Annotated in this window: 89 protein-coding genes, 1 tRNA gene and 1 pseudogene (2 of these 91 cut by a window edge); 36 read left to right on the top strand and 55 right to left on the bottom strand. The window is 49.1% G+C overall.

Annotation, left to right across the window (positions count from 1 at the left end):
- On the top strand, window positions 1-1,008 hold the 3' portion of the coding sequence (locus tag ACZ5PW_RS09170; protein WP_464560111.1) for an FUSC family protein. Its footprint begins 75 nt before the window's first position; only the last 1,008 of its 1,083 coding nucleotides appear in the window; its start codon lies off the left edge, out of view; it ends in the stop codon at window positions 1,006-1,008.
- Here ACZ5PW_RS09170 and ACZ5PW_RS09165 read toward each other — a convergent pair.
- Window positions 1,005-1,664, bottom strand: a complete 660-nt coding sequence (locus ACZ5PW_RS09165) for a lipid-binding SYLF domain-containing protein (protein WP_464560109.1) — start codon at window positions 1,662-1,664, stop codon at window positions 1,005-1,007. The two genes, ACZ5PW_RS09170 and ACZ5PW_RS09165, sit on opposite strands and share 4 nt — an antisense overlap.
- Before the next feature lie 325 nt (window positions 1,665-1,989).
- Between ACZ5PW_RS09165 and ACZ5PW_RS09160 the strand changes: the two genes are divergently transcribed.
- Entirely contained in the window at window positions 1,990-2,895 is a 906-nt protein-coding gene (locus ACZ5PW_RS09160; RefSeq protein WP_464560107.1) for an AraC family transcriptional regulator, read from the top strand.
- Between the two features lie 18 nt (window positions 2,896-2,913).
- Window positions 2,914-3,375 (top strand): AraC family transcriptional regulator, encoded by a 462-nt coding sequence (locus tag ACZ5PW_RS09155; protein WP_464560105.1) that lies wholly within the window; start codon window positions 2,914-2,916, stop codon window positions 3,373-3,375.
- Between the two features lie 85 nt (window positions 3,376-3,460).
- Here the strand turns inward: ACZ5PW_RS09155 and ACZ5PW_RS09150 are convergent, their stop codons facing one another.
- Genes ACZ5PW_RS09150 through asnS form a run of 3 tightly spaced genes read right to left on the bottom strand, consistent with a single transcriptional unit; the run spans window position 3,461 to window position 6,705 of the window.
- Entirely contained in the window at window positions 3,461-4,342 is an 882-nt protein-coding gene (locus tag ACZ5PW_RS09150) for an SMP-30/gluconolactonase/LRE family protein (RefSeq protein WP_464560103.1), read from the bottom strand.
- A 57-nt stretch (window positions 4,343-4,399) separates the two neighbouring features.
- Window positions 4,400-5,278, bottom strand: a complete 879-nt coding sequence (locus ACZ5PW_RS09145) for a helix-turn-helix transcriptional regulator (RefSeq protein WP_464560101.1) — start codon at window positions 5,276-5,278, stop codon at window positions 4,400-4,402.
- A gap of 38 nt (window positions 5,279-5,316) precedes the next feature.
- Entirely contained in the window at window positions 5,317-6,705 is a 1,389-nt protein-coding gene (asnS, locus tag ACZ5PW_RS09140; protein WP_464560099.1) for an asparagine--tRNA ligase, read from the bottom strand.
- 303 nt (window positions 6,706-7,008) lie between these two features.
- Between asnS and ACZ5PW_RS09135 the strand changes: the two genes are divergently transcribed.
- Both ACZ5PW_RS09135 and ftsY read left to right on the top strand, forming a co-directional pair.
- Window positions 7,009-7,506: a rubrerythrin family protein gene (locus ACZ5PW_RS09135; protein ID WP_464560097.1), complete on the top strand. Its 498-nt coding sequence runs from the start codon at window positions 7,009-7,011 to the stop codon at window positions 7,504-7,506.
- Between the two features lie 717 nt (window positions 7,507-8,223).
- Complete coding sequence (gene ftsY / locus ACZ5PW_RS09130) at window positions 8,224-9,825, top strand: signal recognition particle-docking protein FtsY (protein WP_464560385.1); 1,602 nt, start codon at window positions 8,224-8,226, stop codon at window positions 9,823-9,825.
- A 148-nt stretch (window positions 9,826-9,973) separates the two neighbouring features.
- Here ftsY and ACZ5PW_RS09125 read toward each other — a convergent pair whose 3' ends face one another.
- Window positions 9,974-10,801: a pseudouridine synthase gene (locus ACZ5PW_RS09125; RefSeq protein WP_464560095.1), complete on the bottom strand. Its 828-nt coding sequence runs from the start codon at window positions 10,799-10,801 to the stop codon at window positions 9,974-9,976.
- A gap of 195 nt (window positions 10,802-10,996) precedes the next feature.
- On the opposite strand from ACZ5PW_RS09125, the gene ACZ5PW_RS09120 reads away from it, so the two are divergent.
- The 5 genes from ACZ5PW_RS09120 (at window position 10,997) to ACZ5PW_RS09100 (ending at window position 20,809) form a co-directional block, all read left to right on the top strand.
- Window positions 10,997-11,899, top strand: coding sequence for a DMT family transporter (locus tag ACZ5PW_RS09120; RefSeq protein WP_464560093.1), 903 nt, complete (start codon window positions 10,997-10,999; stop codon window positions 11,897-11,899).
- A 10-nt stretch (window positions 11,900-11,909) separates the two neighbouring features.
- Window positions 11,910-15,089 carry a UvrD-helicase domain-containing protein gene (locus tag ACZ5PW_RS09115; protein WP_464560091.1) on the top strand — a complete coding sequence of 1,060 codons (3,180 nt, stop codon included), beginning with the start codon at window positions 11,910-11,912 and terminating at the stop codon, window positions 15,087-15,089.
- Window positions 15,086-17,992, top strand: coding sequence for a PD-(D/E)XK nuclease family protein (locus tag ACZ5PW_RS09110; protein ID WP_464560089.1), 2,907 nt, complete (start codon window positions 15,086-15,088; stop codon window positions 17,990-17,992). The genes ACZ5PW_RS09115 and ACZ5PW_RS09110 overlap by 4 nt, the downstream gene beginning before the upstream one ends.
- A 299-nt stretch (window positions 17,993-18,291) precedes the next feature.
- Window positions 18,292-19,482 (top strand): L-2-hydroxyglutarate oxidase, encoded by a 1,191-nt coding sequence (gene lhgO, locus ACZ5PW_RS09105; RefSeq protein ID WP_464560087.1) that lies wholly within the window; start codon window positions 18,292-18,294, stop codon window positions 19,480-19,482.
- Window positions 19,483-19,729: 247 nt separating this feature from the next.
- Window positions 19,730-20,809: an NAD(P)H-dependent flavin oxidoreductase gene (locus tag ACZ5PW_RS09100; RefSeq protein ID WP_464560085.1), complete on the top strand. Its 1,080-nt coding sequence runs from the start codon at window positions 19,730-19,732 to the stop codon at window positions 20,807-20,809.
- A 268-nt stretch (window positions 20,810-21,077) separates the two neighbouring features.
- Here the strand turns inward: ACZ5PW_RS09100 and ACZ5PW_RS09095 are convergent, their stop codons facing one another.
- The 7 genes from ACZ5PW_RS09095 to ybgF all read right to left on the bottom strand — a co-directional run bounded on the left by ACZ5PW_RS09095 (window position 21,078) and on the right by ybgF (window position 27,051).
- A complete protein-coding gene (locus ACZ5PW_RS09095; protein ID WP_464560083.1) occupies window positions 21,078-21,617 on the bottom strand; it encodes a hypothetical protein in 540 nt (179 codons plus the stop codon).
- 44 nt (window positions 21,618-21,661) lie between these two features.
- Window positions 21,662-22,639: a tyrosine recombinase XerC gene (gene xerC, locus ACZ5PW_RS09090; RefSeq protein ID WP_464560081.1), complete on the bottom strand. Its 978-nt coding sequence runs from the start codon at window positions 22,637-22,639 to the stop codon at window positions 21,662-21,664.
- The gene (locus ACZ5PW_RS09085) at window positions 22,611-23,579 is read right to left on the bottom strand and encodes a diguanylate cyclase domain-containing protein (RefSeq protein ID WP_464560079.1); all 969 of its coding nucleotides are present in this window, start codon (window positions 23,577-23,579) and stop codon (window positions 22,611-22,613) included. Before ACZ5PW_RS09085 ends, xerC begins: the two co-directional genes overlap by 29 nt.
- Before the next feature lie 97 nt (window positions 23,580-23,676).
- On the bottom strand, window positions 23,677-24,513 hold the full coding sequence (locus ACZ5PW_RS09080) for an HDOD domain-containing protein (RefSeq protein WP_464560077.1): 837 nt from the start codon (window positions 24,511-24,513) through the stop codon (window positions 23,677-23,679).
- Between the two features lie 2 nt (window positions 24,514-24,515).
- Window positions 24,516-24,923 carry a hypothetical protein gene (locus ACZ5PW_RS09075; protein WP_464560075.1) on the bottom strand — a complete coding sequence of 136 codons (408 nt, stop codon included), beginning with the start codon at window positions 24,921-24,923 and terminating at the stop codon, window positions 24,516-24,518.
- Between the two features lie 47 nt (window positions 24,924-24,970).
- Window positions 24,971-26,173: a DNA-processing protein DprA gene (gene dprA / locus ACZ5PW_RS09070; RefSeq protein ID WP_464560073.1), complete on the bottom strand. Its 1,203-nt coding sequence runs from the start codon at window positions 26,171-26,173 to the stop codon at window positions 24,971-24,973.
- A 20-nt stretch (window positions 26,174-26,193) separates the two neighbouring features.
- Window positions 26,194-27,051, bottom strand: a complete 858-nt coding sequence (gene ybgF / locus ACZ5PW_RS09065; RefSeq protein WP_464560071.1) for a tol-pal system protein YbgF — start codon at window positions 27,049-27,051, stop codon at window positions 26,194-26,196.
- A 395-nt stretch (window positions 27,052-27,446) separates the two neighbouring features.
- On the opposite strand from ybgF, the gene ACZ5PW_RS09060 reads away from it, so the two are divergent.
- Complete coding sequence (locus ACZ5PW_RS09060; RefSeq protein ID WP_464560069.1) at window positions 27,447-28,436, top strand: hypothetical protein; 990 nt, start codon at window positions 27,447-27,449, stop codon at window positions 28,434-28,436.
- A 104-nt stretch (window positions 28,437-28,540) separates the two neighbouring features.
- Here the strand turns inward: ACZ5PW_RS09060 and ACZ5PW_RS09055 are convergent, their stop codons facing one another.
- The 7 genes from ACZ5PW_RS09055 to ACZ5PW_RS09025 all read right to left on the bottom strand — a co-directional run bounded on the left by ACZ5PW_RS09055 (window position 28,541) and on the right by ACZ5PW_RS09025 (window position 37,565).
- Complete coding sequence (locus tag ACZ5PW_RS09055) at window positions 28,541-31,654, bottom strand: chemotaxis protein CheA (RefSeq protein WP_464560067.1); 3,114 nt, start codon at window positions 31,652-31,654, stop codon at window positions 28,541-28,543.
- An 84-nt stretch (window positions 31,655-31,738) separates the two neighbouring features.
- Complete coding sequence (locus ACZ5PW_RS09050; RefSeq protein WP_464560065.1) at window positions 31,739-32,107, bottom strand: response regulator; 369 nt, start codon at window positions 32,105-32,107, stop codon at window positions 31,739-31,741.
- Window positions 32,100-32,798 carry a chemotaxis protein CheW gene (locus ACZ5PW_RS09045; protein ID WP_464560063.1) on the bottom strand — a complete coding sequence of 233 codons (699 nt, stop codon included), beginning with the start codon at window positions 32,796-32,798 and terminating at the stop codon, window positions 32,100-32,102. Before ACZ5PW_RS09045 ends, ACZ5PW_RS09050 begins: the two co-directional genes overlap by 8 nt.
- Window positions 32,785-33,603 (bottom strand): ParA family protein, encoded by an 819-nt coding sequence (locus ACZ5PW_RS09040; protein WP_464560061.1) that lies wholly within the window; start codon window positions 33,601-33,603, stop codon window positions 32,785-32,787. Before ACZ5PW_RS09040 ends, ACZ5PW_RS09045 begins: the two co-directional genes overlap by 14 nt.
- Before the next feature lie 41 nt (window positions 33,604-33,644).
- Window positions 33,645-34,523, bottom strand: coding sequence for a CheR family methyltransferase (locus ACZ5PW_RS09035; RefSeq protein ID WP_464560059.1), 879 nt, complete (start codon window positions 34,521-34,523; stop codon window positions 33,645-33,647).
- Window positions 34,523-36,451, bottom strand: coding sequence for a HEAT repeat domain-containing protein (locus ACZ5PW_RS09030; protein ID WP_464560383.1), 1,929 nt, complete (start codon window positions 36,449-36,451; stop codon window positions 34,523-34,525). The genes ACZ5PW_RS09035 and ACZ5PW_RS09030 overlap by 1 nt, the downstream gene beginning before the upstream one ends.
- Before the next feature lie 61 nt (window positions 36,452-36,512).
- The gene (locus ACZ5PW_RS09025) at window positions 36,513-37,565 is read right to left on the bottom strand and encodes a protein-glutamate methylesterase/protein-glutamine glutaminase (protein WP_464560057.1); all 1,053 of its coding nucleotides are present in this window, start codon (window positions 37,563-37,565) and stop codon (window positions 36,513-36,515) included.
- A gap of 367 nt (window positions 37,566-37,932) precedes the next feature.
- On the opposite strand from ACZ5PW_RS09025, the gene ACZ5PW_RS09020 reads away from it, so the two are divergent.
- Window positions 37,933-38,009, top strand: a tRNA-Pro gene (locus ACZ5PW_RS09020).
- Window positions 38,010-38,105: 96 nt separating this feature from the next.
- Here the strand turns inward: ACZ5PW_RS09020 and ACZ5PW_RS09015 are convergent.
- On the bottom strand, window positions 38,106-38,690 hold the full coding sequence (locus ACZ5PW_RS09015) for a helix-turn-helix domain-containing protein (RefSeq protein ID WP_464560055.1): 585 nt from the start codon (window positions 38,688-38,690) through the stop codon (window positions 38,106-38,108).
- 146 nt (window positions 38,691-38,836) lie between these two features.
- Here ACZ5PW_RS09015 and ACZ5PW_RS09010 point away from each other — a divergent pair, with 146 nt between their 5' ends.
- Window positions 38,837-39,055, top strand: coding sequence for a hypothetical protein (locus ACZ5PW_RS09010; protein WP_464560053.1), 219 nt, complete (start codon window positions 38,837-38,839; stop codon window positions 39,053-39,055).
- A 19-nt stretch (window positions 39,056-39,074) separates the two neighbouring features.
- Here the strand turns inward: ACZ5PW_RS09010 and ACZ5PW_RS09005 are convergent, their stop codons facing one another.
- The 24 genes from ACZ5PW_RS09005 to ACZ5PW_RS08890 are packed head-to-tail and all read right to left on the bottom strand — an operon-like array spanning window position 39,075 to window position 63,012.
- Window positions 39,075-39,299 (bottom strand): hypothetical protein, encoded by a 225-nt coding sequence (locus ACZ5PW_RS09005; RefSeq protein ID WP_464560051.1) that lies wholly within the window; start codon window positions 39,297-39,299, stop codon window positions 39,075-39,077.
- The gene (locus tag ACZ5PW_RS09000) at window positions 39,296-41,959 is read right to left on the bottom strand and encodes a hypothetical protein (protein ID WP_464560049.1); all 2,664 of its coding nucleotides are present in this window, start codon (window positions 41,957-41,959) and stop codon (window positions 39,296-39,298) included. The genes ACZ5PW_RS09005 and ACZ5PW_RS09000 overlap by 4 nt, the downstream gene beginning before the upstream one ends.
- Window positions 41,960-48,349, bottom strand: coding sequence for a hypothetical protein (locus ACZ5PW_RS08995; protein WP_464560047.1), 6,390 nt, complete (start codon window positions 48,347-48,349; stop codon window positions 41,960-41,962).
- Window positions 48,349-50,154 carry a hypothetical protein gene (locus ACZ5PW_RS08990; RefSeq protein ID WP_464560045.1) on the bottom strand — a complete coding sequence of 602 codons (1,806 nt, stop codon included), beginning with the start codon at window positions 50,152-50,154 and terminating at the stop codon, window positions 48,349-48,351. Before ACZ5PW_RS08990 ends, ACZ5PW_RS08995 begins: the two co-directional genes overlap by 1 nt.
- 3 nt (window positions 50,155-50,157) lie before the next feature.
- Window positions 50,158-50,694 (bottom strand): virion core protein, T7 gp14 family, encoded by a 537-nt coding sequence (locus tag ACZ5PW_RS08985; RefSeq protein WP_464560043.1) that lies wholly within the window; start codon window positions 50,692-50,694, stop codon window positions 50,158-50,160.
- Complete coding sequence (locus ACZ5PW_RS08980; RefSeq protein WP_464560041.1) at window positions 50,694-52,874, bottom strand: carbohydrate binding domain-containing protein; 2,181 nt, start codon at window positions 52,872-52,874, stop codon at window positions 50,694-50,696. Before ACZ5PW_RS08980 ends, ACZ5PW_RS08985 begins: the two co-directional genes overlap by 1 nt.
- A 2-nt stretch (window positions 52,875-52,876) precedes the next feature.
- Window positions 52,877-53,470 (bottom strand): phage connector family protein, encoded by a 594-nt coding sequence (locus ACZ5PW_RS08975; protein WP_464560039.1) that lies wholly within the window; start codon window positions 53,468-53,470, stop codon window positions 52,877-52,879.
- Window positions 53,471-53,513: 43 nt separating this feature from the next.
- Complete coding sequence (locus ACZ5PW_RS08970) at window positions 53,514-53,915, bottom strand: hypothetical protein (protein ID WP_464560037.1); 402 nt, start codon at window positions 53,913-53,915, stop codon at window positions 53,514-53,516.
- A gap of 3 nt (window positions 53,916-53,918) precedes the next feature.
- Complete coding sequence (locus ACZ5PW_RS08965; RefSeq protein ID WP_464560035.1) at window positions 53,919-54,305, bottom strand: Bbp16 family capsid cement protein; 387 nt, start codon at window positions 54,303-54,305, stop codon at window positions 53,919-53,921.
- A 57-nt stretch (window positions 54,306-54,362) separates the two neighbouring features.
- Window positions 54,363-55,316: a major capsid protein gene (locus ACZ5PW_RS08960; protein ID WP_464560033.1), complete on the bottom strand. Its 954-nt coding sequence runs from the start codon at window positions 55,314-55,316 to the stop codon at window positions 54,363-54,365.
- 22 nt (window positions 55,317-55,338) lie between these two features.
- Window positions 55,339-56,061, bottom strand: coding sequence for a hypothetical protein (locus tag ACZ5PW_RS08955; RefSeq protein WP_464560031.1), 723 nt, complete (start codon window positions 56,059-56,061; stop codon window positions 55,339-55,341).
- On the bottom strand, window positions 56,051-56,368 hold the full coding sequence (locus ACZ5PW_RS08950; protein WP_464560029.1) for a hypothetical protein: 318 nt from the start codon (window positions 56,366-56,368) through the stop codon (window positions 56,051-56,053). The genes ACZ5PW_RS08955 and ACZ5PW_RS08950 overlap by 11 nt, the downstream gene beginning before the upstream one ends.
- Window positions 56,368-58,062: a portal protein gene (locus ACZ5PW_RS08945; RefSeq protein ID WP_464560027.1), complete on the bottom strand. Its 1,695-nt coding sequence runs from the start codon at window positions 58,060-58,062 to the stop codon at window positions 56,368-56,370. Before ACZ5PW_RS08945 ends, ACZ5PW_RS08950 begins: the two co-directional genes overlap by 1 nt.
- Window positions 58,059-58,694: a hypothetical protein gene (locus ACZ5PW_RS08940; RefSeq protein WP_464560025.1), complete on the bottom strand. Its 636-nt coding sequence runs from the start codon at window positions 58,692-58,694 to the stop codon at window positions 58,059-58,061. Before ACZ5PW_RS08940 ends, ACZ5PW_RS08945 begins: the two co-directional genes overlap by 4 nt.
- Entirely contained in the window at window positions 58,694-58,939 is a 246-nt protein-coding gene (locus tag ACZ5PW_RS08935) for a hypothetical protein (RefSeq protein WP_464560023.1), read from the bottom strand. Before ACZ5PW_RS08935 ends, ACZ5PW_RS08940 begins: the two co-directional genes overlap by 1 nt.
- 2 nt (window positions 58,940-58,941) lie before the next feature.
- Entirely contained in the window at window positions 58,942-59,433 is a 492-nt protein-coding gene (locus tag ACZ5PW_RS08930; protein WP_464560021.1) for a GNAT family N-acetyltransferase, read from the bottom strand.
- A complete protein-coding gene (locus tag ACZ5PW_RS08925) occupies window positions 59,426-60,997 on the bottom strand; it encodes a hypothetical protein (protein ID WP_464560019.1) in 1,572 nt (523 codons plus the stop codon). The genes ACZ5PW_RS08930 and ACZ5PW_RS08925 overlap by 8 nt, the downstream gene beginning before the upstream one ends.
- Window positions 60,975-61,472: a hypothetical protein gene (locus tag ACZ5PW_RS08920; protein WP_464560017.1), complete on the bottom strand. Its 498-nt coding sequence runs from the start codon at window positions 61,470-61,472 to the stop codon at window positions 60,975-60,977. Before ACZ5PW_RS08920 ends, ACZ5PW_RS08925 begins: the two co-directional genes overlap by 23 nt.
- On the bottom strand, window positions 61,469-61,750 hold the full coding sequence (locus ACZ5PW_RS08915) for a hypothetical protein (protein ID WP_464560015.1): 282 nt from the start codon (window positions 61,748-61,750) through the stop codon (window positions 61,469-61,471). The genes ACZ5PW_RS08920 and ACZ5PW_RS08915 overlap by 4 nt, the downstream gene beginning before the upstream one ends.
- Window positions 61,751-61,762: 12 nt before the next feature.
- Window positions 61,763-62,002, bottom strand: coding sequence for a hypothetical protein (locus tag ACZ5PW_RS08910; RefSeq protein WP_464560013.1), 240 nt, complete (start codon window positions 62,000-62,002; stop codon window positions 61,763-61,765).
- Window positions 61,999-62,436: a hypothetical protein gene (locus ACZ5PW_RS08905; RefSeq protein WP_464560011.1), complete on the bottom strand. Its 438-nt coding sequence runs from the start codon at window positions 62,434-62,436 to the stop codon at window positions 61,999-62,001. Before ACZ5PW_RS08905 ends, ACZ5PW_RS08910 begins: the two co-directional genes overlap by 4 nt.
- Complete coding sequence (locus ACZ5PW_RS08900) at window positions 62,436-62,603, bottom strand: hypothetical protein (RefSeq protein ID WP_464560009.1); 168 nt, start codon at window positions 62,601-62,603, stop codon at window positions 62,436-62,438. Before ACZ5PW_RS08900 ends, ACZ5PW_RS08905 begins: the two co-directional genes overlap by 1 nt.
- A gap of 2 nt (window positions 62,604-62,605) precedes the next feature.
- Window positions 62,606-62,866 (bottom strand): hypothetical protein, encoded by a 261-nt coding sequence (locus tag ACZ5PW_RS08895; protein WP_464560007.1) that lies wholly within the window; start codon window positions 62,864-62,866, stop codon window positions 62,606-62,608.
- A complete protein-coding gene (locus ACZ5PW_RS08890) occupies window positions 62,863-63,012 on the bottom strand; it encodes a hypothetical protein (protein ID WP_464560005.1) in 150 nt (49 codons plus the stop codon). Before ACZ5PW_RS08890 ends, ACZ5PW_RS08895 begins: the two co-directional genes overlap by 4 nt.
- Window positions 63,013-63,780: 768 nt before the next feature.
- Here ACZ5PW_RS08890 and ACZ5PW_RS08885 point away from each other — a divergent pair.
- Together ACZ5PW_RS08885 and ACZ5PW_RS08880 are read left to right on the top strand one after the other, a co-directional pair.
- Entirely contained in the window at window positions 63,781-64,308 is a 528-nt protein-coding gene (locus ACZ5PW_RS08885) for a hypothetical protein (protein ID WP_464560003.1), read from the top strand.
- A 46-nt stretch (window positions 64,309-64,354) separates the two neighbouring features.
- A complete protein-coding gene (locus ACZ5PW_RS08880; protein ID WP_464560001.1) occupies window positions 64,355-64,780 on the top strand; it encodes a hypothetical protein in 426 nt (141 codons plus the stop codon).
- Between the two features lie 395 nt (window positions 64,781-65,175).
- On the opposite strand, the gene ACZ5PW_RS08875 is transcribed toward ACZ5PW_RS08880, so the two are convergent.
- The 7 genes from ACZ5PW_RS08875 to ACZ5PW_RS08845 all read right to left on the bottom strand — a co-directional run bounded on the left by ACZ5PW_RS08875 (window position 65,176) and on the right by ACZ5PW_RS08845 (window position 69,070).
- A complete protein-coding gene (locus tag ACZ5PW_RS08875; RefSeq protein WP_464559999.1) occupies window positions 65,176-65,370 on the bottom strand; it encodes a helix-turn-helix domain-containing protein in 195 nt (64 codons plus the stop codon).
- Entirely contained in the window at window positions 65,363-66,010 is a 648-nt protein-coding gene (locus tag ACZ5PW_RS08870) for a tyrosine-type recombinase/integrase (RefSeq protein WP_464559997.1), read from the bottom strand. The genes ACZ5PW_RS08875 and ACZ5PW_RS08870 overlap by 8 nt, the downstream gene beginning before the upstream one ends.
- Entirely contained in the window at window positions 66,007-66,474 is a 468-nt protein-coding gene (locus ACZ5PW_RS08865) for a hypothetical protein (RefSeq protein WP_464559995.1), read from the bottom strand. The genes ACZ5PW_RS08870 and ACZ5PW_RS08865 overlap by 4 nt, the downstream gene beginning before the upstream one ends.
- A gap of 45 nt (window positions 66,475-66,519) precedes the next feature.
- Window positions 66,520-67,152 carry a hypothetical protein gene (locus tag ACZ5PW_RS08860; protein ID WP_464559993.1) on the bottom strand — a complete coding sequence of 211 codons (633 nt, stop codon included), beginning with the start codon at window positions 67,150-67,152 and terminating at the stop codon, window positions 66,520-66,522.
- A complete protein-coding gene (locus ACZ5PW_RS08855) occupies window positions 67,139-68,143 on the bottom strand; it encodes a hypothetical protein (RefSeq protein ID WP_464559991.1) in 1,005 nt (334 codons plus the stop codon). Before ACZ5PW_RS08855 ends, ACZ5PW_RS08860 begins: the two co-directional genes overlap by 14 nt.
- Before the next feature lie 89 nt (window positions 68,144-68,232).
- A complete protein-coding gene (locus tag ACZ5PW_RS08850; protein WP_464559989.1) occupies window positions 68,233-68,763 on the bottom strand; it encodes a hypothetical protein in 531 nt (176 codons plus the stop codon).
- Window positions 68,764-68,851: 88 nt separating this feature from the next.
- Complete coding sequence (locus tag ACZ5PW_RS08845; RefSeq protein WP_464559987.1) at window positions 68,852-69,070, bottom strand: hypothetical protein; 219 nt, start codon at window positions 69,068-69,070, stop codon at window positions 68,852-68,854.
- An 85-nt stretch (window positions 69,071-69,155) separates the two neighbouring features.
- Between ACZ5PW_RS08845 and ACZ5PW_RS08840 the strand changes: the two genes are divergently transcribed.
- Window positions 69,156-69,515 (top strand): hypothetical protein, encoded by a 360-nt coding sequence (locus ACZ5PW_RS08840; RefSeq protein ID WP_464559985.1) that lies wholly within the window; start codon window positions 69,156-69,158, stop codon window positions 69,513-69,515.
- 24 nt (window positions 69,516-69,539) lie between these two features.
- On the opposite strand, the gene ACZ5PW_RS08835 is transcribed toward ACZ5PW_RS08840, so the two are convergent.
- A complete protein-coding gene (locus ACZ5PW_RS08835) occupies window positions 69,540-70,193 on the bottom strand; it encodes a hypothetical protein (protein WP_464559983.1) in 654 nt (217 codons plus the stop codon).
- A 291-nt stretch (window positions 70,194-70,484) separates the two neighbouring features.
- Here ACZ5PW_RS08835 and ACZ5PW_RS08830 point away from each other — a divergent pair.
- Window positions 70,485-70,592, top strand: a pseudogene (locus ACZ5PW_RS08830) (hypothetical protein); the annotation flags it as partial.
- A gap of 37 nt (window positions 70,593-70,629) precedes the next feature.
- Here ACZ5PW_RS08830 and ACZ5PW_RS08825 read toward each other — a convergent pair.
- Window positions 70,630-70,908, bottom strand: coding sequence for a hypothetical protein (locus tag ACZ5PW_RS08825; RefSeq protein ID WP_464560487.1), 279 nt, complete (start codon window positions 70,906-70,908; stop codon window positions 70,630-70,632).
- Between the two features lie 240 nt (window positions 70,909-71,148).
- On the opposite strand from ACZ5PW_RS08825, the gene ACZ5PW_RS08820 reads away from it, so the two are divergent.
- The 18 genes from ACZ5PW_RS08820 to ACZ5PW_RS08735 all read left to right on the top strand — a co-directional run bounded on the left by ACZ5PW_RS08820 (window position 71,149) and on the right by ACZ5PW_RS08735 (window position 80,503).
- Window positions 71,149-71,412 carry a hypothetical protein gene (locus ACZ5PW_RS08820; protein WP_464559981.1) on the top strand — a complete coding sequence of 88 codons (264 nt, stop codon included), beginning with the start codon at window positions 71,149-71,151 and terminating at the stop codon, window positions 71,410-71,412.
- Window positions 71,412-71,897, top strand: a complete 486-nt coding sequence (locus ACZ5PW_RS08815; RefSeq protein WP_464559979.1) for a hypothetical protein — start codon at window positions 71,412-71,414, stop codon at window positions 71,895-71,897. The genes ACZ5PW_RS08820 and ACZ5PW_RS08815 overlap by 1 nt, the downstream gene beginning before the upstream one ends.
- The gene (locus tag ACZ5PW_RS08810; RefSeq protein ID WP_464559977.1) at window positions 71,894-72,184 is read left to right on the top strand and encodes a hypothetical protein; all 291 of its coding nucleotides are present in this window, start codon (window positions 71,894-71,896) and stop codon (window positions 72,182-72,184) included. The genes ACZ5PW_RS08815 and ACZ5PW_RS08810 overlap by 4 nt, the downstream gene beginning before the upstream one ends.
- Window positions 72,185-72,186: 2 nt before the next feature.
- Window positions 72,187-72,519: a hypothetical protein gene (locus ACZ5PW_RS08805; protein WP_464559975.1), complete on the top strand. Its 333-nt coding sequence runs from the start codon at window positions 72,187-72,189 to the stop codon at window positions 72,517-72,519.
- A 2-nt stretch (window positions 72,520-72,521) separates the two neighbouring features.
- On the top strand, window positions 72,522-72,845 hold the full coding sequence (locus tag ACZ5PW_RS08800) for a hypothetical protein (RefSeq protein ID WP_464559973.1): 324 nt from the start codon (window positions 72,522-72,524) through the stop codon (window positions 72,843-72,845).
- Complete coding sequence (locus ACZ5PW_RS08795; protein ID WP_464559971.1) at window positions 72,838-73,902, top strand: phage Gp37/Gp68 family protein; 1,065 nt, start codon at window positions 72,838-72,840, stop codon at window positions 73,900-73,902. The genes ACZ5PW_RS08800 and ACZ5PW_RS08795 overlap by 8 nt, the downstream gene beginning before the upstream one ends.
- Window positions 73,895-74,104, top strand: a complete 210-nt coding sequence (locus tag ACZ5PW_RS08790) for a hypothetical protein (RefSeq protein WP_464559969.1) — start codon at window positions 73,895-73,897, stop codon at window positions 74,102-74,104. Before ACZ5PW_RS08795 ends, ACZ5PW_RS08790 begins: the two co-directional genes overlap by 8 nt.
- A gap of 1 nt (window position 74,105) precedes the next feature.
- A complete protein-coding gene (locus ACZ5PW_RS08785) occupies window positions 74,106-74,462 on the top strand; it encodes a class I SAM-dependent methyltransferase (protein ID WP_464559967.1) in 357 nt (118 codons plus the stop codon).
- 132 nt (window positions 74,463-74,594) lie between these two features.
- Window positions 74,595-75,464: a phosphoadenosine phosphosulfate reductase domain-containing protein gene (locus tag ACZ5PW_RS08780; RefSeq protein WP_464559965.1), complete on the top strand. Its 870-nt coding sequence runs from the start codon at window positions 74,595-74,597 to the stop codon at window positions 75,462-75,464.
- Between the two features lie 22 nt (window positions 75,465-75,486).
- A complete protein-coding gene (locus tag ACZ5PW_RS08775) occupies window positions 75,487-75,687 on the top strand; it encodes a hypothetical protein (RefSeq protein ID WP_464559963.1) in 201 nt (66 codons plus the stop codon).
- A gap of 71 nt (window positions 75,688-75,758) precedes the next feature.
- Window positions 75,759-76,145 carry a hypothetical protein gene (locus ACZ5PW_RS08770; protein ID WP_464559961.1) on the top strand — a complete coding sequence of 129 codons (387 nt, stop codon included), beginning with the start codon at window positions 75,759-75,761 and terminating at the stop codon, window positions 76,143-76,145.
- Complete coding sequence (locus ACZ5PW_RS08765) at window positions 76,142-76,303, top strand: hypothetical protein (protein ID WP_464559959.1); 162 nt, start codon at window positions 76,142-76,144, stop codon at window positions 76,301-76,303. The genes ACZ5PW_RS08770 and ACZ5PW_RS08765 overlap by 4 nt, the downstream gene beginning before the upstream one ends.
- Window positions 76,282-76,515: a hypothetical protein gene (locus tag ACZ5PW_RS08760; protein ID WP_464559957.1), complete on the top strand. Its 234-nt coding sequence runs from the start codon at window positions 76,282-76,284 to the stop codon at window positions 76,513-76,515. Before ACZ5PW_RS08765 ends, ACZ5PW_RS08760 begins: the two co-directional genes overlap by 22 nt.
- Window positions 76,512-76,733, top strand: coding sequence for a hypothetical protein (locus ACZ5PW_RS08755; RefSeq protein WP_464559955.1), 222 nt, complete (start codon window positions 76,512-76,514; stop codon window positions 76,731-76,733). The genes ACZ5PW_RS08760 and ACZ5PW_RS08755 overlap by 4 nt, the downstream gene beginning before the upstream one ends.
- A 4-nt stretch (window positions 76,734-76,737) precedes the next feature.
- Window positions 76,738-77,109, top strand: coding sequence for a hypothetical protein (locus tag ACZ5PW_RS08750; RefSeq protein WP_464553429.1), 372 nt, complete (start codon window positions 76,738-76,740; stop codon window positions 77,107-77,109).
- A gap of 199 nt (window positions 77,110-77,308) precedes the next feature.
- A complete protein-coding gene (locus ACZ5PW_RS08745; protein WP_464559953.1) occupies window positions 77,309-77,578 on the top strand; it encodes a hypothetical protein in 270 nt (89 codons plus the stop codon).
- 9 nt (window positions 77,579-77,587) lie between these two features.
- Entirely contained in the window at window positions 77,588-78,700 is a 1,113-nt protein-coding gene (locus tag ACZ5PW_RS08740; protein ID WP_464559951.1) for a tyrosine-type recombinase/integrase, read from the top strand.
- Window positions 78,701-79,042: 342 nt separating this feature from the next.
- Window positions 79,043-80,503, top strand: coding sequence for an esterase-like activity of phytase family protein (locus ACZ5PW_RS08735; RefSeq protein ID WP_464559949.1), 1,461 nt, complete (start codon window positions 79,043-79,045; stop codon window positions 80,501-80,503).
- 84 nt (window positions 80,504-80,587) lie between these two features.
- Here the strand turns inward: ACZ5PW_RS08735 and ACZ5PW_RS08730 are convergent, their stop codons facing one another.
- The gene (locus ACZ5PW_RS08730; protein WP_464559947.1) at window positions 80,588-81,601 is read right to left on the bottom strand and encodes a DUF481 domain-containing protein; all 1,014 of its coding nucleotides are present in this window, start codon (window positions 81,599-81,601) and stop codon (window positions 80,588-80,590) included.
- Between the two features lie 278 nt (window positions 81,602-81,879).
- Here ACZ5PW_RS08730 and ACZ5PW_RS08725 point away from each other — a divergent pair, with 278 nt between their 5' ends.
- Window positions 81,880-82,776 carry a homocysteine S-methyltransferase family protein gene (locus ACZ5PW_RS08725; RefSeq protein WP_464559945.1) on the top strand — a complete coding sequence of 299 codons (897 nt, stop codon included), beginning with the start codon at window positions 81,880-81,882 and terminating at the stop codon, window positions 82,774-82,776.
- Window positions 82,777-82,955: 179 nt separating this feature from the next.
- On the opposite strand, the gene amt is transcribed toward ACZ5PW_RS08725, so the two are convergent.
- Window positions 82,956-83,600: the 3' portion of an ammonium transporter gene (gene amt, locus ACZ5PW_RS08720; RefSeq protein WP_464559943.1), read on the bottom strand. The gene runs 2,727 nt beyond the window's last position; 645 of the gene's 3,372 nt are visible here — the last part of the coding sequence; its start codon lies beyond the right edge, outside the window; the stop codon is at window positions 82,956-82,958.

Below are 83,600 nucleotides of genomic sequence, written 5' to 3'. Positions count from 1 at the left end.
GCATCCGCGGTACTGGCTTACTACTCCGCCGAACTTCTTGAACTTAAGTTTGCATACTGGGCCGCTCTTTCGGCTGTCATCGTTATGCAGATTAACGTGGCAGATTCGATCAAGATGTGCTGGTACCGCTTTTCTGGCACTGCTATCGGCGCATTCATAGGCATCATGTGCATGCTTGTTTTCCCGCCCACCCAACAGATGACCGTGCTGGCCCTATTTGTATCAGTTGCTTTCTGCGCCTACATGACCAAATATAACAACCGTTACAAGATGGCGGCAATCACGACAACCATAGTGATACTGGCAAGCATGGGAGAACCTGACCGTATTGAGTTCGGTTTATTCCGTGTGGTGGAGATAGCCATAGGTGTAGCGAGTGCGTTTCTGGTCAATATCATTGTCTGGCCTATGCGCGCGGCAGAGGCTTTGAAAGAAGACCTCTTCAAACAATTCGAAGAGTGTGCAGATAATTATGAAACATTGATGGACTGCTTCCTTCATGAACAAACCGGCCTCTCACCAAGTTTACTGGACTCCACCAACGCGCGAATGGCGAAAAACCGTGAAATCTACTCCAAAGTTCTTCGGTTGGAGAGCCTTCTTTATCTTGAAGATACAGAGCTTCTTGGAATGAAAGTTGAAATACTTGAAAAATGTGCTTCGCATCTAAGGTCTATGTTAAGCACTTTAAACAATGTAGATGGCGAAGGCTATGACATCATCATGAAAGGTGAACTGACCGAGCTCGCAAAGGTCACTTCCAAAGCCATGAAAGCAATTGGCTCAAAAAAAATTCCAGATGAAAAAAGCCTTCAGAACGCTCTTGAAACTGCTCAGAAAAGGTTAAAAACCCTGAGAGATGAAGGCGTGACAAGACGCTTTTATCTACAAAAACTAATCCAGTTCTTCGCATTTTACCACAGTGCTGAATCTATCTGTAAGGATATTCTACGTTATACCCGTGAAAGAAAACGCATAAAAAGAGACAAAAAAACAACTTCACCTTAAAGCCCCAGTAGATTCAACAGGAGAATGTCCGCTTCTGGTTTGTCGTGTTTATGGGTCATCAGCAGATCCGTTGCGCTCACGCTTTTGCCGTAATATCTCTTGTTGAAATCAGGACTGACCATAAAAGCTCCAGTTCTGTAAGCCATACCGCCGAACATACCGCCCTGGTAGACGAGGGCGAAAGCATTACCTTCATCATCAAATGATCCCCTATGGGAGCTATCGTTGATATAACCGATGGCTATGTCTGCCCCGAGCGAAAGATCAAGTTTACCATCAAGGGCTTCTTTGACAGCCCGGTCATTCATTAGAAAAACAATTACCGTCTTTCCGACAACTCCTCCCTGCAATCCAATATCGATACCGGCCATATTGAAAAAAGCCGGACCATTCCAGAATCCTGTATCATCCTTGACGCAGAGAACACCCGGCCCTCCTTCAGCCCCAACCATAAAAGCGGCCTTGTAGACATCAGGGAAAATGAAAACTCCCTTGGAAATTTCCAGCAGGTAATCAATGCTCGGACCATCTGTTGCATCCCTGACACGGTCGAGAGCGCATGCTGCCGAATCCACAATCTGCTGAGTAGTGGAATTTGAAATGCTGACACATGGACTTCCGGTTGCCTTCTTAAACGAATTACATGAACTCGCCATTAGCAGGGCCACTGATATCAATAACAGAATCTTTAACTTGTTCATGGCTCTCATACTAAACGAATCAATCTCTTACCGGCAACCGCAATCTGTATGCCCTTATCCCAAACGGCAACACCCAAACAGCGTAATTTATATCTTATCAACATCCTGAGTATAAGCCTAAATTTCCTTTTTGACAGAATTGATCGATCATAATTTATATATTGTTTCATTCAATATCCTTCTTTGAAAACAAATTTTGGAATGATAAAAAATGTCATGACACTTTGCAGGAAAAAATGTTTACTGCAGCTGAACACAACAAAACATTCAAAGGAAAAAAATGTCTACGCTCCTAAAACCATATAACGAGCGCATGATGGAAGTTCTACTCCATATTCAGCGCAATCTTGACGGAGATCTTTCGCCTGAAACACTTGCTGAACTGGCATGTTTTTCTGTGGCCCACTTCCATCGAACATTCAAGTGGACGGTCGGGGAAAATCTCAAAGAACATGTCCGCCGTCTACGTCTTGAAAGATCTGCCTATGAACTTTCGTACACGGAAAAAACAGTAACGGAAATTGCTTTGAACGCATGTTTCGAATCACCGGAAACTTTCAGCAGGGCTTTCAAAAAAAAATTCAAGGTTCCACCCAGCGAATACAGAAAAAGATCCAGGGAAATGGTCAGCCCTGACGGCAACGGTAAAATCCATTACAGCCCCGATCCCAATATCAGAGGATTCAAGCTGGATGACTCACCGCTCAAATGCGAAGTTGAGGTACGCCAGCGGGATGAGACAAAAGTCGCTTTCATAAGGCATGTCGGTTCATATTTCGATGTAGGGAAGGCATGGGATAAACTGTGCTCATGGGGTTTCAGCAACAACCTTCTTAATGATGACACTGAATTTCTGGGACTCTGCTACGATGATCCAGAAATCACCCCTGAGGGTAGAATCCGTTATGACGCATGCATTTCAGTCACGCAAGAAATAGAGCCGCATCCTGAGATAGGAACGCAAATAGTCCCGGGTGGAAAATATGCGGTCACCACACATTACGGAGCCTATGCAGGCCTGCTCGACACCTACCGGGAGCTATACGGAAAGTGGCTCCCGAACAGCGGCTATCAGGTAGTAAACAGCATCGCATCTTTTGAAAAGTATATTACTACATCGGATGACATGGAATCCGATGATCTGGTGACAGAAATATGGTTGGGGATTTACGGACCAGTAACCTAATAAACGGAGTAACAAAGAATGGAAGTACAGATCTGGAATTTAGATCCGGCTAAACTCGCATACGTCGAACATGTCGGCCCCTATGCAGAAGTTGAAAAAGCATGGGAAAAACTATGCGGTTGGGCTGCTCCGGCAGGTCTTTTTGATGGGAAGACCAGATTCTACGGTATGTATTATGATGACCCGTCCAAAGTCGCCCCTGAAAAACTTCGTTCAGAAGCAATCATTACCGTGGAAAAAGAAATGGGCGCCCCCGCTGAAGTACAATTCAAGGACTTTCCCGGAGGTAAATACGCCGTAGCGGTTCATCTCGGACCTTATGACAAGCTTGTTGACTCATGGACTGATTTTTATGAGAACTGGCTTCCCAAAAGCGGATATGAATACGAGGATTCCCCCTGCCTTGAGCAATATATGAACGACCCGACCAATACCCGCCCGGAACATTTGGTTACCCTTCTGCTCATGCCGCTCAAGTAAGAGCTTTTGAGGCTGTTGATTTCAACTCTGCTTTAAAACCGGAACGCCCCGGCCTTCCTGTAGGAACCGGGGCGTTTTTCATGATCTATCTGAGACCTACAATTAATATTTTATTCTCCATCATCATCGGAATCCATAACCGTTTCCCTTTTTCATCCAGATAAAAATCAGCCGGGCCGCCTATTTTTTCTCCCAGATTAAGAACAGAAGATTCTCCGCTTTCAATATTCTGGCGGATCAGAACACCTTTCTTTCCAAAATCCACCCAATCGGAAAAGATAATTTCGCCTTCATGATAAACCATTCCGTCATAAAAGCCTCTTCCGGGATTGATCCTTTCAAAGCTGAATTTATTGTTTTCAATGCGCCCACTTCCGACAATTCCATTTGGTTTATGATCCTTGCCGAATGAGCAGAAATAAATTGTTTCGGTCTTTGAATCAAAGGAAAGCCCGTTCGGGCCGAAAAGATCTGAGTCACATTCCACTTTCTTATACCCGGGTGAGGCAGAGGTATCCACCATGTAAAGTGACCCGGTATCCATTGCGGAAATAAGCAACATTTCATCGTCCATCAGAGTTATCCCGTTCAGAAATGAAGTTCCCTCAGATGAGAAATCCAGATCAAATACCTTTCTGCCGTCGGCAAGGTTAAATCCCTTAAGCCGGTCAATATCATTTACATAAAGGACACCTTTTAGAACGACCATTCCTTTGGGGGCATCAAGTCCGCTGATAAAACGGCGCTCAATAATTCCGCCTTCACTTGTAAGCTTTGAAATATAACCGTCTCCGTCACGGTCCATAGGCTTGAGTTTTTCCCCTACGTTGGAAACATAAAAGAATGTTCCATCCGAGGTGACACTCTCCGGAGCGGAAAAGCCCTCAACTTTGACAGTTTCAGCATTACAGGCGGCAAGTTGTATGGATATGAAGAAAACAACCAGAATTGATAAATAATTACGCATGAATTCCTCCTTTGGTATGGAGTGAAACTAGCGTAGAACAATCCTGATATCTTTCGGCTACAGGCCAGATTTTGTCGGATTCAGTTCAGATCGATATTGTAGGGGTGTCATCCCGTATCTCTCACGGAAAAGACTGCTGAAATGAGACAGGCTCTCATAGCCTGATTCAAAAGAAATTTCCGTAATATTTTTACGGGAGTTCCGGATAAGCTGGGCAGCCCACGAAAGCCTGCGCTCTCTGATCCATTTTGCGGGGGTGGTATTGAACGTCCTGCGAAATTCGCGTTTAAAAGTGGATAGGCTCCTACCGGAAAGTTCAGCCATATCTTCGAGGCTTATGTTTTTATTGAAATATTCTTCAACCACCGCAGCTATATCACCCCTGCTCTCATTGCTGCAGGAATGCAGAAAAGAAACAAAGTCTCTATTTTCTTCGCAAGCACATAAATAATGCAGAAGTTCCTGAACCTTCAGCCGAAGAAAATCATCATCCCTCCTGAGCGAGGAATTAAATAGCTCAACCATCGAAGCCACAAAAATTCTTATGGGATCACTCACAGTAATCGAAAATACAGATTTATTAGAAGGCCGGACAGACTCATCCCCACCCAACCGGCTTACGAAGCCTGAAAACATGGAATCATTGAAAAAGAAAAGGACAGTATCAAAGGACCCGCCACCTTTGGGAATCATTTCGGACATGAGGTGACATCCCTTGCGGCAGAAGAAGGCATCCCCTTTGTTCAGGACAATATCCCCATCCGCAGAATGAATATACTTGGTTCCTTCAAGCACAAAAACCAGTGAATGCCGGGAAACACAGACTTCATGCCGAATCTCGGACTCATGGCTGCGAAATTGGACAAAGGTTATCCCGTTCAAATCGATACTGGGAATTTCAGAAGAAGTGCTGATCTGGCGGGGAATGCTGAGCATATCAATAAAAAGGGCCGCACGAGGCGGCCCGTTATAAACTAGAATTCAAGATGTTTCGGAGTTCTGGGGAAAGGAATCACGTCACGAATGTTGGTAACACCGGTCAGCAACATGAGCATACGCTCAAAACCCATCCCGAAACCGGAATGCGGGGCGGATCCGAAACGGCGGCTGTCCAGATACCACCAGTAATCCTCTGATTCCATACCGGTTTCTTCAATCCTGCTCTCCAGCACGTCCAGACGTTCTTCACGCTGGGAACCGCCAACCAGTTCTCCGATTCTGGGAACAAGCAGATCCATTGCGGCAACGGTCTTATCATCATCGTTAACCCGCATGTAGAATGGCTTGATCTCCTTCGGGTAATCATAAACTATGACCGGTTTCTTAAAATGTTTCTCTGTAAGATACCTTTCGTGCTCAGTCTGAAGATCTTCACCGTACTCGGGCCAGAATTCGAATTTCTTAGCTTTCTTGCAACGCTGCAGCAGATTCACCGCGTCGGTGTAGGTAATACGCTCGAAATCATTATCAAGTGTATTGCGCAGAGTATCCATCAGAGTCTTGTCCACGAATTTTGCGAATAGTTCTATGTCATCGGCGCAGTTTTCAAGGATGTGGCTGATCAGAAATTTGACCATCTCCTCTCCGAGATCCATGTTGTCATTGAGATCAGCAAAGGCCACCTCGGGTTCAATCATCCAGAACTCGGCTGCATGACGGGGAGTATTGGATTTTTCAGCACGAAAAGTGGGACCGAAGGTGTAAACCTGTCCGAGGGAAAGAGCGTACATCTCTGCGGAAAGCTGTCCGGAAACGGTCAGATGGGCTTCTTTTCCGAAAAAATCATTCTCAAGCTGTTGCTCTTTTTTTCTGGTCAGTCCATCGTAGTCTAGAGAAGTAACCCGGAACATCTCTCCTGCACCCTCGCAGTCTGAACCGGTCACGATGGGTGTGTGAACGTAGAAAAACCCCTTGTCACGGAAAAATTTATGAATGGCGTAGGAGAGTTCTGAACGGATACGGAACATGGCACCGAACTTGTTGGTGCGGGGCCGCAGGTGGGCTATACCACGCAGGAATTCATCGCTGTGGCGTTTCTTCTGCAGCGGAAAAGTTTCGGGGTCGGCATAGCCGAGCATTTCAATGCCCTTACCGCGCACCTCCCATTTCTGCCCCTTGCCCGGAGACTCAACAAGTTCACCGGACACGGAAACAGATGCTCCGGTGGATATTTTTTCAAGTTCAGCTTCAATTTCAGGTGTATGGTCGATTATCACCTGCACATTTTTCAGGCAGGAGCCGTCATTAACCTCAAGAAACGAAAACCCTTTGCTGTCACGCTTGGTTCTAATCCAGCCTTTGACCAGAATCTCTGAGGCAGGGTTTTCCGCATTCAGAATGTCCTTAACGCATGTTCTTCTCATAAAAAGTCTCCAATCACTTCGTTTTGCAAAAGATGTAGCCGCAAGCGCATTAAATTTCAACCAACTTGTGTATCATTAATATATATAACACAACCCGCTTTACATCTTATGAATAATAATTAGCTTGTATCACATGCGAGGAATTCCCCGTTTTTGGCACGCTAAGCAATTGAATTTTAAATATTACGAAAAAAATGAAATTTATGCTTGCAATTATTAACAGTAATTATTACTACTAAGTCCAACGAAACGAGGAAACAATTAATTCACACATACGAACTGAACAAACTAAGGAGAAACAAAATGTCCAAGACTCTTGAAAATCTCAAAGCAGCATTCGCAGGCGAATCCCAGGCAAACCGTAAATACCTCGCATTCGCGGAAAAAGCAGAATCCGAAGGCAAACCCGGTGTAGCAAAACTTTTCCGTGCAGCAGCTGCAGCAGAAACAATTCATGCTCACGCACACCTGCGCTTGATGAAAGGAATCGGTTCTACCGAAGACAACCTCAAGGCTGCAATCTCAGGCGAAACCTATGAGTTTGAAAAAATGTATCCTGAAATGATGACCGAAGCCAAAGAAGAAGGCGAAAATGCAGTTCTGCGCTACTTCGGTTTTGCAAACGAAGCCGAAAAAGTTCATGCCGACCTTTACACCAAGGCTCTCGAAGCTGAGAATGATGTTTTTTCCGAAGCAGAGTTCTACATCTGTTCCGTCTGTGGCCACACTCAGGATGGCGAAGCAACTGAAAAATGCCCCATCTGTGGTGCTGCAGCCAAAGCTTACTCCAAAGTAGAATAGCCACCTATTTCCACACTCCCACCTCTGAAACCGCCCGCAAGTTTTCTTGCGGGCGGTTTGCTATTTCAAAGAAATAAAACTCACTCTGCCCGCACTGTAATTCAGGAACCCCGAACCGGCCATTGCTGCCGTATCAAGATAAAAATCAAAAAAAATTACAAATAAATTTTCCGGTGAAAAAGCCCATTGTGTGAATAACCCGGCGATAAACACGTGTCTGTCTACCCCGCTTAATATGCCGAGTCATCTGTTTCAGCATCAAACCCACATTTCGGTGATAATCCTCACATCAGGGTGGACGTTTCGGTTGAAGGTCTTATATAAAACATGCCGGTGAGTACGACCTGTTTCAGAGAGTTGCGCATCTGCAGCGACTGCGCTATCTTCGCCTGTTCAAAATAGATTGCAAAGGGGATTTCAATGGGATTCTTTTCTAAAGTAAAGAAATTGTGGACCAGTCCGGAAGACAGGGCTGATCAGGCACTTAAAGATTACCTCGGTGAGGATTACGAAGAAGAAAAAGAGGAACCGCAACCGGAAGCCAAACCGGAACCTGCCCCCGCTCCAGAACCGGAGCCGGAACCAGAATCCGCGCCGGAAGCCGGGGCAGCAGAGCCCGAAGAAAAACCTGAACCGAGAGAAGACCCGGAAGCTGTTGCAGAACCCGCGCCCGAGGAGACTCCTGAAGCTTCCACACCGGAAGCCACTGTTCAGAAAATCCCGGCTGAAGAACCTGCAGCTGAAGCTGTTGAAACTCCCGCATTCGAAGCCGCTACCGCACCAGAAGAAGCAGCGGCCGTTGAAAAAAATATTTCCGAAGAGCAGGAAGAACAGGTAATCAATGAGACATCCCCTGAGACAGTTGAAGAGGAAGTTTCCGAAGTCCCGGCTGAACCGGAGATATCTGTTACTCCGGAACCTGTATTAAAAGAAGAACCTGAGGCCGATCCGGAGCCCGTCACCGAACCCGAATTCGCACCGGAACCGGAAGTGGAAGCGGAAGCGGAGCCAGAACAGACTGCCGCCCGAACCTTACAGCCTGAACCTCAGGAAAAACCATCCGGCCCGACCATCCTTGAGCCTGTGATGCAGGTTGAGGACAAATCCGATGAAGACAAACCCCAGTGGCAGCGTGATCTGACCAAAGCCCTTCAGCAGGCCGAACCCCGTCTGTCCGTCTGGCTGGGCCTGATACTCGAAGGCATTGAAGAAGCCGGGGACGACCTCTGGGATCGTTTATCCTTCCTGCTTGATGCTCTTGAAGCACCCAAAAATGAAGCCGAAGATTTCATCAAACGCTTTCAGGACTGGCTTGAGGACATGGACTACGAGTATGTGGAGGAATTCCGCTCCGAACTCCAGTACCGCCTCGCCCTCGCCCTTGAGCTTGAAGATGAGGAAGATGAACGAAGCCGTCTGTTCATCAAGCTTTCCGAAGGCCTAAACAAGACCCGTGAACAGATTACCAAGCGCATTGACTCCATGCTCTCGAGCCACAGCGCATTTGATGAAGATTTCTGGGAAGAATTCGAAGAAATCCTGATCATGGCTGACGTAGGCTACGAAGCTTCCATGGAACTTGTGGAACGCATGAAAGAGCGCATCCGCAAATCCGGCGAAACCAATCCGGAAAATTTCAAGGACCTGCTCAGGGAAGAACTTGACGAAATTTTCAAGGTTCCCAGACGCATCAAGGCTTACAACCCGCCTGAAGTAGTTATGATGATCGGCGTTAACGGAGTAGGTAAAACCACCACCATCGCCAAACTTGCCCACCGCGCCCAGATGCAGGGCCGCAAGGTTCTGATAGTTGCGGGAGATACCTTCCGCGCCGCCGCCATCGGGCAGCTTGAAGTCTGGGCCCGCCGTGTGGGAGCAGGTTTCTACGCCAAGGAAGAAGGCTCCGATCCCGCGGCTGTAGCGTTTGAAGCCATCGACTACGCGGTCAAGAACGGCTACGACCTCATGCTGCTTGATACCGCCGGACGACTGCATACCAAGACCAACCTCATGGAAGAGCTGCACAAAATCCGCAGGGTCCTCGGCAAAAAGCATGACGAAGCACCGCACCGCAGTGTTCTGGTCATTGATGCCACCACCGGACAGAACGCCCTGTCCCAGACCAAACTCTTCAATGAATCCATCGGCGTGGACGAACTTATCCTGACCAAACTGGACGGAACTGCCAAAGGCGGAGTCATGATCGCTGTCACCATGCAGAACAAAATCCCCATCACCCACATCGGACTCGGTGAAAAGATGGAAGACTTGAGACCGTTCAATGGAGAGGATTTCGCGAAAGCACTGCTGTTGTCGTAAAATCTGAAAAGAAATTAATTAAAGAGAATCCCGTTCAGCTTATCAAGTTGAACGGGATTTTTTATCTTCTATAAAATAAAAACGGCAGTAAAAAACCAGACCTTATTTATAAATTGGGCTGAATTTATTTAATTTTGGTAATAAAAAACTACCACTCCGGCTCATAGACCGCCTCAAATCCGGGAAAAACAATCCTGCGGTGATGCAGATACATCAGCCCCTGCTCACCGCCGACACCGTAAAGAGGATCGCCCACTATGGGAAATCCCGCATAGGCAAGATGGGCACGAATCTGATGGCGCGCTCCTTTTGAAATGCGAACCTCCACAAGCGCAGTACCGTCATCAAAACCGCCGACCATCTCCACAAGACTCCAGCGCACGGGATCTGCATATTCCTTCAGCACCTTAGTACGTTTGCGGTCCGCTGTATCCAGCTTATTTTTCACTATAAAACCGCCGTCAGGGACTCCATGTACTTTGGCGTAATAAAATTTCTCCACATGCCCCGCATCTTCCTGTTCACGGAAACGGTTTTCGTTCTCCGCACCGAAAGCAATCAGCAGCAAGCCAGAGGTAAGCTTGTCCAGACGGTTGGCGAGAATAGCCTCTTTGCCGGGAAAAAGATCGGACAGGCACTCTTCAGCCGTGGGTTCACGGCTTCCGGCCACCCATGCCGAATGAATATCTGACGGCTTGTGAATAACAGCGTACTCGTCTTCCTCGCCCACAATAGATAAACGGGAAGCTATTTCCATGGAACAGGCCCGCTCTTCGGGTTCGAAAAAAGTTACCACCGCACCGGAGAAAACCTTGAATCCGGTCTTGCGGGTCTTGCCGTTTACCAGCACATAACCGTTTTCAATCAACCTTCTTCGCTCACGCAGTCCACTTTCAGGGAGCAGCTCCAGCATGAACTTGTCAAGGCGGGCCCCTTCACTGGCACTCGATACTGTTTTTGATCCGATTTCTTTCAATTTTTCTTCATCCACATCTGTTAACAGACATACGTGGCTCAAGAGTGAGCCGGGCTTTACGCTTTAGGTAAAACAGCCTACAACTTCCGGGAGCAGTATCTAATAATAAAAATCAGACTGACCGTACACAGGCAACACAGGCCTGTACAACCCGGCAGCATCATTCAAACATTCAATTCCAGAGAGGGACATGCCATGAACTTCAAGGGTTGTATTTTCATCCTCGCCGCCGCCGTCATGTGGGGACTTATAGGTCCCATTTCAAAATTCCCCATCGCCCAGGGAGTGGCTCCGCTGGAAAACGCCTTCTGGCGCGCCATTTTTGCATGGATGCTTTTCAGTGTCCACGCCTGCCGCATCAGGGCAATAAAAATAGATCCTAAAGACCTGCCCCAGATCATAGGCTTCGGTCTGCTCGGTGTTACAATCTTCTACGGATCATATCAACTGGCGGTGGAAGACGTGGGCGCGGCACTGGCCTCGGTACTGCTCTATACTGCCCCGGCCTGGGTCGCCCTGATGTCCTGGCTCCTGCTGGGGGAAAGAATGGGAACCATCAAAATAGCCGCACTGGTAACCACCATCAGCGGAGTAATCTGCGTATCACTGGGGCCACAGATTTTCGGAACCGGCAACGGAATTGAATTCACATGGTTCGGGATAATCTGCGGCCTGACATCCGGTTTCACCTACGCCCTCTATTATATATATGGCAAAACCATCTTTTCCCGCTATACCACACCTACAATTTTTCTCTACGCACTGCCCATAGGCGCACTATGCCTCACCCCGTTTTTCGAGTTCACCCCCAAAACCGGGACCTCATGGCTGAGCATCATCGCGCTGGCGGTTATCTGCACCTACGGGGCATACTCCGTTTACTATGCCGGAATGAAATTTCTGGAACCCACCACCGCTTCGGTCATCGCCACCCTTGAACCAGTGGTTGCCGCCATTCTGGCATGGCTGTGGTGGAACGAAAGCTTTGACTGGACCGGATACCTCGGCAGTGCCATGATCATCTCCGCGGTGCTCATGATTGTTATGGAAAACAGGATCAGAATTTTTTTCCGAAAAACACAACCACAATCAATCTAGTGATATAAATATGCTCAAACAGGTTAAAGCTTCTGCCGGATCAGGCAAAACCTACGAACTTACAGCCCGTTTCCTGCAGCTCCTTGCCGGGGCTCAGGAAGAGGATTCCATTCCGGTCTGCAAATCTTCACAGGCCCGAGGCTACTGCTGGCCCGAAATCATGGCCGTTACCTTTACCAACAAGGCCGCCGCGGAAATGAAAGAACGGGTGGTCCGCTCCCTGAAAAACCGAGCGCTGGACATTCCCGGTGACGGTCTTGGATCCGACTGGTCCTCACGGGACGCTAAAAAACAGCTAATTCCGATCCTCCAGCGATACAACCGCCTGAATATCAGGACCATCGACAGCCTGCTCAATCTGCTGGTACGCATTTTCGCCCTTGAACTGGGGCTTAATCCGGAATTCGAACTCCTCTTTGATCCGTCCACCCTGTTCGAGCCTAACTTTAACAAATTCCTCGCCCAGTGCGAAGAAGGAGATGAAAAACGCAAAGAACTTATGGATGACGCGGTTGAAAGCCTGATCCTTAAAGAAGAAAAACAGGGATTCTGGCTGGCTGAACAGATGCGTGCACGTCTTATCGCTATTCTTGAATACCTCATCGACCACCCCGCCGAACGTCTAACCGATCAGGAGGAGATAGCCGGACTGCTGCAGGGCGAATTCGATAAATTCCAGAATGCGGTCAGAGCCATGCAGAAGATGATCGAAACCGACAAAATCGCGGCTTCTTCGCACCTTAAAAAATATCTGGAACACGCCGCCGGACTCGATTTCATGGGTGAACCCAAAGACTCGGCAATGGTCGCCAAAGACAGCTTCGTGGACTGCGTCAATAAGAAGTCCAAAGAAGAAATCGGCTCCTACCATGAAAAAATCTACGCCGACCTGAAGGCGGCCCACGAAAACTACCGTGACCGGACAATGATCATCCGTGGGGCTTATGCTCTGGCTCCTTTTGTACGCATTGTCGAAGAAATCAGGGCTGATATAATTGAATACCAGACCCGCAACGGAATGCTTCTCAGTGCTGACCTGCCCAAGGTGGCAAGCTTTGTCCTTGAAGGCGGAAGCGCACTGCCGGACGCCTTCTGTCGCATGGGCTCTCGTTTGCACCACCTCCTGATCGATGAATTTCAGGACACCAGCATAGCCCAGTGGCAGGCCATGATTCCACTTGCAATAGAATGCCTGTCCAAAAGGGGCAGCCTTTTCTATGTAGGGGACGTAAAGCAGGCCATCTACAGTTGGAGGGGCGGATGCTCGGAACTTTTCGATGAGGTCGGGCAGGACCCGGACCTTTTCAACCTATCCGAGTTTACTCCCGGAAACCTCGAATACAACTGGCGCAGTCTTGAACATGTAATCGGCTTCAATAACAGTTTTTTTGACAAACTAGCCGACTACGATCTCGCACTGGAGCTTGCCGAAAAGCTCTACCCCAATGCGCCGGAGGAAGAGCAGATAAATCTGGGCCGGAAAATCTCAAATTCTTTTGAAAAGGCCACCCAGCAACTGCCGCCGGGGCAGAACCGTGATGGCGGTTACGTACGCCTTCAGAAAATTTTTGCCGCCACTTCTCCTGAAATAGTAGAGGAAACACACCGCAATTTCGACCTGCTGATGGATGAACTTACCGCCAGACGCGAATATCGTGATATCTGCGTGCTAGTGCGTTCAAATACACACGCGCAACTGATCTGCGACTGGCTGGTTGAAAAATCCATCCCCGTAATCACCGAGAACAGCCTTCAGCTTGATCGCCACCCGGTGGTCCGCCAGATGGTTTCTCTGCTTAAGTTTCTCGACTATCCTCAGGACGATCTCGCCTTTCTGGAGTTCATCTGCGGCGCGGAAATCTTCGGAACCATCTCGGGGATATCACGCGAGGACATGTTTAAATGGCTCTCCGAACGGGATAAAGGACCGCTCTACCGCCGTTTTTCGGAGCAGTATCCGGAATTCTGGAAAAAACACATATCACCTTTCCTTCGTAAATCCGGCCTGATGACACCTTACGACCTTGCCAGTGAAATGGTCTCTAGATTCCGGCTGATTGAAAGCAACCCCAGAGATGAACTTTATATCCGGAGGTTTCTGGAAGTAATCCATCTTGCCGAGGAAAAACGAGGAACATCACTGGCCGCCTTTCTGGACTTCTGGGAACTTTCATCGACAGAAGAGAAAGTCCCCCTCCCGGAATCAGTCAACGCGGTACGGATCATGACCATCCACAAATCCAAGGGGCTGGAATTTCCGGTCATCATCGTGCCCTTTCACAACTGGTCCGTATCCGGTCCCGATACAGATTTCACCGATATCGAAATCGGCGGTAAAAAAATGCTGACCACCATGAACAGCGCCCTCGGTGATGTCTATTACGAAAACCGTACCCGCATGTTCACCGAGCAGCTCAACCTGCTCTATGTGGCCTGGACCCGTGCCGGGGAGGAGCTCTACGGTTTCCTTCCCTCGGAAAAAATCAAGGGAGTCTCCCCCGCTCTTGCAGCCATTGAAGTGATTCTGGCGGATAAATTCACCGAACTCGGCACTCTTGAATACGGAACAGAACCGCCCGCCCCGGATGAATCCGAAGCTGAAGTTACAGCAGATCCCGCTAGACTTACGGGCAGCGCCGATGAGTGCGAAGCAAACGGAGATGAGCTTGACTCTCCGGAACTGATGGGCTGGCTGCCGAGATTGAGGGTCTATCGCCATAACCTTGAAGATTATTCTTATGATGCCCGCATGCGCGGAGAACTGGCCCATAACGCCATGGAAAACCTGATCCTCACCGGTGACGATGAGACAGACTGCCTTCGCAGTGCCGAGGCTTCGTTTGCCAGATTCCCGGCTGTAACCGAGGAACGGGACGTGCTTGTTCCGGAAGTTACGGCTATGGGAGTATGGGCTCTGTCCGTTCCTGAGGTACGCAGTGCCATCGAACACGGCAGACCGGAAGTGGCGATCATGGACAAACAGGGCGAAACACATCGAGCGGACCTGCTTCTTCTGGATGAGGATCAGGCTCTTGTGGTGGAATACAAGACTGGGCAGCCCAGTCCTGAAAATGAAAAACAGGTCAAAAGATATTTGAGGCTTCTGCGAGAGATGTACGGAGACAGTAAGAAATTAAAGGGAATACTGGTCTACCTTGATGGCAGGTTTACAAGAGAGGTGACCTTATGAGCAACCGCAATCCCATACGCATCATTTCATGGAAAGAAGATTTCATCGAAAAACTGGGTTCCATGATCATTGAAGAATCCGGTGGAGATCTGAGCAGGGTTACGGTCATAGTGCCTCACCACCGCCCGGCTCGCTATCTGAAGAAAACACTAGCCGCATCAGAGAATCTGCCCAAACCATGTATCCTGCCGGAGATTTATTCTTTCTCGGATTTCGTCTCCCGGTTGATGCCGAAACTGACCGGAGAATTTCCCCGCAGAATCGGTAAACTTGATCAGGTGGGTCTGCTGTTTGACATCATCGAAAAACTGCGGGGTGAATCAACAGGCATGCTTGCGAAAATGCCCGCCGACCTGCAACTGTTCTTTCCCTGGGGCACAAGACTGGCCTCACTTCTGGAAGAACTGCTCCGTCAGGACCTCAAGCCGCGCAACCTTAGCATGCTTCAGGGCGAAGTTCTGGAATGGGCCGCCGCACTGCTCGGGGAAATTGAAATAATCTATACCCGCTACCTTGAAGAACTGGATAAACGGGGCTGGACCACTTCAGGACTGGAAAGCAGAACACTTATCCACAATCTGGACCGCCTTGAAGGAATTCTGGGAAACAGAAAAATTTATCTGGCCGGATTCTACGGCATGAGCGGCGTGGAAGAGATATTCTTTCGCCATCTCTGGGAAGAAATAGGGCTGAACATAGTCTGGCACAGCGACCCTGCCCTTGCCGATGGGAACAGGGGACACTTTGCGGTCAAGGAACACCGCAACTGGTTACGGGACTGGAAAGCCGAAGCCGTCAGCGATGGCTGCATCGAAGGATGTCAGAATCTGCCGGAACTTAAATTCTTTGAAGGTTTTGACCGGCACTCACAGCTTGCCGCCATGCGTGAAGAGCTTTGTTCGAAAAAAGTGGAGGACTGCGCGGTCGTTCTGCCGGATACGTCCCTGCTTCTTCCGGTTATGCACCATCTGCCGGAACAGGATGTCAACATCAGCATGGGCTATCCCCTGGAACGTTCAGCATTGAACGGCCTGCTTCAGGCAGTGCTGAAACTTCAGGAAAACCGCAACCGCAACGACTATCACTGGAAAGACATCCTGACCCTGATCCGCCATCCCTACCTCAAAATGCTGGAAGTGGACGACGACCAGCCCCTGCGCACCATTTTCCACCAATGGGAGGAAGTACTGCGCAACGGAGCACCTTACGTACGCCCTTCGGACTTTGTACCGGTCTACAGTGATGAGAACGGCAACCTTGTGGAACATCCGGAAGTGACCGAAGAACTGCGGGAAGAAGTGGTCCGTATCTGCGTGGACGGTTTTAAAAACATAGAAACTCTCTGCGAGTTGGCCGACAGCCTGCAGGAACTGGCTGAAATGCTGCGCCAGCGAGGCGGAACCATCTGGAACCGCTACCTGCTGGATTCTGAATGCCTGTTCCGCCTGCTCAACGAAGTGGTACCCGAACTGCGTGAGAGTTCCATCAGCAATGAGATTTTCGGACAGAATCTATGCTTCGCCATTTTCCGCCAGCTCCTCTCGGCTCAGCGAGTTTCCTTTGAACCTGATCCCATCTCGGGCATGCAGGTTCTCGGTATGCTTGAAAGCCGCCTGCTGAACTTCAAGCGCACCTTCATTCTGGACACCGTGGATGAAAAACTTCCCGGAACCGATCCTTACGACCCGCTGCTGCCCGATCAGCTCCGCCACCTGCTAGACCTCCCTGATTCAAGGGAAAGGGAATCCGTTTCCACCTACAACTTCTACCGCCTGATAATGGGCAGTGAAGAGTCCTGCATCTTCTATCAGAGTGGAGTACAGCCCGGACTGCTGGATTCCAAAAGTGTGCGTTCAAGATTCGTGGAGCAGCTTCTCTGGGAGATTGAGCAGCAGCGCAAGGAAATAATAATCCCGGGTGAAGATTTTCCGCTTAAGGCAGTTAACTTTCCCGTGGGCGCAATCGTCAACTCGCCGCCCCCCATCCCGAAAGAACCCGTGGCTGACAAACTGCGCTCCATGCTCAAGAACAAGGGATTGTCCCCTTCCGCCATCGACTGCTATGTAGGCTGCCCGAAAAATTTCTTCTTCCGCTACCTTTCCAATGTAAGGGAAAGCGCGACAGTGGATCAGGACGGAGACCGCGCCGGATTCGGTGAACTAATTCATTCGGTGCTCAAGGATTTCCTGAGTCCTCATCTGGGCCGGGATATAAGCTCAAAAGAACTCGATGCCCAAGAGCTTAACGAGCTGTTCCTCTCCCGTCTTGAAAGAGACTCCCTATACCCTAACCTGCCTTATGACATCAAAAAATCACTGGCCCGTGCCGGACAGAACAGGCTTTCACTCTTCCTGAAAAATTTCAGGCCGACCTTGATTGCCGAACTTGAATGCGATTCCCGGGCTGTGATCGAAATGAATGATTTTCCGGTCCACATCAACGGTCGCATTGACCGTGTGGACCGCCGGGGCGGTGAACGGTATATTCTTGATTACAAGACCGGTGGACTGCACCTGCCGAAAAAAGCATTCTGGAACGATGAGTCCATCTGGGGACCGGTTCTTGATGATCCGCAGGCCATGCATTTTGACGGGATTCCCCTTTTCGAGAAGATCAAGGCGGGAGCTGACAGCCTGCAACTGCCCGTCTACATGATGATGGACCATCATACTTCGGATGAACTCCCCCGGCAGGCCGCTCTGGTTGAACTGGTTAAAGAAGGACAGGAAAAAAGTCTGTTTGATTCAAAGATGAGTGATGAAGACCGTGAGGACATCATCGAAAGGAGAATTCCGGCCCTGACCGAACTCATAATCAGCAACATGCTCAAGGAAGAGCTTTTCCAGCCCATAAAATCCGGGCAATGCCAGTGGTGTCCATACCGAGAAGCCTGCGGAGCATAGCTCTGCAACCTATTAATGGGTCAAGAGTAATCTCTATCAATCGATATGAATTATCACTGACTCAAACAACGGATTATTTGACTTTGATCCGGCACTGTAGAAAAGTGCCGAGGCTTGTCAGCAAATATTACATCAAGGCACTGCTGATTAAATCTCGATTGACTGACGCTGGAGACAGCATCCCGTAACAAGCCTTTCAGGGATCTATACTTCGAAGCATCAGCGCGTGTATTAATTAAACATCAGTCTTCGGTACTGATAAATAGTACCTTACCATTTCAATATACAAAGGATTCAATATGAAAACGTGTGAAATACTGATCTGCGGTGCGGGCATCGTGGGTCTTACAGTGGCCCGGGAACTGGTATCCAGAGGATATAAGGATATTCTGATCATCGACAAGGAAAACGAAATTGCCCGCCACGCCTCAGGGCGCAACAGCGGTGTGCTGCATGCCGGAATATATTATGCTCCGGGCAGCCTGCGTGCTGTATCCTGTCTCTCCGGAAATTTCAGGATGAAGGAATACTGTAGGGAAAGAAACCTCCCTCTGCTTGAAACGGGAAAAGTTATTGTCGCCCGGAATGAATCCGAACTGCCCACCCTGCACGAACTGCACAGCCGGGCCACTGCCAACGGAGCCAAAGTCGATATAATTGACGAAAAACAGCTTTCAGAAGTTGAGCCCAATGCAAAAACAACTGAAAAAGCACTTCTTTCGCATTATACTGCTGTAGTAGACCCCAAAGCTGTAATGCAATCTCTGCATAAAGAACTTAAGCAAAGCGGAAAAGTATCTTTTATGCTCGGCACAAGCTTCATTACTGCAAAAAAAGGCAATGTCATTGTCACGGATAAGGGAGAATTAAACTGCGGCCTTTTCATAAACGCCGCCGGCGCCTACAGCGATCAGGTCGCCCGCCCCTTCGGGTTCGGAGAAGGATACCAGCTCATACCTTTCAAAGGCATATACAAAAAACTTAAAAAGGAAAAAGCGCACACTATCAAAGGCAGTATCTACCCTGTTCCCAACATCAAGAATCCATTTTTGGGCATACACTTCACCCGGGGAGCATCCGGAGATGTCTATCTCGGCCCCACTGCAATCCCGGCTTTCGGACGTGAAAACTACGGTATCCTGAAAGGGCTCGACAAAGAAGCCTTTGATATCATGATCAGGGATGCCGTACTCTTTCTCCGAAACCCCAAGTTCCGCTCCGTTGCCCTTGAAGAGCCGCGCAAATACTTTTTCAAATGTTTCTTTAACGATGCCAAAGAACTGGTCAAAGAGCTTAACCCTGAAGACATAGAGAACACTCCCAAAGTAGGTATCCGCCCGCAACTGGTAGACCTTAAACGTAACGAACTTGTCATGGACTTTCTGGTTGAAAGTGATACAAAGAGTGTACATGTTCTTAATGCAATATCACCCGCTTTTACCAGCTCCATGTACTTTGCTGAAATGATTGTGGAGAAATACATACAGTAAAGAATGTATACCATAATACATTGATAAATTACTTCGCAACATTGTCTCCACAGAGCTGCAACATCAAAAAAGACTTGACTTAACTCCATATACAGGAAAAAACTTTCCTCGGACAGAAAAGCTGCTCGAAAGCAATAAATACAGGGGTGTATGTATCTTGGGTGATCCTCACCCCGACATTGTTTTACTATAGCATTGCTACAGGGAAGGGCAGTTTTAACATATACAGCAACAGGAGAACTTAAGTATGAATCTTCCTCAGCTCAAAATTGGCGACCTTGTTGCCAAAGTGCCCGTTATTCAGGGTGGCATGGGTGTAGGAATCTCTCTTTCCGGCCTTGCTTCTGCAGTGGCTAAAGAGGGCGGAATCGGCGTTATCGCCGCCGCGATGATCGGACTTACCAGCAAAAACGGCGGTAAGGACCATGCCAAGGCGCACATCGATGCACTTACCGAAGAAATAAGAAAAGCAAAGGAAATGACTTCCGGCGTTCTCGGGGTTAACATTATGGTTGCCCTGTCCAACTTTGCCGACATGGTCTCCACCTCTGTTAAAGAAGGCGCTGACGTCATTTTCTCTGGTGCGGGTCTGCCTCTTGACCTGCCTAAATACCTCACCGATGGAGCAAAGACCAAACTGGTCCCCATTGTATCCTCCGGTCGCGCGGCATCCATCATCTGCAAAAAGTGGATGTCCAGATTCGACTACATCCCGGATGCATTCGTGGTTGAAGGCCCAATGGCCGGCGGCCACCTCGGCTTCAAGCGTGAACAGCTTGACGACCCCAAATTCGCCCTTGAAAACATTCTCCCTGAAGTTATCAAGGCCGTTAAACCTTACGAAGAAAAAACCGGTAAAACCATCCCTGTCATCGCGGCAGGCGGTGTTTACTCCGGTGAAGATATCTGCAAGTTCATAGAAATGGGCGCGGCAGGAGTGCAGATGGGAACCAGATTTGTTGCCACTCACGAATGCGACGCTGATGAAGAGTTCAAGCAGGCATATGTGAACGCCACCAAAGAAGATATGGCTGTTATCCAGAGCCCGGTAGGACTTCCCGGCCGCGCGGTTAACAACGACTTCCTGCAGGCGGTGAGCAGCGGCAAGAAATCTCCTTTCAAATGCCCCTTCCACTGCATCAAGAGCTGCAAGGTGGAAGACAGCCCCTACTGCATTGCTTCCGCTCTTATCAATGCCCAGCGCGGTAAACTGAAAAACGGATTCGCCTTTGCCGGTTCCAACGCATGGAGAACCGACAAGATTATCTCGGTGAAACAGCTTATCACCGACCTGAAAACAGAATTCAACAAAGCCTGCGCAAGATAAAAAAGTTCATCTGCAATAATAAAAGGGGGGTTCCTTACGGAGCACCCCTTTTTTGTATTCTTTGAAATCGACGCTGAGAAAAGTTCAATTTTAAACATTTTTTATTTGCAAATTTTAACAATCAGAAACATGCTGCAAACCGTTCAAACCGGGCATGATTAAAACATGATTCTCTGATTATGCCGCAAGTCACCATATTGAACTTTTCAACTCTCAGCTGCTTTTGCTTCTCCTACCAAAACAAGCTGTAAAATCCCGCAACCAATTCTTACTTATTCTCAACCTGTTCAGATTCTTCCTTACCCTCCTCCGCCTTGGGAGCGGACTTCTTGGGCGCTGCTTTTTTAGCTGGAGCCTTAGGAGCGGCCTTTTTAGCGGCAGGCTTCTTACGTTTGGTGGATACTATTGATTCGAGTTTTTCCGCTGCGGCCTGAGTGTCGTTTGCTTCACCGAGGTAATGCATTTCTCCCTGAGGGGAGATCCAGTGCCAGCCCTCGGGTTTTTTGAGAACCCTTGCGCCCTTGGAATCAAGATAGTCCTTGTACGAAGCCTTTTCCAGGCTCTCATCTATCTGCTGATTGAGCTTACGGTTCTCTGCCATAACCTGCGTATGGCGGAAAATTTCAAATGCGCTGTGGACCAGATCGAAAGCCGGATCTTCAATCTCGGACTTTTTAGAAGAAAGCTCCTTCTCAAGCTGAGCCAGATCCTTCTTCAGGGAGCGAATCTCGAAAAGAGCATCTTTCCGGGCCTCCTCACTTTTTGCGTCAATAGCATTGGTCACTGCGGCTGCGGTCTGTTTTTTCATGAAGCTTCCTCCGGTGTTGCTGAGTTGATGACTTCCGTCCCGATTCAGAATTTCAGAAACTGATCCTCATCCTCTTCCTTAGGGGAATCAGGAGACTGGTTCCCCGCCAACGGGTGGGCCTTGTCGTAAACATTCATAATCTGCTGCAAGTTCAGATGGGTGTAACGCTGGGTAGTACTCAAATTCTCATGCCCCAACAGTTCCTGCACCGAGCGCATATCCGCACCGGACTGCAGCATATGAGACGCGAAACTATGCCTCATCATATGCGGATGCACTCCCCCGAAAACCCCGGCCTGCTCGGCCATGCGGGCCAGAATGCGGTTGACCTGCCTGCGATTTATACGACCACCCCGGTTCCCGACGAATAGAGCCTGCTCCTCCAGAGCCGGACTAAGTTCGGAACGCACTGCCAGATAATCATCCAGCGCCTTGCAGGCCGCGTCACTGAGCGGTGACAGCCGCTCTTTGTTACCTTTACCGGACACCCGAACCACCCCGCCCGAAATATCAGCATCAAACATATCAAGCGAAATAGCCTCACTAACTCTCAGACCGGAACCGTAAAGAAGCTCGACCAAAGCAAGATCACGCTTATCCTGTGGCTCGGCCCCGACATGAGAGTCCATAATGCTGACGGCCTGATCGACATTAAGGGCGCGCGGTTGCCGTATTTCCTGCTTGGGATTGCGTATGCCCACCATGGGGTCGGCGGCAATAAAACGGTGCTTGACCATATATTTGAAAAACGAGCGTAAGGATGAAAGCTTGCGGGACATTGTAGACTTTGCAAGTTTCTGCCCGTGCAGCCTTGAAAGCCATGCCCGGATGTGGTCGGCGGTGATTTTACCGGGATTTGCTAGACTCTTCTTCCGTTCTTTCAGAAAATCCTCAAACTGCTCGAGGTCCTTTTCATATGAACGCAAAGTGGCAACGGAAGATCTTTTCTCCACATCCAGATAGGTCATGAAAACCTGAACCGACTCAGGCTGTTTATAATTTTTGGCGGCGGTCGAGGACATAGCTGCTCTTGGGGTTTTCCTTGGCTTTCTTTTTAAGGCCCATGGCAATTGCAGATGCTTCACCAAAATGCTTCAGAGTTCCGTTTATATTAAATACAACAGCGATTGATATAGCCATAAGCGGAAAAGTCTGCACATTGCCCTGACGGTCGGTAGAGACGATGGATTTGCGTTTTCGGTCTTCCATGTCGTAGAAATTGGGCACAATACCATCAAAGGAAAAAATTATACGCTGGCAGACCTCTTCAATGATATCGGGAGAAGTAATTACTACAAAGTCGTCACCACCCACATGGCCGACAAAAGTCTGCTCTGCGGGATAGCTTTTAACCGTGTTCACTATGATGCGCGCACTCATCAGAAGCACCTCATCACCACGGGAGAAGCCGTATTTGTCATTGAAGGACTTGAAATAATCTAGATCGCAGTAAGCGAGTGCAAAATCCTGCTTACGATCGATAAGACTCTGAATACGCTGAATGATGGAAGTATTTCCGGGAAGTTTGGAGAGAGGATTGGCGTCCATGGCCCGCATGGCCCGGCAGAGAGTAAGGTTCACCCTCTCCCGTACAACAGGCTCGAAAAAAGGACGGAGCAGAAAATCATCTATTTCAATTTTGTTCCAGTCCCAGGCCTTTTCAAGGTCACAATCATCAAGGCAGAGGATAACGGGCAGTTGACGATAGACATTTTCACTTTTGACCAGTCTGGCAAGTTCGGCTGCGGGAATATCCTCCAGCCTGTTGTCGACAATAAGCAGGTCCGGAGGATCATTGAAAAGATGTTCCACCGCTCCCTTGGCCTGAGGATAGCATGTAAACTCCAGAACCTCGTCCGTCCATATCGACGTAACGAGGTTCTTAAGCTTCTCATCAGGAGAGACAAGGATAGCCCGTTGCCGGGGCAGCCCCAACAGGCCGTGATTCTTATTATTGTCCATGGGCTACGCTTAGCATTACTAAACGCACACGTCAAAGATTCCAATAAGAAATAAACTGGGGAGAACGGTCCTGTTACAAAAAAATAATCAGAATCAGTTAAAATCCGAAACCGGAAATTTCAACAAACTGATCCGAGAGTTCATCCATAACCGGCTCAAGATCTTTCATCTTAAGCTTGAGGATTTTCATAGCAGCTGGTTTGAAATACGAAATCTGATCATCTCCACCACTGCCGTATTCGAAAAGACGCACCATGAAATCGGCAACATGAACCACCGCCGCGGTCTGCTGATAGAACTGCGCACGGTCGGGATGATGGTGATAAGTCATGGCCTCACGAACATTCGGCGGCAGATGCCAGTGCCGGGCCAGCCAGGCATTAATGCGGTCGTGTCCGAAGCCCAGAATCATGCGCTCAGCTTCATAGTAGCAAACGTCCTTTTCCTTTACAGTCATTCGAACGGCTTCATTCAGTTCAGGCAGCTGTACCGCGGTAACAACTTTTCCGAGATCATGAAGAAGCCCCGCAACGGTAAATTCTTCAGGGTCTTCAAATCCCGCCGCCTTGGCAATGGAACCACTGGCGATGGCGCACCCGAGACTATGTTCCCAAAGGCCGGACATGGCCTGCTGGATCATGTCGAAAACAGAGGTTGAAATAATAATTCCGCGTATGACGTTAAGTCCAAGCAGAACAAGAGCGTGCTGAATGGTGGTTATCCTGCCCGGGAAACCGTAAATGGGCGAGTTGACCATCTTCAGAACTTTAGCGGAAAGCACCTGATCCTGAGAGATGACTTTCGCCACCTGTTCTGTTGATGAATTGGGGTCATCAACAAGTTTGGTGACTTCGTCAAGGACAATGGGAAGAGTGGGCAGGTCGGAAGTGGACAGAATCTGCCCCTTGACGCTGGTCTTGAGATCTTGATCCATACTTAATTCTCCCCGCCGTTCGCAGCTTCTTCAGCCGCAGCCGCTTCCGCAGCAGCCTGTTCCTCGGCCAGTCTTTCAGCTTCCTCTTCAGCTTTCTGCGCGGCCGCCTTCAGGTTGAAATACTCCCGAAAGAATCCTTTCACCCTGAACATCCATTTATCACGGGAGTAACCGCGAAAAAGATAATCCAGCCGTTCAGCCTTCTGAGCCCAGGAGGAATCGCCGGCATCTCCGAGATCAACAGGATTGCCTTTTACCACAATTCGTTCGACATCCATTGATTTCAACTTGTTGATTATGCCGTCGGAAAGTTCAAGCCCCTCCGCAAGCACAACCATTCCATTATCGCGGGTGACAGGCTTGGCGAGCTTCATTCCCGGTTCCGCAAGCTTAACTGGAATTTTCTGCATCAGTCGAACATCTCCTAATAAAAATCAAAAATATGGCTGCAGTAAAATCAGAATCGTAGAAGATCATAATACATGCCGGGAAAGCGCACAACTATTCCCTGAACTTCCATACCGAGTATTACAGCTCCCGCAATAGATACGTCCAGTCCTGTTTTACGCGCAATTTCATCGATATGCTGCTTACCGTCACTGGAAAGAAAAGCGGCAATATCACTTTGAGGCTTTTCCAGTGCACTGATATCAACTGCCACTTCACCAGATCTTTCATTGTGCTGTATATTATTATCCGGGGCAGCTTTCAAGGCGCGACCACTCCGGACCTTCAAACTGCCGCTTTTTACAGAATCATCATTCATAGATCTTTCAAGGGCATAACCGATGTTCATTAAAACATCTTCGGCAGTCTCCACAAGCGCCGCTCCCTCCTTGATCAGCTTGAGACAGCCGGAAAAACATTTGTCTCCGAGCGGACCGGGCAGGGCCATGACCTCCCTTCCCTGCTCAGCCGCGAGCCGGGCTGTGATGAGGCTTCCACTGGCGATATCGGCCTCGGCCACCAGAACTCCGGTACTGAGTCCACTGATAATTCTATTTCGGAAAGGGAAATTTGTGGAATAGGGCCTCGTTCCCGGGGCAAATTCGGACAGTATCAATCCTTTATCAATAAGTTCTCGCCTCAAGCCTCCACTATCAGTGGGATAGTTTTCTATATCAAGCCCGGTTCCAAGAACCGCTATTGATGATCCAACCTCTTTCAGCGCCTCGGCATGGGCACAGCTGTCGATACCTCTTGCAAAGCCGGAAACAACAGTCACACCTTTTGCCGCGAGGTCCCGGGATATTCTTCTGGCATTTTCCAGTCCGAGCCTGCTGCTTTTGCGGGAACCGACAACGGCAACAGCCGCATTTTTAAGCAGATCAGGATCACCGTAATAATAAAGGTAGGCGGGAGGGTCCGGAATTTCTTTAAGTGCGGCAGGGAAAAAAGGATGAGTCCAGGGAAGAACACCGAATCCCAGCCTCATGGCCTCAAGGTACTCTTCCTCGGCTTTTTTCCGCCAGAGTTCCTTGGCTGCGTTTTCGGAGCACAGCTCTGAAGCCAACCCGGCATCTACCCAGCGGGAACTGTTTTTCAATGCTTCGTAAGCCCCGGAATAATTATTGAGCAGCCCGGACCATGTACGCGGCCCGATTCCGGGAGTATGGCGCAGGGCCAGACAGGCGAAATATTCTTCCTTAAGGGAACTCAACTGACGCCGCCGCTGCCCGACTACCCCTCGATTTCCCGCAGCCTCTCCTTGGCTATTCCGGCCGGAGCTGAGCGGGGGTAATCTTCAATCAGGGTTTTGAGGTAGAAAATGGCATTTTCACGGTCACCGAGTTTATCATAAGCAAGACCTATCTTGAGCATGGAATCCGGTACCTTGCCGGCTTTGGGGAAGCGTCTGCTGACTTCTTTGAATTTCAGGATGGACTGGGCAAAACTTTTTTCCGAATAGTAAGTTTCTCCAAGCCAGTACAGAGCGTTGGGAGTGAGTTTTGCTTTCGGGTTTTCACTGATATACTGATTGAGAAGATCGCGTGACTTGAGAGGCTGGTCGTTCATTACAAGACGCACTCCTTCCTGATAAAGAGCATCTCCACTGAGACCGGAAGCCTTGGCTTTTTTCTGAGGAGAAGGTTCTGCGGCAGTTTTGGTTTCAGTCGCGGCCTGATTCTCGCCGGGAACATTCATCCAGGGTTTTTCTTCGCCGCTCTGGGCTCCACCCTGAACAACCTCCTCGGTGACAGCCACAGGGACCGGAACAGGAACTATCTCCTCTTCGCTCTTCATGGCCATCATTTTCTGCTGATTTTCCTTGAGCTCGGCCAGAGTGGAATCAATCTCACCCATACGCTTCTGCAGGGTATCAATCTGGGCTGTTGTCTCATTATGATTCCGTTCAATCTGATCATTCTGCTTGCGCAGACCTTCCTTGAAATTGAGAAAATTCTCCTCAAGGCTTTTCAGGCGCCACTCCTCACTTCCACCCCACGCAGGGCTTTCAGGCTCGGTATTCTTTGCGCCAAGGCATCCGCTAAGCGCTATGGACAGTACGAATATGGATACGATGCGAATATACTTCATCAAAAATATCTCCAGATAACTTGTCGAGCCCTGATGCAAATTGGGGTTAAAATATTCGTCCATCTTTTAAATTATGGATTTGGCTCAAGTTTCAACTGGTTTAAAGTAGGCCACTTGTGACCATTTGGCAAGTATATCACGCCTTTTACAGAATGTTTGCCTCAGCGCCCTTGCTTCCGGGCCGAAATTAAGGCAAAAGTTCACACAAAAGAAAGCTCTGATCCTGCCTGATTGCGGCAGACTGCCCCGAAAGGGTTGAGACTTCCACGGACTGAAACTCAGTCCTTCCGAAACAGCCTGTACGCAGCGGATTTTTACTACAGAATGAATCAAGGCTTGCTTTTTACTGAAAGGAACTTACCTGTAAGGCGACACCACATTCAAGGAAGCAAAAAATGAACATTCCCATGGAACCGATTCGACTTGCGGGCCTTTTAACCGTCCAGATGCTGCCCAAGGCCGTTGTAGATTTTACGACACTGGCCGCCATCGGCGCACCTATTCTGGCGGTGATCCTGGAGATCACGGCCAAGGCCCGCAAAAAGATTTTTTACGACAAACTGGCCCAGCAGATCACGGCGATGACCCTGATCTTGTACTTTCTTTTTATAATCTGCCTTGGAGGCGCGGCAGCATATTTCTGCCGTAAACTGCCCTGGCTTAAAGAGTGGCTGATCAATCCGTCATCCCCGGTAATGATGTTCTACATCACACTTGCCGTTGCACTGCTCGGACTGATTCCCTACAAAATGACCTGGAAAAAACTGAAGAAAAGCAAACCGCTGCATATGTGTCTCGGTTTTATCGGTATGCTTGGCGGGGTTGCTTCCATTCATGTCGCCACCGTTGTCATGAAACAGTTCTTCGCCCTTCTTCCCGAAAGCGCGACTCCCGCTGTTCCGCAGGTTCCATTTTATACCTATTTCATGGCAGTGCCCGGCAAGGCGGAAATGTTTCTGGTGGGCCTGTACCTGATCATGGCTCTTTCCTTCGCTGCAACCGCCGGAGGATTCTATCTTGTCCTGAGGCGCAACAAGGATGACTTCGGACGCGACTACTACAAGTTTTCCCTGCCAGTTGTTTCCAAATGGGCCCTAGCCCCTACCTGCGGTATGCTTACAGCGGTTACAGGCGTTGTGTACTACATGATCAACCCCGGTTTCGAAATCCTCTACAAGGATTTAACCATTGCAATGACCTTCGGCAGTGCTCTTTTTCTCATCTTTGTCTGCTGTGCGGTATGGGTCGTAGCCTGGAAGAGTGAAACTCCCATGAGACATAAAATCGGTCTCGGATTTGCTCCTTTCCTGCTTATAATCGCACATGCGGCTCTTATGGGCGGAGCAATGCAGCTTTACATGCTCATGGCAACGCAGGCCCATTAAGCCCGGTCACAATAAAGCATCAGCCTCCATCATTTGAACAAAAAATCCCCCGAAGTTATCTTCGGGGGATTTTTATTTATTAGAAACTCGAACGTCTTTAAGGTCTAAGGCTGCTTACCGCCTTTTACTGTCGCCATGCTGTAAATTTCATGAGGATCAAGGATCAGTACCACGCTACCGTCACCCATAATGGTAGCTCCTGAAACTCCCTTGAGGTCGAAACCGTTGAGGTAGTTACCAAGCGGCTTGATAACAATTTCCTGCCGCTCCAACAGCCTGTCCACGACCAGTCCGAGCCTGCGCTCGTTATCATGAATGATGACCACCGGAAGAACCTCGCGGTCAGGATCGCTTACCGGCTGTTCCAGCAGGTCGGCAAGTTCCGCGATACCCAGGACTTCGCCCCGGAGGGTTACAGCCTTGCGGTTGTTTACTTCGGTAAGTCTCTCCGCCTCAATCTTGGTGGTTTCAGAAACAGCATCCAGAGGAATTGCGTAGTTCGCTCCGTTGATCTGAACCATCAGCGCATCGATGATAGCCAGAGTCAACGGCAGGGTCAGGGTGAATTTGGAGCCTTTGCCCACCTCTGAAGAGATGTGCACGCTTCCCTTAAGATCCTTGATGTTGTTGCGGACAACGTCCATACCAACCCCACGGCCGGAGATATCTGTAACCTTTTCCGCGGAAGAAAATCCGGGAGCAAAAATAAGTTCAATAGCTTCACGATCATCAAGATTGCGCGCTTCTTCAGGAGAAATAACTCCCTTCTTGATCGCGACATTACGCATTTTTTCAGGATCAATACCACGCCCATCATCTTCAACCTCAATGGCAACCGAGTTACCTTTGTGATAGGCGCGCAGCCAGACATGTCCCTGTGGCGGTTTACCTGTGGCGAGGCGTTCCTCTTCAGGTTCGAGACCGTGGTCCACCGAGTTCCTGATCAGGTGAACCAGAGGATCACCGATCTCTTCGACAACACTCTTATCGAGTTCAGTCTCTTCGCCTTCAGTGATCAGCTCAACCCTCTTTCCGCTTTTGCGGCTGAGGTCACGAACCAGACGGGGAAATCTAGAAAATACTGTCTGCACCGCAACCATGCGGACCTTCATGATGGTATCCTGAAGGTCATCGGAAATTCTGGACAGTGCGTAAGTGGTCTCGGTCAGCTGCTGTGCAACAATCGGGACTTCCATCTGGCCTTCCTCAAGACCTCGGGCCAGCATTGTGTAACGTCCGCGGCTGATAATCAGCTCACCGATGAGGTTCATCAGGTGGTCAAGCTTCTGATGGTCAACCCTGATAGTCGACATCGCTTTAGGCTTTGAAGTCGAAGCCTGCTGAGCACTTGATGCGGGTCTGGGTTTGGCCTGCTTGGTTGCAGGCGCAGCAGCCTCTTTCTTGGCCGAGGCAGGCTTAGGAGCCGGTGCGGCCTTGGGCTTCGGCTCAGGCTTTGGCTCGGGCTTCGGCTCAGGCTTCGGCTCAGGCTTCGGCTCGGGCTTCGGCTCAGGCTTCGGCTCGGGCTTCGCCTCAGGCTTCGGCTCGGGCTTTGGTTCAGGCTTCGGCTCGGGCTTCGGCTCAGGCTTCGGCTCAGGCTTCGGCTCGGGCTTCGGCTCAGGCTTCGGCTCGGGCTTCGCCTCAGGCTTCGGCTCGGGCTTTGGTTCAGGCTTCGGCTCGGGCTTCGGCTCAGGCTTCGGCTCAGGCTTCGGCTCGGGCTTCGCCTCAGGCGCTGCATCACCATCATCACCTTTAAGCTCAGCTACTGCAGAATCAATCATCTCAGAGATGATGCCGCATTCCTGCCTCAGCAGGTCTAGCATCAAAGAAAAATCCATATCGGATGAACGGGCCTGATCAACAAGACCTGCAGTACGTTCAGCGTATTCCCGCAGGTCGTCAAACCCCATATAACCACCGGAATTCTGAATAGACACCAGACTCCGGTACAGGCCGTCAATGTAATCCTTCTGTCCGGAATCCTCTCCGAGTGTTTTCAAAGCCAACTGAATATTATCTATCTGCTGCTGAACGGTCTGCTGAAAAATGGAGACATCTTCCGGATCAAGTCCGTCAATTGAATCATCACCAGACTCTTGCATCTCAGTTTCCGAATCTTCCTCGACTTCGGCAGACTCTTCCTCGGCTTCTCCTTCAGGCGCGATGACATGCCCCTTCTCCACCGCTTCCTGCAGAGGATCAATGAGCTGGTCCATATCCAATGGCTGAACTTCGCCGGTAGAGGGAGTGACATGGGCAATGAGAGCCTCAATTCCATCAACAACCGCCAAAAGCAGATCAATCATATCTCTGCTAGCAGAAACCTCACCCTTGCGGACTTTATTGAGCAGAGTCTCAGCTTCATGGGTAAGAGAATTGAGCTCCCTGAAACCTATGATACCACTATTGCCTTTGAGGTTGTGAAAATATCTGAAAATATCATTTATCAGGTCATCATTGCCTTCGGGGTCCTGCTCCAGCTCGAGCAGACCATTAGTAAGGTTCTCAATTATTTCATGAGCTTCCTCAAGAAAATCAGCCAGATGACCTTCGCCAACCGTGGTCAGCTTGTACGGATCAGCATTTTCGTTGACAATTGCTACGAACTGAAACGATTGCTTGCGGCCTGAAGAATCAGGTGAATTAGAGTCCTGCACCATTTCGACCTCCGACAATTCAATTTCAGGTTCTTCAAATTGTTCTTCGATTACCGGTTCCGGTTCAACCTCTTCAATTTCCGGTTCAGGGTCCGGTTCCGGCTCCATCTCAGGTTCCGGTTTGGTACTGTTCTGCTCTGCTGCATTTCCGGCCTGGGCAGGAACAGTCTCTCCAGCCATGATCGCGTCGATACGCTCAATTGTCCCTGACGTATCAACTTCACCTTCATTTCCAAGTTCGTCCAGATTATCTATAAGCTGCCGCAGCAGGTCGGTAGCTGCGAGGATAACATCCATAATTTCGGAAGTGACGGCAATTTCGCCTTTGCGAAGCTCATCAAGAATATTCTCGGCTCTATGGGCTAATCCGTTGATGACATTCAACCCCAGAAAACCCGATGCCCCTTTAAGGGAATGCATCGGTCTGAAAATTTCATTCAGCAGCCCAAGATTCTCGGGATTGTTCTCAAGCTCAAGCAGGTTGGGCTCAATTGTTTCGAGATGCTCTCTGGCTTCGATAATGAAATCTGCAAAGATTTCAGGATCCATGAAATCCTGGCTCATCTAGAGTCCCCTGTATTAAAAGTTCGTCTGCAATAGTTCAAAGCTGTTAAGTCAAATTTATCCAAGTCCGGAGAATTGTACAAATCAGCCCAGAAGCATTTTAATGTTTTTAACCATTTTTTCAGGCTGTGCCGGTTTTACCATGTAGAGATTCGCCCCGAGGCTCAAACCGGTCTGAATATCCTTTTCCTGCCCTTCCGTGGAAAGAACAATAATGGGGATATCCTTGTAAGCGTCCTGCTCACGAACGGTTTTGATATAGGTAAAACCGTCCATTCTGGGCATGTTGACGTCTGAAATAATCAGATCTACCTGATCCAGGCTGTACAGTTTTTCAAGACCGTCAAGACCGTCTTCAGCAGTAGTAACCTTGAACCCTTCCTTTTTCATGATGAAGGCGACGAGGTTTCTTACAGTCTTTGAATCGTCCACTATCAGAATATGTTTAGGCATTTCCCTCTCCTTCACTCTTTAAAATCTGCTCAACCAGCCTGTCGACGGAAAGAATGTTCACCAGCTTATCATTATATTTGTAAAGACCGAGCAGGAATTCCGAGGCCACACCCACCTCTGCTTCCACACTCCAAACCAGATCTTTTTTTTCGGCACGGTACATGGTGCGGACCGCGCTGATGGCCAATCCTATTTGAAGACCCTTATGTTTGCAAACTACTACAAACTGGTCGCGGACCCCGCCTCCGTCATGCAGCAGATGTCTGAGATCCAGAACCGGAGTGACCCTGCCGCGCAAATTTATTATGCCCTGCATGAACTGAGGAGCCGCGGGCAGAAGAGTCACAGGTATTTTCTTGACCACTTCCTGAATCAGCATAATAGGCAGTCCGTACTCACGGTCGCCAACAATAAAACTGACCAGTTGAATCTCATCATCCTCGCGAATCCGGTCTTCGAAATCATCGGGAAGATCATCTTCAGAACGTTGAACTCCGGCAGGGGACACCCCTAATCCGGGAGCTGCCCCGCCGCGCGGGTCGACCTGCTTTATTCCGCTGAAGGCCGCCTGTCCACCTATGCCCATATACTTGTCCATAAAAGCGACTTCGGCATCAGTGTAGTTTCCGGCCTGCTTTTCCTCGCTGGGCAGGTTAACGTTCTCTTCGAAATATTCTTCAGGAGTTTTCATTTCTGATTATCTCTCTTGCCAACTGCGTATATTCCATTGCACCCCGTGTCTTGGGATCAATATCATAAATGATCCGTCCACTGGCGCAGGCCTCTCTAAACTTTGTATCCATATGGATTATGGTGCTGAACACCTTATCCCCAAGCTTTCTCCTGATCAGATTGAGGATTTTCCTGCATGCTCCGGCCCTTCCGTCATACATTGTGGGCAAAGCCATGAATTTTACCGGACTGGGCAGAACCTTGTTGAGAATCTTAATTGTATCAAAGAGCAACCGGATACCGTAAAGAGCCAGAAAGTCGGTCTGTATGGGTATCAGCACACAATCCGAAGCCACAATGGCATTTACAAGCAGAACTCCCACATGAGGCGGACAGTCGATAAGTATATAGTCATAATGCTCTTTAATATTTTCCAAAGCATTTGAAAGCACCATTCCTTTATTTTTCCTGTCCTTTAAATCCACCTCCAGTTCCGAGAGTCTAATGCTGGCTGGGACGAAATCAAATCCCGCCCATTCTCGTTTCTGGACTATGCCCGGCCAGACTTTGTCAAAGTCGGCGTTTTCGTAAAAAAGATCATGTGCCGTTACCGTCAGGGTTTCAGGGTAGAAGGACATGTGGACCGAAGCGTTTGCATGCGGGTCCAGATCAATCACCAATACTTTTTTTGAAAGCCTGCTGAGAGCCTCGGCCAGAGTAAGCGCCGTTGTCGTTTTGCCCACTCCTCCTTTCTGGTTGGCAATGGCCAGAACTCTGGCCCTGCCGACAGCCCTTTCCGACTGCATTTCCTTATCAGTATCCATATCAGTCCGCAGATTTAAAATTTAATTACCGCAGACCGCTGCTATTCCAGCTTCTGGTAAATAATTGCACCGGGATGATGCACGGGCTTGAAAGCCCTTGTTATATTATGCAGAGACTCCGAATGCCCGATAATCAGATATCCGCCTTTTATAAGGTTATCGTAAAATGCGTTGATAACCTTCTTTTTCATAGCTTCATCAAAATAAATAATTACGTTTCTGCAGAAAACGATCTCGGACTTTTCAACTCTTTTCACCTGCATCCTGTCACTGAGGTTGATCTGCCCGAAGCTTACCAACTGTTTTATGACAGGCTTAACCTTGTACTCTTTGCCGTCCTGATCAAAATACTTCTTCACAATCTCCTTGGGAGTGGTACGCAGAGCATACTCGCTGTATACAGCACGTCTAGCCGACTTAAGAACCTTTTCTGAAAGGTCGTTGGCTGTAATTTTGATATCCCAGGAAGAAAGTTCTGAACCAAGCACGTCATGAATAATCATAGCGAGAGTATATGGTTCTTCACCTGTGGAGCACCCTGCAGACCATATTCTCAACCTCTTTCTACGTTTTTTGCGCAACTCATCAAGAATTCCCGGCAGGACCTTGGTCTGGAAGACTTTGAGCTGAGGAGGATTGCGGTAAAAACTGGTCTCGTTGGTTGTGATAACCTCAAAGAGTTTGTTAAGCTCCGCTTTTTTACCGGGGTCATACTGCAGGTAATAGTAATACTCGCCGAAACTCTTTAGGTTGAGCTCCTTCAAGCGGTTGGACAGACGGTTCTCAAGCAGATACTTACGGTTTCCCGCAATGAATATACCGGCCTGATCATAGATAAAATCTCTGAGCTGAGTAAACTCCAGCTCGGAAATTTTCAACTCTTTGCGCAGTGATATGGTCTTTGAAAACAGAGAAGACACTAGTCTCCATCTCCTTGCTCTTCCTGGATTCTTGAAATGGCCTCTTCGGCAGCCTGCAGTATCTCCGGATCAGCATCATCATTAGAGACATCTAGCAAAGCCTGAAAAGCCATGGTGCCTCCGATAGAACCGAGAACTTCAATCACCTTGAGAACCACAAGTTTGTGCGGAGAATCCAGCATTGTTATTAATTGCGGCAGCGCACTTTCTTCACGATGCTCACCCAGGGCTTCCGCTGCGCGGATCTGGACCCAGTCATCGTCATCCTGAAGAGCCTGAATCAAATACGGTATAACCTCTTCCCGGTAGCAGCTCCCCAGAAGCTCAACAACGGTAAGTCGCACATCCCGGTTCTCATCATGCAGCCGGGAAAAAACAAGAGGCATGCTTTCCTCGTGCGATCCGCAGTCATGCAGAGCCTCAAGGGCGATCTTCCTGACATCCGGGAGCTCGTCTTCCAGAGCCCTTTTAATATACTCGAGGTTACCTTTAGCATCAATCTTACCCATTGCGAAAACAGCCATAAGGCGATCAATGGGTTCATCACTGTTGAAAAGATTTACAAAACGACTGTTCACCTCATCCCCGCCGATAAGCACGCAAGCGTCAAGAGCCGCCTCCTTCACATCATCGTAGGGGTGGCTGAGCAGAGCGAATATACCATCAACGGCATTGACATCGCGCTGCTTTCCACCAAGAAAATGGATAGCCGACTTGAGCATGGAGCCATCCTGCTCATTTTCAAGAACCCTTTCGAAAAATTCCTGGGCTTCTTCACCGGCCGTGGTTACCAAAGCTTCGAGTATACCGCGTTTCACATCACGGTCACTTTCTTCAAAGGCATTCATGAGAGCCACAGGAACTTCAGGATCGTCCATCCGCGCCATAAGCTGGACAGCCAGAGCCGCCTTATTTACATCGTCGCTTATGAGAGCTTCTCCCATGGCGGAGTTAAAACTGAGATTGGACATATCTTCAGTGATTCTGGACAACCTGTCACTGTCCCTGTCCGGATTGAGTCTGGCGGCAATATTCAGCACCTCTTCGGTAGCCTTGGCCCCGCCGACAAAACTCAGCCCGCTTATGGCCGCGTCCTGAACTTCCTCATCCTCATCCTTGAGGGCGATGAGCATGTATTCACGCAGTTTTTCACGCTCTACAGCAGAAAGAAGCTTAAGTGACTTGCCGCCGAGAATGCTGACAATTGATTTGACTATCTTGTTGCGAAGCGCGGTAGGGGCTCTGTCCAGATGGCGCAGGAGCATGGTGACGGCCTTGATATTGCCCATTTCGCCAAGAGCGTCAACAATCATGGAGGCCACAAGGTCGGAACTGGTATTCAAGGCTTTTACAAGCGCGTCCACAGAACTGGAATGTTTGATCTTGGCCAGAGCCTCAATGACAGCATACTGAACCCATTCATCATCCTGCATGGCCTTGTTGAGACAGCGGGCGGCAGCCGGGTTGGCAAGATCACCTAGACTTACCGCAGCCTGATAGCGGACGTTGACTTCCGGATCTTTCAGAAGTGCATCACACAGGGGGTCAACCGCCATGAAACTGTCTGTGGACCCGAGAATGTCTGTCGCGAAAATTCTGATATCCGGATCGTCATCGTGAACAAGTGCCACAAGAGATGGAAAATCCTCCGCTCCGACTTCCCTAAGGATGTCCATGGAAAGGTTTCGCACCGGCGCATCATCAGAACGAAGCAAAGGCACTACAGCCTGAACCGCCCCTTTTCCGCCGATACTGCGCAGGGCATGATCCGCCGCTTCCTGCAGGCCCAGATGGTTCGATTTCAGAAGTTCCGCCAACACAGGCACTGCATCGGCACACTCCATCTCTCCGGCCTGAAAAGCAGCCTCGCGGATAACTTCATTGTCGTCACTTTTAAGGTCTTTCAGTACCTTGGAACAATCCGTCATTGCCAGTTCCCCATTTTTTTTAAGCCGCATAACAGCTTACGGTTGCACGCTGTTGAATTTACTACAGGTAAAGATTATTTAAAATCGCTGTCGCCATATCATCGATATCCACGACTTCGTCAGCAAGACCGTCATCAACAATTGCTTTGGGCATTCCATAAACAACACACGAAGAGTCACTCTGGGCTATAGCTCTTCCGCCTTTACCTTTGAGCTCTCTTATACCGTCCCTTCCATCATTTCCCATACCGGTAAGAATAACGCCAAGGGTTCTTCTGCCAAGAGACTGCGCAACGGATGAAACGAGCACGTTTGCTGAAGGCTTGTACAGAGCCTCTTTGGGTTCCGGTGTTACAATCAGATCTATTCTGCTCACTTTCTGGTCGATGATCAGATGCGAGCCTCCGGGTGCTACGAACGCGTGTCCGGGCATCAGTCTGTCTCCGGTTTCAGCCTCTTTAACCTTCAGCTTGCTGACACCGTTGAGCCGATTGGCAAAAGGTCCGGTAAAAGCCTTGGGCATATGCTGCGCAATAAGTATCCCGGCTGGAAAATCTTTGGGAAGTGAAGAAAGAATCTTCTGAACAGCTGGCGGTCCGCCGGTCGAAACTCCTATTACCACAACATCCCTTTTCGGACGCCCTACAGGAGTTTTAATGGGAACAGCTGGACGACGCTGTGCAGCTGATGTTCCACGCATACGAGGAACCGGGCGCATCCTTCGCTTGGCGACTGTCTTTACTTTAGATATCAGATCTCTTTCGATTTTTACAATGTCGAGTGAGACTTTGGAAAGCTGCTTGGGTATAAAATCCACAGCTCCGAGATCCATTGCCTTGAGAGTAGCTTCAGCCCCCTCGGTAGTCAGCGAGCTGACCATAAGCACGGGCCGCGGCATTTCCATCATGATGTGCCGCAGGGCGGTAAGTCCGTCCATTTTAGGCATTTCAATATCAAGGGTGACAACATCAGGATTGTGCTTCCTGATAATTTTCAACCCCTCTTCACCATCACGAGCTGTTGCCACGACCCTGATCCCAGGGTCCTTCTGCAGCATCGTGCTGATGGCTTTGCGCATGAAAGCTGAATCATCTACAACAACGACATTTATCACTAACCCAATCTCCTTTTCCAACCAGAATCCACTTCAATGTAACAACTAACAGCTTGTATACAAAGGTTATTTGAAATAAAATTATATAATCAGATATCAGGAAGAGTAGTCCCTTCTACAACAACCGTAAATAAAACTTCTCACATAAGAGAGTTTTTGTCCAACAAACTGCCTGAATTTCACCGAAAAATCATATTAGGAATGAAACCATCTAAATTGTATACCAGAGGGCAGTATATTATAAAATATAGAAAGTTTCTGTGCAAGACTATTTAAAAAAAAACAGATTTGTTTTGGAAATTATTTTTTTTGTACATTTTTTACTTGCCATTACCGCTATCTTTGGCTAACTACCCTGTTCGCACGACGGGATGTGGCTCAGTCTGGTAGAGCGCTGCGTTCGGGACGCAGAGACCGGAGGTTCAAATCCTCTCATCCCGACCAGATAATTCAAGGGTTTACGAAGTTAGCTTCGTAAACCCTTTTGTTTTGGTAATACAAATTGGTAATACAGACAGACACACATTCCCCCACACAAATTCAAACCATATCCCCCGATCCACTCATCAACCAGTGGTAATTTACCCCGGCTTCTTCACATACAACACACCGCCACTTGTACGGAACTTCACGACCGTTGATAACAGCCGAAATCGCCGACTCACGAACTCCAAGCCACTCAGCCAACTTTCGGTTATTGTGAGATCCGGTGGCTTTTTTCATTCTTTCTACTATCGCCCTTCCGTCCTGTCCTGCTGCGGCAAGTGTCAGCGCCTTCATGGATCTGCACAGCTTGTAAACCGAGTGAAACATTAATGTGTAAATTTTAACATTATCAATTTCCAGAAATGTAGCCTGGATATAAACAGGCATCAGTCCATCCCCGAAGTCTAAATTAACTCCGGCAGCTATTTGTCGTTCACTCTCAGAAGTTTTTTCCAATAAGAGTTGGACACTTTCTGTTTCATTTCCAAAAACATCATCAAGGCTCTCCGGATATATTTTGCCAAGTTCCTCCAGCAAAGCTGGATTACACATGATAATTCGTTTGTCTGAAGACAAAACAAGACCATACCATAAGGATTTTCTTACATAACAGTAAATCGAATTATAAATCTGGCTCATCCTGCTCCAAAACTTAACTTCATGTGAAGTTACTTCACAAAATGTGAAGTCATTAAAATTATTGACAAAATATTAATGTAATCCTAATTTTAACTTAACATTGCAAATTTAACAAAAATTCTATTCGGAATAATGGAGAGGGTCTTATGAACAAAACACTAGATCAGCATGTGGAGGACATGATGGGTGCTTGTGGTGGACTTGAATTTATCTGCCAAAGTTTAGAAAATCAGGATCAAACAGAGGTAGCTTTCATGATTCAAAAGCTTACGGAGATTTTAAGGGACGGGGTTAGTAGATTTGAAATGGTTGCCGAGAGTAAACCCTCCCCTCAACTCACAATGATTAAAAAGGCCCCCGAATAATACAGGGGCCTGTCTATACTTACTCCAATATCTTTTCCACCAGGTTTCGCCCAAGCAACGATTCAAACACATGCCGATAATCTGCCGGAGTGGCCCCGCCATCCCGGCAGACCCGTTTGAAAGCTTCCCGTGTCTGAGCACTCATCTGCGTTAAATCAAAATCATCAGACGCCCGTTTCGCCGGAACCTCACGGTGAAATGAAATCCCGCCTTGCTGCTTAACAAGATGCTTTACATCGCTCATGATCTCTCCTGAATATTCATTGTTGCTGATTTGAACCTCATATCCGCAGGTCCGAATACGGCCATTACCAGCCTTTTTATATTCGGATCGTCAACCAGGCTAATCATGTCGGACGTGATTTTAAGCTTTCCGGACACGATTTGCGCGGACAGGGCTGCAGGAGTCAAAGTGCAGCGGTCTGGAATTTTGACTACCTCCGCTCCGGTGGGAGCTTGGGTAAGGGGAGTGGAGAGGGTTACGGCAATTTTATTGCCGTCTTCAACTACCTGCGAGACTTTGTGCCTGACGCCTTCAATCTCAATGTCATTATGGCGTGCATTCGGGTCAGCTGTGTAAGCCAGGTTCGATGCTTCCTTGAACTGAATCTTGTGCAGCACTTTGTCTCTATCCATTGCAAGGCGAAACTCAGTGTATGCTGCTGCATTCGAAACAGGATACTCGAACTCCTGCCAATCAGATGTCCATCTAGTTTCAGTAGTATCTACAAGAACATCCCACGAAGTCCCGTTGAATCCTTCAAGCAGGATGTTTTCAGGTGGAGAAGCACTCAGCCCACCGGGAATACCGCCACCAAGAATGAGTGCCCCGATTACAACTGGTTGAGGCGCTGTGACAAACCCATATCCACTTGCGCTTCCGGTAGCCCACGAAGGAAGATAGCCGGGAACTGTCGTTGCTTCATCGTTCTGCCTCGTCTTGCAGAAAGGATAGTTCTGGTTGATCACGGCATTCTGGCTCATTGACCACCCATCAACAGTTGATGTTTGTGTCTCTTCGTCATAGATCGCACCAACAAACGAGGGGATCAACTCCGCCCCCGTTCCACCAACTGGCGGACCGTTCGGCTTGACCACCTTTTCGGCTAAGGATTCAGAGGATTCGAATACGAGGTCAGAAGTGTTTGAACCAGTTCCCCAAGCCAAGGGGATTTCCGGCCCCAGATACTCGCCAACAATTCCCGCACCAAGTTTCAGCGCAAGCCCAGCAGGCTTCTTAAATATCTTTGTCGGAGCTGTGGGGAAGGGCGGATTTACTGTAACTGTATATTCACCCTCATACTGATACCCTGTTACAGGGGCTATTGTTGTTGCGGCAAAAGTAAGAGTCTCCCCTACCGCAGCGTCAACGGGGTTAGCCCGCAGGGCTGACGTGTCGTACATGTATGCACCTGCTGTATCAAAGCTAGAACCTGCAATATAGAAAGTCCCTGTAGAGGGAACATTGAATGGGGTATCTAGATCGGCGTACTCAAAAAGATTGGAACCAGAATGTGTCAACACTACTCGGGCAACGCATGTGTATTCTGTTGCAGAATCCTGTCTGTAAACAAACAGAAATCCGGTCTGAGCCGAGGAGCTCTTCAATCCTAGAGCCTTTATCTTTTCCCCGTTAGGAAGAGGGTAATTATTATTCATAAACGTAGCACCAAAACTATTGCTACCCCCAGCCTGAGATGTTTCCACGGTAGTAGCGCCCCCGCCCGACACACTGGCTACTGATGAGGATCCGGTATCCGCCACAACCACTACCCCAACTTCAAGCGGGGTAGTGGTCTCAAACCCACTGGCTGAGACGTTGAAAAGATTCTCAAGCTCAGCACTTGCAAGCTCAATTTCCAATTCAGCAGACAAAACCTGATTCGCGTTGTCTGCCGGGTTTGAATGTGCAGGCGGTTCTATGCCGGAGGCATCCGGGGTTTTGTTCCACTCAGAATCGGCGATAGAAACTGCGACTCCATTCACGGGCACGTCTTTGACCGTCAAATTACAAGCCACAGCCCGGGACTTGAGCAGATCATCCTTTTCGGCCACGACTGAAAAGGTGTGACTTGTGTCCACTGTAACCGTTGGTAGCTGCCACGCAAAGCCGTGCAGTCCCGCACCGGGGTGACCATCGGGGATAACTGTCACCGAGCCAACGGTTCCGGCACTGACACTGGGATAATAGCTGTAACCCTCCACATAATTAGTGAGGGCAATATAAACTGTAGTCCCTTCGCTGCCATCGGACGGGCCGGACAGCTCGGGCAGCGGAGTGCGGTATGAATCAAGATCTCCAATTGCAACCCCTGCGGCCTCATCCCTTGCCGCCTCGGCTGCAACCTGCGCTGCCTCGGCTCCGGTTCTGGCTGTTTCAGCCGCTGATTGTGCTGACTGGGCCTGATCTCTGGCGGTTTCAGCACTGGACTGAGCTGAAACACTGGCATCCCTTGCGGATGATATAGTGGCAACCAATTCCTGAGGGGAAAGCTGTTCTTCCTCCGGGGTTGAAATATCATATTTGATTGCTCTGTTCACCTGCTCTTGCAATTGCTGATCTCGCATCACCGCTTTATCAAAAGCGGTATTCATCCCTTCAGCCTGCAATGTTCCATTTACCGACTGCTGGAACTTCTGTTCAAATGGTTCTTCACGCACAATCACGAGCTGCTGGGTAGGGGCTAAAGGGTCTCCCGACTTAGGATAAACAACCGTACCTTCCGCACCTCCGCCACCAGTGACAGTGTAGTGTATTCCCTCATCAAGATTAGTCTCCACTTCATTTTCAACCAAAACAACACGCAGGGAAGACGAATCAAAAAAAGGAAAATCAGTTGCAAAATTATTGTTAAGCCCATCCCCTATGAACTTAACCTTGTTAATCGAAGACGTAACAGTCATTTAATCCCTCCGGGGTTTTCTGATTATGAAGTTAAGCGGGTTGTTGGTTTCGCCGTCTTCCCATTGTTCAAGTCCGGTCATAAATGTCCGGACAACTTTGGAAGCAGGAACTCCGGTCATAAAAGACGTTGTATCTGCCAGAGTCCACAGGAAAGGCTCAAAATCATCCATTTCGTCAAAATCACGGTAAAGGCTCAATCCCTTCCGGATAGTTCTTTCCCACAGTTCCATCCCTTCAAAAGCAGGAGATTCAGTTATGCTGCGGTTATAAGCCAAAGCGCCGGATAGTCCGGAAACAACAGGCAAACCACAAAGCCAATAACCGAGCATTCCGTAAAGATAATCTTCACCTTCCGGCAAATCTCCAGCTGCAACAAGACTGATAAGAGTCTGCATTGCCACGGGAGCGAGGATATGTTCAAGAAAGACATGCCGCGCATACTGGCCGTTTTTTATATCTCCCTGTCTCCATGCTTTAAAGTAAGTACGCTGGCGGTTGCCATACTTAAGAGTAAAGGTCATAAACATGCTGAACAGACGCTTCATGCCCCCTGTTCGCTGCCAGTGGGCCTGATCCATAGGATTAGCGGAAGGCTGGGAGCGGCGGACTATGGAATCAGCATATTGCACGGCCTGATCTACGTTCCCGTTGAATTTTTTCATTCCGGCTTTGTACGATCCTTGCCAGATGGGATAAACAGTTGCGGCATCCATGGCCCGAATCATAAAGAACATGGAGTTCTGAACATCAACCCCGGTGATGTCCTTCCCCCCGATTCTCACACTGAGTGAATCCGGATGGAATTTGCGGCACTGTTCCGCTATTTCCCGGTCCATGCTTTGCGCGCGGGAGGCCATATACGGAGAGACGGCATCAATTTCCGCAACAACTTTGGGCCCACCGTTGATGATATCAACAAAGCCACGCGCCACATTCCCGCCCCCTACGTCATTTATCGCACCGAAGATGGAGGAAGGCTGTTTCAAGGCGACTAATGCGTTCAGGCCGAGAATGAAAATGGTAGAAAGTTTTCGGAACCATTCAAACTTCCGTTCACTGAAATCCTTTGCAATGGATTCAGGTCTGGCTATGTGCTTAAGCCAGGGACGAATTTGTCTGTAAGCTTCAACCCCGAACTTGTCTTCAAACATCTGTTTGTATTCCGGGTTTCTTGTAAGCGCATCAACGTCCCGGACAGCCGGCGCGTGTGTGGCGTAATGAATAGTATCTTCAATGTGCTGGTGGACCACATTAAGGGATAGCTTTGGCGGAAGCCCCCCACCAGTCCTCTCATTCACGAATCCACTTTTCGTGGCCGGAGTCTGAAACATTGCTTCAGTGCGGTTCAAAAGATCATCCGCCTCCTGCCATTCTGCCGCCCGATCAGAAAAACGACCGTCAAAAACAAGTGGATAATAGCCACCCCTGAACTCACCATGTCGGGTGGAAACAACTTCCGGCTGAACCTTCTTCAGTTTAAAATTGTTCATTTTCAAATGAACATCATCAATATAAGGGAAAAGCTCATCTATGGTGTCCCATACACCTTGAATTGCCTTCCAATCCTCAGCCGAAAGACGGTCAACCAACAACTCCACCTGCTCACGGGTAAGTCCGTAGCCTTTCATTACAGCGTTCAGGTTGCCACTGTTGCCCATGTTCAATGCAATGCAGATCACATGCTCGATGCTCCATGCGTGTTCACCGTGCGGATGCATGATCTTAGGCATTGGAACGCCTTCCAGTTTAAACCTTTTCGGGCCTTTACGCTTTGTATCAAAAAGCTGCTTCAAATGAGGTTCAAGGGAAGTCTTGATTTTAGCGGCAAGGGCTTTTTTGTCGCTGTCTGCCTTGGCAAGGGCATTCACTATATATTTTTCATTGGGGCCGATTTCTCCCTCAGGACCGAAGTTTGTGCCATCTGCCTGCTGAAAAAGAAATTCCATCATGGTTAATTCAGGCATCCATTTTCGGGGAATCTCGGTCATTTTACGTGCAAGTGAACCTTTTGCATGAACAGCCTTGTCTTTCATGCGTCCCATCTGGCGCAGACAATAATCCGCAGCAGTGGCCACGGAGATATTCTTCTGCGTTACCATTTCCTGGACTTCCAGACTGCCGCGCTCTTCAAGGAAGTTAACCATGTTCTCGACTTCCTGAAGTTCACCAAGCGTCAGTGTTTTGCGGTAATCTCCGGTTTTCTTATAGTTCTGGAGCCATGAGGCAAAAACAGGACATTGCTCAATAACAACGGACTCGTTTTTTAAAAGCTCGTGTAAAGGCTTGAGTTCTTCCGGTCTCTTTGGCTTAAAGGAAGGCGGTAGCAGACCGTAACGCCTGCCTATATCCAGAATATGCTCACGGTGCTGAAAACTTAATTTTTTCTGTTTGGCAACACGCTTGATGCGCCCACGGATTGAGCCTACACGCTTACGGGCCTTGATGCGCTCCTGAACTTCAAGTTCTGCAAACTGCTGCTTCTTACGGGCTTCGTACGCGGCTTCCAGATTTCCGGCTTTCAGTTCCCTGTGAGCGATCCGGGAAAATTTACGAACAGAGTTCATAGTCAGGTCATAACGGGTTGCCTGATGCACAGGGAGGGAATCCACATGTTCTCGCACCTTCTCTTTAAGCACCTTAAGAGCAACACGCTTGCCAATGCCCACCTTGCGCCCGAGAATCTTGATTTCAGTGTCCAGCAATTCGGCCCTTTCTTCACTCTGGTAAAGAGGGTCGGCATCCTGCAAACGCCGATCTTCAGCCTCCAGCATATCAATGTATCGCTGTTTCTGCTCCTTGCGGGATGGTAATCCTATCAAAGCGTCTATGAGCTGATATCCGTCCTCATAACCACAGGCATCGGCTGCAATATCCGGTAGAACACCATCCTTTGAAATCAGCGGGGGAACACGTACGGGCAGCTGTTCAAGGATATCCTCGCCATATTCTTTGACAAGCCACTCCCGGTTTAACCCCCGGTAAAAGCTTTTATGAAAATCTCCGGTTCCCGACTCCCACCCTTTAGATATTTTACTGGCCGCATTCTGGGCCTGATCAAGAGCAAGCCACTCTTCTGCGGTAACTTCATACTCTTTTCTTCTTGCATTGTTCTTACGGGCCAGCCTTTTTTCCGCTGCGGCTTCCGCTTCTGCGTAAAGCCGGTCAACTTCCTCTTTTTCTTCAGGGGTAATAAAATCATATTCTTCTTCAAAAAGGTTTTCAGCCCCGTTCAGAATCTTGAGCTCTTCCATCTGGGCATCAGTGGCCAGCATCCGGTCAAAGGCTCTGCGGGTTCCGTCAGTCATGTTAACATTCAGGTTCGCAACGGTGCGATAGATAGCAATCAGCCATTTACGAAACTTGCGAAAGACTTTGCTTAATTCATCAGACGGGGCCTGTCCTTCCATGAGGTATTGTTCAAAGCCTCGGGCAAACCGTTCATGAAAACGAACAACAAGCTCCTGATCAACAGCGTTACCCGCTTCAAGGGTTTTCAATTTGGCAAACTTCTTAATGTATTTCTGTCCGCCCTTGCGGACCAATTCAGCGCGAAGAGATGAATATTCCTCAAGGGCCTTGGCGTCAGCTTCACTTTTAGTCTTGTTAAATTGCTTTTTAAGATTTCGTTCCCGCTTTTCCACTTCCTTGAAAATCTGTTTGGACTGCCCGCCCATCCACTGGAAGAAATGGGCATGGTCTTTGATGGTGTCCTTGCCGGCAATACCGGACTTCACCATTTCATGAATATCCTGCCAGAAAGAATGCCCCAGCTCATGCAGCACAGTGGACTGATTCGCGCCCTCAAAGATTCTGATTACAGTCTGGCCGTCCTTGAAAACGATCTGCCCCAGAGGCCCGCTTTCCTTGGAAAGCTCCTGATTATAAGCAGTCTCCTGTGTCGTCTGCCCCTGCTGTGTCCAGCGTACTGCCTCGGCAACAACACGCTGAATGTCGGCATCATTCATATCCACAATCCCACGCTCACGCAGGAAATCACGAATCAACTGATAAATGAGCTCAAGGGCAGAGGCTTCCGCTTCACTGAGGATTTCACCATTCCCCAGCTTGCCCACAGTAGTGGCAAGGAATTCTTCAACAGCAATACGCCTGTGTCGCTGGTCGTTAACGTCCAGTTGGTATGACTCGACAATACCGCCGAGATCGTCACCCAGAACATCAAAAGCCTGATCCAGGAATCCGTCAAATTCCTGTTGGGCCATTTCCCCGAAACGTTCCTGAAAGACATGGTACAATCCATGATGAAACTGCTCATGGGTCCACGTTTCCACGGCCTGCTCTGCGCTCTGCAAGGCATCGGCAAACAGGAACAGATTGCCGCCGTCAACAGTTCCCCGCACGGGGCCTCCCCCACGGGCTTCAATTTCCTGCTGCACAGACTCCGGTGCATGGCTCACATCCGGCAGAATGGAAACGGGCAAGCTGTTGACCGCTCCGGCCTGTAATTCAGATATAGCAGACTCAATCAGCCCTCCGGCATCCCCGGCGAGGTTTTCCACGGTCTGCATGAAGCCTCCGTCTTCCACCTGCAGTGCTGCCTCAAACTTAATCCGGTTGCGGGCGTAAAAATCATCTATGCGGGTTCCGTCCCGTTCTGCGGAAGCCTGTGCCCGTTGCTCAATAAGCAGGGCATAAGCTTCTGCCTCGTGACGAGGAACCCCCAACTCCTTTTGAATCCCATCAGCCATAATCCCAACCCGGGACATAGCTTCCTTATGGGCTTGCGCCTTTATCTGCTGTTCCTCATCAAACTGTTTAAGGTCAGCTTCTGCAAGCGGAGCCTGTTCAGCCGCTTCGTTTACAGTGGCTTCGTAGGCTGAAAATTTGATATCATTTCTAAGCTCTGCGTAACGGTCCTTATTACCCAGGACATAGGTTGTTGCCTTCTCCATGGGTATTTCAATCGGAGTCTGGGTGCGCACATGGTCTTGCAGTTCCTGCTCGTCAAGCCCAAGGTCAGTCAGTAAATCCGGGTCACGTTCCTGGTAGTAAGTTGCGACCGCATCAGGGGAAAGTAAAGCGTTCTTAAATCCGCCGTGTTCCTCCTGTGCTGCCTTGGAGTGCTTTTCGAAAAGATCAGGAGAACGTTCTCGGAGTTTGGAGGCCTGCGCATTCTTTGCCACTTCATCCGCATATTTCTGCATGACTTCGGCTTTGCGGGTCTGCCTGCCTATTACGTATGATTGCACTCCGAGCTTAGGAGAAGTAAGTAGCATAGAACCAAGATAGGCATGTCTCCCGGCTTCTACCGCGCTGTTTATATGCTGCCCCCAATCTTCCCGGGCAAAATGCCCGCCGTCCGCTTTCTTTGCCTGCTGACCAATGAAAGCCTGTGTCAGCTCCTGTAAAGCTTCGGTGGATGCCTCGGACAATGCGGCAAGGTTATGCTTGGCAAGTATAACACCTACAGCCCTAACCGTTGAAGGATCTTTCAATCCCCTTTTAATAAGGGACTTGATAGCCTCTTTACCTCCACTCTTTTTGAGAATAGAGGAGAACGCACCAAGGCCGACCATTTCAATGCCGGAAGAAACAGTACCGTAAATCTGAGCGGCTGTGCGGGCAATCTCAGGATCAACCTTGCGACCGTCCAGAGTCTCCATATCTCTGAATTCAAGATAAGCGGACCCGGCTTCCATCCTATACATTTCCTCAGTCATGCGCCGAGTGTAGACCATGGAAGCCCCGGCAATCGCAGCTGATGGAACGGTTATAGTTCTTTGCCCCATAGGAGGGCCTGAAACCAGAGCTGCCATTCCGCCCATACCCAAAGCACCGGCGCCAATTTCATTGCGGTGCTCCAAGGCGGGATGAACCATTTGTTCACCAAACTGGAAAGCGGAGACATAAGCTTCTGCAAGCCAGTTTTCAGAATCCTTTACCTGCGGAATTGCGGAGAGTTTCGCTTCCGCTTCAATATCTTCTCCTTGAAGGAGTTTGTAGCCAAGCTCCGCCCGTGTACGCTGTTCGGCTGCTGCTTCAGGACCACGCTTCAGGACACGCCAGAGATATTCCAGCCCTTCAAGTTGGTCGATATCTTCCCCGGTAGTCACAGCCTTATGTTCTGGCTTCCCCAGAAACTCAGCTGTTGCCGGGGATTCTTTGGCAATACGCGGGTAATTTACTGCCCTTACGTCAAGTTCCTTTTGTACGGCTGCAGGGTCTATTTCTACACGGGCATAAGGATACCGGGATTGCTCGGAAAGCTTGTGAATACGGGCTGCTTCCTCGGGATTTATCCCGGCAGTTTTGGTGGCTGCAGCCTGCATTCTGGCGGCGCGTTCTTCCTCCTCCAGTACGGAGAAGTCCAGTGTAGATTCAATTTTATCCTGACCGTCTGCGGGAGAATCAAGCACGGTGAAATCAATCATTACCAACCCTCTTTTTCTTTGTTGGCTACATAAACTTTCATAATCTGGTCTTCGGTCAGGTTCTTGTGACCGTTCTTAGCGGCTTCCCGAATAATCTGCTTGCGGATTGTCTCCGGGACCCTGTCCGGGGTCCACTCATTAACCCGTCCACTCTGAACTGCCTCATGATAATTCATTTCCTTGTCCATACCCAAGAAGCCACCACCGGAGACACGCCCCGGAGCGTAATAGGTTTTGGTAGCTTCATCCAATGACTGAAGGGTTTGTCCATGATCCTGCATGTAATCGAGCACGAAATCTCTGAACTCGGTGAACTCGCGTACCCGTTCAGGCTTGCCGGGGTCATACTTGCGCCCTGAATAAGCGGCAAAATTTTCTTTGATAAGTCCGAGGTGTCCGGTCAGTTTCGGATCTGCCTTTGCTGTCTTCCACAGATTAATGGACCTTTGAAGGTCTGAGGTGGAAACAGAGCCTTTATAAGCGAGGATGTCCGCTACACTCTCTATTTTTCCCTGCTCAAGCCTGTTGTTCAGCTCTGCCCATTTTTCAATGTCCGTAACAATGGCCTTGCGGTCATTCAGAGAGTCAAGGACTTTGCGCATTGAGGCTCGGGTTTTGCTATCAGGCTCAGAAGCAATCATGGCTTCCTTTTCTTCCGGTGTGGCCTTGTCGAAGGTATCCCAAACTTTTTCAATCCGTTCGTCCTCACGCTCTTTTTTGAAACGGCGTTTTTCTGCGTGTCGGGTCTTGATAAGGTTAACCACCTGTTCGCGCACTTCCGCATCTTCAATCTTACGGGCAGAGTCAAGGTGTGCTGCTTCATCACCCGGTGAATCATAAATTTTATCACTCTTAGTCTGGGCAACTTCCTTTACGTTCTCGGCAGTGTCCTCTTTGTGCTCTTTTTTGAAACGGCGCTTTTCAGCGTGTCGGGTCTTGATTCTTTCAACAGTTCCATCCCGCTCATCCGGTGCGGAGATATTGCGGGCCTTGGCAAGCATTTCCTTTTCCGTGCCGCCTTCAGACCAGATACGGTCAGCAGCGGACATGGCCTCAACCTTGGTTCGCTCTCCCTTGATACTTTTCATGAGAGGCAAAACGGCATCACCTAATGCGGCCTGATGCTTTTCAACGTAGGCTGCTGCCGCATCCGGGTCATGCACGGTAAGCCCGTTAACTATGGTAACGCGCATGTCCTTTTCAGCCTGCAGCTTTGCGGCTGTGTTGTCGGTTCCGAGATAAATGTCGTCAATATTATTGAGGTGATCCAGAATAAGCTGTTCGGATACTTCTTCCTTCATGGGAACAGTCAACTTTTTCTGGATAAGCGCAAAATCGCCCTTAAGGGCACTCTGCTTGAATGCCTGCCGTTCCTTGAGCTCATGATTTGCAAGGAATGAAAGCCCCGAAGCCCTCACAGAATCGTAGTGCAGCTTGAACATTTCCCGCTGGCTGTCATTCTCCAGATCGGCACTCAGGTCAGCGAACTGTTTGTCATAAAATTCGCTGCCCACATCCTGAAGCCCCACAGCGTTTTTGCCCTTGTACCCGTCAGCTACCTTGAATTGAAAATCCCGCTCAAACTCGACCAGTTTGTTTTTAGCATCCAGAGCGACAGTCTGGTTGTGCTCATGCTGCATCTTTGTTGCCCGGGCCATCATTTGATCACCCATGGAAAGCATACGCTCTCCCTGACGGGCCATTCCTCTGCCTATGGCGGAGAAATCCGGCATTTGAGTCACGGCCAAAGGAGCGCCCTGGCTGCGCTGCATTGCCTGCTGTTCTTGTCTTACCTGAATTTTCATAGGCTATTTCTCTTTAAAAAAGGATGCTGTACTCATTGCCATGGAAGACGTGCCCATTAAACCGGAACCAAAAGCGGATGTCCCCGCCGAACTCTCGGCCACTTCTCCGCCCCACTTGGTCAGGCTGGCCTGATTGCGCGTATTGGATGCCCCGGTTCTGGCCCGCCATGCGTCAAGATCTCCGCCGTGGCGGATAACCTGCTCGTCAAGGCTTGCGGTATATGCCGTGTCCTTGAGCAGATCCAACCCGGACCCCTCATCAAGTCTCACGCCGGAAGCGGACAGCAGGGAACGCTGTTTCCCCAGCTGCCGCGCTGTCTGTCTTTTGTGCAGGGCTATGTCATAATCTGTGCGGTCCTCGATGTACGCTGCTTCGGATTCCTGAATCTGCGCGTTACGTTCCATCATTTCAGCTTCATAAGCTGCGCGATTGGCCTCCGCCGCCCCGGCTTCCATCTGACCGTAAACGGCCACACCCGTACCGATGGTGGACATGCCCATACCGATAGCGAACATGGTTCCCGCTTCAAGTCCCGTCATTAAGACACCTCCACCTTGGAAATGATTGCCGCAACGGTCAGCGGCAGGGGATAGGCCTGTCTCAGCAGGAACTGCCCGTCAGGACCGTAAGCCCCCACCATTTTAACTTCCCAGTTTCCGCTGAAAAGGTCCGGAGGTTGTCCGGCAACAGTGGACGTTGTGGTAAAATTTTCGTCCTGGAGATCCCCTTCGTTCTCCCCGACTTTGAGTCCAAGGGAACGGTGAAGACGGACGGAGATTTCAGAAACACGCTTTGTACGCCCCTGCGCTGTGCCGATGGGAGTGGGAATATCAATGGGCAATGTCTTCAAATCTGAAACATAACCAAGGCCCACATGAACCACCGAGGCAGGAGTATTGAGAGTAACACCACCATTTGTAACTGTCAGACTATCGTGAGTGGAACCATCAGCCAGAACCTGCACGGTCTGTCCTTCCAGGTGGTCAAGTCCGGTCAGAGTAGCCGTGGGCTCTCCCTCGTAAGACAAACCGGAATCCACAAAAAATGCGGATTTGGCATCACTTCCGGTAAAAGCAGGATCAAGCCTTTCAATATAACGGACGGTATTGCCATTGATTTCTCTTCTGACCACCATCCAAAGTTCATCAAGGGATGAACCCGGAATTGAACAGAGGGATTCAACTTTGCCACTGCCGCCCAGATCGTGACGATGGAACCCCACAACCTCATGTTCACGAAAATAGGTCAGCCCCACAAGAGAGCCTTCAGACATGCACATCCACACGATGGAATCAGGACTTTGCTGGTAAGCCCAGTTTCTGACTTGTCTGCCTTCAAACAGATTACGGGCCAGCACGGAGATATCAGGAGCTGCATAACCGTCCTTGTCGAGAGCATACCCCTGCTCCCGGATGGTGTATCCATCACGCTGGACAAAAAGAGTCATGTCACCAATGGAACAGGCTTCAACGCTATGCGAACCCCAAGCCGTTTCTCGGCGGGCCATGCGGTTTATGGGGGTGATGGGTTCCTTATCGCTTCCTCCGTTAATCCACCATTCCCCGCCTGCTGTTCCTATCAGCAGCCTTCTGGCAGACTTAATCCAGCGGATTTCATTCACCTGATCTGCGGAAAGAGTGTGGGTAACGGCATCATCATCAACCAGAGGCGAAGACACACCGAAATTTTCATAATCACTGGACTTGCTCATCCAAATGGTTTGAGGGCGGGCAGGAGTGGCCGCAAAGCAGAGCTTTTCTTCGTGGAAGGCGACAACTGTAGGATATCCTTTAGTATCGTTCCAATCAGAGGGCTTGGAAGTAAAGGTAACAGTTTCCAGTGTCCAGGATGCGTGCCCCGTGCGGGTCAGTTTCTGCGGATTATATGCTTTATGCACTATGTACATTACATCAGCAGACTGAGTGAAGCGCAGGTCATGGACTTCATCTTCTGTGTAAGGGGTTTCGATCTCGTAGATAACGTCAGTTTCAACTACTGAAACAGCATCAAAATAAAGGGCATATCCCGAACCGGACGCAGCCCGGGAGTATATGCGCACAGAAACTGAAGCACACCCGGCTGGAGCGACAAACGGCTGTTCATAGACTGCGAAGTCTTCACCGTCTTCGGTTATCCATGCGGTTGTAAATATTGCCGCGTCATTGGTTTCATCCCACAGCTGAACCTTGAATTCATTCACCGTGCCTTTCTTGACCGCGAGTTCAAGCGCGTAACTCGTCCCCTCGTCAACAGCAACAGACTGAGAGAATCCCGGCTCGTCCGCTCCGCCCTCTTTGAGTTCCAGACCGTTACCGGACTTTCCTCCGGCAACAGAGCTCAGCAGGGCGGAGTTAAGAGCTGTCCAATTCGCTGTGTCAGCATCAAAGCCGCCGTTGGTGATAAGTTCAGGACCGGGAGTGACAACAATTCCGCCGTCCTTAAGGACACGCATGTAATTATGCCCGAATTCAAGCACATAGGCCTGTTCAGTGTTGAACCGAAAAGGGATCAAACGGACTTCACGATCCGGATATTTTGCTTCATGCACAAAGCGGGTTCCGCTCCGGCGGGAAGCTGGCCCTTGAGAATGAACAATCATGTTGAGCATATCCTCAACGCCACTGCCGTACTTCTGCAAATCCACACGCCCAAGGTAGACATGTGGGCTGAGAATCCCGGCATTGAAAGCGGTCTGTATTGCGTAAGCCTTCATCCCCATAATCAGGACCTCTCGAAAGGAGTAGATGTACCGTATATGCCACGGGCCTCAAGCCACGGGTCATTGACAACAGGGTCTGCCTGACCTTCCGCAGAATCAGCAAGCTGTGCATCCTGCAGGGCGTTAATGAAAAGAGTATTCAGGGACTGAACCTTTTCAGTGCTTCCCGTGATGGGTTGCACGATTTTAGCGGCAAGTTTGGTGGCGAAAGCATCAACAAACAAGGGATCAAAATCCGCCTCGTCAGTGACGGTACGAGTGTAAATTATCTGTGCAGGTTCGGCGTTGGTCAGCAAAAGACCTGATTCAATCATAAAATCATCACCGCTGAATAATTCCCGCACATGGAGACAGTCCGCCGGCAACTGGTACTGATTGGCAAATCCGAAAGCGGGAGCCTCCGCGAGTTTACCTATTGAGGCCCTTTTCTGTGCAAAGTTCCATGGGTGCTGCCTCAAGAGAGCATCCCGCACCGGTCCGTAATGACGGTTGCAGTGAATAGCCTCTCTTGAATTGTCACTCAGGGCGGATATGGAGAGTTTGGGGTCGATAAGTCCAAGGGCAATGTTACAGATATCTACGTCTGATACGGCCATGACGTTTCCTCACAAAAAGGGGCGGAAAGCCGCCCCCGTATGCTTACTGTTCTGTTTTGAGCGGGGTTGCATCTGCAATAGCTTTCTGGTGCTGATAAGCCTTGCGCTTTTCCTCAAGGTCCATATCAGAAGCGTCCACGCCGAACTCAGCAAGAAGCTTGTCGGCAAGAATCTCACCAATACGTTCCATGATGGTTTCAAGCCTGGCGTTGTGTGCTATATTCCCACCCAGTTCTTTCAATTCGGACATAAGTTCTTCACGTTGCTCCGCTTCATCCTCAGAGCCGGTATTATCCGCGTAGATAATTTCAAAGAGGTCTTTATCAGGTTTGACCCCGTTGAATGTTGCCCTTTCGCCCTTCTTCAAATGCCGGGGAGGACTCCCCTCCTGAAGAATGGCCGTGCAGTCTCTCCGGCAGACAGTTGAATATACTGCTTCACTCATGGCTTACCTTCCTGATTCCTTGTCCAGAACAAGAGCGCAGGTTATTTTGCCTGTGGTCGCATTGGAACCGCTGACGGTGTAGTACGCCCGGAGGTAATTGCCGTTTGTGGGTGGCAGGGAACCGAAGGAGAAACGGAAGCCCGCTTTCAATTCGGCAACAGGCACGGCGCGGGAAGAGACCAGTTCAGTAGAGGAAGCGAAGTTCTCCGTGTCCGACTGCTGCAGGGTTATTTTCACTGATGTGCATGTTGCAAAATCTTCAGTAACAGTGGCAAAAATCTGGATAGGTTCACCACTTCCGAGATCCGTATTAGCGATATCAAGAGACTCGGCAGAAGGCGCACTTCCTGTGACGGCCTGATTATCCGAGAACTCATTCAATTTATCCATGAACATATGAATTTCCTCATATCGGGAGGGTTTCCCCTCCCGGTTTCCGGTTTGGAGTTATACTGTGAGGGCCGCTTCGGTGCTGAGGATCTGGTCAACCTTGCGCAGGGGAATGCCCTGAAAGCTTGTGACCTGCTTCCCGTCCCAGTTATCAATGCTGAGCATGACGTTCTTTTTGTTCGTGGCCTCAATGCTCAAGGCGGTGTGAATATCACGGTTGCAATACAGAACGTTCTTGCCCGCGTTGGTAGCAGGCAGACGGTTGATGGCACGAATCAGGTTGTTAACCATGGTGACGTTTTCCAGATCGGAAACATCGATGTTTGCAAGACGGACGATATAACGCCAGTCACGCACAACAAGTCCGGGCTTCCACTGGTAGTGGGAGCGGAACCCCTGATACTTGCCCCCGCTGTCGTCCTCCAGAGTAACTTCTCCAAGAAAATTGGAAGTCAGTCCGGCGGTGGAGCCTTTAGGGAAGGTCATGTGTACGGTTTCATCGGACCAGCAGACCAGCCACATAGAAGTACACTTGTTACCAACGCCTCCGCAGTCGATAATATTTTCATGTTCCAGAGAATTGAAACGACCGGTAAGACCAAGAAACCTTTCAGGATGCAAGGCGGTATCCCCATAGACAAAAGTACGGGAAAATTCCTGATTCATGGCTTCAATGAAAGGCTTGTTCTCGGACAGGAGAAAAGATTCCTTCAAACCGTTCAGGACTGCCAGATCCTTATCAACCTCTGCATAGGATTCGAGTATGCCGCAGGTGTCATCAACCTGCTTTGTCTTGGACTTACTGGGTTTTACCCCGTAGTTCAGTTTGCGCCAACTCACTGTGGGCAGATCGGTGCGCACGGTGGTACGGTGTCCGGTAGGCAGGTTGCCTTCAATCCAGACAGCGTCTTCAAGGATTTCATTTTTCTGGGCAAGCAGTTCCGCGACTTTGTCGATTTTCCCGTCAGGATCAACTCTCTTAGCCCATTCACTTAGTGTAACGGCAGGCATTTAATACCCTCCTAAAATGTTATTATTTGTTTAAACCAGCAAAAAGCACCTCTGCCGCAGTCTTAGGCTTGCCCCCACTCCCGCCAGAAGTAACCAGCCCGTGTTCGGACATGGTTTTACCTATGGCGTGGAAATGTTTAACCACTGCCGGATGCTGGTACATATTGCCCTGCTGCAGCAGTTCTTTAAGTTCTTCGGATGCTGTTGTTTTGAAAGCGGAAATTGCCACATCCATGTTTGCATCGTAGGTGTTGCCCTTCCAGTCTCCACGAAGTGAATCTTCCCATTCCTGTTCACGCTCAGCCTGTGCCGCCTGCGCATTCTGGACGGCCTCATAGTTGTGCTTGTTGTTAAGTGCCACGAGCTTGTTCACCTGCTCCTGGGTAAAGCCTTCTTCCTTGGCAAGAGCCGTGAAGTCAGCCACAAGGGCATCGTTATTGGTCAGCCCTTCCGGTGGTTCGGGGATGGAGTATTCCACTTCCCCTTTTTCCGCGTCATTGGAATTTTCATCACCGGATTCGGGATCACCTTCATTTGGTTTTGCTTCCGGCTGTTGTTCTCCGTTTGCGCCGTCTTCTCCCGGAACAACAGGGGCCTCGGGAGAACTGGGAGCATCAGCACCGGGATTTTCACCACCCTGTGCGGCAGTATCCGGAGAAGAAGGCTGTGTACCGTCAGCAGGTGCTGTTCCTGCTTCTGGCGCGCTTCCTGCTTCAGGTGCGGGGTTGTTGGTATTAACTGTCATAGTCTTGTTCCTCCTGTTTCTTGAGTTCATCCATACGGTTCTGGATGATGTCGAAATATATTGAAGGGTCAGCGGCAAGCACCGGCTGTAAAATGTGTTCAAGCACAAAATTTCTTACAGCTGCATTTTCAATCAGCTTTTCAGGCTCAAGGCTTTGAATTGCATTCACACCGGAAGTATCAAGCAGCCCTTCAAGAAAGCGTTTGCCTGAGGGTGAACCGAAAACGGCTTTGATATCTGCGAGGAACTGCTCGTGTGCGGCACGTTCCAATTCTCTCAGTTTCTGATCTTCCCTGTAATCATCCATTATTGCTGCATCTCCTGAATTGCATCAGTAAGAGCGTTCTTGCCCTGTGTGTCCATCTTGGAAAGTTTGTCGGCAATATCCACACCCTGCCCGATTGCCTGTTGCTGCTGCTGCATCTGTTGCATTTTCTGCATCTGTTCGGCTTCCTGCGTAGCCAGCTTTTCAGCTTCCTCATTTGAACGGATAAGGGAAGAAGGAGCACCGGACGCCTGATGATATTCATCAAGAGCACCCCAGAAATTAAGCTTGTGCCTGATGGTGGGGTCAGACTCTGCAAGCTTCCCGGCAAATGATGTGGTGGCAATAATGGAATCCATAGCGGCTGCACGTTGGGCCTGAGCAAGGACACTGACATATTCAATGTCAACTTCCACACCTTCAAGCTCCGGTGGTGCGGGCGGGATAGCTCCCATATCATAAAGGAGTTGAACACCCCGATTGATAACCGGGTCCAAAAGTTCATTCTGTAAACGCTCAACCACAGGTCCAAGCTGTGTCATTTTTTCTGAAACAAGCTGTTGAGCCTCATAAGCTGTTTTGACTCTTTCCGAGTCCACAGCCAGCATCATGAATAAATCATTATAAAAGAATTTACGGATATCGTTCTTGCTTTCTTCAACCAGAGCAGTAACCGCCGCAATGTCCGGGCGTATCTGATACAGAGGTTCAACGCTGTCTTTCTGATTCTGCTCAACCGGGTTTTGTCCACCAGGTAACAGATTCAGCCTACGGGAATACATGGAAGGGACTTTCATGGGCGGACGCAGAGAAAGATGAACGGCATGAATCCTATCTTTGCACATCTCGTTGAGCATCTGATTTTCACAAAGGGAGAGAATGCCCGGAGACTCGCCAAAAAAGGAATTATCCTGCACATGCCAACGGGTAACCAGATAAGGAAAGGACTTATACCCGCCAACAGCCAGAGCCTGCTCTGAGCAACCCTGCTCATAATAAACGGATTCGAAGGGCATATTCAGGAAATCCAACTTGCGCGGGTCAAAGTCTTCACGCGGCATAACCGAATGAACAACCGTGAATCTCTGATCAGAATTGCCGTTGTCTATAGAGTTCTTGGCGTGTCTGGAAAGATTGTCATATCCGAACTTCTGGGCCATCTGCCTTGCTGTCATGGACTCTTCACGGATAAAGGTATCAACCTCTCCCCACTGGCTCACGTCACCTACAAAAGTTCCGATAGGCACAGGGATAAACGCAAACCCAACACCGGGACGGGCAACAAAACCCATTGCGCCGATGCCGAATCCCCCCATATCACCGTAACGACTGTGCGCCAGACGGTAGAAGTTGGATTTACCAAAAAACTTGTAGAGTGATTTCTGAATACCCTCGGCATACCTTTGAGCCACACCGTAATGCCTGAAGCCTTTATCTTCTGGCTCAAGCTTGAACCAAGGACGGGAAGGAGAAGCCAATCCGGTATGCATCCCTGCTGCAAGGGTTTCATGGGCTTTGATTGCCGTGCCGGAAATAGCCTTCAAGCCCTTGTCCGCTGCATTGCGCCCATGCAGAACCCCTTTCAGCCTTCCGGCATAGGGGTAGATGAAGTCCGCCACCCGGCGCCAACTGTCCATGTATTCATCACGGACAGATTTGAGTGAGGCATTACGGGAATCAATGTTCTCCATCCTTTCCCGGACTTCCTTAGAATGGTTGTATCCCTTAATGTTCATGACTTGCCCCCAAGCAGACGTTTGGCCTTGGTGCTGCCATTCTTGCGGATTTCCTCCGGGTCAATCAGGTATTTGCGCTTCTTGATACCATCAGTTGAGGTCTGCTGTTCTTCAGTGGCGGGATCTTCTTCAGGCTCCAGCTCGGGAGCAGCATCAGGCATCCGGTTATGAGCTCCGGCGGAGAGCAGGGTTTTCTTTACTTTTGCATTTCCCTGCAGGCCGTCCACGCCGTTAACAGCGGTGGAGTAGCGTCCATCCTCATACCTGTCCGCCTGATCCATATCAGCATTCTGCTGATTGATGGTTTCAACCTGCCGTTCCCATTTTTTTAAGTCCTTCTCGTGCTGGAGATATTCATTCTTATGAATCCATCCACCATCTTTCTTTTCCCATCCGGCGTTTACCAGTTCGCCCTCAGCGTACCAGTTGCCGTCTTCCCAATAGATCCAGTCCTCTGGGACGCTCCACCCGGAATCAACTCCGCGCATCCGGGTTTCCCCGTTCATGGCAAGATGCTTTGACCATGCTTTATACGCAGGTGATCCGGTAGACCTGTCAGTCAGGTCCGGGCGGTCAAAGAGTCTCGGTGTGCGCATCTTCGGTTTTTCAGGTAAAGAAAGTCTTTTAGGCATTATCCACCCAGCAATGTTTTCTTTTTGGTCGTTTCTTTTTCATCAGCACTGAGAAGGTTCTTCCCGGTCTTGATGGTGTCAGACCTGCCCTTAGCGAGCTGTTCCTGTTTTGCCATTTCATCCGCGGCTTTCTGAGCTTCCGGATTGCTTTCCGGTTCTGCGGTCGGAGCCTTCGGCGATGCCGGAGCCGGAGCCGATGGAGATATAGTTGGTGTGCTGGGACCTTTCCCGCCTCCTCCTCCCATAATTAAACCTCCTCAAAATCTGTTTTAGACATCATTAGATAAGATTCCCTTGTTGGTGACCATTTCTTCATTAAGCCTTCTTCTTCGAATCCGAAGTGTCTGGCGAAATTTATTCCAGCCTGATAATCGGCCTTCACTGTGGCCTGAATACGATGCAGCCCCCAGCGCTCCACCATGTAATTCATTTTACCCTGGCAAAGCCGAGCCATCTGCACTGCTAGACGCATGTCGCTACGAATCTCACTCCCAAGAACCAGCCACACATGGCCGACACCGGAGTGCAGGGGAAAGCAGATCATGACCCCGTAGACCCTGTCGTTTTCATCCACGAAGCTGGTGAGGTCGTTCACATGGTTTGCGGAAAAGTGTGTCATTAGTTCATGAGGATTGCCGAACGTACAGACCTGCTTTAAAAGCTCTTCGTCCATCCAGAACCTCTTGAAATCATCCTCGTCATAATCCCGCAAAATCAGTTCAGGCACATTTCTAGCCATTCATTCCCCCAAAAACGTCATAATCCATAAGCCCTTGCATAGAATCCCCGGCATAGCCGTCATGCACCGACCCCGGGACAAGCGGGAAACACGCCCCAAGAGCCGGATCAAGAATGCGGGCCATGCAGTCAAGCATGTCGTCGTGCGGGGCCACCGGAAAAGCGAGGTACTCGTCATCAATAAACTCACGCACGAGATCACGCTGCCGCCCTTCATGGTCCATGAAATGGCAACGCCATGGCAGATAAAAACGGCCCTGCTCAAACACAGGGACAAGCTGCCTGATGCGGTCATTCTTCGGAGTGTTGCCGCCCATCGGCTCGATGTGAAAGCGGTAGTTCTGTTCCTGCATGACGTACTGCATATGCTCAACGTCAGCCTGTGCGCCGTATTTCTCGTATCCTACGCCTTGAGGAGAATAGGTACGGTGCAACCGGAACAGAGTCCTGGCCCGTTCGGTCAGATTCATGCGGTCCCGCACACCGTCAATGAGATAGTAATTGCGGTCCGGGCCCAGCCCGATAACGAGCATCACGGTATAATCGGAAGTGGTTTTCTTCTCACTGGCAGGGTCCACCAGTAGATAACGGTTAAATCCGCTCCAGATCGGAGCACCGTTCTTTGAAAGATTTTCCCAGCGGTTAATCCATTCTTCCTTGAAACCCGCCACGGCATCCGCTTTCGGGTTCTGCATCATCTGGCAACCGAAGACATACGGCCCCATTTCCCTTCGTTTGGTGTTCAGCTCCTCACGAGAGAGCAATGCAGGCTTACCCTCAAGGGTTCCATCCTCAGTGGCCGGAAATATACGAACAATGACAACATCACGCTTGATCATGGCAGCATAGGTGTCATTGAAATGATAGCGGGTTCCGATGTACCGCTTACAGCCACCACGCGCACCGAGGTTGATAGACAAAGCCCACGCTTCAGTGGTCTTGTGGATCATCTCCGGGGTGGCAACGGATTCCTTGGTAACGACATCATCATAAATAAGATGGGTGAAGTGCTTCCCGGTAGGTTGACCGTCCACCAACCCCCATGCTTCAACAGTGGCCTCTTTGGGGTTGTCCTTACGTCTGACGATCAGCCCGTCATCCTCGGACCACTTGGGTGCTTCATTCTTCGGGTCCTGATAGAGCACATCAGGATAGGTAGCCTTGAGAACCTTGTTTCGTTCGAATTCGCGTTTAATCTGCTTGAGAAATGACTTCGCAATTGGGCGGGTATGGCTAAATATTCCGCACTGAATTTCAGGGTCCTTCAGGATATCCTGAATGGTCAGGGCAAAGGTGATGATAGTGCTTTTGTAATGCTCACGGCTCCACAGATCGAGCCGTCCGTCAGGGTCGGCCTCAACTTCACGCATCCGGTAATAAAGCCAACACTTATCAGCATCAGGACGATTCAGCAGCACGGTCAGCAAAAAGAACAGGTCAGTCCGTCCAAGGTGCGCATACACACCTAAGAGTTCTTCTTCGCCGGTTCCATTGGCTTTATCTTTCGCTTTCGCTTCTGCAATCAACGTTGCATATCGTGCGTTAGCCTGCTGCCTCGTTTCCATTCTTCAATACCCTTTCATTAAGTTCGTTCATCTCGTCTGAAATTTCGCGTCTATTGATGTTATCCGTCTTGATGTCGGCATCAATCTTGTTCTTCCAGCGATCCGGCCAGCGGTTTGTCGCTGCGAACTTCAGCATGTTCCCGTTAGGCGGAATCTCCAGTTCCTTCTTGTCCACAACAACCAGCTTCCCGGCCTCGTTCCGCTCTTTCTTCACAGAGACCCGTTTACCTCCGAGAGCCAGCCGGAAGATTGCGGCTTCAACCTCGCCTTGCATCAGGTCATCAAAAGCCGCCTGTCCCTCGTCCACGGCCTTGGCGAACTCTTCATGTTCCTTTTTCCATTCAACAACCGTGGAAGGAGCAACGCCGAACAGCTTTGCCAGCTTGCGCCCGCTGTATCCATGCTCTGCACACAGGTCATACGCCTGTGAGGCAAACAGCGGGTTGTATTTGGTTTTTCTACCTGCATTGCTCATTGTTTCCCGTTCAAGGCTTTGAGAACCGCCACATCCTCTGAAGTTTTGTCCTGTCTTTCTTCAAGCTCCTTGAGATCAGAGCAGACCTTTTCTTCAACTTTATGGAGGTCGCGTTTGGTTACAAACTCTTTAGCGTTAGCAATCTGGCAGGCATGCTGTGAGTCACGGAAAGCCTTAATTTCACCATTGACCCCAGAAATGTCCCGGCGGATAAGCCAGATTCCGAAACCAAGAGCGAAAACAAACACCGCATAAGTTATGATTTGTTCAAGACCCACAGCACACCGCGCTTAAACAGTCAGGTCCGGCAAAGCCGCAATCTCGTCCGCCTTGCTGCGGAGAGCGTCCAGTTCCGGCACATCATACCCGGCATTGCAGAGCCTTGCGGCCAGTGAAGCCCCCACACCGATAATCCCGGCAACAGGAGCCCCGAGCCCACACCCGGTAGCGATCACAGTGCAGACCCCGCCGAGGTATTCGGCAGTCTCGTCTGTAATTTCAACGGTTTCGAGGAAATCGAGATCAATCATTTGTCACCGCCTCTGATTTTGGTGAAGAGCTTCAAAGCCCGGCCCATGATTCTATCCGCTATTTCTTTTTGACGCTGATATTTCATCCGGGCATCAAGAGAGCTACGGGCATCGATGGTCGCGTTACCGGATAGGGGAGCATCAACGGAGATTTTCCACGCTTCCGCTGCGTAAGCCATAGCCGGAACAGCTTCCTTTGCTATGTTCATAGCCAGAACAAAGTCGGCTTTCTCCTCTGCATACCGGGGAGGAATACTGTCCTTGATGCGGTTATATTCATCGTAGGTATCCCGATAGGTGTTGAGCAGTTCATCAGCGATGCAGACAGCCTGATCAGGAGGCGGCATATCGGCAATATTCTTGGCTCCGCATCCCATCAAGCTTGCCACAAGCAACAGGAGCAGAAGCGAACGCAGAAAGGACAAAGGCTGCATTATTTGCCCCCTTTGTTTCTGGCTTTGCCGAAGTTCATGGCCACGAAGTTCACGACCTGATAAATTTTCTTGAGTGTCGGATTCTTGGGTTCGGGCAGGACAGTCACAGCAATTGCGCAGAAGGCAATAGTTGTGCTCACAATTTCAATAACGCTGTTCTCAGACATTACTATTCCTCCACCGTTTCGTAAGTCTGTTCAAAGATCTCCGCCGGGCACGGATAGAACTCGCCTTGCACACCCTTGATGATGTAATCTCCAACATTGCAAAGCATTTTGCCCGCAAGAGTTGGGATAACAAGGGTTGCTGTGCCAGCTCCTGAAAACTCCCAATCAACGGAATAATTTTCGCCGAGAAAGGAGTTTGCGGTTTCTGCATCCCCATCCCATCGAACGGCATCGATAACAACGGGTTTTTTCCTGTACTTCATTTCAAATCTCCATACAGAGCGGCCCAGTGAACCTCTTCCCACTCCCTTGCCCTCAGCCGTGCGCACTCTTCATTCAGTCCGCGCTCGATTAGACGGCACTTGTAGTGCAGTCCGTTGTACAGGTGCTGGAGTTCGGAAAGTGTCACACTCTGCCTCTTTTGGTTTAAGGTGTGTCCCGACTCTGGTGGTCGGGGTCGAGCCGGGACACGTGGGAATGAGCCTACAACCCTAGACATGTGGAAATGCTAACACGGGTTTTTGAGTCAGGTTAAAAATGTAGGGGGGGTTGCATGGGGTTTGACGGGGGTTTGACGGGGGTTGACATGTTTTTGAAAAATGGCTGATTTTCTGTTTAGCGTTGAATCGAACGCACAAGGGGGTTGATTTTGGGAGGTTATTTGAGTTGAACCCGCCCTTTACGGTTGCTTTCATTCATCCTGGAATTTCCATGTAAGTATTTATGCATTTACCGAACACTTAATTTATAACAGAAACACCCCTACAGTAATAACAAGCTCTAAGGTGCTCTCAAGTCAAAATGGTTTTGTGTTCGGAAATTACTAAATGAGAATGTTTTTCAAAAAGCTCAAAATATACACCTGTTTTCACTGGTTGATGCAGTTTTGTGCAGGTAATTGCTTGTATTATATCTTAAGTTGATTGTTACTTAAGAATGTTAAACTGGTGGGGATTCAGTTTTTGCTTTTTGGTGCTTTTGGTTGCTTCGGCTTGCTTTAATGATTTCAATTTTACGGAAGTTACCTCCAATCATTACAACAACCTACACTTGCCTATACAATTTTATTGCATATTTTTAAATTTAATTGTTGACACATGCAAATTAGTTTTATATCTTGAACTCAACGAATAAGGGAATCACCCCTAAACAATTTAACCAAATGGAGTTCAAGAAGATGCAAACTACTTCAAATGCAATCGTAAACGAAATGGTTCTGGAAGCTGTGAAAGTAATCCACACCCGTATTGATGAAGCCACAGGCGGATGCAGCGATGAAATGAAAGTTGAATTTGTCAAAAGGCCGGAAGTACAGGAAAAGATAAAGAGCCTTTTCGGCGCGATGGTCAACGAAGATAACTTTTCCAAGATCATTGATATGCTCAAGGAAAAGCAGAATGAAGTGAAGGAAGGGACCATCCTTTATGCAAGCTGGGGCTACGACCAGACCAACGTAGATTTTTTCAAAGTCGTCTCCCGCACACCCAAAACCGTAACCCTCGTGGAAATCGGCTCCAAAATGGTTAAAGGAGATCAAGGCTTTACAATGACAGGGGAAGTTGTAGCCGACCCCGATGTCATCAAGTCCGAACCTTTCCGCCGCAAGCTGAACGAATGGAAAGGAGCACCCACAGTTAAGGTGGATTCCTCACGCTTCGCCAGACTTTGGGACGGCAAGCCCAAACACGAAACATACTACGCATAAGCAAAAAGGCCGGGAGGGGTAACCCTTCCGGCCTGTAAGGTAAATTATGAAACTATCACCATCCCAAATGAAAAAGCACCGTCAGTCGCTGAATATGGACCAAAAACAATACGGTGTTGAAATTCTCGAACTGGCCCCCAGCTCTGCCCGTAGCTATGTGTCACGCATGGAAACGGGCAAAATTCCTATTCCTAAAAAGTATTCAGAAATGCTGGCCGAGATCGTCAGCCCGGACCAGGGCCCCAAATGGGTGAAAGGCCACAACGAAGACGGCAAGGAGATCATAGCCCACCTGCACACCCCGAGATTCACGGCAGAGATTGAACTTGATCATGGATTAACAGAGGGGCTATCATACCCGTTGAAAAAGTCAGGAAAACGGCTGTGCAATTTTACATGGACAGGCGGCAAGCCCTCAGCGGATGAAATAAACGAGCTATGCGCATGGGCGGAACTTAAATTCAACCTGTAGAAGATTGACCGCCCCCCACAAAAAACATATTATATACGGGTATCGGACTCCATAGGGGAGTCCCTTATTCGTTCCCCCCGTTTTCCTATGGTTTTCGGGGGTGTCGAATTTCTGACGTAAAATTATTGAAAAATAACCATTTTCAATTTTGCCCTAAAGGAAAGCCCCCGGCCAGCACTAAACTGACCGGGGGTTTTTCCTTTCCGCCATTTCTCGGCAACGTTGCTCATAGAACAGCGTCATTTTCGTCACGTTAACTGTCGGCCATCCTTTTTCATTCAGAAAGACCGGACATCCTTCCCATTTCAGAATTGTTTTTGTTTTTCTCTCTCCCCATCCGAAAACCTTTGCGATCTGCTTTGCTCCAGAAACAAATACCGGAAAGCTTTCCACGGCTAATCCTCCTCAATTCCGACCACGCCCAGATCTTCAATGAATTTATTCAGGCAGGACTCTTTCATTCGCCACCGGTTACCGACCTTGACGGCGGGCAAAATTTTCCTGCGCATCATATCCCGCACAGTTTCAAGCTCAAGCCGCAGAATGGCGGCCACATCTGACGCGGTAAGCAACGGATCTATTCTACCCATGGACCACCTCAAAACGGTTACAGAACGAATCAAGCGCGTTATTCACATTGTCCACCATGAACGAGAGATAGTTCTCCAGAGAGTCAACGGACCTGTGCCCTGTGGCTTTTGCCGTTTCACGCAGGGGGTCAATGGCCTCGCCCCTCGCCACCCGGCTCAGCATAAAATTATACATATTCCCGGCAAATGTCTTACGCATGGAGTGAGTACCGATCCGCCCGTCAAATCCGCAATGGCGGGCCATCCCTGTAATCACCTGATAAGCCCGAGTCCTGCTGATAGGCATGTTCCCGCCCTCACGGGAGCGGAAAAGATAAGTATCCCGGCTCCAGTGTCCCATGTGCTGCAAAGCCCTGACCTGCATAAGCACATACTGGCGCACAACCCTGTTCATACGAATTTCACGCCCTTCTGCGCCTGTGCCGGACTTTTTCATATTTTTGGCGGCGACATAAACAGAAGACTTGATAAGCCTGTTAGACACCACGTCAGAGACTTTCAGGGAAAGCAGTTCGGAAATGCGGAACCCGCAGTTGACCCCCATGGCAAACAAACAGCGATCACGGATACCGAAATACCCGTGCGCTGCTTTCAGCATCCCGTTGACCTCATGGTCAGTGAGAGGGCGGCAACCCTTCATCGACAAAACCTCTCATAATTTTCAACGGCTTCCTCAACCGTTCCGGCTCCGAGTTCGGTATTCCAGTATTTTTTCCAGTACCGGGCCAGTCCTTCAACATCAGTGGCAGAGGGCAAAGCCTCGGGAAAACGGCGATAGAAGGCCCGGGCCAGTGCCGTTGAGTAGGCCAGATTGTATTCCAGCACCGCAGAATCAAATTCCCGGCAGTTGGAAACCCGCAGAATCGAGGCTTTAAGTTCACCCTTGCGGTTGAGATACCGAAAACAGATATCGTCATGCGTCCTCGGTTCCATCTGGAAAATCCCCATAGCAGGCCCGTTGTTCAGCTGCCGGATGTACTCGCCCAGGTGCGATTCCTGAGCAGCGGTGAGCATCAGCAGTTCAACGGCATTGTTAGTTGCCATAACAGGGCTGACCTTAGTCAGCGTCCTCTTGATAAAATTCCTCAACTGTTCCTGGTTCATGCTATGTCCTCCTGGCATTCAGTCGTGTAAAAATGGCAATCCGGGTTACCCCGTCCTCTGTTGAAATCTGTGGTCCTGATTTCGATTCCGTGCAGCTTTTCCAACCTCACGCATCGCAGGGCCAGCAGATGCCTTGTGCATTCCCCTCGGGAGGGGCACAGATGGTCCTTGCACATTCCCATTTTCAGCAGATGTAAAAGCCTCTCTTCGCTCACGGTTTTCCCCCCGTATTTCCCTGTTAATCATGGTCCAGTCTTCATTTCCGCTATGCCGGAACCCTTTATTTTCAAGCATTTCCTTGGTCATGGCTCCCTGCTCGTATGAACGGCAATAGCCGCAGGGGCAAAAGAATCTCTCCCACAACCCGCCTTCCATAAATTTCCAGTAAACCAGCATTCCCGGTTCGTCACAGTCGTCACAGCCCCCACTGACCGCTCCCGTTCCGGCTGAATCAGACTTCCATGCCCGGTAGCCTTCCAGCAGGTAAGAGCAGATATTCATGCCCCGGGTCATGCGCTTCTGTTCCCGGATCATGCGATTAACCGCGTCATTGATTCCGTCATAGCTGCAACTGGAGAGCTGGTCGTAATAAGCGTCCAGCACTTCCGAGTCAGGCATGGGGAAATTGAACACCTTGAAGAGCTTGCCGATTGCAAGATCAAATTCAAACCGTTTCAAGACCCTTCTCCACGGCCAGACGGTACTGGTCAGGATCTGAAATCCTGAAATGCTGACAGGCGCTGTCAAACGCCTCCCATCCATGCTCACGCACAAGCCCGGTTATCCGGTCCAGATAAGGCAAAGCAGGCTGTGCAGGTTCAAGCAAATCTTCATCCTCCCATCTGCGACCGCTGATCCAGCCCTGCGCCCATTTGGGGGTCATGCCCTTGGCGATCAGTTCAGCACGGCCAGCAGCTTCGATTTCAGCAGCCTTGCAGATTATATCCACGGTGGAATCGTAAAGTTCAGGGATGTCCATCCAAGCGTCTGCGGCTTCGGCTTTGCCTTTTTTCAGGTCAAAACAGTTCCAAAAGCGTTCAAACGTTTCAAGCCTCTTGCCTTTCAGTTTTCGTTTCTTTCTGGTCAGGAAAAATTTATCCTCGTCAGCAGGGGGGGAGGGAACCGCATCACCAGATGCGGAATTAAGGTCACTATCTGGGTCACCATCAGGGTCACTATCTGGGTCACTATATGATAGAGAAGGGACGGAATCGTCTGTTGGAAGGGACGGAATCGTCTCTTCAGAAGGTACGGAATCGTCAGATGGAACTGACGGTTTCGTCTCCTCGTTGGGACGATCTTGTCCCTTCGAAGGTACGGATTCGTCAGATGAGGAAACACAAGGCCCGACAAGGTGCGGAAACTTTTCCAGCAGCTTATCCGAAAAGGCATACCACTTGGTTCTGTCAAAACCGGATTTGTTGAAAAATCCGGTGACAAAAAGTTTCTCGTCCTCCAGCTTTTTCAGCTTGCGCTTAATCTGGGAGCGGGACCAGTACGGAAAGATAATTTCAAGGGCTTCCTGAGTGTTATGAGTCCAGTACCGCCCCTCAAAAAGATTGCGATTGTTGGCGGCATTTTTGCCGATCCAGAATTGAAAATGATGGATCAGCACAGCAAGGTCTAACCCGTGCTCCTGCGCTATCTCCACGTCAAAATGATGTTGCATGATTCATCCCATTTATCCCACTGTCCAGGCGGTTAAACAGGATTTGCCGGAAGATTGTCCCCACAATCAGCCGGCAATAAAAAACATCTCTATTTTTCCCAGAATTTCCACCGGGATTTTTTCTTTTTCAAGCGGTCCGTGTTCACTTCCACGTCACCGCCCTTATGCAGCCTGATCCGGGAGCCGTCACTCAGTTCAGCGGCATACTGGGAAACAAATTCATCAACCGATGCTTTAAGTTTCTGCCCCAGTTCCTGAACCCTTGCCGGGTCCGCTTCATCAGCCGCAGCCTGCAGAAAAGCCCCCTTGCATTTTTCAACCTCAAGGTAACGGTTTGCAATGGGCATCCACCCGCCCTTTTCCTGCTCCAGCTCAACAATGTAGCCCAGCCGCTTGGCACAGGAATAAAAAACATGATGCTGTCCGCAAGTCTCCTGAATCACCGGACAGAGGTTTATATCCACTTTTGCCGTGGGATGGTTGGGAGTCAGCATGTTTTTGAAAAAACTGGGTGCGGTGTTCACCATCAATCCCTTGGTCTGCAAAAGCTCAAGCAGCTTCGCCGCCGATAACCCCGAAGAAGTTACGGCGGTGCGTAAAAGTTGTCTTGGTGTAGTCATGTTCCCACCTCGCTATAGTTTGTTATTTGAAAGTGTTATTCCTGAAATCGTATGGTTGTATATACTGGCTGGGTAGAGGCCTGCCCGGTTATGCGGCTTTGCTACCGGGATCTTCACCCAGCTGAATGAGTTTTATCAAGCGGTCAATCGCGTTTGCAATGTACCTTGCAGCACACCCTTTCTGCCTGATCTGCATCCAACTACGCGGAGCAAAGCCCAAAGCTTCAGCTGCACGAGTGTGGCTGCCATAATGATCATGAAGAAACTCAAATTTCGATTTGGGGATAACAATAGCTTTCTTTTTCATACGTCCTTGATACGCGTATTATGCGTATTTGGTCAATGCGTAATTCTCGTATTGTGAGCAAAATTTCAAATTGGTAAATTTTACTATGCAGAAAATTAAAGACGAAACCCATGCTTTTCAGATGGCATTCCTGATAGTTATCGAAAGATTTCGGGCTAAAAAATACATGGAAGACGGCCAAATGAACCACACCACCTTTGCTAAACTGGCATTCCCAGGCGTTTCCGATCCGGTTAGGAAATGGCAGCGGATAAGAAATGAAGGTGTAGCTATGGGAGTAGGAGAGTCGTTCATGGCTGCGAGAGCCTTGGGGGAAAGCTATTCATATATCGCACATTTAGCCGAACATGAATTAACCAGCTTGGACAAAGAGATGTCCCCGCAAGAAAAGGTTACAACGCTATCTGATCAAGTAAAAGAAATGATGCAAAAGAAAGCAGGATAAAAAACTGCTCTAAAAAAAACAGAATCAGCCTTTAGGGAAATACCTACCCATAATAGCTTTCAATACTGGCCCCGGATGAGGCATAAAAAGATATTCACTTGATTGAGACTCAATAGAAGCTTCAAGCCAACGCTTTTTATGAATTTGCCTCTGAATCTGATCGGCATCAATATACTGCTCAAGTAAAACCATAACATACGGAAATGAAATTCTCACACCTTTCTCTTTAGCTATTTCTATCTGTTGAATAACACAATCAACATTGTTATCTGACAAGGAATCTCCATAGCTTTTACTATCTAGATCAAAATCTTTAGCAAAAAACTCAAAACAGCTTTGATACTTTGCAGCCTCCGAAATTTTTATGTGATAAAAAACCCCGTCAGGGTCTATTGAACCATCTGGATCAGAAAGAACCGATGAAGAACTAGACTTTTTGCCTTTTCTTTTCTCCAAAACACTTAGCAACAACGACTTTAACAACATATACAACTCTGCACCCAACAGCCCTGCAAGACAAAAGAAACAGAATAACATAAGCCCATTCAGATCGTTCCTTACGAGCCCATCCCAAGTCCACCCCCCCCACCTTTCGGCTAAATCTATAACAACATACACAAGAAAGCATACATAACTCCCAACAAGAACCCCAACCCGAACATCTTTCAAGGTAAACATTCCACCACCCCGACTTTCGCCGCACGAACATCGATAAAAAAGAAAGCAACACATACAAGCCACCGCAATCTAATATCTTTTATAAAGCCCCTCGTGTCACTACGCGTATTGCGCGTATTTTTTCTTGACCACTACGCGTCTTACGCGTACTATTTCCTCAACGACACCCAAACAGGACCGAACGCACTGCGCGAAACATCCAGAGCTAGTACATCTTGATAGGGGGTTGATTGGTAGGAGTGATAGGCCGTTTCTGGCTATAGGACAGATTTACTTTAGGATGGTGGGATAATGGACAGACTTCTTAAACCCTGCCCTTTTTGTGGAAACTCGGTTCGTATCGGACTTGGAAATTCACAGGAGAATGGTGGTTTCACATCTGTAATCACTTGTGACTACTGCGAGACCAAAGTCGAAGATCCGGACTCGGACATTCTTATTGACCGCTGGAACTCTCGCCCGGAGCCGCAGGCCCGACAAGGTAAACGTCTATCGGTAGTTGCTGCGAGTCGATTGTACTCCTCAACCTTTGAACATGCCGACCATCACCGGGCTTTTCTAGAATTAGAACAATCCCGGCCCGTTTCCCGGTCTTCTCAGCATAATACAATGACTGCCCCACCGCCTCGGCCCACTTCTTTGCGAAGTCGATCTCGAAAGCGTGTGTCGGGGTAAGGCAATCTACACGGCATTTATCGGCTAACACGAATTCCATTTTTGTGTTAGGCCCCCTGCAAAATTCCTCTTGATACCGCCTTTCGTCTGCAATTGCAGGAGATAAGGCCAACAGCATCAACAGGATGGTCAGCAGGGATTTCATAGACAGTACGATAGCAGAACGCCTTTAAGATTGTAAACAAAATATTTGTCTCACTGTCCTCGGGGGGCCGGATGAAAAAACCCAAACCAATCTTAAAACCATCCGGTTCCCCTACAAAACACAAGGCAGGTGATTATGAAAATTTCCAATATAGCAGCCAAGGCCGATGATCTTCATGTGACCGGGACCGTGTCAGCCTCTCGCCGCTCACAGTGCGGCATAAACTCCGCCGACACTCAGGCGAGGGGACTCTGTAAAACGGCCATGACTTCACCTCCTTTGACCGCAGCGGGGGTTGATCGCCCCCGCTTTGGTCAGGGAGTAGTCCTTCCGGCTCTGGTGGTCCTGCTCTGTTACATGGGACTTCTTTCATATCTCTGTTTCATAGGACCGTTTTAATGATTCCCGCTTTCCGTCTGACACTTAAAGAGCCGAAACGGACGCAAAAGACCGTATTGAAATGGTCTTGTTATGCGTCCGAACCAACCCACGGAAGCGAGATCAAATATCGCATTATGGTCGGCAGATCGTGGCTCGGCGGCAAGAGGGAGCGAGGGACATACTACACCTACACGGAAGTAATGACCATGTGGACCCGTGCCGTGGCTAACACCCTCGGCATCAGGATTGAGGAAGAACCGGACCCGGAAAACTACCCGCTCCGGCAGAAAGTACGGATATCAAAGGAAGTGGCAAGGGAAACCCACGGTGGTCTGAACTACGACATATCCTGGATAAGATCCGCCCCGATTCCGGACAACAAACACGGCGGCTTCAAAGCCAGAGTCATGGGCTACCCGAAAATGATCAACCTTAAACACCTGACCCCAGTAGAGCCGGAGAAAGAACGGTGGGAAATGGTGAAAGTGGAGAAAGATAAATGAGTAAGAAAAAAGAATTTCAGACCGTTGTAGGTTCGTTAACAATAACTCTCTCAAACGATAAACCGGAAATTAAATACACCGCCGAGATATCCCCGGCCCTGCACCCTCGTGGAACATCTGGCGTCAAACTGACCAGAATCAGAAAATGCCCCAAGCGGTACATCGCTGAACTGGAATTCATTGATTTCAAGCCAGAACATGCCCGGCCTACTATTGAATTCATGATGGCCTGCGCGGAACAGATGGAACGGGATGTTGCAGCTGTTTATCCAGAGGAGGTGGCGTAGTCATGAGTGAAGTCAAACATCCCCAGAAGCTTGGCCCGGTAGCGGTCTGCTCTCACTGCCGCAGCATATTTTTAGGCAAAGGGCTTGGCGTGCGTAAGCCCTGCCCGGAGTGCGAAACACCTCTTACCCAGTTCATTTTCGATCCGGAATGTCTGGTGGGAGCGATTGAAGATCAGACAGCCTTCCGCGCAGCTATCGAATTTTCCGACTGTGAAACAGTCAAGATAATTGCCGGCATTATGGGTTTTCAAGGCCCTCACTGCCACGAAATACGGAAAGCTGACATGAACATCGTTGCTTTGGAAAAATGGAAAGAAAGCCAGAGGGGAGCGTAGCTATGAGTAATAATACCGTAGACACCCCCGAATTCTGGCCCGAACGCACCGAAAGCCCTTGCACCTGCTCATGCGGCGGAATACCCACAATCTCATGCGGCGGAATACCCACAATGATTCTAGTCGGGACTGCTGGCGGTGAAGATAAACGTCAGGTCATTTGTTCTGTATGCGGAACATGCGGACCGAGAAGCAGAAAAAAGGCCGCAGCTATCAACGAATGGAATATGCAAGTTGAAGCCATGACTACACACCGGACGGTTGTAGAAATCATCCGTAATCGTGTTGAGATTGCGAAGGCTAAGAAGGAGGCCGACAATGTCTAAAATCCAATGGACCCAACAAACTTGGAACCCGATTATCGGCTGCTCCAAAATATCCGAGGGCTGCGCGAACTGCTACGCCGAGAAAACAGCTGCACGGCTGGCCCGGATTGAAAAGACTGCCTACTACGGGGAAGTTGTCGCCGCTTGCGGGCACTGGAACGGCAATACCATACTTGTTGAGTCTCAGCTTGATAAGCCGCTGAAACGCAAGAAGCCGACTATTTATTTTGTAGGAAGCATGACGGACCTTTTTCATGAATCCACGCCGTTTGAGTGGCTGGATGAAATATTCGCGGTTATGGCTCTCTGCTCTCATCACAGGTTTATTCTGCTGACCAAGAGAGAGGAGAGGATGCAGGAATACTGCTCTTCTCGCCGGGAAAATATGCGACAAAATTTTGTATCTCGTTTACCTGCAAGCGTAGTCACTGAAATGGGCAGGCGTAATATGGATCGTCCAGTTTGGCCCCTCCCTAACGTAATCCTCGGCGTAACAGCCGAGAACCAAGAGCAGGCCAACAAGCGTATCCCTATCCTGCTGGAAACTCCGGCGGCGGCTCGGTTTGTATCCATTGAGCCGATGCTTGGAGCGGTGGATTTGACAGAAATAGCAATGTGGAACGGAACTAGAGAATCTGTTTTAGACCGTGAGTGCTGGGGAGATTGTGCCTGTGGGCTTACTAAGCTCGGTGACGAACCAGGATGCAAAAGAAACGGCGGAGACGGGAAATTAGCTAACCTTGACTGGGTGATCTGCGGCGGCGAGTCCGGACCCGGTGCGCGGCCTATGCATCCCGATTGGGTGCGTTCTTTGCGAGATCAGTGCACGGAGTCAGGGGTCCCTTTCTTTTTTAAGCAGTGGGGGGAATGGGCAGCTGATGGTCAAACTCTTTCAGATGGGACTATCGTCCATGCCAGCCCCATCACTGAGAAATGGGATATATTTGAAGACGGACAAAGGATTTACCGTGTTGGCAAAAAGGCCGCGGGCAACGTTCTGGATGGTCAGCAGCATGAGGAATACCCGGATATTTTGCGGGAGGTGCAGGATGTCTAAGAAACTCCTTTGCCCTAACTGCAAAAATGACGTGTCTCTTAATGGTCATGAAGTCTTTTTTGACGGTGAATATATCCAGAGCGGCGGATGCTGCACCATACCTTGGGAAGAAAGCTGCCCTAACTGCGGTAAACGATTCCTAATCAATGTGATTATGGGCCCCGTTGAAGTCATCGTGCAAGAAGTTATGGAGGCGGTTTAAAATGAACGGCACTCCCGAAATCCTCGACCCGTGCTGCGGCTCCAAAATGTTCTATTTCCAAAAGGATGATGAGCAAGTCTTGTTCTCCGACATTCGGGACGAAGAACACATTCTGTGTGACGGTCGAACCCTCACTGTTCACCCGGATCAGGTCGCAGACTTCCGCGCCTTGCCGCACGAAGACGAATCTTTCAACCTCATCGTTTTTGACCCGCCGCACCTTGAACGGGCCGGCCCTCAATCGTGGCAGGCCAAGAAGTACGGCAAGCTGAACAAGGCTACATGGCGCGAAGATCTCGCCAAGGGTTTTGATGAATGTTGGCGAGTCCTCGCCGGGGGGGGGCACTATGATCTTTAAATGGAACGAGACACAGATAAAAGTCAGTGAAGTTCTGGCGTGTTTTTCTCAGCGTCCCATATGTGGCCACCGGACTACTCAGAATCTGAAAACTCATTGGATGGTTTTTTATAAGCCGGCTGGGGCGGCGTGATGGGTAGCGTGAATTATGTAGTAAGCCTTTCCGGCGGCAAGGATTCCACGGCTCTTCTTCTGCTTATGCTTGAAAAGAATATTTCTGTTCATTCGGTGGTGTTTTTTGACACAGGATGGGAATTCCCGCAGATGCATGCCCACCTCGACCAGCTCGAAAAATATACCGGGGTCAAGATAGTCCGATTAGCCCCTAAAAGGTCATTCACTTATTGGATGTTTGAGCGACCAGTAAAATCAAAAGAAACGAGAATAATAAAAACAGGGATACTGCCACCTCCCAAAGAAGAAGACTTCGATGACGATGATGATTTCAGATTTGAATTCGAATGCTGGGAGCTTGATCCTTTTGAATACAAAAGAATTGAAAAAGGAGAGGTTCACCGGATCGGAAACGGCTGGCCTTCACCATCCCGGAGATGGTGTACCCGGCAAAAGGTCTCGGCAATTGATGCTCATTCAGCCCAAATTGAGAATCCTATCCAGTGTATTGGTTATGCGGCAGATGAGTCCCATAGAGCTAAAGGTAAGACACTGAACAGCAAAAAGAGATTTGAATACAGATTTCCCCTTATTGAGTGGGGTATCGATGAAAGGACAGCCTTAGCTATTTGTAAATCGCATGGGTTCGATTGGGGGGGGCTATACGACCATTTCAGCCGGGTAAGCTGTTTTTGCTGCCCTCTCACACGGCTGAACGATTTACGGATACTGCGAAATGAATTTCCAGAGTTGTGGGGGCAGATGCTCGAATGGGATTCCAAAATCCCCGGCAAAAACAGAGGATTTAAGGGTTATGCCACCGTCCACGATCTGGACCATCGTTTTGAATACGAAGAATCACTCTTAGCACTACTTAAATCCGCGTAAGCGGCGAGGAGGGAGAAAGAGAATGCAGCAGTACATAGACGATTATCCCGTTGGAAACATCGAGCCGTATGACGGGGAAAGGATGGAATTCATGATGGAAGATCCAGATTGCCATGTCCGCATCTTCAGCAGCATGAGCAAGGCTTGCGCGGCAAAGCGGGTAGCAAAACGCCGCATGAGAAATAAAAGGGCGCGTAAGGCTCGTAGAAATGGGAGGAAGTAGGGAATATGCCAGACTTTACTCCAGAAAAAATAATTCCGGTAAGCACCCTAATTTTTAAGGGAGGAATGAAAATGTCTTTATCCTGTTCATGCGGAGGAAGCCTTGACGAATACGCATATATGCACGAAGGCCCCAGCGAATTTCAGCCGTTCAATGAAAGCGGTGAATACAAAAGGCGCAAACGGTGCGCGGCCTGCGGTAAGCTTCTTGACTTCGGAGAGGACTGCATTCGCTTCGAACGCATCCGTGCTCCCCGTGGCGAATACGAACAGAGCCGCTTTGGTGATGAAGTAGGCATGCCCCCGGTTTTCCAGTGCGAAAAATGCGCCCAGATATTTATACCGCTATGGGAAATGGGATACACCTGCATGTCTCCAGATGTTCCAGTACAGGAATACCTTGCTGAATACTGGGAGAAGATCGGCTTTGACCCTAAAAAATATAAGGACGCACCATGAACGACTACACATTCAAAGCCCCCGGAGAACAGGCCCGCAAAGTCTGCGCGGACTCCGTAGCCAACGCGATAAAAGTGATTGAGCGCAACTCCCCGGATTTTCCGTGGACTGAGTGCTGCAAGGGTAAGGCGGTTTTATGGAGAAGAAAAACAAAATGACCCCGGATACGGTAATGGCCGTTTTCTTCGGAGGCCTCTGGCTGTTCGCAATAGTGGCTATCCTTTGCGGTGTATTTGCTCCTGATCGCAGAGCCGACATAGTTGAAAAAGTCATCGAAGCGGCAAAGGAAATTGAACAGGACTGCCCCGTCAAGAAAGAGTTAGAAGAACTGCGGGAACGGATTGAGAAACTTGAGGGAATGAAGAAATGAGCGAAGACACTACCCTTTTCGTTTGCGAGAACATCGGCATGGATACCGAATCAGAGGTCGAGATCACCAAAAAAGACGGCAGGTTCCAAGCACATCAGGAAGTATCACTCTTCGGTATGGGCGGATGTCATTTCTTTGGATACGGCAGCACTCCCGAAGAAGCGCGGACTGATCTGGAAAAGAATCTGAAGGAAACTTCGGAAGATATGTGGAGGTAAAGAAATGGCAGAATGTGAATTTCGCAAAGAACTGCGAGACGGAATCGGATATTGCGAAAACCCTGGATTAGACAATTTGATCGAAAGGAATGAAAAACTTCATGCCGAAAACGCCCGCCTCCGCACCCAGAACGCAAAGCTTGCCGGAGCCAATGCCAACCTACGCGAACAGGTCAGCGTCATGCGTTCAGCAGGGGAATTCATTGACTTTCCTGCCGAAACCGAGATTGACGATTGCGACTTCGCCACCTGTGCTTACGGACTTGAGGCTGGGAGTTCCGGTTTTTGTTCGGCAGATGATGCCACAGGCGAAGCCGGTTGTCCTGCACATCTTAAAATTTGTTCCGCTTGCGCCGGGTCTGGGGTTGAGGGGTAAGGATGCCGCCAGGAATGAGAATCACCGCATTCATAGGTGCTGCAGTTGGTTCACTCTTCTTGCCTGTAGGCTTTATCCTTCGTTGTCTCCTCAGTGGATTTCTAACCGGATGGGGAATAGCGGATAAGTCCAACAAAAGAATAGAAACCAAAATTATTACTGAATATTCTAAACTCAATCAGGAATAAGGATTATGTTGATGACAATCACAGATGTTGCCGAGCTCCTCAAGACTACTCCGGGAGCCGCTCGGACCACTCTTGATAACCTGAAACTCTGCCCGGTAAACTTGGGACCGGGTAGAGGGAAAGGGCTGCGCTGGTATCGTTCGGAAATCCTTGAAGCTTTGGATAACTCCCGCAAGAGTCCTGCTATCAAGAAAACTAAGCCTAAAAGCAATTCACCTTTTAAGGGCAAAAGCATACATCAGCTTATGCAGGAATTGACAACCCAGCCAAGGCCGCAGTAATTATCAAGAATGGCTATCAAGAAATTAAAGAATCGGGCAAAACCTTATCGCGTGTACTGGCGCAATCCATACACCAAGAAGATTGAGACGGCCCATTTTGAAAAAAGACGCGAAGCAAACGAATATAACAGCAAGGTCAAGCATTGGCTCAAGTTCGAGCCTCAACGCTTCGCCCCTGCCGAAGAAATTTCTACAGACGAAATCACTGTTGAATATATAGTATGGGCATACCTGCAAGATCGCCAGCTTAAACCTAAATCTCTGCGCGATACCATATACCACCTGAAGAAAGTCCTGCCCGTTATCGGCCATGTTTATATTTCCCAGTTAGCGAAATCCCACATGCGCGACCTTGTCAAAAGTCTGCGCGACCAGGGATTAAAGCCCAACGGTATCAACCGTAAAGTAAGCATCATTAAAGCCGCTCTGAACTGGGCCGAAAATGAAGAGCTTATCGATTCCAATCCTATCCGCAATTTTTCATGCCCGAGAGGAACCAATGAACAAGTTCCCCCCCCCACTCCTCACGAGCTCAATCAGATTTTAAAAGTAGCACCGCCCCACCTTCAGCGAGTCATTATTCTGGGGCAAGCGTTCGGAGTCCGCATAGGAGAATCAGAACTCTTCAAAATTACATGGGACAATATCGATTTCTATGGTTGGATCATGCGCATATGGAGTGCGGAGAAGAACAAAAACACGCAATGGCGAGAGCTCCATATAAAAAAGAGCTTACGCCCTATTTTTATCGAATGGCGCGAACAGGACCGCAAAAGCGGAGCCACACACCTCATTAACTGGAAAGCGAAACCAGTGACCACCATAAAGAGGTCATGGAAAACCGCCTTGAAAAATGCTGGAATAACTCGCCGTATTCGCCCATATGACCTTCGCCATGCCCACGCCACAGAAGCCTTAGCAAATGGAGCAGATATAAAAGCCGTAGCCGAAAACATGGGACACACAGATACATCCATGATCCATAAACACTACCAACACGTATTGGTAAAACAAAAGGAGACAGCCCTGAATTCTGTACCGGATTTGGTAATACAGAGTGGTAATACAAACGAGGGGTTTTTAGGGGGTTTTAGTATTACTAACAATAAAAAAATTCAATAAAATCAAAACATAAGCACCAGAGATCCGCCTTCGGGACGCAGAGACCGGAGGTTCAAATCCTCTCATCCCGACCAGATAATTCAAGCCCCTTACGAAATATTTCGTAAGGGACTTTTATTTTTTCAACCCATCTTACCTTCCCTTTCTTCGGTGTAGCCCCCCTTTCTTTGGGGAAATCCGAGTGAGTCTCTTTCTTCCTGGAGTTTCCGTCCTCTCTTTAAGATAGGCTCATTAATTCAGGTATCACATAATCGTCACACCAAAGCAGCAAAACGGTATAAAGACCGGAGTAAATTGCCTCCTTATCTTTTTCATTGAAATATATAATTTAAGGAGTTGCACATGAATCTGAATCTTCACCGCATTCTTTCTCTTGCAGGCACTGTCTGCCTCAGTTGTACACTGGGGCTCGGCGTACTCACTCCCATGGATGCCAATGCTGAAAAGGCCGGGATTGACACAGTCCACAAGGCTGCAAAGCACATCAGTAAAAAGGGCTCACGTCTGCCATACAGCGTTCTTCGCAGCGATATTCTGGATGCCATCCATCCGGATGCAAATTTTGAGATCCGTAACGGAGGATTCGGCTCGGCCATGACCGCCCACCCGAGCATCGGCAACCGTTTTTACGCTCTTACCGACCGTGGCCCCAACGGCAAGTTCAATGGAGAGTACGGTAAAGGCAAAACTTTTCCCACCCCGGATTACACCCCACGCATCGGCCTCTTCGAGGTAACTGAAAAAGGCAAAATAAAGCTTATTAAAACCATACTGCTGCGCCGTCCGGATGGAACCCGCATCACCGGACTTCCCAACTCCTCCGACCTTGGCGGGACCGGCGAAACGCCTTACCTTGCTGAAGGCGGCCCCGTTCTGGTGGACGGCTCCAAACCTTTTAATAATGATAAGAACAGCCCCGACTACAATCCCCTGCGCCTCGACGATTTCGGCCTTGATGGAGAAGGACTGGTGGCACTCTGGGACGGAACATTCTGGGTAAGCGATGAGTATGGCCCGCACATGGTTCACTTTGCGGCTGACGGAAGAGAGATAGGGCGCATCAATGCTTTTGCCGGTGACAAACGATCTAAAATCAAACTGCCCGCCGAATTTGCCAAACGCCGCCCCAATCGGGGCATGGAAGGTCTGGCCATAACACCTGACGAAAAGACTCTGGTCGGTATCATGCAGTCGACAATGGACCTGCCCAGCAAGAAAATGCGCAAGCAGACCATCACCCGCATTGTAACGGTCGATCCCGCCTCAGGAAAAGTCGGTCAGTACCTTTACAGACAGGAAAAACCCGCCAACTCAAACTCCGAAATTGTTGCCCTCTCCGATAATACTTTTATCGTGATAGAACGTGACGGGGGCTTCGGTCTTAAAAAAAATGGCGTACAGAAACAGGTATATAAAATCACTCTTTCTTCCGGAACTGACCTTGAAAAAGTAAAAGGCAACGGTTTTACTCAGGATGATAAACTGGGCCTGCTGCTTAACGGCAAAACCCTGGAGCAGGTCTCCATGGAAGGCGGCTGGGAAGCTCTGGAAAAGGCGGGGATAAAGCCCGTATCCAAGTCCCTGATAGTAGATATGTATAAAGAAGTGAAATACCCGCACGATAAAATGGAAGGGCTTTGGGTCATTGATGAAAACACCCTTGGCGTGCTGAATGATGATGACTTTGCCATGTGGTCCGCAAAAGGCGGCAAACTGCACCAGAAATTTCTGGATAAGGAGAACACGCTAGTAGACGGCAACACCCTGTATATCGTGCCCGCTGACCTTACACCTGTTAAGTAAGTAGGCCATAATCATCTCAACTCAAAAAGCCGTCCCTGCAAGTAGGACGGCTTTTTGAGTTTGATGTATCATTAATGTTTGAAATCAGTTCCATTCCCATGGAAAATCGGCAAATGAATAACCCAGATTAAAAATTATCCTTGAATCATCCTCTTGTTTTCCGGGAACAGGATCGTTGGTCCAGTCATAATTATACTGAAATGTTCCGAAAAAATTCTGAACAATCGGAAAGAGAACCCCGGACTTTGACTGCCAGATCCAGTTCTCTGTATCTTCAACACTGACCAGTCCGGTCTGGGAATGAAAAAGCTTGAGCCTTTCGGGGAACAGCCACCACCCGAAATCAATATTCCATCTTCCGGCTACAAAATCCCGATCCTCGCGGCTGGAGTACTCCTCCCACACATAGGCAGGACCTGCTTCACCGGAAAGGGTCAATGAATCAGAATCAAAAAACTGATAACCCAACCCCAGCCCAAGCACCGAACGCAGGCTCAAATCCTGAAACTGGTCCTGTTTTACGGACCCCGTGCCACTCAGATACATCTTTTCGTCAAGAAAGCGGTTATACTCGCCGGAGAGCATCCAATTATAGTCTGACCTCTCTCCCTTGGAAGCACCCCAGTAATGATCGCCGTGAGCCTTCCAGCGGTCCTTGTCCACCCGGTAGGTAAGATCAAAAGCTGCGTTTACGCTTTCCTTTCTGGTGTTACCTTCTGATTTATCCCAACCTGCCTGCAGACTTCCCTTGAAATCATAATTTTTAGGGCGGGAGTTGATCGCGGCGGTTTCTTCAATAGAAACAGGAGCTCCTTTGCCCACTTTACGGATGCTGTCAACTTCCTTTTCTTCTTTGATATTCTTTTTGCGGTAGACAGCCAAAGGCTTTTCAGAATCAACGGATTCGATCTTAGCCCAATCCAGTAATAAAACTCCGGCATAATCCGTCTTGAACTTAAGTTTCCCATCTATCATGGAAATAACTTCACCTGTGATTCTATCACCATTTTCAAGCAGGACCGTATCCGCGGCAGCAGGAGATGAACTTGAAATAAATGCGAATAAGGCCAGTAGGACTATGAATGTTCTATAGAGCATTTAGCACCTGCGAGTGTAATTGAATTTTATTTATGTGCCACAACAGAACGCTTAACACATATGACAAGAGCGTTAATATCCTAACAGGGGCATATCATGTGTCAATGTTTTTACAGGATTATGCTCCATCAATACCGTCACAGATTATTAAATTAAAGCGCCCCTCGCTCTCTATTTACTTATCCTAAAAGGCCCACTTCGACATGCTAAGCCAGACAGTAAACAGATTATAGAACAACAAACTTCCCCTTTGCCCGTAAAACCTATAGGATTCTGTCATGGCTAATAAATCAAAAAAATTACCCCTCATTATTGACGGCGGCACAGGAACCGAACTGGAACGGCTTGGTGTTCCCATGAATGGTATCGCATGGTCCGCAGCTGCCGTTCTTTCCCATCCGGACATATTACGGGATGTTCATCAAAATTTTCTTGATGCCGGATCGGACATGCTCATCGCGAACACTTTTTCCGCGGCCATCCATAACCTTACCCCGGCCGGATTGGCAGACCGATTCGAAGAGATCAACCGGGAAGCGGTGCGTATTGTGAGGGAGGTTATTGACCATTCTGGTAAGGATTGCGTTACCGCCGGAGCCGTTTCCACAACGACTTTCTCAGGCAGTCTGGACTATTCCCGTATGTTACAGGGCGAAGAAGCGGTCCGTCAGTACTCGCGGCAGGCCGAGATACAGGTCAATGCCGGAGCTGAAATAATGATCCTTGAAATGATGAGGGATATTGAGCAAACCGCACTGGCACTAGAAGGTGTGCAGCGTTGTGGAGTTCCGGTCTGGGTGGGATTCACCTGCTACTCTGACAGTACCGGCGAGGCTTTCCTTCTACATAGTGACATCCCCCTTTCACTGGCCCTTAAAGAACTGGACCTGTCCCCGGCCCGGGCGGTCGGAATCATGCATACTCTTATTGAACACACTCCGCAGGCCCTCAAGGTTCTGAAAGAATACTGGTCCGGGCCGACTTTCGCCTATCCGCATGCCGGAAGATTTGAAATGCCCAACTGGATATTTCAGGATGCCATAACCCCCGAAAAATTCGCGTCTTTTGCGAAAGGGCTTGTGGACAGCGGTATAGATTCTGTTGGGGGATGCTGCGGTATAACCCCAGATCACATCCGGGCTTTCAGCCAACTGATAGCGGCTGAAAGCCGATGAGACCTAAATATGCGAAAAGCCTTGTTAATGATCATTTCATACGTTTGAATCATATCAGGTTTGAATGTTCCTGATAGAGATGGACTCTTTTTTTGAATATCCACCGGATTGAACCAGTCAATCAGACTTTAATTCAATCTGTTCCCGGAATATTTTCAGGCTCTACTCTGTTCATACAATCAAGATTTGTCACTGAGCATATCTTTATTGATTATCTCCCTTACCTGATCTTCACTCACAGGACGCGAAAACATGAATCCCTGTACATCATCACAGGACATTTTCTGTAGCATGGCCAGTTGGGAAGATTCTTCAACGCCTTCCGCCACCACTTCAAGATTAAGGCTTTTAGCCATATCCACAATTGTTCTTACTATCTCATGATTGATGTCAGCATCATCCGTTCCCGAAATAAAGGATCGATCGATCTTGAGTCCGTGAATCGGGAACTGCTGCAGATAACTCAGGGAGGAATAGCCCGTACCGAAATCATCAATAACCAACTGCACTCCCAGTTCACGAAGCCTGTTCAGCTTGGGCATGGTCTCTTTGGGATTCTCCATTAGACAGCTTTCCGTTAGCTCCAGTTTCAGGTTCTTAGGAGCAAGCCCCGTCTGCTCAATACAACTCTCGACAAACTGTGTAAAATTAGGCTGTAAAAACTGTTTGAACGAAAGGTTAACACTTATAGCAAGATCAGAAGCTCCAGTCTGATCAATCCACTCTTTCATCCTTTCACAGGCCTCGCGAAGAACCCACTGTCCCAGAGGGACTATCATACCCGTATCCTCCGCCATGGGGATTATAACTCCCGGAGATACAGC

The sequence above is a fragment of the Maridesulfovibrio salinus genome (genome assembly GCF_055394525.1).
The sequence above is the reverse complement of the archived record's forward strand: the minus strand, read 5'-3'. Positions and strand labels throughout refer to the sequence as shown.

What these genes read in the sequence shown, in the direction of transcription:
- ACZ5PW_RS09095 (WP_464560083.1), bottom strand. Translation starts at nt 21,617, where the DNA reads ATGAAAAAACAGACCGCAGCCGCAGTGACCAATGCTATTGACGCAAAA.
- ACZ5PW_RS09110 (WP_464560089.1), top strand. Translation starts at nt 15,086, where the DNA reads ATGAGCAACCGCAATCCCATACGCATCATTTCATGGAAAGAAGATTTC.
- ACZ5PW_RS09165 (WP_464560109.1), bottom strand. Translation starts at nt 1,664, where the DNA reads ATGGCGAGTTCATGTAATTCGTTTAAGAAGGCAACCGGAAGTCCATGT.
- ACZ5PW_RS08965 (WP_464560035.1), bottom strand. Translation starts at nt 54,305, where the DNA reads ATGGATAAATTGAATGAGTTCTCGGATAATCAGGCCGTCACAGGAAGT.
- ACZ5PW_RS09060 (WP_464560069.1), top strand. Translation starts at nt 27,447, where the DNA reads ATGAACATTCCCATGGAACCGATTCGACTTGCGGGCCTTTTAACCGTC.
- ACZ5PW_RS08960 (WP_464560033.1), bottom strand. Translation starts at nt 55,316, where the DNA reads ATGCCTGCCGTTACACTAAGTGAATGGGCTAAGAGAGTTGATCCTGAC.
- ACZ5PW_RS09050 (WP_464560065.1), bottom strand. Translation starts at nt 32,107, where the DNA reads ATGCCTAAACATATTCTGATAGTGGACGATTCAAAGACTGTAAGAAAC.
- ACZ5PW_RS08750 (WP_464553429.1), top strand. Translation starts at nt 76,738, where the DNA reads ATGGCAGAATGTGAATTTCGCAAAGAACTGCGAGACGGAATCGGATAT.
- ACZ5PW_RS08925 (WP_464560019.1), bottom strand. Translation starts at nt 60,997, where the DNA reads ATGGAAACGAGGCAGCAGGCTAACGCACGATATGCAACGTTGATTGCA.
- ACZ5PW_RS09155 (WP_464560105.1), top strand. Translation starts at nt 2,914, where the DNA reads ATGGAAGTACAGATCTGGAATTTAGATCCGGCTAAACTCGCATACGTC.
- ACZ5PW_RS08735 (WP_464559949.1), top strand. Translation starts at nt 79,043, where the DNA reads ATGAATCTGAATCTTCACCGCATTCTTTCTCTTGCAGGCACTGTCTGC.
- ACZ5PW_RS08975 (WP_464560039.1), bottom strand. Translation starts at nt 53,470, where the DNA reads ATGGCCGTATCAGACGTAGATATCTGTAACATTGCCCTTGGACTTATC.
- ACZ5PW_RS09055 (WP_464560067.1), bottom strand. Translation starts at nt 31,654, where the DNA reads ATGAGCCAGGATTTCATGGATCCTGAAATCTTTGCAGATTTCATTATC.
- ACZ5PW_RS08955 (WP_464560031.1), bottom strand. Translation starts at nt 56,061, where the DNA reads ATGACAGTTAATACCAACAACCCCGCACCTGAAGCAGGAAGCGCGCCA.
- ACZ5PW_RS08815 (WP_464559979.1), top strand. Translation starts at nt 71,412, where the DNA reads ATGATTCCCGCTTTCCGTCTGACACTTAAAGAGCCGAAACGGACGCAA.
- ACZ5PW_RS08780 (WP_464559965.1), top strand. Translation starts at nt 74,595, where the DNA reads ATGGGTAGCGTGAATTATGTAGTAAGCCTTTCCGGCGGCAAGGATTCC.
- ACZ5PW_RS08760 (WP_464559957.1), top strand. Translation starts at nt 76,282, where the DNA reads ATGGAGAAGAAAAACAAAATGACCCCGGATACGGTAATGGCCGTTTTC.
- ACZ5PW_RS09160 (WP_464560107.1), top strand. Translation starts at nt 1,990, where the DNA reads ATGTCTACGCTCCTAAAACCATATAACGAGCGCATGATGGAAGTTCTA.
- lhgO (WP_464560087.1), top strand. Translation starts at nt 18,292, where the DNA reads ATGAAAACGTGTGAAATACTGATCTGCGGTGCGGGCATCGTGGGTCTT.
- ACZ5PW_RS08885 (WP_464560003.1), top strand. Translation starts at nt 63,781, where the DNA reads ATGCAAACTACTTCAAATGCAATCGTAAACGAAATGGTTCTGGAAGCT.
- ACZ5PW_RS09120 (WP_464560093.1), top strand. Translation starts at nt 10,997, where the DNA reads ATGAACTTCAAGGGTTGTATTTTCATCCTCGCCGCCGCCGTCATGTGG.
- ACZ5PW_RS09135 (WP_464560097.1), top strand. Translation starts at nt 7,009, where the DNA reads ATGTCCAAGACTCTTGAAAATCTCAAAGCAGCATTCGCAGGCGAATCC.
- ACZ5PW_RS08900 (WP_464560009.1), bottom strand. Translation starts at nt 62,603, where the DNA reads ATGTCTGAGAACAGCGTTATTGAAATTGTGAGCACAACTATTGCCTTC.
- ACZ5PW_RS08725 (WP_464559945.1), top strand. Translation starts at nt 81,880, where the DNA reads ATGGCTAATAAATCAAAAAAATTACCCCTCATTATTGACGGCGGCACA.
- ACZ5PW_RS08800 (WP_464559973.1), top strand. Translation starts at nt 72,522, where the DNA reads ATGAGTAATAATACCGTAGACACCCCCGAATTCTGGCCCGAACGCACC.
- ACZ5PW_RS08895 (WP_464560007.1), bottom strand. Translation starts at nt 62,866, where the DNA reads ATGAAGTACAGGAAAAAACCCGTTGTTATCGATGCCGTTCGATGGGAT.
- ACZ5PW_RS08855 (WP_464559991.1), bottom strand. Translation starts at nt 68,143, where the DNA reads ATGCAACATCATTTTGACGTGGAGATAGCGCAGGAGCACGGGTTAGAC.
- xerC (WP_464560081.1), bottom strand. Translation starts at nt 22,639, where the DNA reads ATGTCCTCGACCGCCGCCAAAAATTATAAACAGCCTGAGTCGGTTCAG.
- ACZ5PW_RS08765 (WP_464559959.1), top strand. Translation starts at nt 76,142, where the DNA reads ATGAACGACTACACATTCAAAGCCCCCGGAGAACAGGCCCGCAAAGTC.
- ACZ5PW_RS08945 (WP_464560027.1), bottom strand. Translation starts at nt 58,062, where the DNA reads ATGAACATTAAGGGATACAACCATTCTAAGGAAGTCCGGGAAAGGATG.
- ACZ5PW_RS08880 (WP_464560001.1), top strand. Translation starts at nt 64,355, where the DNA reads ATGAAACTATCACCATCCCAAATGAAAAAGCACCGTCAGTCGCTGAAT.
- ACZ5PW_RS08980 (WP_464560041.1), bottom strand. Translation starts at nt 52,874, where the DNA reads ATGGGGATGAAGGCTTACGCAATACAGACCGCTTTCAATGCCGGGATT.
- ACZ5PW_RS09115 (WP_464560091.1), top strand. Translation starts at nt 11,910, where the DNA reads ATGCTCAAACAGGTTAAAGCTTCTGCCGGATCAGGCAAAACCTACGAA.
- ACZ5PW_RS08930 (WP_464560021.1), bottom strand. Translation starts at nt 59,433, where the DNA reads ATGGCTAGAAATGTGCCTGAACTGATTTTGCGGGATTATGACGAGGAT.
- ACZ5PW_RS08825 (WP_464560487.1), bottom strand. Translation starts at nt 70,908, where the DNA reads ATGGAATTCGTGTTAGCCGATAAATGCCGTGTAGATTGCCTTACCCCG.
- ACZ5PW_RS09010 (WP_464560053.1), top strand. Translation starts at nt 38,837, where the DNA reads ATGAACAAAACACTAGATCAGCATGTGGAGGACATGATGGGTGCTTGT.
- ACZ5PW_RS08935 (WP_464560023.1), bottom strand. Translation starts at nt 58,939, where the DNA reads ATGGGAGGAGGAGGCGGGAAAGGTCCCAGCACACCAACTATATCTCCA.
- ACZ5PW_RS08775 (WP_464559963.1), top strand. Translation starts at nt 75,487, where the DNA reads ATGCAGCAGTACATAGACGATTATCCCGTTGGAAACATCGAGCCGTAT.
- ACZ5PW_RS08840 (WP_464559985.1), top strand. Translation starts at nt 69,156, where the DNA reads ATGCAGAAAATTAAAGACGAAACCCATGCTTTTCAGATGGCATTCCTG.
- ACZ5PW_RS08730 (WP_464559947.1), bottom strand. Translation starts at nt 81,601, where the DNA reads ATGCTCTATAGAACATTCATAGTCCTACTGGCCTTATTCGCATTTATT.
- ACZ5PW_RS09015 (WP_464560055.1), bottom strand. Translation starts at nt 38,690, where the DNA reads ATGAGCCAGATTTATAATTCGATTTACTGTTATGTAAGAAAATCCTTA.
- ACZ5PW_RS08745 (WP_464559953.1), top strand. Translation starts at nt 77,309, where the DNA reads ATGACAATCACAGATGTTGCCGAGCTCCTCAAGACTACTCCGGGAGCC.
- ACZ5PW_RS09045 (WP_464560063.1), bottom strand. Translation starts at nt 32,798, where the DNA reads ATGAAAACTCCTGAAGAATATTTCGAAGAGAACGTTAACCTGCCCAGC.
- ACZ5PW_RS08910 (WP_464560013.1), bottom strand. Translation starts at nt 62,002, where the DNA reads ATGATTGATCTCGATTTCCTCGAAACCGTTGAAATTACAGACGAGACT.
- ACZ5PW_RS08805 (WP_464559975.1), top strand. Translation starts at nt 72,187, where the DNA reads ATGAGTGAAGTCAAACATCCCCAGAAGCTTGGCCCGGTAGCGGTCTGC.
- ACZ5PW_RS09000 (WP_464560049.1), bottom strand. Translation starts at nt 41,959, where the DNA reads ATGACTGTTACGTCTTCGATTAACAAGGTTAAGTTCATAGGGGATGGG.
- ACZ5PW_RS09085 (WP_464560079.1), bottom strand. Translation starts at nt 23,579, where the DNA reads ATGGACAATAATAAGAATCACGGCCTGTTGGGGCTGCCCCGGCAACGG.
- ACZ5PW_RS08850 (WP_464559989.1), bottom strand. Translation starts at nt 68,763, where the DNA reads ATGACTACACCAAGACAACTTTTACGCACCGCCGTAACTTCTTCGGGG.
- ACZ5PW_RS08755 (WP_464559955.1), top strand. Translation starts at nt 76,512, where the DNA reads ATGAGCGAAGACACTACCCTTTTCGTTTGCGAGAACATCGGCATGGAT.
- ACZ5PW_RS09005 (WP_464560051.1), bottom strand. Translation starts at nt 39,299, where the DNA reads ATGAGCGATGTAAAGCATCTTGTTAAGCAGCAAGGCGGGATTTCATTT.
- ACZ5PW_RS08845 (WP_464559987.1), bottom strand. Translation starts at nt 69,070, where the DNA reads ATGAAAAAGAAAGCTATTGTTATCCCCAAATCGAAATTTGAGTTTCTT.
- ACZ5PW_RS08920 (WP_464560017.1), bottom strand. Translation starts at nt 61,472, where the DNA reads ATGAGCAATGCAGGTAGAAAAACCAAATACAACCCGCTGTTTGCCTCA.
- ACZ5PW_RS08950 (WP_464560029.1), bottom strand. Translation starts at nt 56,368, where the DNA reads ATGGATGATTACAGGGAAGATCAGAAACTGAGAGAATTGGAACGTGCC.
- asnS (WP_464560099.1), bottom strand. Translation starts at nt 6,705, where the DNA reads ATGAGAAGAACATGCGTTAAGGACATTCTGAATGCGGAAAACCCTGCC.
- ACZ5PW_RS08865 (WP_464559995.1), bottom strand. Translation starts at nt 66,474, where the DNA reads ATGAACCAGGAACAGTTGAGGAATTTTATCAAGAGGACGCTGACTAAG.
- ACZ5PW_RS08810 (WP_464559977.1), top strand. Translation starts at nt 71,894, where the DNA reads ATGAGTAAGAAAAAAGAATTTCAGACCGTTGTAGGTTCGTTAACAATA.
- ACZ5PW_RS08995 (WP_464560047.1), bottom strand. Translation starts at nt 48,349, where the DNA reads ATGATTGATTTCACCGTGCTTGATTCTCCCGCAGACGGTCAGGATAAA.
- ACZ5PW_RS08985 (WP_464560043.1), bottom strand. Translation starts at nt 50,694, where the DNA reads ATGACGGGACTTGAAGCGGGAACCATGTTCGCTATCGGTATGGGCATG.
- ACZ5PW_RS09080 (WP_464560077.1), bottom strand. Translation starts at nt 24,513, where the DNA reads ATGGATCAAGATCTCAAGACCAGCGTCAAGGGGCAGATTCTGTCCACT.
- ACZ5PW_RS08820 (WP_464559981.1), top strand. Translation starts at nt 71,149, where the DNA reads ATGAAAATTTCCAATATAGCAGCCAAGGCCGATGATCTTCATGTGACC.
- ACZ5PW_RS09145 (WP_464560101.1), bottom strand. Translation starts at nt 5,278, where the DNA reads ATGCTCAGCATTCCCCGCCAGATCAGCACTTCTTCTGAAATTCCCAGT.
- ACZ5PW_RS08770 (WP_464559961.1), top strand. Translation starts at nt 75,759, where the DNA reads ATGTCTTTATCCTGTTCATGCGGAGGAAGCCTTGACGAATACGCATAT.
- ACZ5PW_RS08875 (WP_464559999.1), bottom strand. Translation starts at nt 65,370, where the DNA reads ATGGGTAGAATAGATCCGTTGCTTACCGCGTCAGATGTGGCCGCCATT.
- ACZ5PW_RS08740 (WP_464559951.1), top strand. Translation starts at nt 77,588, where the DNA reads ATGGCTATCAAGAAATTAAAGAATCGGGCAAAACCTTATCGCGTGTAC.
- ACZ5PW_RS08970 (WP_464560037.1), bottom strand. Translation starts at nt 53,915, where the DNA reads ATGAGTGAAGCAGTATATTCAACTGTCTGCCGGAGAGACTGCACGGCC.
- ybgF (WP_464560071.1), bottom strand. Translation starts at nt 27,051, where the DNA reads ATGAAGTATATTCGCATCGTATCCATATTCGTACTGTCCATAGCGCTT.
- ACZ5PW_RS09150 (WP_464560103.1), bottom strand. Translation starts at nt 4,342, where the DNA reads ATGCGTAATTATTTATCAATTCTGGTTGTTTTCTTCATATCCATACAA.
- ACZ5PW_RS09100 (WP_464560085.1), top strand. Translation starts at nt 19,730, where the DNA reads ATGAATCTTCCTCAGCTCAAAATTGGCGACCTTGTTGCCAAAGTGCCC.
- ACZ5PW_RS08905 (WP_464560011.1), bottom strand. Translation starts at nt 62,436, where the DNA reads ATGCAGCCTTTGTCCTTTCTGCGTTCGCTTCTGCTCCTGTTGCTTGTG.
- ACZ5PW_RS08795 (WP_464559971.1), top strand. Translation starts at nt 72,838, where the DNA reads ATGTCTAAAATCCAATGGACCCAACAAACTTGGAACCCGATTATCGGC.
- ACZ5PW_RS08785 (WP_464559967.1), top strand. Translation starts at nt 74,106, where the DNA reads ATGAACGGCACTCCCGAAATCCTCGACCCGTGCTGCGGCTCCAAAATG.
- ACZ5PW_RS08835 (WP_464559983.1), bottom strand. Translation starts at nt 70,193, where the DNA reads ATGTTTACCTTGAAAGATGTTCGGGTTGGGGTTCTTGTTGGGAGTTAT.
- ACZ5PW_RS08990 (WP_464560045.1), bottom strand. Translation starts at nt 50,154, where the DNA reads ATGAAAATTCAGGTAAGACAAGAACAGCAGGCAATGCAGCGCAGCCAG.
- ACZ5PW_RS09040 (WP_464560061.1), bottom strand. Translation starts at nt 33,603, where the DNA reads ATGGATACTGATAAGGAAATGCAGTCGGAAAGGGCTGTCGGCAGGGCC.
- ACZ5PW_RS08790 (WP_464559969.1), top strand. Translation starts at nt 73,895, where the DNA reads ATGTCTAAGAAACTCCTTTGCCCTAACTGCAAAAATGACGTGTCTCTT.
- ACZ5PW_RS08870 (WP_464559997.1), bottom strand. Translation starts at nt 66,010, where the DNA reads ATGAAGGGTTGCCGCCCTCTCACTGACCATGAGGTCAACGGGATGCTG.
- ACZ5PW_RS09030 (WP_464560383.1), bottom strand. Translation starts at nt 36,451, where the DNA reads ATGACGGATTGTTCCAAGGTACTGAAAGACCTTAAAAGTGACGACAAT.
- ACZ5PW_RS08940 (WP_464560025.1), bottom strand. Translation starts at nt 58,694, where the DNA reads ATGCCTAAAAGACTTTCTTTACCTGAAAAACCGAAGATGCGCACACCG.
- ACZ5PW_RS09075 (WP_464560075.1), bottom strand. Translation starts at nt 24,923, where the DNA reads ATGCAGAAAATTCCAGTTAAGCTTGCGGAACCGGGAATGAAGCTCGCC.